77 protein-coding genes and 2 tRNA genes (1 of these 79 only partly in view) are annotated in these 91,859 nt (G+C 33.8%); 36 read left to right on the top strand and 43 right to left on the bottom strand.

The features are described 5' to 3' along the window. The 10 genes from ACWGOQ_RS19835 to ACWGOQ_RS19790 all read right to left on the bottom strand — a co-directional run. A partial coding sequence (locus ACWGOQ_RS19835; RefSeq protein ID WP_458202850.1) for a glycoside hydrolase family 64 protein occupies nucleotides 1-1,451 on the bottom strand: 1,451 nt, incomplete at its 3' end. A gap of 313 nt (nucleotides 1,452-1,764) precedes the next feature. Further along, nucleotides 1,765-2,523 (bottom strand): glycoside hydrolase family 16 protein, encoded by a 759-nt coding sequence (locus ACWGOQ_RS19830; RefSeq protein ID WP_452060273.1) that lies wholly within the window; start codon nucleotides 2,521-2,523, stop codon nucleotides 1,765-1,767. A gap of 1 nt (nucleotide 2,524) precedes the next feature. Beyond that, a complete protein-coding gene (bglX, locus tag ACWGOQ_RS19825) occupies nucleotides 2,525-4,849 on the bottom strand; it encodes a beta-glucosidase BglX (RefSeq protein WP_452060272.1) in 2,325 nt (774 codons plus the stop codon). Between the two features lie 105 nt (nucleotides 4,850-4,954). Next, nucleotides 4,955-6,586 (bottom strand): glycoside hydrolase family 16 protein, encoded by a 1,632-nt coding sequence (locus ACWGOQ_RS19820; RefSeq protein ID WP_452060271.1) that lies wholly within the window; start codon nucleotides 6,584-6,586, stop codon nucleotides 4,955-4,957. A 39-nt stretch (nucleotides 6,587-6,625) separates the two neighbouring features. Then, nucleotides 6,626-8,173 carry a carbohydrate binding domain-containing protein gene (locus ACWGOQ_RS19815; RefSeq protein ID WP_452060270.1) on the bottom strand — a complete coding sequence of 516 codons (1,548 nt, stop codon included), beginning with the start codon at nucleotides 8,171-8,173 and terminating at the stop codon, nucleotides 6,626-6,628. A gap of 24 nt (nucleotides 8,174-8,197) precedes the next feature. After that, entirely contained in the window at nucleotides 8,198-9,667 is a 1,470-nt protein-coding gene (locus ACWGOQ_RS19810) for a RagB/SusD family nutrient uptake outer membrane protein (protein ID WP_452060269.1), read from the bottom strand. 5 nt (nucleotides 9,668-9,672) lie between these two features. After that, entirely contained in the window at nucleotides 9,673-12,693 is a 3,021-nt protein-coding gene (locus ACWGOQ_RS19805; RefSeq protein ID WP_452060268.1) for a SusC/RagA family TonB-linked outer membrane protein, read from the bottom strand. A 254-nt stretch (nucleotides 12,694-12,947) separates the two neighbouring features. After that, entirely contained in the window at nucleotides 12,948-15,755 is a 2,808-nt protein-coding gene (locus ACWGOQ_RS19800) for a helix-turn-helix and ligand-binding sensor domain-containing protein (RefSeq protein WP_452060267.1), read from the bottom strand. Beyond that, the gene (locus ACWGOQ_RS19795; RefSeq protein WP_452060266.1) at nucleotides 15,756-17,402 is read right to left on the bottom strand and encodes a solute:sodium symporter family transporter; all 1,647 of its coding nucleotides are present in this window, start codon (nucleotides 17,400-17,402) and stop codon (nucleotides 15,756-15,758) included. Nucleotides 17,403-17,551: 149 nt separating this feature from the next. Beyond that, a complete protein-coding gene (locus ACWGOQ_RS19790) occupies nucleotides 17,552-20,710 on the bottom strand; it encodes a cytochrome c biogenesis protein (protein ID WP_452060265.1) in 3,159 nt (1,052 codons plus the stop codon). Nucleotides 20,711-20,842: 132 nt separating this feature from the next. Here ACWGOQ_RS19790 and ACWGOQ_RS19785 point away from each other — a divergent pair, with 132 nt between their 5' ends. From ACWGOQ_RS19785 to ACWGOQ_RS19775, 3 genes are read left to right on the top strand one after another with little or no spacing between them, the layout of a single operon-like run. Continuing rightward, a complete protein-coding gene (locus tag ACWGOQ_RS19785) occupies nucleotides 20,843-21,607 on the top strand; it encodes a Rossmann-like and DUF2520 domain-containing protein (RefSeq protein ID WP_452060264.1) in 765 nt (254 codons plus the stop codon). Continuing rightward, nucleotides 21,591-22,115: a KdsC family phosphatase gene (locus tag ACWGOQ_RS19780; RefSeq protein ID WP_452060263.1), complete on the top strand. Its 525-nt coding sequence runs from the start codon at nucleotides 21,591-21,593 to the stop codon at nucleotides 22,113-22,115. The genes ACWGOQ_RS19785 and ACWGOQ_RS19780 overlap by 17 nt, the downstream gene beginning before the upstream one ends. Before the next feature lie 34 nt (nucleotides 22,116-22,149). Further along, on the top strand, nucleotides 22,150-22,722 hold the full coding sequence (locus ACWGOQ_RS19775) for a non-canonical purine NTP diphosphatase (protein ID WP_452060262.1): 573 nt from the start codon (nucleotides 22,150-22,152) through the stop codon (nucleotides 22,720-22,722). On the opposite strand, the gene ACWGOQ_RS19770 is transcribed toward ACWGOQ_RS19775, so the two are convergent. Further along, nucleotides 22,719-23,378: a CPBP family glutamic-type intramembrane protease gene (locus ACWGOQ_RS19770; protein ID WP_452060261.1), complete on the bottom strand. Its 660-nt coding sequence runs from the start codon at nucleotides 23,376-23,378 to the stop codon at nucleotides 22,719-22,721. The two genes, ACWGOQ_RS19775 and ACWGOQ_RS19770, sit on opposite strands and share 4 nt — an antisense overlap. A gap of 708 nt (nucleotides 23,379-24,086) precedes the next feature. Here ACWGOQ_RS19770 and nhaC point away from each other — a divergent pair. After that, complete coding sequence (gene nhaC / locus ACWGOQ_RS19765) at nucleotides 24,087-25,577, top strand: Na+/H+ antiporter NhaC (RefSeq protein ID WP_452060260.1); 1,491 nt, start codon at nucleotides 24,087-24,089, stop codon at nucleotides 25,575-25,577. A gap of 59 nt (nucleotides 25,578-25,636) precedes the next feature. Here nhaC and ACWGOQ_RS19760 read toward each other — a convergent pair whose 3' ends face one another. Further along, nucleotides 25,637-26,032 (bottom strand): acyl-CoA thioesterase, encoded by a 396-nt coding sequence (locus ACWGOQ_RS19760; protein ID WP_452060259.1) that lies wholly within the window; start codon nucleotides 26,030-26,032, stop codon nucleotides 25,637-25,639. Nucleotides 26,033-26,119: 87 nt separating this feature from the next. Between ACWGOQ_RS19760 and ACWGOQ_RS19755 the strand changes: the two genes are divergently transcribed. From ACWGOQ_RS19755 to ACWGOQ_RS19745, 3 genes are all read left to right on the top strand, one after another. After that, nucleotides 26,120-26,749: an NAD(P)H-dependent oxidoreductase gene (locus ACWGOQ_RS19755; protein WP_452060258.1), complete on the top strand. Its 630-nt coding sequence runs from the start codon at nucleotides 26,120-26,122 to the stop codon at nucleotides 26,747-26,749. Between the two features lie 124 nt (nucleotides 26,750-26,873). Further along, complete coding sequence (locus ACWGOQ_RS19750) at nucleotides 26,874-27,050, top strand: hypothetical protein (protein WP_452060257.1); 177 nt, start codon at nucleotides 26,874-26,876, stop codon at nucleotides 27,048-27,050. A gap of 159 nt (nucleotides 27,051-27,209) precedes the next feature. Next, the gene (locus ACWGOQ_RS19745; RefSeq protein ID WP_452060256.1) at nucleotides 27,210-28,400 is read left to right on the top strand and encodes a DegT/DnrJ/EryC1/StrS family aminotransferase; all 1,191 of its coding nucleotides are present in this window, start codon (nucleotides 27,210-27,212) and stop codon (nucleotides 28,398-28,400) included. A gap of 12 nt (nucleotides 28,401-28,412) precedes the next feature. On the opposite strand, the gene ribB is transcribed toward ACWGOQ_RS19745, so the two are convergent. The 9 genes from ribB to ACWGOQ_RS19700 form a co-directional block, all read right to left on the bottom strand. Continuing rightward, nucleotides 28,413-29,564, bottom strand: coding sequence for a 3,4-dihydroxy-2-butanone-4-phosphate synthase (gene ribB / locus ACWGOQ_RS19740; RefSeq protein WP_452060255.1), 1,152 nt, complete (start codon nucleotides 29,562-29,564; stop codon nucleotides 28,413-28,415). Between the two features lie 68 nt (nucleotides 29,565-29,632). After that, nucleotides 29,633-31,660 (bottom strand): LptF/LptG family permease, encoded by a 2,028-nt coding sequence (locus ACWGOQ_RS19735; protein ID WP_452060254.1) that lies wholly within the window; start codon nucleotides 31,658-31,660, stop codon nucleotides 29,633-29,635. Nucleotides 31,661-31,709: 49 nt separating this feature from the next. Then, nucleotides 31,710-32,345: an outer membrane lipoprotein periplasmic chaperone LolA1 gene (gene lolA1, locus ACWGOQ_RS19730; protein ID WP_452060253.1), complete on the bottom strand. Its 636-nt coding sequence runs from the start codon at nucleotides 32,343-32,345 to the stop codon at nucleotides 31,710-31,712. Between the two features lie 42 nt (nucleotides 32,346-32,387). Beyond that, nucleotides 32,388-34,859, bottom strand: a complete 2,472-nt coding sequence (locus ACWGOQ_RS19725; protein WP_452060252.1) for an FtsK/SpoIIIE family DNA translocase — start codon at nucleotides 34,857-34,859, stop codon at nucleotides 32,388-32,390. Between the two features lie 67 nt (nucleotides 34,860-34,926). Continuing rightward, a complete protein-coding gene (locus ACWGOQ_RS19720) occupies nucleotides 34,927-35,295 on the bottom strand; it encodes a diacylglycerol kinase (RefSeq protein ID WP_452060251.1) in 369 nt (122 codons plus the stop codon). A gap of 4 nt (nucleotides 35,296-35,299) precedes the next feature. Then, entirely contained in the window at nucleotides 35,300-35,800 is a 501-nt protein-coding gene (gene tpx / locus ACWGOQ_RS19715; RefSeq protein ID WP_452060250.1) for a thiol peroxidase, read from the bottom strand. A 117-nt stretch (nucleotides 35,801-35,917) separates the two neighbouring features. Next, nucleotides 35,918-36,175, bottom strand: a complete 258-nt coding sequence (locus ACWGOQ_RS19710; protein WP_452060249.1) for a DUF6952 family protein — start codon at nucleotides 36,173-36,175, stop codon at nucleotides 35,918-35,920. Beyond that, a complete protein-coding gene (locus tag ACWGOQ_RS19705) occupies nucleotides 36,156-36,470 on the bottom strand; it encodes a thioredoxin family protein (RefSeq protein ID WP_452060248.1) in 315 nt (104 codons plus the stop codon). Before ACWGOQ_RS19705 ends, ACWGOQ_RS19710 begins: the two co-directional genes overlap by 20 nt. 81 nt (nucleotides 36,471-36,551) lie before the next feature. After that, nucleotides 36,552-37,190, bottom strand: a complete 639-nt coding sequence (locus ACWGOQ_RS19700; protein WP_452060247.1) for a peroxiredoxin — start codon at nucleotides 37,188-37,190, stop codon at nucleotides 36,552-36,554. Between the two features lie 273 nt (nucleotides 37,191-37,463). Here ACWGOQ_RS19700 and ACWGOQ_RS19695 point away from each other — a divergent pair, with 273 nt between their 5' ends. The 4 genes from ACWGOQ_RS19695 (at nucleotide 37,464) to ACWGOQ_RS19680 (ending at nucleotide 41,832) form a co-directional block, all read left to right on the top strand. Continuing rightward, the gene (locus ACWGOQ_RS19695; RefSeq protein WP_452060246.1) at nucleotides 37,464-39,707 is read left to right on the top strand and encodes a tetratricopeptide repeat-containing hybrid sensor histidine kinase/response regulator; all 2,244 of its coding nucleotides are present in this window, start codon (nucleotides 37,464-37,466) and stop codon (nucleotides 39,705-39,707) included. Between the two features lie 103 nt (nucleotides 39,708-39,810). Further along, entirely contained in the window at nucleotides 39,811-40,980 is a 1,170-nt protein-coding gene (locus tag ACWGOQ_RS19690) for a trans-sulfuration enzyme family protein (protein ID WP_452060245.1), read from the top strand. A 1-nt stretch (nucleotide 40,981) separates the two neighbouring features. Continuing rightward, a complete protein-coding gene (gene bshB1 / locus ACWGOQ_RS19685; protein WP_452060244.1) occupies nucleotides 40,982-41,698 on the top strand; it encodes a bacillithiol biosynthesis deacetylase BshB1 in 717 nt (238 codons plus the stop codon). A gap of 58 nt (nucleotides 41,699-41,756) precedes the next feature. Further along, nucleotides 41,757-41,832 (top strand) — tRNA-His (locus tag ACWGOQ_RS19680). A gap of 65 nt (nucleotides 41,833-41,897) precedes the next feature. Here the strand turns inward: ACWGOQ_RS19680 and ACWGOQ_RS19675 are convergent. Beyond that, nucleotides 41,898-42,950 carry a M28 family metallopeptidase gene (locus ACWGOQ_RS19675; RefSeq protein WP_452060243.1) on the bottom strand — a complete coding sequence of 351 codons (1,053 nt, stop codon included), beginning with the start codon at nucleotides 42,948-42,950 and terminating at the stop codon, nucleotides 41,898-41,900. 168 nt (nucleotides 42,951-43,118) lie between these two features. On the opposite strand from ACWGOQ_RS19675, the gene ACWGOQ_RS19670 reads away from it, so the two are divergent. Beyond that, nucleotides 43,119-43,203 (top strand) — tRNA-Ser (locus ACWGOQ_RS19670). A gap of 848 nt (nucleotides 43,204-44,051) precedes the next feature. Here the strand turns inward: ACWGOQ_RS19670 and ACWGOQ_RS19665 are convergent. The 16 genes from ACWGOQ_RS19665 to folE form a co-directional block, all read right to left on the bottom strand. Continuing rightward, the gene (locus ACWGOQ_RS19665) at nucleotides 44,052-44,255 is read right to left on the bottom strand and encodes a serine hydrolase (protein WP_452060242.1); all 204 of its coding nucleotides are present in this window, start codon (nucleotides 44,253-44,255) and stop codon (nucleotides 44,052-44,054) included. A 242-nt stretch (nucleotides 44,256-44,497) separates the two neighbouring features. Further along, nucleotides 44,498-45,337: an NAD(P)H-binding protein gene (locus tag ACWGOQ_RS19660; protein ID WP_452060241.1), complete on the bottom strand. Its 840-nt coding sequence runs from the start codon at nucleotides 45,335-45,337 to the stop codon at nucleotides 44,498-44,500. 66 nt (nucleotides 45,338-45,403) lie between these two features. Further along, nucleotides 45,404-45,808 carry a DUF5367 family protein gene (locus ACWGOQ_RS19655; protein WP_452060240.1) on the bottom strand — a complete coding sequence of 135 codons (405 nt, stop codon included), beginning with the start codon at nucleotides 45,806-45,808 and terminating at the stop codon, nucleotides 45,404-45,406. Nucleotides 45,809-45,920: 112 nt separating this feature from the next. After that, nucleotides 45,921-46,415 carry an anthrone oxygenase family protein gene (locus ACWGOQ_RS19650; protein ID WP_452060239.1) on the bottom strand — a complete coding sequence of 165 codons (495 nt, stop codon included), beginning with the start codon at nucleotides 46,413-46,415 and terminating at the stop codon, nucleotides 45,921-45,923. Between the two features lie 2 nt (nucleotides 46,416-46,417). Further along, nucleotides 46,418-46,780 carry a hypothetical protein gene (locus ACWGOQ_RS19645; RefSeq protein WP_452060238.1) on the bottom strand — a complete coding sequence of 121 codons (363 nt, stop codon included), beginning with the start codon at nucleotides 46,778-46,780 and terminating at the stop codon, nucleotides 46,418-46,420. A gap of 91 nt (nucleotides 46,781-46,871) precedes the next feature. Continuing rightward, the gene (locus tag ACWGOQ_RS19640) at nucleotides 46,872-47,726 is read right to left on the bottom strand and encodes a helix-turn-helix transcriptional regulator (RefSeq protein WP_452060237.1); all 855 of its coding nucleotides are present in this window, start codon (nucleotides 47,724-47,726) and stop codon (nucleotides 46,872-46,874) included. A gap of 783 nt (nucleotides 47,727-48,509) precedes the next feature. After that, on the bottom strand, nucleotides 48,510-49,187 hold the full coding sequence (locus ACWGOQ_RS19635) for a HupE/UreJ family protein (RefSeq protein ID WP_452060236.1): 678 nt from the start codon (nucleotides 49,185-49,187) through the stop codon (nucleotides 48,510-48,512). Next, nucleotides 49,184-50,311, bottom strand: coding sequence for a DUF4198 domain-containing protein (locus ACWGOQ_RS19630; RefSeq protein ID WP_452060235.1), 1,128 nt, complete (start codon nucleotides 50,309-50,311; stop codon nucleotides 49,184-49,186). The genes ACWGOQ_RS19635 and ACWGOQ_RS19630 overlap by 4 nt, the downstream gene beginning before the upstream one ends. 352 nt (nucleotides 50,312-50,663) lie before the next feature. Further along, the gene (locus ACWGOQ_RS19625; RefSeq protein WP_452060234.1) at nucleotides 50,664-51,068 is read right to left on the bottom strand and encodes a DUF2452 domain-containing protein; all 405 of its coding nucleotides are present in this window, start codon (nucleotides 51,066-51,068) and stop codon (nucleotides 50,664-50,666) included. A gap of 3 nt (nucleotides 51,069-51,071) precedes the next feature. Continuing rightward, complete coding sequence (locus ACWGOQ_RS19620) at nucleotides 51,072-51,350, bottom strand: TIGR03643 family protein (protein WP_452060233.1); 279 nt, start codon at nucleotides 51,348-51,350, stop codon at nucleotides 51,072-51,074. Nucleotides 51,351-51,355: 5 nt separating this feature from the next. After that, on the bottom strand, nucleotides 51,356-52,834 hold the full coding sequence (locus tag ACWGOQ_RS19615; RefSeq protein ID WP_452060232.1) for a cryptochrome/deoxyribodipyrimidine photo-lyase family protein: 1,479 nt from the start codon (nucleotides 52,832-52,834) through the stop codon (nucleotides 51,356-51,358). Then, nucleotides 52,824-54,356, bottom strand: coding sequence for a cryptochrome/photolyase family protein (locus tag ACWGOQ_RS19610; RefSeq protein WP_452060231.1), 1,533 nt, complete (start codon nucleotides 54,354-54,356; stop codon nucleotides 52,824-52,826). The genes ACWGOQ_RS19615 and ACWGOQ_RS19610 overlap by 11 nt, the downstream gene beginning before the upstream one ends. A gap of 3 nt (nucleotides 54,357-54,359) precedes the next feature. Continuing rightward, the gene (locus ACWGOQ_RS19605; RefSeq protein ID WP_452060230.1) at nucleotides 54,360-55,661 is read right to left on the bottom strand and encodes a DASH family cryptochrome; all 1,302 of its coding nucleotides are present in this window, start codon (nucleotides 55,659-55,661) and stop codon (nucleotides 54,360-54,362) included. Nucleotides 55,662-55,679: 18 nt separating this feature from the next. Next, a complete protein-coding gene (locus ACWGOQ_RS19600) occupies nucleotides 55,680-55,832 on the bottom strand; it encodes a DUF2256 domain-containing protein (protein ID WP_452060229.1) in 153 nt (50 codons plus the stop codon). A 516-nt stretch (nucleotides 55,833-56,348) separates the two neighbouring features. Next, nucleotides 56,349-56,978 carry a flavin reductase family protein gene (locus ACWGOQ_RS19595; RefSeq protein ID WP_452060228.1) on the bottom strand — a complete coding sequence of 210 codons (630 nt, stop codon included), beginning with the start codon at nucleotides 56,976-56,978 and terminating at the stop codon, nucleotides 56,349-56,351. 34 nt (nucleotides 56,979-57,012) lie between these two features. Further along, nucleotides 57,013-57,711: a GTP cyclohydrolase I FolE gene (gene folE / locus ACWGOQ_RS19590; RefSeq protein ID WP_452060227.1), complete on the bottom strand. Its 699-nt coding sequence runs from the start codon at nucleotides 57,709-57,711 to the stop codon at nucleotides 57,013-57,015. A 399-nt stretch (nucleotides 57,712-58,110) separates the two neighbouring features. Between folE and ACWGOQ_RS19585 the strand changes: the two genes are divergently transcribed. After that, a complete protein-coding gene (locus tag ACWGOQ_RS19585) occupies nucleotides 58,111-59,919 on the top strand; it encodes a M61 family metallopeptidase (protein ID WP_452060226.1) in 1,809 nt (602 codons plus the stop codon). Between the two features lie 98 nt (nucleotides 59,920-60,017). Here the strand turns inward: ACWGOQ_RS19585 and tssO are convergent, their stop codons facing one another. Genes tssO through ACWGOQ_RS19560 form a run of 5 tightly spaced genes read right to left on the bottom strand, consistent with a single transcriptional unit; the run spans nucleotide 60,018 to nucleotide 65,041 of the window. Continuing rightward, on the bottom strand, nucleotides 60,018-60,536 hold the full coding sequence (tssO, locus tag ACWGOQ_RS19580; RefSeq protein ID WP_452060225.1) for a type VI secretion system TssO: 519 nt from the start codon (nucleotides 60,534-60,536) through the stop codon (nucleotides 60,018-60,020). Between the two features lie 25 nt (nucleotides 60,537-60,561). After that, nucleotides 60,562-61,719 (bottom strand): hypothetical protein, encoded by a 1,158-nt coding sequence (locus ACWGOQ_RS19575; RefSeq protein ID WP_452060224.1) that lies wholly within the window; start codon nucleotides 61,717-61,719, stop codon nucleotides 60,562-60,564. Between the two features lie 33 nt (nucleotides 61,720-61,752). Next, nucleotides 61,753-62,742: a PKD domain-containing protein gene (locus tag ACWGOQ_RS19570; RefSeq protein WP_452060223.1), complete on the bottom strand. Its 990-nt coding sequence runs from the start codon at nucleotides 62,740-62,742 to the stop codon at nucleotides 61,753-61,755. Nucleotides 62,743-62,765: 23 nt separating this feature from the next. Next, on the bottom strand, nucleotides 62,766-64,601 hold the full coding sequence (locus tag ACWGOQ_RS19565; RefSeq protein ID WP_452060222.1) for a type VI secretion system baseplate subunit TssF: 1,836 nt from the start codon (nucleotides 64,599-64,601) through the stop codon (nucleotides 62,766-62,768). A gap of 8 nt (nucleotides 64,602-64,609) precedes the next feature. Continuing rightward, complete coding sequence (locus tag ACWGOQ_RS19560; protein WP_452060221.1) at nucleotides 64,610-65,041, bottom strand: GPW/gp25 family protein; 432 nt, start codon at nucleotides 65,039-65,041, stop codon at nucleotides 64,610-64,612. A 200-nt stretch (nucleotides 65,042-65,241) separates the two neighbouring features. Here ACWGOQ_RS19560 and ACWGOQ_RS19555 point away from each other — a divergent pair, with 200 nt between their 5' ends. The 23 genes from ACWGOQ_RS19555 to ACWGOQ_RS19445 all read left to right on the top strand — a co-directional run. Continuing rightward, nucleotides 65,242-65,865, top strand: coding sequence for a C40 family peptidase (locus ACWGOQ_RS19555; RefSeq protein WP_452060220.1), 624 nt, complete (start codon nucleotides 65,242-65,244; stop codon nucleotides 65,863-65,865). 32 nt (nucleotides 65,866-65,897) lie between these two features. Then, nucleotides 65,898-66,821, top strand: a complete 924-nt coding sequence (locus ACWGOQ_RS19550; RefSeq protein WP_452060219.1) for a hypothetical protein — start codon at nucleotides 65,898-65,900, stop codon at nucleotides 66,819-66,821. Continuing rightward, nucleotides 66,818-67,693: a TssN family type VI secretion system protein gene (locus ACWGOQ_RS19545; protein WP_452060218.1), complete on the top strand. Its 876-nt coding sequence runs from the start codon at nucleotides 66,818-66,820 to the stop codon at nucleotides 67,691-67,693. The genes ACWGOQ_RS19550 and ACWGOQ_RS19545 overlap by 4 nt, the downstream gene beginning before the upstream one ends. A gap of 256 nt (nucleotides 67,694-67,949) precedes the next feature. Beyond that, nucleotides 67,950-68,336: a type VI secretion system tube protein TssD gene (gene tssD, locus ACWGOQ_RS19540; RefSeq protein WP_452060217.1), complete on the top strand. Its 387-nt coding sequence runs from the start codon at nucleotides 67,950-67,952 to the stop codon at nucleotides 68,334-68,336. Between the two features lie 143 nt (nucleotides 68,337-68,479). Beyond that, the gene (tssD, locus tag ACWGOQ_RS19535; protein WP_452060216.1) at nucleotides 68,480-68,875 is read left to right on the top strand and encodes a type VI secretion system tube protein TssD; all 396 of its coding nucleotides are present in this window, start codon (nucleotides 68,480-68,482) and stop codon (nucleotides 68,873-68,875) included. A gap of 435 nt (nucleotides 68,876-69,310) precedes the next feature. Next, entirely contained in the window at nucleotides 69,311-71,095 is a 1,785-nt protein-coding gene (locus ACWGOQ_RS19530) for a type VI secretion system Vgr family protein (protein ID WP_458202847.1), read from the top strand. A gap of 27 nt (nucleotides 71,096-71,122) precedes the next feature. Further along, entirely contained in the window at nucleotides 71,123-72,091 is a 969-nt protein-coding gene (locus ACWGOQ_RS19525) for a hypothetical protein (protein WP_452060338.1), read from the top strand. A gap of 15 nt (nucleotides 72,092-72,106) precedes the next feature. Then, the gene (locus tag ACWGOQ_RS19520) at nucleotides 72,107-72,589 is read left to right on the top strand and encodes a DUF4280 domain-containing protein (protein ID WP_452060337.1); all 483 of its coding nucleotides are present in this window, start codon (nucleotides 72,107-72,109) and stop codon (nucleotides 72,587-72,589) included. A 9-nt stretch (nucleotides 72,590-72,598) separates the two neighbouring features. After that, complete coding sequence (locus ACWGOQ_RS19515; protein ID WP_452060336.1) at nucleotides 72,599-75,385, top strand: OmpA family protein; 2,787 nt, start codon at nucleotides 72,599-72,601, stop codon at nucleotides 75,383-75,385. 3 nt (nucleotides 75,386-75,388) lie between these two features. After that, nucleotides 75,389-76,081: a hypothetical protein gene (locus tag ACWGOQ_RS19510; RefSeq protein ID WP_452060335.1), complete on the top strand. Its 693-nt coding sequence runs from the start codon at nucleotides 75,389-75,391 to the stop codon at nucleotides 76,079-76,081. A gap of 46 nt (nucleotides 76,082-76,127) precedes the next feature. Continuing rightward, nucleotides 76,128-76,904, top strand: coding sequence for a hypothetical protein (locus ACWGOQ_RS19505; protein ID WP_452060334.1), 777 nt, complete (start codon nucleotides 76,128-76,130; stop codon nucleotides 76,902-76,904). Between the two features lie 198 nt (nucleotides 76,905-77,102). Beyond that, nucleotides 77,103-77,756, top strand: coding sequence for a hypothetical protein (locus ACWGOQ_RS19500; RefSeq protein WP_452060333.1), 654 nt, complete (start codon nucleotides 77,103-77,105; stop codon nucleotides 77,754-77,756). A 422-nt stretch (nucleotides 77,757-78,178) separates the two neighbouring features. Beyond that, nucleotides 78,179-79,963: a type VI secretion system Vgr family protein gene (locus ACWGOQ_RS19495; protein ID WP_458202846.1), complete on the top strand. Its 1,785-nt coding sequence runs from the start codon at nucleotides 78,179-78,181 to the stop codon at nucleotides 79,961-79,963. Beyond that, a complete protein-coding gene (locus tag ACWGOQ_RS19490) occupies nucleotides 79,953-81,035 on the top strand; it encodes a DUF2931 family protein (RefSeq protein WP_452060153.1) in 1,083 nt (360 codons plus the stop codon). The genes ACWGOQ_RS19495 and ACWGOQ_RS19490 overlap by 11 nt, the downstream gene beginning before the upstream one ends. Nucleotides 81,036-81,043: 8 nt before the next feature. Continuing rightward, nucleotides 81,044-82,483, top strand: a complete 1,440-nt coding sequence (locus ACWGOQ_RS19485; protein WP_452060154.1) for a T6SS phospholipase effector Tle1-like catalytic domain-containing protein — start codon at nucleotides 81,044-81,046, stop codon at nucleotides 82,481-82,483. 9 nt (nucleotides 82,484-82,492) lie between these two features. Further along, on the top strand, nucleotides 82,493-83,380 hold the full coding sequence (locus ACWGOQ_RS19480) for a hypothetical protein (RefSeq protein ID WP_452060155.1): 888 nt from the start codon (nucleotides 82,493-82,495) through the stop codon (nucleotides 83,378-83,380). Then, nucleotides 83,373-84,047, top strand: coding sequence for a PAAR-like protein (locus ACWGOQ_RS19475; RefSeq protein WP_452060156.1), 675 nt, complete (start codon nucleotides 83,373-83,375; stop codon nucleotides 84,045-84,047). Before ACWGOQ_RS19480 ends, ACWGOQ_RS19475 begins: the two co-directional genes overlap by 8 nt. Before the next feature lie 4 nt (nucleotides 84,048-84,051). Next, nucleotides 84,052-86,097, top strand: a complete 2,046-nt coding sequence (locus ACWGOQ_RS19470) for a M23 family metallopeptidase (RefSeq protein WP_452060157.1) — start codon at nucleotides 84,052-84,054, stop codon at nucleotides 86,095-86,097. Nucleotides 86,098-86,108: 11 nt separating this feature from the next. Beyond that, complete coding sequence (locus ACWGOQ_RS19465) at nucleotides 86,109-86,666, top strand: hypothetical protein (RefSeq protein ID WP_452060158.1); 558 nt, start codon at nucleotides 86,109-86,111, stop codon at nucleotides 86,664-86,666. A gap of 92 nt (nucleotides 86,667-86,758) precedes the next feature. Further along, nucleotides 86,759-87,010 (top strand): hypothetical protein, encoded by a 252-nt coding sequence (locus tag ACWGOQ_RS19460; RefSeq protein ID WP_452060159.1) that lies wholly within the window; start codon nucleotides 86,759-86,761, stop codon nucleotides 87,008-87,010. Between the two features lie 576 nt (nucleotides 87,011-87,586). Beyond that, a complete protein-coding gene (locus ACWGOQ_RS19455; RefSeq protein ID WP_452060160.1) occupies nucleotides 87,587-89,374 on the top strand; it encodes a type VI secretion system Vgr family protein in 1,788 nt (595 codons plus the stop codon). 6 nt (nucleotides 89,375-89,380) lie between these two features. Then, nucleotides 89,381-90,742: a hypothetical protein gene (locus tag ACWGOQ_RS19450; protein ID WP_452060161.1), complete on the top strand. Its 1,362-nt coding sequence runs from the start codon at nucleotides 89,381-89,383 to the stop codon at nucleotides 90,740-90,742. Between the two features lie 2 nt (nucleotides 90,743-90,744). Then, nucleotides 90,745-91,859, top strand: the beginning of a protein-coding gene (locus ACWGOQ_RS19445) for an RHS repeat-associated core domain-containing protein (protein ID WP_452060162.1). 3,052 nt of this gene lie beyond the right edge of the window; 1,115 of the gene's 4,167 nt are visible here — the first part of the coding sequence; the start codon lies at nucleotides 90,745-90,747; the stop codon falls past the right edge of the window.

The following is a 91,859-nucleotide window of genomic DNA, read 5'->3' as shown; positions in this document are numbered from 1 at the left end:
AAACAACTATCATCAGATGTTTTCACTAAGCTGGCTCCGCTAAAATTGTCATCCCAGTACAAGGTAGCTTTATATCCTGGTTGAACGCGTAAAGAAGAAACATTGTCATTAGGTATCCCAAGTGCCGCTAATTGTGTCATCGTATAACTACCTTCAGAAAGACCTACTGCAGTGCCAGAAAAAGGGCAATCAAGATATAATCTAACAGGCGGATTATCAGGCGTTGAGTTTCCGTCAATTTTCCCTAACGTAATTTTGATGTTTGTTGGATTTGGGGTATGAATTGTTGCAGATTGATCGTAGACATCATCATAGGCAAAAGTGTACGTTTGACTTTCGAAGCTAATATCGGTTCGATGGAAAAATTTAGAATACCAATTGTAAGGCCAGGTTTGGTAATATTTAGAACTGTCTCCAAAATTTTGCAAAGCACCTGAAGGCATATTTAAGTCCACAGCATGTCTTGTGATTGCTGCTACCATTTGAGATTGCACTACTAAATCCCATCGATCTCCTGAAGCCATAACACCACTACCTTCCATTGCTTCAATTGTAGTTGGCTTACCAAAAATAGTTCCTATTTGTCCATCACTATCTCTCCTGAAAACAAAATTATTTCCTTGTACACTACCTCTCCAGATACCCGCATCTGATGTAAAGGCTAATTCCTGACTTGAGTATTTAGACCAGATATCATTGATATATCCATCCATAAAATTATTTGGAAACGATGCTACTTTTGTTGGGAAATGAATTGAACCTTCTGACTCATTCAGTAAACTTTGAAACTCTCCAGGAGCTGTACGTCGCCATTCATCTAAAATTTCATTATGATTCTTTAATTCTCCTACTTTTTTATAAAAACCATCGCCCCAAACTTCTAATCCCATAGGGTATTGATAAGCATCTACTCTAGAGGTGTTGCACCATAAACCAATGTCGTTAAAAGTAAGTTCGATCAATTCAAATTTGATTCCTTGATTGGGGTCTGTAGGGTTTTCCAAATTAGGGGCTGCATACCCACTCGGTGCTCCGGAATGCCCAAAAAAGTATAAATACAACTGACTTTTAAATGAAATCATTATACGGCACCCAGCTATTTTAGGAATCTGAACCGTTTTGTTTGGAATATCACTTAGTCTACGAAAACAGTCTGCATATTTTCCGTCGAGTCCTGGGCCTTGATTACCACCAATAACGGGTCCTTGTACTGTATTGATCGAAGGATCCATATTGTTTACCTGTCCACTTATGGGGTCTACCCACACATGACCATCGGTAATGCCAACTATAGCTATAAAAACTTCATCATCAGGATAATCTGAAGTATTTGATATTTCATAAGGTAAGGTCTGTGCTTTTACTGTAACACTAAAAAATAAGAGTAAAACTAGTAGTTTGAGAAAACTAGTGGTCTTTGAGTTCGTTTTTAAGAATACGTTTGTTTTCATGATTTAGATAATTTGTGTAATTAAGTTAGTTCGAAAAATTTCATATAATCCTTGTCCATATGTGTTTTGGCACATACAGCATCAATGTCTTTCACATTCAAATCGTTTTATTGAAACCCGATCTGATCGCGATATATTTTTCCCAAGTAGTCCACATAAATAGAAATACATTTATGTACTTCTATTCATCTATTTCCGAATTTGATATTAAAAATATCAACATCTTAAATCTGATTTCAGTTGTATAATGAATATATACGATGCTGAAATCAAGGGTAGAGCTGAATTTACTATTCCTAGCTATGAATGGTATTTACTTCCAGATTTTGATATAATCAATCTCAAATTTCTTTGGAAAGATTGTATCATCCACTTCTGGACCCCCAAAATTACCACCAATGGCAAGGTTCATAATTATATAAAATGGCTTATTAAAAGGCCAGGTTTTGTCATTTTTTATTTCTGGAGAAAATGTATAAACCAGTTTGTTATCGATATAAAATTCTATTTCGTCTTTAGTCCATTTTGATTTGTATACATGAAAACCCTCTTCTATCGTGTCATCAATAGTTTTCTGAGAGTTAGCAGTATTTCCGAAACTTTGTCTCGTATGTAAGGATGTATAGACAGTATGAGGTTCCTTCCCAACATATTCCATAATGTCTATTTCTCCACAATCCGGCCAACCTATTTTCCCTATATCAGCTCCTAGCATCCAGATGGCTGGCCATAATCCGTGACCTGTTGGTAATTTGGCACGTACTTCTATGGTACCATATTGAAACTCTTTTTTATCTTTTGTAGTAATCCTACCGGATTTATATATATCTCCTTTTTTGGTTGCTGTAATTATTAAATTACCTTTCTCAAGTTTTACATTTTCCCTCGTATAGATTTGCCTTTCATTATTACCCCAACCACACACATCAGGACAACCATCTCCCAATTGATAGTTCCAATATGATTCGTTTAGCTGAGTTCCATTAAAATTCTCTTCCCAAATCATAGAATCCGAATTCCGGCATGAGATGATGGTTAAAGAAAGAATGATATAGCTTAAGAAATTTTTCAATCTAATTTAGTTCAAAAGTTGATTTTATAGTTTTATCCGAGCTACCGCCTACAAAAACTTCAAACGTTCCCGGTTCAACAATCCACTGATTGTTATTATCATAAAACCCTAAAGTTTCTGTGTCTAATTCAAATTTTACGGTTTTAGTTTCTCCTGGTTTTAATGAGATCATTTCAAAACCTTTTAACTCTTTCACTGGTCTTGTAATGCTAGCGAAAAGATCTCTTATATATAGCTGAGTTACCTCTTTACCTTCATATTCTCCAGAATTAGTAACATCTATGGAAACATTTATTTTTGCATTACTAGTCGTTTGATTTTCCATGGTAACATTTAAATTACCATATTCAAAACTAGTATAACTCAATCCGTGACCAAAGGCATACAATGGAGAATTTTTTTGGTCAGAATAATGTGACCAAAAAACAAGGTTTGGAGCGGGCTCGGATGGTCTACCCGTATTTTTATAGTTATAATAAATAGGTACTTGACCCACACTTCTTGGAAATGACATTGGCAATTTTCCACTTGGATTATAATCCCCGTATAAAACCTGTGCAATTGCATGACCGCTTTGAGATCCTAATTGCCAAGCTTCAACTATTGCCGGAATATGTTTATCTGCCCAAGGGATTGTTAATGGTCTACCATTATTTAAGACCAACACAACATTTTTATTTGCTTCATATACTGTTTCTAAAAGGTCTTGCTGTACACCTGGCAAGTCAAGATCTGTTCTGCTTCGCCCTTCACCGCTTTGAAAACCTACTTCTCCTAAAACAATTATAACCACATCTGCCGCTTTAGCTACTTTTACAGCTTCTGCAAACTCACTCCTATTTGTGGTGTTAATTTTTGTTTCGGTTACGAATGTGGTGTTTCCTAACGACACATCTGCACCTTTGGCATATACTAACGAATTGCCTTTATACTGCTGCATTCCTTCTAAAACTGAAACAGCTGTATTATCATCCGCAGCGATTCTCCAACTTCCCAAAGGACTATTCTTATCACTAGCCAATGCACCAATTAGGGCTATTTTTTTTCCTTCTTTTTTAAGAGGAAGCAATTTTTTATCATTCTTGAGCAATACAATTGACTTTTTGGCCACGTCTAATACTGCTTCTTGATTTTGTTTACTGCCAATCACTGTCTTTTCTCGGTTCTCATCACAATATTTATAAGGATCTTCAAATAACCCAAGTTCATATTTTACTCTGAGAATTCTTCTGGCCGAATCGTCAATAAAACGCTCTTTAACTTTACCTTCTTTTACCAGATTAGCAAGGTGTTCTACATAAAGATATGATTCCATATCCATATCAGATCCACCTATAGCAGCTAATTCTGCTGCACCTTTTCCATCTTTTGCATAGCCGTGCGCTATCATTTCGGTAATAGAGCCCCAATCAGAAACTATAAAACCCTGGAAGTTCCAATCTCCTTTTAAAATATCTCTTTGTAACATTTTGTTTCCTGTGGCAGGAACTCCGTTTAGCTCATTAAAAGAATTCATAAAAGTTTTCACATTTGCTTTTACCGCAGCTCTGAAAGGAGGAAACACAATATTATTTAAGGTAGAAGTACCGATATCCACAGTGTTATAATCTCTACCAGATTCTGAAAAACCATAACCTGCAAAGTGTTTTGCACAAGCTGCTATTGTATGATTAGCAGATAAATCATTTCCTTGAAAGCCTTCTATTCTTGCCATACCAATTTTTGCTCCCAAAAAAGGATCTTCTCCTCCACCTTCCATCACTCTTCCCCATCTGGCATCTCTAGATATATCAATCATTGGTGCAAATGTCCAGTTAATTCCTGCAGCAGAAGCTTCAAGAGCCGCTACCTCAGCAGACTTTCTGATTGCATCCATATCCCAACTTGCTGATTCTGCAAGTGGAATCGGACTCATTGTTTTATAACCATGTATTACGTCAAATCCTATGATTAAAGGAATGCCTAATCTTGATTCTTCTACAGCAATTTTTTGTACTTTTTTCACATCTTCAACACCTCTAACATTAAGCATAGATCCAACCCAACCCTTTCGTAGGTGTTCATATTTTTTTGCTGCTGCACCTTCTTTAGGCTGAGGACCCGTAAGGTCCCAGAAACCATTATATTGATTCATCTGACCAATTTTTTCCTCTAAAGTCATTATAGAAAGTAAAGAGTCTATCTTTGATTCTACTGTTTGATTCAAACCTTTAGAAGTTTCTGCAATATTAGAATCCAAATCATTCATTTTTTCTGACGACGAATTGCAGCTGTTTAGAAATAGCCCGCATAGGAGTCCAATGATTACTACATTACTTTTTTTCATTATAAATAGATCTAAATATATTATTTACTGCAAAATTAATGTTTTTAGGAAGGCTATGTGGTCAATAACCTTCCTTTAAAAAACAATTTAAAACTAAGTGTATATCTACTGATAAACTCTTACATAATCTATTTCCATAGTCGAGTCTGCGAATGAAGGATCTATGGCTCCTCCTAGGGTACCTCCCATAGCTACGTTAAGAATTAAAAAGAAATCATTTTCATAGAAGGGAACATCACTACCATAGGAGTATGTGAGATGTGGAGTGCCATCAACTGCTAAAACAAGTTGATCAGACGACCATTCCACACTATACACGTGAAAAGCAGTTGTAGCATCCGAAAGTGTTGTACGGCCAACGATAGCATTACCTGCTGAGTTTCCTGGAAGATGAAGCGCACTGGAAACATCATTTATATTATTTCCTACGTGCTCCATAATATCAATTTCTCCACAATTAGGCCAACCTACGGTTTCAAAATTAGCACCTAGCAACCAGAGTGCTGGCCATGTGCCACCTCCATCTGGCAATTTAGCGCTGATTTCAACCCTACCATATGTAAACTCAAATAAGTCCTGAGACTTAATTCTTGCTGAGGTGTATCCTCCGTTTTCTGCTCTAGCTGTGATTTTCAATAAGCCATTCTCAACAATAACATTACTAGGGTCGTCAGTGTATGATTGTGCCTCTCCATTACCCCATCCATTATCTCCTGTTCCTAAATCATAGGTCCAATTTGCACTATTTGGGGCGCCATCTGTATCAAATTCATCGGACCAAACCAATGTATTAAAGTCGTTATCATTTCCTGTATTCTCGTCTTGTGAAGTAATTAAGAACCACCAGTCAAATTCGTTATTGCCGTCTGTGGAGCGTAATGTAAGATCATTAGTAGCTTGCTGAGGGTTATAACCAACCAATTCATAAGAATGATCACCTCCAATATAATATCCTATGAAACCGATTCCACTTAGATTTAGAGTAACTACACCTCCTGGAGCGGTAATTGACCACGTACCAGTGTAATCATCATAAGGATAGTTTTCTATATCAGCTCCATTCGCAGTTCCACTGCCCGTTCCTCCTAATTCATCAATTAAATTTTCTCTACCAAATACTGTTCCTGAAGGGTCTACCGTAGGGTCATCATTAGTGCTATCCGTTATATGTCTAAATGTACCATCTCCGTTAAAGATATATCTATCGTCATACATACCAACACCTGCTTTATCGTTTGCTGGAGCGGAGAAAAACTCTGCAAAATCTGTACCTCCTACTGGTCCAAGTCCAAAATGTGTAGAACTTTCATTTTTAATTCTCCACGATCCTGTAGTTAGCATGGTTATTAATTCTACTGGTGGTTCATATAAAACCAATACATCTACTTCTATAGAAGTACTGGATGATATGCCTCCCGCTCCTACTGCAATAACAGTCACTGTGTACGTACTTAACCCCGTAACTGAAAAATTATATGCTTGGGTTCCTGATGGAGATGCTGTTGCAGTTCCATTAAAAATGTAGTTAAATGAAATAGCGTCATCTGCAGTTGCACTGAAATTTACTGTACCGCTTCCATCTCCATTTGGGTTATTGGCATCTGCACCAACAATATCAATAGCTACTTGAATATTAGAAGGTGCTTTAATTTCTCCTACAGAGAGGTCGTCCTCTTGACAGCTTGTAAAAAAAGCAAGCGTAAGGACAAAACTTATTATATAATTTATTTTCTTCATAATGATTATTTTAAAAATGAAAACGTTACCGTTTTATATCTAATTAATGGATAAGGAAACGTTATCTAAATTGACAAGACCGATATCCGCACCTAAATCAAAAATTACTCTTGCATCAGGAGCACCAAAATCGCTGGCAGATAAAGTAAGCGTATACGTTGTTCTTGTTGTAGTAATATCTACAGTTTCAGTGCTACTTGACCAAGGATCTGCACTGAGACCGATTCCAGCAAGTATAGATCTATTTGTATCCGACCACGCATCAAATGTTAATCTGTACGTGTTACCTTGGATAATTTCAATCTTTTGACTGACATTAACATCAAAAGGATTACCTGCTGCAGTTACGTTGACTGAGTAATATGTATTACCTCCATTAGTTATTACTGGCGCTGAAGTATTATCATCAACTCCTACGATCCAGGAGTCGCTACCATTTTCAAAATCACCATTAGTCAACAAACCATCATCAAATGTTATGTCTCCTTTATAAAAATAAATGTTATCTATAAATACTGTTCCTGTTGCCGAAGGATCTCCTACAAATTTTAATTGATGTATATCTCCAACAGTAAGCCCCTGATCCGTATATGCTGATATAGGTATATCAATACTTGTCCACTCTCCTTCAGATAGGTTACTTACGACAGGTTGTTCGCCATTTGAAACACTAATCAAAGAAGTTTCTATTGTCGATATTCCACCAGCTGTCCAGACATCTAAGTGTATAAATTCCATTTCAGTTACATCAACAGGAGCGCCAATCTGAATTCCCTGATAACTTAAATTAATGTACTGTAACATAGCATCACCATTAAGATCAAAAGAGCTCCAGCTACTGCCCTGGCTACCTTGACCCCAATCCGGAAAGTAATCAGTTCCTGCTTCATCTGTATACGCAGCACTGAAAATAGAAATCACATCTTCGTCTGCTCTAGACGGGGGACTAGGAGCTGATACTAAAGGCTGTAAAATTTCTGTTACTAAAAAATCTTCAGAATATTCTATCGTAGCGATGGCTCCACCTTTTGCAACTACCCTAATTGTATACATTCCTGCTTCCTGATATAGGTAAGAAACGGTTTCACCAATATTTGCAGATACTGGAGTGTCATTTCCTGTTTCTCCAAAGTATACATCAAAAGACATAGCATTATCTGCAGTAGCTCTCACATTTACTTGTTTTGATACAGCCGCGTCATTCTCTATGGTAACTACTAAATTTTCAGGAGGGTTGAATGAAACAACTACTTCTTGTATTACCTCAGTCTTCAACCCTGTAATTCCATTACCGACTATTCTTAAACTGTAACTTCCTTCACTATATACGTGTGTTATGCTTTCGCCTAGTTCCACATTGTCAGGCTCCGCAGTATCATCTCCATAATATAGATCAAAGGATACAACACCTTCTCCGCTAGGAGTTATGGTTACTGATCCTGTATTATCCTGTGTTATGTTTAAAAGAGCAGATATGTTTGATGGAGCAACAATAGTATTTAGATAGTCTAGACTATCATCTTCAGCACAGCTCGAAACGAACAGTATTGATAGACATAAGCTGAATATATATTTTAAAAATTTCATCTTCTTCTAGTTTTTAGTTTTTTTTTAATACCCTGGGTTCTGTTCCCATCTATTTCCTGCCAACTGAATCTCAATCAGAGGTATTGGAAATACTTCGTGTTTTCCTGTAACGAAACCATCTATTTCTGTAGCAGCTCGACCTGTTCGTACCAAATCAAAGAATCGATGCCCTTCGCCAACCAACTCTACTCTTCGCTCCTGATAAATAGCATCTGTTAAAGTAGATCCTGAAGCTGTTACGTCTGGCAACTGAGCTCTGTTTCTTACTCTATTAAGATAAATTAAGGCTTGTCCATCATTACTTGGGGATTTTCTGTTATGTGCTTCTGCAGCCATTAGTAAAACATCTGCAAACCGAATAGCTCTGTAGTTATTAGGATTGGTAAGGTTTGCATCTCCTGTATTTAAATCTCCCTGACGTGCAATATATTTTCTATTATAATATCCAGTATGCTCAAAACCAGTAGAAAAGGTAGCTCCTTCTGACGCTGCCCAAGCCTCTATATCTAAAATAGCTACATCAAGTCTACTATCTCCTGCTTCGAATGCGTCTACAACTTCTTGTGTAGGTACATTAAAACTAAAACCGGATTCAAATAGCGGTCCCGCATAATTTCTTATTCCATTAAAACCAACAGCTACATTACCCTCACTACATTGCAAGCATCCAAACCCTGCGCCTTCTTCATCTGTATATTGTACTTCAAAAACAGATTCGATGTTATTTTCACCTTCTTGTTCAAATATTGAGTTGTAGTCGGTAACTAAATCATATGGTCCAGCAACGACAAGGTCTAATACATCTGCCGCCTCTGTAAATTTATCTTGAAATAAAAATACTTTACCCAATAAAGCTCTTGCTGCTCCTTGTGTTATTCGCCCAGTCTCTGCTTGAGTTGACGGCAAGTTATCTGCTGCAAATTGTAAATCTTCTTCAATTAAAGCATATACTTCTTCTTTTGATGACCTGTCGATACCCGTTTCTTCTCCAAATAGAATTCTTCTATCTATTGCCAACGGTACATCTCCAAACCATTTTACTAATTCAAAATAGTAGTAAGCTCTTAAAAATCGTGTCTGAGCAATTACCTCTTCTTTACCAGCAAAATCAGTTTTATCTTGAAACTCCATGATATAATTTGCACGATTAACACCTGCGTACATCCAACTCCATATATCTCTAAGCTGGGCATTGACTGGTGTGTGCATCATATCATCTATTTCTTGTATTCCCGGAGTATCCGTTGCACTTTCTCCACCAGCTAATGTATTATCAGACGCAATCTCTCCTAACATTACATTTAAATACGTTGATTGCAATAGATCATAAGCTCCTATCAATGCGTTTTGATAATCTTCTTCGCTATTAAAAAAGTCTTCTGAATTTTCATCCTCTGAAGCTACATCTACAAAATCGTCACTACAAGCAACAATCACAGTCAATAGCACAAAAAAGATTACTGTTGTTTTTATATTATATTTCACCTTTTTCATCTTGATTAAAATTTAAGATTAACACCTAATAAATATGTTCGTGGTACCGGATAGAAACCTTGATCGATACCTCCACCAATAGGGTCTCCGGATGATGCTGAAGGATCATACCCTTGATATTCTGTAAATGTGTATAGATTATTTATGGAAGCATAGATTCTAAATTTATCTATACCGATAGGCTCCATGAATGTATTTGATAACGTATATCCAAGTTGTACATTTTGGATTCTTAGAAATGATCCATCTTCAACATAAAAACTAGAAAATAGACTATTAGAATTTGCTGCCGTTGTTACTCTGGGAAAAGAATCAGTAGAGCCTTCGCCAGTCCAACGCCCAAGAAATCCATTTCTTCTATTTACCAAAGGTTGGTTACGTTCATAATTTCTTACGATATCATTACCAACCGATGCAAAAGCATACGTAGTAAAATCGAAGTTTTTATACTCGAATCCAATATTTAAACCCATCGTAGCATCCGGAATTGGATTTCCGATATCTGTTCTATCATCAGAATCAATTTCTCCATCTCCATTTATATCGATATACCTAAGATCTCCTGGAGCTGCATTAGCTTGGGTTGCATGTGCATCAACTTCAGCCTGATTCTGAAAAATACCATCAGTTTGTAATCCATAGAAATATCCAATTGGTTTACCAGCTTCCATTCTTGATGGAGGATCCTGACCTACGCCAAATGAACCACCTGGAATAAAACTATTTTCACTGTTTACAGATATTACCTCGTTATCGAGAGTAGTAAGATTAAAACTTATGTTGAATTTAAAATTCTCAGAAAATCGATCGTTATAACTAATTAAAAATTCATACCCCTTATTTTCTACTATACCTGCATTAACAACTGGTGGGGCCGAAGCTGGAGCTCCTACTCCAAGAATACCGGAAACCGGTGCCACTACTAATAAATCTTCAGTTCTTTTTTTGAAGTAATCAAAAGTGATATCGATTTTATTATTTATTAATTTCGTATCAAAACCAACATCCAGTGTCTTTTGCTGCTCCCACTGAATTTCTGGGTTTGACAATCGTCCAATAGCCTCACCACCTAACAGCAATTCATCATTAATTACATAAGCTCCTTCTCCATTTAGTAAAGAAACAAAACCATAATCTGGGATTCTATCATTACCAATCACACCATAACTAGCTCTAATTTTCAGAAAGCTTAACCAACGGCTATTACTTAAAAAAGACTCATCAGACACCACCCAACCAATAGAAGCTGCTGGAAAATATCCAAACTTATTTTTAGGTCCAAATCTCGTTGATCCATCTCTTCTCAAAGTCGCAGATAACAAATATTTTCCTTTATATCCGTACTGTAATCTTGTAAAATAGGATAGCAACCTAGCATCAAATGTATTTCCGCCATTAATAAAATTATCGACTACGTCTGACGCCTGCGAAATATTAGCATTAGCATACGAGTTATCTATGATATCAAATCCTGTAAAACCTGTTAATGTTCCTGTTGATTGGAATACTGACATCCCTAAAAGCACTTTTAGATCGTGATCATCTGCAAATACTTTTTCATATTTCAAGAAATTATCCCAAGTATAATCTCTAAAGAAATTCTTGGACTCTGTAACACTACTTCGATCAACATTAAATACTTTTCCTGATCCATAAAACACTACTGGAGAAAAACTTTTTCCATCTACTTCAGAATAGTTAAATTGATATCTAGATTCTACCGTAAAATTGTTCAAAAAATTATACCGCAGACCAAATGTGGCTCCAATCTTATTCACCTGAGTATCATTAAAAGTGTTTTCTAGTTGTGCAATGGGGTTTATTACTTCATTACCTAACCCTTCTGCCAAGGTAAAATCACCATTTTCATCTCTTATTGAAAACGTAGGCGCCATATTTAAGGCATTGAATAGCACAGAACCTAAGGTGTTTTCCAACACTGTGTTTCTATTTGTTTGTGTAAAAATACCTGTGGTTGTGAATTTAAGGTTCTTAGCAAAATCTAAGCTATAGTTTAATCTTCCTGTAAAACGTTCAAAATTCGCATCAGATCCACCAACAATACCATCTTGAGTTAAATAAGAAGCGCCAGCTGAATAAGCCGAATTTTGTCCTCCTCCAGTAACATTGAGATTAATATTGGAGATCGGTGCAGTTTTAAAAATTTCATCCTGCCAATCTGTACCTTCTCCTAATTCGGATAAATTTGAAAATGGAGGTGTACTTCCTCCTGCTGCAAAAGATTCGTTAATGATAATACCGTATTCTGTGGCATTAAGTACGGGTAATTTTCTTGTAGTTTCCTGAAAACCTGTATAAGAATCAAATTCGAATTTTAGATCCATATTCCTATAACCTGTTTTTGTAGTAATAAGAATCACACCATTTGCTGCCCTCACTCCATAAATACCTGCAGTAGCATCTTTAAGCACGTTGATACTCTCTATATCATTAGGGTTAATTACACTCAGATCCTCTATTACATTACCATCAACAAGAATTAGAGGTTGAGCTTGACCATTCGTGGATATTCCTCGTATAGAGATAGTAGCGTTGCTACCCGGTGCTCCTGATTGGGATGTTATATTAACACCCGCAACTTGTCCTTGTAATGCTTGTTCTATTCGAACCGGATTTAATTCTTCAATAGTTCCAGATCCCACTACAGAAACTGCCCCTGTGACCTCCTTTTTTCTTTGTGTTCCATAACCGATCACAACGACCTGTTCTAAGGACTCACTGTCTTCCTGCAGTGTAACATTAATAACACGACTTTGCCCAACCTTGATTTCCTGCGTCATAAAACCTACGTAGGAAAACAATAGGACACTACCAACGGATACATTATTTAATGCATAGTTTCCATCAAAATCTGTTATTGCTCCATTGGCGGTGTTTTGTACGAGAACATTAACTCCTGGAAGTGGCAATCCGCTCGCATCATTTACAGTTCCCCCGATCTGAATTTCTTGAGCATGAATAATCGTGGTTAAAAAAACGATTATTAAGAAATTTACAATTTTCATAAATGTTTTTGTTTGATTTACTCAAATCTAGTTACGAATATTAAGAAATCGTTAATATTGAACCACAACAAAAAACATACAGGATAAAGTTATAATTAAAAATTTACTATTTTTTTTTGACAAAATTCCAGTGAAAGCACTGAATCATAAGGATTTCCTATGCATTAAAAAAAACCAAATAAAAAAGTGATGTAGCCTAACTATAACGTTAGAGTATAGGTAATGTTGTGGTGTTTTATAGGAATGTTGTAGTGTTAGATTTCAAGAATATAATTTACTAAACTATCAGAATGCTCCAGTTCTAACTTTTTTCTTAACCTATAACGCTTTATTTCTACACTTCTAACCGATATATTTAGTAGAGGAGCAATTTCTTTGGATGACAAATTAAGTCTTAAATAGGTACAAAAACGCAGGTCATGAGGAGTTAAATTATCGTGCTTCTCTTTTAGTTTTTTCAGGAAATCTTTATCTACACTATTAAAAGCTTCTTCAAAATGTTTCCAGTCATCTTTATTATTTAAGTTTCTATCAATAATCCGTTCTACATTCTTTACGCCATCTCTTTCAAATTCAGATTTTTGAAGTTCTTTCTTAATAGTATTTAGAATTTCGTTCTTCTTAATTATATTCATTGTCGAGGAAGCCAGTTCACGATTTTTACTTTCGATGTCTTGCGTTAACTTTTCATTATTCAGCTTCATGATTTCTCTCTCACTCTCTAGCTGTCTGAGCTCGAGCTGTTTTTTATTTTCTTCTACTAATTTTTCTCTTTGCCTAGTATAATAACGTTTATACGCTCTATGCATTATCAAAAGTAACATCAACAGTGTTACTGAATAAGTTACAATTGCAATTGTAGAAAAGTACCAAGGCCTATCAATTACAAATTTATAAGACACAATATTCGTACTTAGAACATTACCTGTTTTCGCCCTTACTTTAAAAACATATTCCCCAAATGGTAAGTTTTCAAATTCTATATTTGTTTTAGTGTTCCAACTACTCCAGTTATCATAAAAGCCCTCGAGTTTATACTGAAACCTAGAAATAAGGTATTTATCATATTCTGGAATTGTATAAACAAAAGAAATAGTGTTTAAATCAGAGCTGAAAACGGGAGGCGTATCAGTAAACTCTACCGCTTTAAATTCTGTGGATTTTTGCTTTGTTGAGACTTTTTCAAGAATAATATCATGTTCATCAGCCTGCACCATAGATAAATCTATGATCATATATCCATACGCAGTTCCTATTAAATACTTCTTTTCTTTTAAATGAAGTATATTTTCAAACCCAATCATTTCTTTTCTCAACAAATAAGGAATGGGAATTTTGGTTACATCTATATTATCTGAAAATTGACTCTGAGAAATATAATACAATTCATCTTCTGCAAAACTCCAAAGTCCATCTTTATTATCTTTTACAAGCTTCCCAACACTTTTTATTTTGGCTTTAAAAGTTTGACTTATTAAGTTATTTTCTTCAAATATATTTTTTTCCTTATTGTAAGAGAACACTCCTTGTTGGTGTGCATAAAAAATAGTATTCTTATATTTTACAATACTTGAATTTTTACCTTTGGGTGTTACTGTATCTTTTTCGACCTCTAATATCTTAGAAAAATTTTCATCCAGAGTAAGCTTGAAAACTCCTTTATATTCGTGATTGATCCATAATTTATTTCCATTTATTTCCAAGAACCTCACAGAATAATCAAATCCATCTATTTTTTGTTTTAATTGCCACTGCCCCTCTTTTTTTTCCAAGATGCTAATTCCGCTGTAATGCCCTTGCATCAGCCAATTAGGATGATCCTTAATCGTTCGAAAAATCCAAGTACCACCAATCCAACTTATTAGTTTGGACTTACTTTTTTCTATTAAAAAGGTTCCAGAGTTATGTCCACAAAACAATTTATTATCATAGCTAAAAAGATTCCAAACCTGTCCATTAGTTCCTTCTACAAACTTAAATTGATCGTCTATCCCTATTTTCTTATAAAACAACCCTTGATTAGTTCCAAGATATAAGAACCCATCAAAAACTATGGTCGTATACACTGTTCCGATCGTGCCTTTATCATCATTAAAACTTTGTATTGCTGATTTTATATTTATACAGTTAAGACCATTATCTAAGGCTAGCCAAATATTACCGTCTACATCTTCAAAAGAGGATAAAACAGTATTATTATTTAACCCTCTATTTTGATCAATTTGATATATAATTTCTCCTTTAGAAGAAAGATGGATAAACCCATTAGAGATAGTTCCCAAAACAAAACTACCGTCCTGTAGCACTGTACTATCATAAATTGTAATACTTTTTAAAATTCCATCTGAAGGTGTATTCCGTTTATTAACTTCTCCATCAGAAAGTTCAAAAAAACCTTTTGTACTTGTAAGTATCAACAACCCTCTTGAGGATTTTGTAATATTGACTACTTTTTCATGTACAACTTCTGATGTCTTTAACACTAAGGCAGGAGCTCCTTTTTCTATTTTATAGATTCCATTGTGTAAATCCTGATAATATATGATTCCATTAACATTAAAAATATTGGTAATGGTTAATTTGGATTCTATAATAGAAAAACTTTCATCGGTAACATTATAAAGGTAAATTCTGTTTAAAGACTGGAACAATACCCAATCATCTTGATTGAGGATATGCCAGAACTGCTCATCTTCTATAAGTCGCTCCCGTATAGAATCACTTAAAGAAGTATATTCAAGTTTTCCGAAGCTATTTTTTTTCCAATAACCAAAGTTCATATAGAACCCCGTATAAATACGTTCGCCAACAACCTTTACGGATCTTATAACGGTTTCATTTGGTGTTGGATACAGTTCCCAATTTGCCCCATTAAACTCTAACAATCCTTTATTATTTGCTACATAAATGTATTTATTATCAGCCTGTGAGACGGACCAGTTTTGAGTTTCTCCGCCATAAACATCAGGCAAATAGGTTTCTATCGGCGGTAACTCCTGAGCAGAAGTTATCGACGGGAAAAGGAGGTATAAAAATAAAAATGCCTTTTTAATATGGTCCAATTATTTAAAATAAATATAAGTAGAAATTACGATTAAGCATACTATTGCTCCGACAACCTTTGTGTATTTCCAAGGGGTAATATCAACTTCTTTTGTATAATGCTGCTGGTATGGCTCTTCTCTTGGATACAGTTTCCCTATAATTAACATAATAATAATATTAACCACAAAAAGAATTGCCATTACGTGTAAAAAGTGAGGATATGCGGAGGTCTCTATTCTTTCTAACTCCATAAGATTGGTAATACCGTTTGCTTTGGCTGTTTCAACTGCATTCCCCTGAAGAATAGGTTTTACAATAAATTGGCTTAAAATATATAAAACAGATCCAGATATGATTCCTATTTTACCAGCTATGGCCGGCACTCTTTTAGTCAGGTATCCGACTACAATTATTGTCAAAATAGGAATACTATATATTCCATTTACCTCCTGTAAGTAATCAAAAAGACTTCCTGCATTTGCGATAAACGGAGCTACAGCCATAGCTAATATGGCTAATAATACTCCAAAACTTTTTCCGGCTTTTACTACTTGTTTTTCGCTTGCTTCTTTATTTATATACTGTTTATAAATATCGAGACCAAATAAGGTTACAGAACTATTCAAAGCGCTATTAAACGAACTTAAAATTGCTCCGAACAATACTGCAGCAAAAAAACCAACCAAAGATACTGGTAAAACTCTACTAACCAAAGTTGGATATGCTTCATCCGCTACTTCCAATTCTCCATTAAACAGATGAAAAGCAATGATCCCTGGTAACACAACAATGATAGGTCCTAGTATCTTTAAAAAAGACCCTAGCAACAATCCTTTCTGACCTTCTTTGAGATTTTTAGCCCCCAAAGCTCTTTGGATAATCGCCTGATTAGTTCCCCAATAAAAAAGCTGTACCAGCATCATTCCTGTAAATATCGTTGCAAAAGGAATCGAAGAATTAGTATCTCCAACTACTTTGAATTTTTCTGGATTTGTGGTCATTAATGTGTTGATTCCTTCAGAAATGTTTCCATCTCCTATTTCCAATAGACCAAAAACCGGAATCATAATCCCTCCGATTAATAATCCAACAGCATTAATAGTATCTGATACGGCCACTGCTTTTAACCCTCCAAAGATTGCGTAAATAGATCCGATAACACCTATTCCTATAACACATATCCAAATAGAAGCGTCTTTGCTGACTCCCAACAACTCAGGAACATCAAACATAGTACTAATCGCTAAAGATCCGGAATACAAAACTATAGGTAAAAACACCACAACATAACCTGTCAAAAATAGACCAGATGTAATAGCTTTTGTTGTAGTATCATAACGTCTTTCTAAAAATTGAGGTACTGTAGTAATTCCTCCTTTGAGATATCTCGGCAACAAGAAAATCGCCGTAATCACCATTGCAATAGCGGCCAGGGTCTCCCAGGCCATTACCAATATCCCTTCGGAGTATGAAGAACCATTAAGTCCTACAATCTGTTCTGTTGATAAATTTGTAAGTAATAAAGAACCTGCAATTACTACAGCAGTCAGACTACGTCCGCCTAGAAAATAACCATCGGATGAAGTTTCATCTGTTTTTCTTGTGGCTATATATGATATGATTGCAACTAACAGCGTGAATCCTACAAAAGAAATAATACCCATATTTAAATTTTAATGATTTGTTAAAAGTCATAAAAATATCAGATATTATTCAATACTGTTAAGAATAATGCCAAAAAATTTAGGGCTGTATAGTTTTTGTATAGTTGTTTTTAAGAATAAAGCAATGACAAACAATTATTTATAAAATATCACTTCTTATAATGTACAGTATACCTCCAATAGGAAAAAGCACCTAAAACTGCCCAGATAAAGAAACTATAATATACAGCAGAAGGAGTCACTACCTGATCACCACTAGCATAAGAATGTAATCCTTTTAGATAAAAATTCACTCCAAAATATGTCATTAATATAGATCCAACAGCTAATACGGACATTAGATTAAAAAACCATCGTCCACGTAGACCAGGAACCAAACGCATATGTATTACAAAAGCATAAACCATTATACTAACCAATGCCCAGGTTTCTTTTGGATCCCATCCCCAATAACGACCCCAACTTTCATTGGCCCACATACCTCCCAAGAAGTTACCAATGGTGAGCATCACAAGACCGATTGTTAATGCCATTTCGTTAATAATGGTGATTTCTTTGATGTTAATATCCATTCGCTTTTTATTCGATTTTGTAGTTAATATCATTAACACTAATGAAAGAACTCCTAAGATTGCTCCTACGAAGAAAGGACCATAACTTGCTACAATAATAGAAACATGAATTAATACCCAATATGAATCCAATACAGGTTGTAGATTTGCTATGGCAGGATCTGTCCAATTTTCATGAGCAAAAAACAAAATAATAGCAGCTACAAAAGCTGTTGCTGCAACGGTAAGGTTACTCTTTTTACCAAAAGCTAACCCTAATGCTACAGTAGCCCAAGCAACATAAATCATAGATTCATACGCATCACTCCAAGGCGCATGTCCAGAAACATACCATCTAATAATCAATCCGGAAGTGTGTATCATAAAAATCAATACTGTCATCCCCATAAAGATTTGTATTAAAACCTTAACAAGCTTATTCTTATGATAAAATATTCCCAAAATGATAATCAAAATAAACAATACACTGGTAACACCATAATACCTGTAAAGCGTTCTAAATATATCATATTTATTTAGTGCTATTTCGGCTTTTATTTTATCGTCAGCTGGCATGACTTCACTTCCAAACTTTACCTGAAAAGATTTGATACTCTCTATATATTGATCAGGTTTACTATAATCGCCTGTTTTCCGAGCTTCTTGTAAAGACTGTATATAAATTGGAATGATTTGTCTGGTATAAACGGAATCCATTCCTGTAAACTTATGCTCATTGAGTTGTGGTGTAGAGACCCATTTATTACCTTCATCACCTGGGACCGGAAAAATTCTAAGGATTCCTCCACCTAAAGCCTGATTTAATAAATAAAACTTTTCGTGTGTTTTCAGAAAATCTTTCTCAAAACTACTGGGAGTATTTGTCTTACTCGCCTTTTCTAAATATGGATCCAGTTTATAAGAACCATCTTGCTCTACTAAATCTATTAGCGAAACTCTCCTTTCGGATTTTGAAACTCCTAATATCTTTCGGATACTATCATTTTCTCTTTGTATTTCTATAATAGGAACGCTATACCATATAAAAGGGTTTTCTACCATCGAAACAAATACCTGATCAGCAGTTAATCCTTCATAGGTATCTTTTTTGCTTAGTTTTCGAAGCAGTTCTGAAGAAAAGGTATTAACGGGTTTCATTCTTCCACGTTCATCCTGAATCACAATACTACCAAATTTTGCAGCGTGCTCTTTACTAACCGCATTGGCCATTATAATAGAATCCAGCTTTGCTTTGCTTGGCAAGGTTTGTAGATGATTTACGTGATTGGTTTGTTCTTGTGAATAAGAAAATGTAGAAACAAATAAAATTAACAATATAGTTAATGCCTTCTTCTTTTTCTTCACTTTATTTAGCATTTGTTCCAAATTCTTAAACCTAGATCCTCCTGTAAATAAAATCAACATTAATCCAAGATATAGCAACATATATCCCGAATAGGTAACTTTGGTACCCCAATAGTCATGATTAACTGACAGTATAGTGGTTTTTTCATCAGGTTCGAAGGATGCCTGAAAAAAACGATATCCTTTATGATCCAGTACATGGTTCATATAGATATCATATGGCTGGGGCGCAGAACCATCTTCAATGATTTCTACCTTACTCATAAAAGATTTATACACTTTTTCTGTTCCTGGTTGTTTTTCTGCAATAAAATCATTCAATTTTAGCTCAAAAGGAAGTTCTAATCGCTTTGATCCATAACTGAAGTACATATCCAGACCACCCAAAGAAACTTTTTGCATATCATTGGCATATCCTTTTCCTCCCAGTAGTTTTACTTCATTAGTTTCTCCGTTTGTAGTTACATCAACAATAAGTGCATCTTGCTGACCCTTATCTTTGATCTCAATAGGGATAACATCATACCTCCCGGTAATTATGGGTTCCGGAATTACAAATTGCATGCCAGCAGTTTGGTATAAGGATCGTAACATTAATGGCTGTACACTATCTTTAATTACTAAGCCTTGTTTTCGATCGGCCATTCGCATGTAAGAACCATCAAAAGGCGATTCTATGTAATACTCATCATTTTCATAAGTGATATTAATAGCCCCCTTTGTAGGCGTATTAAATGCGACCAAAATATTATGAATATTGGATATTTCTCCTTCTTTTAAATAATGATCGTGTCTATTTCCGTCTCCTGCTTCAACTATTTTTAGGTAATTCTCACCATTTTCGGATTCCACTAGTCCCATTTCTGCACCGGTGATATAATCCTTATATTGTATGGTAACTGGTTGTTTGTTATAATCCGTATTTATTGTGAAATTATTATTTGTCGCCTCTGTTAATTCTAATTCTTCAGAAATAATACGTCTACGGGGTTCACCGTCAATTTCACCATCAAGAAAAACGGTTAAATAGGTACGTTCTGATAAAAACTCAGCAGTAGTTTCTCCTTCTCTAATAGGCATCACTCCTTCGTAACTAATATATCGTGTAATAAAAGCCCCTAAAAGGATAAGAATAAAAGATAGGTGCATCAATAATGTTGCCCACTTTTCTTTTTTATACAATCTATATCGTACAATATTTCCGCAGAAATTGATAACAAAAAAAAACATAATAGCCTCGAACCACCAGGCATTGTATATCCAAATTCTAGCTGCAGTAGTTCCATAACCATCTTCTAAAAAAGTACCTACTGCCATTGAGACGGCAAAGATTATAAACAACATTGCCATTAATCTGGTAGAAAATAAAATACTCGCCAATTTCTTTTGCATTGTAATTTTTTTAGCTCGGCAAATTTAGTGTTTTTAAGAGGATAATTAGGTATTCTAAGAATCCTATTTATCGGTTTTAACAGAACTATAAAACTTGTCTAATTTTTAAAGTATCTTCCTTATTTTAGCCAAATGAATTCGATCGTTATTCTTGGTTCCGGAAATGTTGCTCATCATTTATATGCCGCTTTTTTAAACCATAAATCGGCAGAAGTAATTCAATGTTATAACCGAAAAGGTATCAAATTACATAAAGATCAGAAAGCTGAGGCTATCACCGCTAACTTAGACAAACTAAAAGCAGCAGATGTATACATCTTGGCAATCAGTGATGATGCTATAAATGAGGTTACCAATGTATTACCTTTTGAGAACAAATTAGTAGTACATACTTCAGGTAGTGTTCCTATGAAATCTATAAACCATCGTCATCACCGTGGGGTTTTCTATCCCTTGCAGACATTTAGTGCTGCCAAGAAAGTTGATTTTGGTAACATTCCTTTTTGTATAGAAGCAGAACGGGAGAAAGATGTGAATTTCCTGAAAAAACTGGCTTCTACACTCTCTCAAAAAGTGTACGAAGTTTCTTCAGACCAACGAAATGCATTACACGTAGCAGCCGTATTTGTAAACAATTTCACAAATCATATGTTTTCTGTTGGAAATGATATTTGTGCCGAAAACAATGTACCATTCCAAATTTTACACCCATTAATAGAAGAAACCGCGAAAAAAATTCAAGAAATAGCTCCGGATGAAGCCCAAACCGGACCTGCCATTCGTAATGACTTTAAAAGTATCGAAAGGCACTTGAAAATTTTAACCGACGATCGACAAAAACAACTATATCAATCACTTACTAAAGCAATACAATCTAAATATGGAAAAGAGTTATAAAGAATATTTACAACATATTACTACGTTAATATTTGATGTAGATGGTGTTCTTACTGACGGAACTGTAATCATTAATACGGATGGAGAGTTACTGAGAACTATGAATATAAAAGATGGATATGCCTTAAAAACTGCTGTACAGCAAGGATTTAATGTGTGTATTATATCTGGAGGAAAAAATGAAGGAGTTAGAAAACGATTAGAGGGGTTAGAAATTAAAGATGTGTATTTGGGCGCACACCATAAAGCAGATCGGTTGCATGAATATATGAATACTAATGGTATTAAAATTGAGAATGTCCTCTATATGGGAGATGATATCCCCGATTTACCAGTTATGAAAATGGTGGGATTGCCTACCTGCCCACAAGATGCCGTTGCAGAAGTAAAAGAAGTATCCAAATATGTTTCCTTTAAAAAAGGCGGCAAAGGATGTGTACGAGATGTGATAGAACAAGTGCTAAAAGTACAAGGAAAGTGGATCAAAAATTATGATGCTAAAGCTTAGTGTTCTATTTTAAAGTTTAAACATTAATTACAAAATGAAATTAGTATTTGCTACAAATAATCTCAATAAGTTAAAAGAAGTACAAGCATTAATCCCTACTTATATCAAACTATTGAGTTTATCCGAGATAGGTTGTATCGAAGATATTCCAGAAACCTCTTCTACTATAGAAGGAAATGCGATACAAAAAGCCGAATACATAAAAGCACATTATGGCTATGATTGTTTTGCCGATGATACCGGATTAGAAGTCGACGCCCTTAATGGAGAACCTGGTGTTTTTTCTGCTCGATATGCTGGAGAAACTAAAGATGCTGATGCTAATATGAATAAACTTTTAGATAATTTGAAAGACAAAAAAAATCGGAAAGCAAAATTCAAAACGGTCATTGCCCTTCTTATAAACGGCAACCTTGACACATTTACGGGTATTTGTAGTGGCAGTATCATTACAGAAAAAAAAGGAGATCAAGGTTTTGGGTACGACCCCATCTTTTTACCAAAAGGTTTTCAGGAAACTTTTGCAGAAATACCCTTAAAAGAAAAAAATAATATCAGTCACAGATCTAAAGCAGTAAAAAAACTGATAGAATTTCTACATAATTAATCTACTCCTGGGAAGGCTAGCATCTCTCCCATTCCTACTGTAAATAACCAATTACCATAAATTGCATGTTCTATAGACACTAAAGTGGTTGATTTTGTTTTTTGATACGTATATGCAAATAAGAGGCCTCCTAAAAATGTAAGTAATTGAACCAAAAAACTTCTTAAAAATAAATGAGCTAATGAAAAAAAAACAGCGTTTATAAAAACAAACAACCATTTATTGCTTATCAGACTTTCATACCTGTCATAAAAAAATGTCCTGTAGACAATTTCTTGAGGCCATACCGACAAAAAAGTATACACAAATAAAATAATGACCCACAAGATCGGTTTTTTGATCATTACTGAAAATAATGTATCTGGTGCTACCCAAAAAACATATAAACTTGTGACACAAATCACAATAGACAATTTTATAACAGTTTCCTTCCAAAATGCTTTCCAGTACGCTTTATCAGGAAACTTTATTTGTAATAACCCTGATCTCTTCAAGTGGATCAAGATGTAGACAAAACCAGCAATCGTTAATCCGGCTTTTATAAGTATTGGATACGTAAACAAAAAACTAACAGGAAGTAGTATAAATAGTAGTATTAACTCTAATCCGCGGGTAAAAGTAGGGTGCATCGTTTGGTTTTGCACTAATTTCAGCATAAAAAATGAAACAAATTATTTTTTAACAAATAAAAAAAGCCTCTGGGCAAGAGGCTTTTAATGCAAGAAACCAAATTTGGGGAATATTTGATTTACAATTTTGGGGCAATTGATATGGGTATTTTGGTATACAATAAAAACTAATTCAACTTATATCAATCCTCAACAACACTTTAAAAGTACATTGATTTGTACAAAAAGTATTAAAAACGTTCTGTCAAAAACTGCAAAATATCGATAAAAAACAATTTTAATCGATTAAACGCGTATTTACTGAATAAAACCTACAACATAACCTAAAAAAATAACATAGTTACTATATTTTAAATCCAGAAAATCTATTCCATAAAAAAAGCCTCTTGGGGTATGAGGCTTTGAAGTTTGTCAAATTTAACCTTGGGGGAAGTTAAATTTGTTGGGGTAAAAAACGTAAAAAATCAATTCCAATTTTTCTCTTTCACTATATATTCAATTTATTTCTATCTCTGTTTCAGTGACTCAAAGATATTTGAGTTATATGTTTTAATAAAAACCACATTGCAAATATATGGTAATTTATCGATAAAAAGCAAAAATTACCGATAAAATGTGTTTTATCTGCTAATCTAATAAAATCTATGGATCCTTTTTATAATTAAACGAAGACAATACGTTGCATAAATTTCATGAATATCGTAACATTACATTCTTAAATTTCTAATACACTATATGGAAAGCCAAAACATCAATACCACTGATCCCCAAACCGAAGAAATTATTGAAAACAGAGCGCTAAATATTTGGGAAGCATTAATCCCAATTATTGCATTAGTGGGCATGTTGTTTTATAATGTATATTATGCTTTTGGAGATGATGCCTTGAGCGGGAGTAATCAATTTATATTACTTCTTGGTGCCGCTGTGGCGGCGATCGTAGGATTCTTTAACAAAGTATCTTTTAAACAAATGATGGAAGAGGTTGCCCGAAATGTAAAATCGACTACGGGAGCATTACTCATATTATTGATGGTGGGTTCCTTAGCAGGAACGTGGCTTATTAGTGGTATCATCCCTACCATGATTTACTATGGATTACAGATTCTTAATCCTACCATCTTTTTGGCAGCCTGTGTTATTATATGTGCTATTATTTCTATAGCAACCGGTAGTTCCTGGACAACCTCTGCGACTGTTGGTATCGCATTAATTGGAATTGGAGATACCCTTGGCATTTCTCTTGGGATGACAGCTGGCGCTGTGATCTCTGGAGCTTATTTTGGGGACAAGATGTCTCCACTCTCAGATACCACAAACCTCGCTCCTGCTATGGCTGGAGGTGAACTCTTTTCGCATATTAAGTATATGACCTATACTACAGTACCAACTATAGTTCTCACCCTTATCATTTTTATAATTATGGGTTTTGTAATTGATACAAAGGGCACACCTGACATTAGTGGACAACTAGCAGCAATAAAAGGGGCTTTTACAATATCTCCTTGGTTATTTATCGTTCCTGTTATTGTTATTGGACTTATTATTAAAAAAACTCCACCATTAATCGCATTATTAGCTGGTACACTACTAGGTGCAATCGCTGCAATTATTGCGCAACCAGATATTGTGATGAACATCGCCGGTAGTGATACGCTAAATTTTAATTCTGCTTATAAAGGTATAATGAATGCAATAACAGTTGATACCGCTGTAGAAACTTCGAGTAAAGAACTCAATGAATTATTTACTTCTGGCGGAATGAAGGGAATGTTAGGGACTATATGGTTAATTATATGCGCAATGGTTTTTGGTGGTGTTATGGATGCCATTGGTGCTTTAGCTAGAATAAGCAAAACCTTATTAAGTTGGTTCGATTCTGTATTTGGATTATTTGCCAGTACGGTAGTTAGTTGTCTTGCGCTAAATGTTACCGCTTCTGATCAATATTTAGCCATTGTGGTTCCCGGTAGAATGTATGCAAAAGCGTTTAAAGATAAAGGTCTTGCGCCTGAAAACTTGAGTAGAACTCTGGAAGATTCTGGAACTGTAACTTCTGTATTGGTTCCTTGGAATACTTGTGGAGCCTACCAATCAAAAGTTCTTTTAGGGCAACCAGGAATGACCGAATATATCCCTTATGCATTTTTCAATATAATTAGTCCTTTTACCACACTACTGTTTGCTGCTTTCAGAATAAAGATAAAGCAATTAGGAGATAAATAAAATAATCAACAACAAAATATAAGCGCATCCACCTTTCTTGAATGCGTTTTTGTTATGTTCTAATTTTTATCTATAATCGGTATCGGTTTTTTATCGTTATCAATTGCCACAAACTTAAAAAATCCTGAAACTGCTATCTCACGATCATAACTATACATTTCCTCTTTATAAATATCTACTTTAACCACACAACTGGTGTTACCGACTTCGTGAACTTTGGCTACCAATTCTATAATAGTACCCTCGGGAATTGGTTTTTCGAAATCTATTTTACCTGTAGAAATCGTAACCACTTTCTTTCTGCTAAAACGAGTAGCGCATATAAAAGAAACTTCATCCATTAACTGCAAAGCAGTTCCACCAAATAAGGTCTCGTAATGATTGGTTGTATTAGGAAAAACAGCTTTAAAGATTCTGGTCTCAGATTTTTGGATCAATTGATCTATAGTATTCATAAATGTAATATAGTTTTTTCTTATTAGTTTAATTTTTAAAGGTAAATGTTATACCTGTATCTTTGTGTATATTTTTAAAAAACAAGGATGAAAATTATTGACAGCCTACAATGGCGATATGCCACAAAGAAATTTGATAATACTCGTACACTACCGCAAGAGAAAATAGACATACTTACCAAAGCTTTTAATCTTACAGCCACTTCATATGGATTACAGCCATTAAAATTGGTGGTTTTACATAATAAAGAAGTTCAAAAAGAACTTACAGAACATTCTTGGAACCAACAACAGGTAGCAGATGCATCACATGTGTTGGTTTTTTGTATTGAAAACAAGGTCAGTGAAGCATACATTACCAAATATTTTGATAATGTAAAGGCGATTAGGAATACTGATGAAGCAATATTAAAACCGTTTAGAGAACAATTGGTAGATTCTTTTAAAAATAAACCTGTAGAAGAAGTTTCTAATTGGGCTGCAAAACAAGCATATCTAGCAATGGGTAATTTATTAACAGTGTGTGCTATCGAACGAATAGATGCCTGCCCTATGGAGGGTTTTGTTCCCGAAAAATACGATGAAATTCTAGGTCTTAAAGATCTTGGACTTACCTCAGTACTAGTGTTACCGGTTGGGTATCGTGCACAAGATGATATGTTCGCTAGTTTCAAAAAGGTCCGACGTTCTATCGATGAAACGATAATCGTTTTGTAATCAGTAATTTGCAATTATCCTTGATGTTATGTAGATACTTTATTGTATCAAAAATATGTTTAAAGTTATCTACCGTTGTGCTTACCACTAATTACAAATGTATTTTAAAAAAAGGTGCATTCTAATGGCTACGATATTTCGAAAATGTGGTTTTATAAAAGTAGCCATTTCCAGATGTATACCTAGTATTTCTGAAAAACAACTAAAAGCTAATAAGAAATTATTAGCAACATGTAATGAACATGATCGTTCCTCCAACTTACTCCCAATGAATCAAGATAGTAAAGTACCTGACTCTTAAGGCTTTTATAAATAGTTATTATGAAATTTAGTCAGGTGATTCTGTTGATTACTATAATTAATAGAGTATTTCTAATTAAAAAGATAAGTTTCACATTATATATTCAAAACTCTTTTCGGTATTTTTGCCTGAAATATTTTTTAATTTAATATTCTACCTATGCCAGGATTCGAGCTATTTGGAGCTGAAGAAAAAAAAGAAGTTCAAGACGTACTAGATAATGGTGTTTTAATGCGCTATGGTTTTGATGGAAATCGAAATGGACATCACAAAGCTCTGGAATTGGAAAAGGACTTAGCTTCTAGAATGCAAACTGAATATGCACAAGTTGTATCTAGCGGCACGGCGGCTTTAACAGTAGCTTTAGCCTCTGCAGGTGTAGGGTCAGGAGACGAAGTAATCATGCCTACATTTACATTTGTAGCTAGTTTTGAAGCTATATTATCTGTTGGTGCTACTCCTATATTATGTGATATTGACGATACCTTAACGTTAAACCCAAAAGCAGTAAAAGAGGCAATAACAGAGCATACTAAGGTGATTATGCCAGTACACATGTGTGGTTCTATGGCAGATCTAAAAGCATTAAAAGCAATTTGCGAAGAACATAATTTGATCTTACTGGAAGACGCGTGCCAAGCGATAGGTGGAACGTATGAAGGAAAACCACTAGGGAGTTATGGCCACTTAGGGTGTTTTTCGTTTGATTATGTAAAAACAGTTACCTGTGGAGAAGGTGGTGGACTGATTACCAATACTAAAAAATATGCTGAGAACGCTCATAAATACCAAGATCACGGACATGATCATATTGGTAATGACCGTGGCGCAGAAACACATCCGTTTTTAGGATATAATTATCGGTTATCAGAATTAAATGCAGCTGTAGGTATCGCCCAACTAAGAAAGTTGGATCATACACTAGGCGTTCAGAAAAAAAACTATACTATCCTTCGTCATGCTTTAACCTCTATTCCCGAAGTTACCTTCAGAAGAGTTCCAGAAAATGGAGTGGAAAGTTATGCCTTTTTAAATATATTTCTTCCTACTGAGGATGTAGCCAGAAAAGGGCACAAAGCATTGGGCGCGTATGGAGTAGATGCTTGTTTTTATTGGTTTGATAATAATTGGCACTATTATAAAAAATGGGAACACCTATTAGAACCAAGATCGTTAAACAAACCCTCAGCAGAACAACAAAACGGACTGAAAAAAAACAATAGATCTTTTAACGCTAGTGATGCGTGGATGGGAAGAACAATCTCTTGTTTAATAAAAGTTGGTTGGTCTGAAACTGAAGTAAAAGAAAGAGCTTCAAAAATGGTGGAAGCTCTTCAAAGTATTCTTTAAATAAAGGTTTTTTTAATAATTTACGTATTCTACGATTTCTAATCCATAACCAATCATACCTACACGTTTTTTTTGTACCGTATTGGATACCAATCGTAGTTTATGAACATTCAGATCGTGCAATATCTGTGCACCAATTCCAAAATCTTTAGTATCCATAGCTATTTTTGGAGCTTTAACGATCTCTTCTCCATTTTGAGTATCGTTTAAGGCTTTTAATCGATTCAATAAATTGAAAGATTGGCTTTCCTGATTAATAAAAACAATAGCACCTTTACCCTCTTTATTAATACGGGTAAACATGGCATCTAATCGTTCATCTGCATTATTGGTTAATGTTCCTAATATGTCATTATTAAATAAAGTAGAATTAATGCGGGTTAGTACAGGTTCGTTGTCAGCCCAACTACCCTTGGTCAATGCAATATGAATCTGGTTATTGGTTGTTTGCTTATACGCTCTTAACCTATAGCTTCCGAAACGCGTTACGATATCAAAATCTTCTTTCTTTTCTATGAGAGAATCATGCTGCATTCGGTATGCTACTAAATCTTCAATAGAAACTAATTTTAGATCATACTTTTTAGCTACTTCTAGCAATTGAGGAAGACGTGCCATCGTTCCATCTGCATTCATAATTTCTACAATCACACCAGCAGGTTCTAATCCCGCCAATCTTGCAAAATCAATAGCCGCCTCTGTATGCCCTGTACGCCTTAGTACACCACCTTCTTTTGCTTTTAAAGGAAATATATGACCTGGTCTTGCTAATTCATGTGGTTTTGTATCAGGGTTGATTAAGGACAAAACTGTTTTAGCACGGTCACTTGCAGAAATACCGGTCGTAACGCCATTACCTTTTAAATCCACTGAAATCGTAAATGCCGTTTCCATGGGATCTGTATTATTATCGACCATCATATTCAGTTTTAGGTCTTCACAGCGTTGTTCTGTAATTGGAGTACAAATTAATCCGCGTCCGTGAGTTGCCATAAAATTGATCATCTCTGGCGTTACTTTTTCGGCAGCAGCCAGAAAATCCCCCTCATTCTCTCTATCCTCATCATCCACAACGATAATAACTTTTCCGTGGCGAATATCTTCAATGGCTTCTTGTATGGTATTTAATTTCAATTTGTTTTTAGTCTCCGTAACTTGTGACATAGTGGTCCTATTCTTATTTTGACAGCAAAGGTAATTTATATAATTCTTAAATGGAACTGTATCCCAAATTATCTGATTTTGCTCAAATCTTCTTTCATTTTTTTACGATAATAAAAGTAAATCACGATATAAACCGGGAATCCAAAAATGAAAATTACATCTTTTGGTTTCTCGATTTGATTCTTAAATAATTTATAAAATCTACTATAACTCATAAAAGACATTACAAAAAACATAATATAAGACAGACTACAGAGTACATTAAAAAATAATAACATTATCGATGTTTCTTCTGCCAATTCTTTAGAAATCACTTTAACTATTAAATTGATAAAGACCAATAGGAAGGATAAAGTAATTGTTATGATAGCGTATTCTTTGAAATCTTTAAAATACCTTTCGGCTTTATCAATATCCACATTATCCAGCTCTCCTTTTAGCCTTAAATCATTTATCGAAATTCCTCTATCATCAAGTATTTTCAATGATGCATTTCTGTAAGATTCATCATAATCATACTGTCTGTAGTTCTTTACAATATCTTTTAGCTTTTTCGTATCGTATCTTTCTAAAATGTCATATTTATTTTTATCTACTTGATTATCAAAATGCTCTTCTTCAATTAAATCAATAACCGTATCTACATCTCTTTTCTTTTTCTTCTTCTTTGACCTTCTATCAAAAAAATCTCGAATTGGTTGCGTGATGATATCGAAGCTCACAAAACCTCTATCTCTAGTGGCACGATATGTTAAAAAGATGCTTAAGGGAAATATTATCATCGTAGACAGCCAGGAACCGACAAATGCAGGAATCCCTCCTTCTTCAGCTCCGTTTTTAGCAAAAATCCCAATAAAGTGATAGGTAAGAAATAACACTACTCCAATAACGATAGGCAAGCCTAAGCCTCCCTTACGAATAATGGCACCTAATGGAGCTCCTACAAAAAACAATAAAACACAAGCGATACCCAATGCATATTTATCATGTAATGACATTTCGTACTTATTCAATGCTCTTTTTTTAACTTCTAGCGTTCTTTTAGTAGTTTGTATCCTTCTTATGACGCCATCTAGGTTAGAAAATGCCAAATTGTATATCTGAAACTTTTGCCTGGTATTAAATCGATCATTTATTAGATCCAATGTATCGCTTGTAGATTTTTTAAGGGTATCTATTTTTAAATTACGGTTTAAATCCTTGAATCCGTTTCTTCTGTTTACATCATCCTCGGCAGATTCAACCTCATTATTTACTTGTATTGATAAGGTATCTATTTCATTTCTAAGTCCATTTACATTTAACATATTAAACCCTTTACTATATTGCTGGGCATCCATATCCACATTATCCAAAGAGGATAAATCGATATTAAGAACATATTGCTTAAAATAGGTTTTGGCAAAAGGTAATTTTTTTCTTTGTTTAGGCGATTTTTGTTGAACTTCAGTATAATAGTTTCCATCATTAAGTACCAATGTAATAAGATCAGAATCTATACTACCTTTTAATTCTCCATCTGTTGCTTTTATCACAGTGAAATTACCCGCTCTGGCTTCCTTCTTATGAATAATAACATCCTTAATAAATTGATCATTTTCCCCATATTTTTCTGAGACCCGAATATTAATATCCCCCAGATCGTTAAATTGATTGGGGGTTATTACCATAGCCGGCTTGACCTTTACAATATTTTTTCTGAGGTTAACGAACTTACGTTCAGAATTAGGAATAACGGTATTAGAAAATAAAAATGCTCCTATCCCGACAAAAAAGATAAATATCGACAATGTTCTCATGGCTCGTTGTAGTGAAATTCCTGAAGATTTCATTGCAGCAAACTCATAATTTTCGGCAAAATTACCAAAAATCATAATGGAAGTAAGTAAAATAGTAAGCGGCAATACCATAGGGATTAACCTTGGTGTTGCATATGTCAAAAACTTCAAGATTACCGAAAAATCCAGATCTTTCCCTGCTAGCTCTGATATAAACAACCAGATGGTCTGCAACAAAAGAATAAACATTATGATAATAAAAAGTGGAAAAAACGTCTTTAAAAAGGTCGTTAGAATGTATCTGTCAAGTATTTTCACCTATTTGTTACTGAATCTATTGATTATAAAATAATGCTTAAATATATAACTAATCCAAACGATTGATATAATAATTACTGTACTTTGATTCGTCAAAAACAAATAACGTTTTAGAAAGCGGTTGGTTTGTTTTAAAACTATTGACCGTAATGGTAATATTAGTTCCATTATTCTGCATCAAAATTAGTTTATAAATGTGTTTTGTTTGCTTATCTATCCCCAATAAAATTTCTTTTAAATCGCTATCAGAATCTATAGGGATCAATTTCACAAATTGAATTTTTCTTCCTTGCACATCTTGTACAATATCTAATTTAGAGGTATATCCATCTTCATAAAAAGTAAGCATTTTAGAAGGTGTAACACTTGCCTCATCTTCTTCATTCTGGGTAGAAATATTAATCTCTTCATCTTCGGGAATGATTATGTGCAATTTTTTTCCATCATACATTTGTTCCGTGCCCATCAGGTTCAATAAATATTTCTCTCCCAACAGTGTTACATCTCCCCGGGTTTCCTGAGACACATTTTCTGCTGGGTTATTAAGGGCATATTTAAACCCAATTACAATATTATCATAACTTCTCACCTTTGCAGACACTTCGTCCAAAAGTTGTTTTGCATCCTGCGCTTGAGCAGTAGTAATGCATAGTGTAACTACTAAAAATAATATTCTCTTTATCATCTATGTGTTTCTAACTATTAAAATTATCTTTTTGTGCGTTGCTTATTCGGCATCTAATAATTGTTTTAAAGCTATTAAATCGGTTACTAAAACCTGTCTTGCTTTGCTTCCTTCAAAAGGACCTACAATACCAGCAGCTTCTAGTTGATCAATCAATCTTCCGGCTCTATTATAGCCTAATTTAAGCTTTCTTTGTAATAAAGACGCTGAACCCTGTTGTGCTGTGACAATAACTTCTGCGGCTTCATTAAAAAGTTTATCTCTATCCTTCACATCTATATCAAGACTTGTGCCACTTTCTTCTCCTGAATACTCTGGCAACATATGAGCATCCGGATACGCTTTTTGGCTTCCGATATAATCGGTAATTCTCTCTACTTCGGGTGTGTCAACAAAAGCACACTGAATTCTCACCAGATCATTACCTTGTGTATACAACATATCTCCTCTACCTATCAATTGATCGGCTCCGCCAGTATCCAAAATAGTACGTGAATCAATTTTGGAAGTTACCCTAAAGGCTATTCTAGCAGGGAAATTAGCTTTGATCATACCAGTTATCACGTTAACAGAAGGTCGTTGAGTGGCTATAATAAGATGAATCCCAATGGCTCGGGCTAACTGCGCTAATCTGGCTATAGGCGTCTCGACCTCTTTACCTGCTGTCATAATAAGATCTGCAAACTCATCTACTACCAGAACAATATACGGTAGAAACTTATGACCATTTTCTGGGTTGAGTTTACGTGCACGGAATTTTGTATTGTACTCCTTAATGTTACGAACCATGGCGTTTTTCAACAAATCGTATCGAGCATCCATCTCTATACATAGAGAGTTCAGCGTATTAATCACCTTATTGTTATCGGTAATTATCGCTTCATCCGTATCTGGCAATTTAGCCAGATAATGTCTTTCTATCTTGTTAAATAGTGTCAGCTCTACTTTCTTTGGATCCACCAATACGAACTTAACTTCTGCAGGATGTTTTTTATATAATAAAGAAGTTAATATTGCGTTTAATCCAACGGATTTACCTTGTCCGGTTGCTCCAGCCATCAGCAAGTGAGGCATCTTTGCCAAATCAACCACGAATGTTTCGTTAGAGATTGTTTTTCCCAGAGATAAAGGTAATTCCATTTCGGCACCCTGAAACTTGGATGAAGCAATGGCCGATCGCATGGAAACAATTGTTGATTTCTTATTAGGCACTTCAATACCGATTGTACCCTTGCCAGGAATAGGCGCGATAATCCTTATTCCTAATGCTGCTAGAGAAAGTGCTATATCGTCTTCTAGATTTTTAATTTTAGAAATACGAATTCCCGCTTCGGGGACGATTTCGTATAAAGTAACTGTAGGTCCGACCGTAGCTTTAATCTGAGCAATCTCTATCTTATAATTTTTAAGAGTTTCTACTATGCGGTTCTTATTCTCTTCTAATTCACCTTGATCAATGGTTATTCCTCCATTCTGAACTGAATAATCTTTTAACAAATCAATCGTTGGAAATTTATAATTACCTAATTCTAATTTTGGATCAAACTCTCCAAAATCTTTTACCAACTTGGCACTTAAGTTTTCCACTTCTTCTTCCTCAACAACAGTCTCTACTTCCATAGCGATATCACCTGGGTTATTTTCCGATTTGATAACTAGTTTTTCGGGGATATCCTTAGATTGATTTTCTGGATCCCCATAAAATTCATTCACTGTAGTCTTTGTTATTTTATTTGGTGTAGTATCAACAACTGGAGTCTTTTCTTTAATTTTTTCTTTATCAGTGTGTACCGAGGTGTTCTTAGTATTTGCAGATAAAACTTCTTTTTCTACTGTCTCCTCTTTCTGATCTTTTCCAATAGTATTTGTACCATTAATTTTTTCTGCCGATTGATAGTCTTTAGTAATTTCTATTTGTGTCTTTTTTAGCGAAGCGGAAATTTTTTCAGGAGTATATCGTAAACGAACAACAATGTATACAATGGCAAAAAACGCGAGTACCAAAACAGTTCCGATAAACCCAATATAATCCTGCATAAAATCATTAACCTCATATCCAATAACTCCTGCAAGTAATCCACTCTCTTTTTGAATAAATCCAAAAACTACAGAAATCCATAGCATCACCAAGGTTCCCCAAAACCAGAACCCAGCAAGTTTTTTTCTGTTCATGTCAAAGAACAAATAAACTCCTGTTAAAGAAATAAGAACCGGAAGAATTAAAGCTGATATACCAAAACCTTTAAAAATAAAAAAATCACTAACCTTTGCACCAGAAATGCTAAGCCAGTTCTTTGCAGCAGCCGTCCTGTTTGGAAACTCCGAAATTTCACTTTGATCTATTTTCCAATTAAAGAAAAAGGATACAAATGCAAAGAATAATGCAATCCCTAAAAAAAACAAAAAACTACCTAACACAACTTTTTGCTGTCTTGATAGAGTAAATCTTTCTTTTAAAGAAGTTTTTGTTTTTTTTGCAGTTTTCCTTTTTGTTGTTGCCTTTTTTTTTGCCATTTTTTGGATGTGTTATCGCAAAAATACGAATATCTATTATGGAACGCAGAAATGCCAAAAAAATTTTCTAGAATAAATAAGGCGCATAAATCGTATAACCTATAACAACTGCGGTTATTGCAGCGATAAATACTGCTCCCGCAGCAATATCTTTAATAAAACCGATTTTATCATGAAAATCAGGGTGAATGAAATCTGCAATTGCTTCTATCGTCGTGTTTAACCCTTCGATACTCATAACAAGACCAATAGCAAAAGTTTGTAAAACCCATTCTGTTTTAGTAATATCTATATAAAAACCCAAAGCTGTCATAAAGATTCCTATGACAGCCTGAACTTGTATACTTGGTTCTGTTTTTAATAATAATACTGCACCTTTAAAGGCGTATCCACAACCTCGTAATCTTCCAATAATAAAGTTTGAAATTTTGCTCATATAGTTACGCTAATGCTTCAATAGCATGCGTATAGTCAGGTTCCTGTGCAATTTCGGGCACTTGTTCTGTATGTACAATCGTGCCTTCTTCGTCTATAACGACGACTGCTCGGGAATGGAGCCCTTTCATAGGACCATCAATGATTTCTAAACCGTAATTCTTACCAAATTCCCCATCTCTAAAGTCTGATTGATTTACTACATTTTCCAATCCCTCTGCCCCACAAAACCTAGCTTGAGCAAAAGGTAAGTCCCTGGAGATGCAAAGTACTTTCGTATTAGACAAGTTACCAGCCTCTTTATTAAACTGTCTTACAGATGCCGCGCAAATCCCCGTATCTATTGAAGGGAAAATATTTAAAACAACTCTAGAACCCTTGTAGTCAGAAAGTTTTGACACTGATAAATCCGTATTTACCAGTTCGAAATCTGGTGCTTTCTCTCCTACTTTTGGTAATTCTCCGTTTGTATGTATAGCGTTTCCACTTAATGTTATTGTAGCCATAATAAAAATCTGTGTTTTTTTTGAACTTTAAAATTAGTAAGAATATTAAGATTATATGGTATTTTATAAAAAAAACCTTCTGTAACAGAAGGTTTTTTTTTGTATTTGTTATGTTTCTTATGAATCTATCGATCCCATTACCCTTTGCATAAAAGAATTAAGGGCTTCTTTTTTGGGAGCACCATCTTTAATCATCTTATGGACTTCTATAGCCCCATACATATTAGAGATTAACTCGCCTATTACATCCAGTTCTTCTTCTTTTAAAGAAGAAACTTCAGTTAATGTTTCTAAAGTCTCAATAGTTTCTACAAGAAAGTCTTCATCATTTTCTTCTATAAAAGATGTAAGGTGTTTAATTATTGGTAACTTCATTTACTAATTCTTTTAAAACATCAAATTTATTGGTCTGTACCTGATTTACAAAAGCTCCATTTTTAAAGGTTGCAAAGGTTGGAAGGTTATCCACCTTAGCCATTTTTCTTGACTCTGTATTTTTCTCAGCATCCACTACAATAAAAACAATATCGTCATTTTCTGATGCCAGTTTCTTGAATTTAGGTTTCATAATTCTACAATTACCGCACCAGGTAGCAGAATACTGAACTACAACTGTAGTATTATCATTTACAACTTCTGAAAGATTATCCTTATTTAACTCTTGAACCATTGCTTGAAGATTATTATTAAAAAAATAAACTTCTCTCAACAACGTTGTCTTGAGAAGTTTATGATAAAATTATTATATATCTTAGTGAGAGGCTAAGTAAGAAGCTACTCCATCTCTGTTAGCAGACATTGCATCTTTTCCTTCTTCCCAATTGGCAGGACATACCTCTCCATTTTTCTGAACATGTGCATAGGCATCAATTAATCTTAAAAACTCTGCCACGTTTCTTCCTACCGGCATATGATTAATACCTTCATGAAAAACAGTCCCCTCTTCGTCAATTAAATATGTCGCTCTATAGGTAACATTATCTCCATCTACTGTTACTACTCCGGTTTCCTCATTAAACGTTTCATTCGTAATATCCAAAATACCTAATGTATTAGAAAGATTACGATTTGAATCAGCCAAAATTGGATACGTAACTCCTTCTATACCACCATTATCTTTAGAAGTATTTAACCAAGCAAAGTGTACCTCTGGAGTATCACAAGAAGCACCTACTACGATGGTATTTCTTTTTTCGAACTCTGCCAAAGCTTCTTGGAATGCGTGTAATTCGGTTGGGCATACAAAGGTAAAGTCCTTTGGATACCAAAAAAGTAATACTTTTTTATTTTTATTTTTTGCTTCTTCCAAGATATTAAACTTAAAAGTATCCCCCATATCATTCATTGCATCAACGTCAAGATTTGGAAATTTTTTACCTACAATTGCCATTTTTTTATTTTTTATTGTGATTAATTTTTTTTTGAAGTGTCAAATATACGCCTCATAATCGAACCATGATACCTTGACAATTTTAATTTTCTATATCTTCATAGTTTTTCCTAATCGACCATAATTCCTTCATAGTTATTAAGAAAATCTTACAGAAAAAGAAAAAACCTTACATGAATTACGGATAAATTGTCCTTTTTACACGATGATTTACACATAGTATGTGGTATTTTTGTATTTTCGCCTGTAACCAATGACTAAAAATTAAATAAGTTGAGTAACTCTCTTAATCAAATAGTTATAGTATTCGTTGTATTTATTTCATTAAATACTTCGGCTCAAAATCGGTTGGATAAAAGTGAGATTCAATTGCATATAGAGCAAGCTGAAAAATTACTAGAAGAATATAAGTATGAAAAAGCTTTAGAAAAAGCTCAGATAGCTTATAAAACGGCAAAATATAACGATGATGAAAAAAACCTTGCAAAGATACACGACATCATTGCCAGAGTTTACGAATTAGATGAGCAAGAAAGTGAAGCTATTACCAATTATAGAACAGCACTTACGTACGCCTCAAGTTCTAAAACTACCTATCTAAAGGCAAAACTTTTTAATAATCTTGGAAATCTTTACATAAAAACAGATGCTACAAGATATAAAGGAATTGATCACTATAAGAAAGGGTACGAAATTGCCAAGGAAATAAAAGATACAGCAAAAATGGTCAAGCCGTTGCTAAATCTTGCAGAATATTATATCAATAATGATGATTATAAAACAAGTGATCAATACCTGACGAAAGTAAGAGCACTCATCGGTGCCAACATGAATATATCTAGTCCTTTAAAAACTAAATTAAGTAACCTGCTTGGTAAATACTTTTTACGAGTTAGAAGGTACGAAAGAGCAAATGAACATGTAGAAAATGCGACATCTTTTGCCCAAACTGAGATTGATAATCCAGAAAATAATAAAAGTTTAATTTCTATATACCATCAAGAATTAGCCACTTCATATATTACCAAATATAGAATTCTCAAAGCTCAAAAAGAGTTTGAATTAGCAATTCCATACCTAGAAAAACATTACGAAAGCCTTTCTAGATCAAAAGATCTAACAAAAGAAATTGAATTACAAAGAGCAACCATAGAATTTAAGGTAGATCAGATGAAAGATCAGGTCGAGCAAGCCAATAAGAAAGATGACGAAAACTACTCCAAAGAGATCAAATGGCAAATTAGCATCATTCTTGGAGTTGTTCTGATATTAATCTCTTTAGCATTTTTAATTAGTTCATACAAAAATAATCTACAAAAGAAAAAACTGAATAATGATCTTATTGAAAAGAATAAGGAATTGGTCAACGCAAAAGAAACTGCCGAGCAGGTTTCTACATTAAAATCACAATTTATATCTACTGTAAGTCATGAATTAAGAACGCCCTTGTATGGAGTGATCGGTCTCACGTCTCTTTTAATGGAAAACCCAGAAGTCAAAAAGAAAAATGAATATCTCGAATCGCTGAAGTTTTCTGGAGATTATTTACTCGCGCTAATTAACGACGTTCTTCAACTAAGTAAAATTGAAACGAATGAAGTCAAACTAGAGAAGGTTTCCTTTGATCTAAGATCGTTGATAGAAGGAATTGTAAATTCTCTCCACTCTAAACAAAAACATAACAATAATACGGTACACATTGATTTAGACCCAGATATAAAGACAACTTTACTAGGAGATTCGGTTCGCTTATCTCAAATACTGATTAACCTAATAGGTAACGCTTTAAAGTTTACAAACAATGGAAATATTTGGATAAAAGTTAAATGCGTGGATTATCAGAATGATAATTACAAACTTCAGTTTATAGTAAAAGATGATGGTATAGGAATTCCTAAAAGTAAACAGGAAACGATCTTTGATAATTTTGCTCAAGTAAAAAATCAAAATCAGGAATACGAAGGTACAGGACTTGGTTTAGCCATTGTGAAAAAATTAATTCATCTTCATAAAAGCGAAATTTTTATTAATAGTGAAGAAGGTGTTGGATCTGAATTTACATTTGAACTGAGCTATGAAAAAGCTATTAAAGAACAAGATATTACCTCTAAAACTGGAGAATCTATTAGTATTGGAACCTCTAATTTTAACATTCTTATTGTAGACGATAATAAAATTAATCAAATCGTAACCCAAAATATTCTAAAGAAAAAAGGATATACTTGTAATTTGGCAAGTAATGGCATGGATGCCATAGAAATGGTAAAAAATGAAGATTTTGATTTGATTTTAATGGATATCAACATGCCCGAAATGAATGGACTAGATGCTACAACAGTAATCAGGACCTTTAACATTCATATCCCAATTATAGCTCTTACTGCGGTGGAAGAAGGTGAAATAAGGGACCAGGCATTATCGGTAGGTATGAATGACGTAATCATTAAGCCCTATGATACACAGCAATTTTTCCAGACTATTATGAAAAATATTTCAAAGGTGAAATATATAAATTAATATATCCACTATGTTTAATCTTTCAATTTATTCTGTTAAAGCGTATCTCAATTATTCGTGAATATATTATTTTAGAGCACTAATTCTAGATTATTACACGAACATGAATTCAAAAAATACTGGTTTTAATACGATTTGTACTCATTTTGGCGAAATTGAGGACAAACAATTCAAGGGGGCAATATCACCCATATACTTATCCACTTCATATGCATTTGAAGATGTAGACATCAAACGATATCCTCGTTATTTTAATACCCCTAATCAGGAAGCGCTATGCAAAAAAATCGCGCGACTGGAAAACGGTGAAGCTTCCCTAATTTTTGGTAGTGGAATGGCAGCTATTAGTACTGCACTCTTAGCATTTTTAAGAAAAGGTGATCATATCGTTTTACAGAGAACACTCTATGGAGGCACTTCAAACTTAGTGAATGAAGAATTCAGTAAGTACGGTATCGAATACTCCTTTGTTGATAGCCAAAACACAAATGGTTTTAAAGAAAAAATTAAAGAAAACACGAAAGTTATTTATATCGAAACTCCCTCTAATCCTTTATTAACCATTACGGATATAAGAGCTATTTCTTCATTAGCAAAAGAAAAGGGAATTATCACGATGATTGATAACACCTTTGCATCACCAGTAAATCAAAATCCAATCGAGCTAGGAATTGATATTGTGATACATTCTGCTACCAAATATTTGGGAGGACATAGTGATATTCTCGCAGGAGCTGTAGTATCATCAGAATCGCATATGGAGCAAATATTTCACCTAGCTAAAAACTTGGGAGGCAGTTTAAGTGATTTTACGGTTTGGATGTTAGAACGAAGTATCAAAACATTGGGACTAAGAGTAAAACAGCAAAATAAAAACGCCAAGAAAATTTCTAAATGGCTAGAAAAACATACTGATATCAAAGCTGTTCATTATCCTGGACTAAAATCACATCCTGACTATGAAATAGCAAAAAAACAAATGAAAGGATTTGGTGGTATGTTGTCTTTTGAATTAAAAGAAGGCCTGAACGCCAGTAAGTTTCAAAAAGAACTTAAGTTAATAAAGAGCTCTATGAGTCTTGCAGGTGTGGAAAGCACCATTCTCTCCCCTACACTTACCTCTCACGCTTTACTTACAGAAGAAGAAAGAAAACAACAAGGTATTAGTAATGGTTTATTAAGATTTAGTGTAGGTATTGAAGAACACGAAGATTTAATGAGTGATATAGAACAAGCATTGCAAAAAATTAAGATATTAGAACTTGAACATTAGCATGAAATTAGACCTATTAGCCATTGGAGCACATCCTGATGATGTAGAACTAAGTTGCTCTGGCACTTTGGCAAAAGAAATAGATACTGGTAAAAAAGTAGGGATTCTTGATCTAACTCGTGGAGAATTGGGAACAAGAGGAACTCCTGAAACCAGAGATCAGGAAGCAAAGGATGCAGCCCGCATATTGGGTGTATCTGTAAGAGAAAATTTAGGCTTCAGAGATGGTTTTTTTACAAATAACGAAGCACATCAACTAGAAATCATTAAGATCATCCGAAAATATCAACCCGAAATCGTTTTATGTAATGCAGTAAAAGATCGCCATATTGATCATGGTAAAGGAAGTAAATTAACAAGTGATGCTTGCTTTTTATCCGGTCTTCAAAAAATTGAAACTTCTATCAATGGTAATTTGCAAGATGCCTGGCGACCAAAAAAGGTCTATCATTACATACAATGGGAAATTCTAAAACCTGATTTTGTAGTGGATATTAGCGGGTTTATGGACAAAAAAATGGAAAGCGTTATGGCATACAAGTCCCAATTTTATGATAGTAATAGTAAAGATCCGCAAACACCAATATCCAGTAAAAACTTCAAGGATAGCATTCGTTACCGAGCTGCAGATTTAGGAAGAATCATAGGTGTAGCTTATGCCGAAGGATATACCGCAGCACGTTATCCTGCTGTTAATTCTATTTTTGACTTAATTTAATTTCATTTTTTCTTTTGTAAAATAAAGAAATACCTTATTTTTGCAGCCGAAATTAAATGGTGGTTGTAGCTCAGTTGGTTAGAGCGCCTGATTGTGGTTCAGGAGGTCGTCGGTTCGAAACCGATCTTCCACCCTTTATAAAAAAAAGACTCTGTTAATTCAGAGTCTTTTTGTTTTTAACACATACCTTTTACTTATTCTATTCCTTTCTAATACCGTCCACAAGTAACCTTTTTTCTCGATTAGCTATTTCCCAAGCGGTATAGAAAACTAACTTAGCTCTTTTGGTCATAAGATCATACTCAATCTTATCCGGAGTATCTGTTGGCTGGTGATAATCCTCGTGAACTCCGTTAAAATAAAATATAATCGGAATACCATGTTTTGCAAAATTATAATGATCACTTCTGTAGTAAAATCTATTAGGATCATCCTTTGCATTATAGGTGTAATCTAAATTTAGTTGGATGTATTTTGTATTTACTTCTTCGCTTAGATTGTGCAGTTCGGTACTTAATCTATCGCTACCTATTAAATACACATACTCTTGCTTTTCATCAGTCTGATGATCGTTATCAATTCGACCAATCATATCAATATTTAAATTCGTAACCGTATTTTCTAAAGGAAAAACAGGATTCTCCGTGTAATACTTAGATCCGTATAGCCCTTTCTCTTCTCCTGTAACGTGTAGAAACAATATTGATCTTTTAGGCCCATTACCATCTTTGGATGCCAATGCAAAGGCCTCTGCTATTTCCAATAAACTAACAGTTCCCGATCCATCATCATCAGCACCATTATAGATATTGCCTTTGCTATCCACGCCTACATGATCATAATGTGCAGACAATACAATAATCTCATCTGGTTTTTCGCTACCTTTTATATATGCCAATACATTTTCTGAAGATTTAATACCTCCTCTAAAATAACTTTCGGGTATTTCCTGAAAATAATCACCTCCTTCCATTGGAGATGGAATATTCATTCTCTTGTATTGTTCTTTCAAAAACACCGCTGCTTTTTTCTGACCAGCTTCACCGGTGTCCCTGCCTTCAAAATCATCTGAAGCAAACGTAAATAAATACTTTTTAAGTTCTTTTGAAGTTATAGTTTCAGCATAAGAAACAACATTCAATTTACCTTCTTTTGCATTAGAAGTACCAGAACTACCCACATTTGATGAGTTTTGAGAACTACCACAAGAATATAGAATAGATAAACTAATTACAACTAAAATATTTTTCATTGAATTCTTTTTTATTACACTATGCAATATACAGATTTAGAGGGAGATCATTTTACCAAGATTTTCTTAAAAAATACATGAAATTAATTACAGAAAATTTTCTTATAATTAAAAAAGGTTATTATATTTGCACCCGCATTCAGGAAATACCTGATGAGACTAAACACTGGAGAAATGGCAGAGTGGTCGAATGCGGCAGTCTTGAAAACTGTTGAGGGTCACACCTCCGGGGGTTCGAATCCCTCTTTCTCCGCTAAAAGCCTTGTAATCATTTTGATTTACAAGGCTTTTCTTTTTTAGCTGACAACATCGATGACAGAAACAATGCATTTATAAGAATTTAAGACCTTTTCAATGAGAACTTTTCAATCTCATTATCTTATTCGAATAAAAGGGTGTTTTTAGTGCTTCACTGTTAATAATTGATCGATATTTCCCCTATTTTTATTTTATTACTACAGCAAAAGTGTTTTTTATAAGACAGTTATAATAGAATAAGCACGCCAAAAACGCAAACAGTTGCGACCTGTGATTGAGAGAAAAAAACTCTTTAGTAATACCTACCTAAAATAAATGATCATTGCCATCAAACTCTACGAATTTGGCATCTGGAATACGTTCAGCCATAGAATTCTACATTGCTAAATGGTGTTTGAGTATGCATTTTTTTGAAAATATTGTCATCACCAATACGTTTTGTGTCAAAGTTGGTTGCCCATTTAACTAAATCTTCAATGGTGGTTGATACGTTGGTAGCACCAATATTACTATTATTAAAGCCATCTTCAACATAGGTTGAGTCTATTTTGTAATGTGATGTACTGCTGTTTTTTTACAATCTGTCCTTTCTTGACTTAAAAAAAAAAAATTCTTCATACCTAGTGACTCAAATATGAATTACTTGATAAATGCTTGAAAAGACATATGTGAAACTCTAGCTACAACTTCAGCTAGAAGTGTATAGCCAGAATAATTGTACATATATTCTTCATTTCTGAAAGTTTAAGGTGTTTTGATTATTTAAAACACGTAAAACTTACTCATTTCTAATCAAATCACTTAAGGTCCATCCTGATAGCCGGAGTAAAGTATACTGGTCTATTAAACCGCTGGTGTGATTGAGTAAATGATGTATGTAATAGTGTTTTTAAAATCGTGCATCTCAATAATATAGGTTCTTATATCATCCTCTAAAAAAGTTTCCCCTTGGTTCTCTAGTAATAGAATGGCAAAGGAGGCAAATTGTTTAGAGACGGAAGCTACGTGAAATGAAGTTTCTCTTGTTATCGGAATTTGATATTCCAAATTGCTAACCCAAATTGTTTTTCATAAACTAATATTTATTGTTATTCACTAGTCCAATTGAAATGCCCGGTGCTTTCTCATCATAGCCTATCAATAAGCTTTCAAAACCTTTTTCTATTTGGTTGAGATTTAAAGAGACGTTTGCATCATTTTAAGCTTCTGATTTGATTATAAAGAGTACCTTTTTTAATGGCTGTGTTTAACTTATGAGTCCAACACAGCCTTGTTTTAATTTATATTTTTTATGCTAAACTCTTATGATTCCAGACACCAGTTTTCGCAACTTTGGTAGCATATTCACTAAAATCAATAGGTTTTCTTTCTAGTACTTTTTCAATATCACTGGATATTTCCGCTAGTTCGGGATTTCCAAGAACCTCAGTAAATAAATATTCAATAAGCCAAACGAAATCTTCTGATAGGTTTGCCTTTCGCATACCTTCTCCATATTCCTGTACTGTGATAGGTACAAAAGTGATGTGACGATTACTTGCTTTTGCTATTTCAGCAACGGCTTCTTTAAATGTTAGTGTTCTTGGGCCAGTTAGCTCATATATCTGTCCATTGTGCTTATCTTCTGTAAGGGCTTTGACCGCAACCTCGGCAATATCATCAACATCTACCCAAGGTATATTTGCTTCTGCCTGCGGCAAGGCAACAAAGCCATCTAAAATAGGTTCTAATAAAAAGTTTTCGCTAAAATTTTGATTGAACCAGCTCGCTCTTACAATAGTGAAGTTTAGTCCTGAGTGAATAATTACTTGCTCACATAATTGTGCTTCACGTTCACCTTTACCAGAAAGCAATACTAACTTTTTAACGTTTGCTCTCTTAGAAACTTTAACCAATTGCTCTATCGCATCTAACGCTCCAGGAACTGCCAAGTCTGGTTGATAGGTAATGTATATTTTGTCCATTCCTTCCACAGCGGTTTCCCAATTTTCAGGTTGATACCAGTCAAATGATGGGCTATTAGACCTTGAGCCTATTCTCACATGGTGTCCTAATGCTCCAAGCTGTGTAACAATTCTTCTTCCCGTTTTTCCGGTTCCTCCGAGTACTAAGATATTTTCTGTTTTCATTTTTTATTTACTTTTAAATTGAAATTAATTTCCCCCAAATTGTATGAGGGCATTTGCTATTACTTTTTATACTAAATGAGTTGAATTCTCTTTTTTGAATACTTTGATATACCAATACAAGGTTGTTGTTGCAATGAACTCAAATCCAATAAACCAAAAACCGAAATCGATAAAGAAATCAGAATATGTGCTTCCATAAGGCAGTACTGTAAATGGTACGGTTATGAGTGCATCTAAAATTCCAGATATAATAAAAAAGACTAAACCCACACAAATTCCGTGGGGATTCATGCCTTTCTTGTAATACAACTTTGCTCCAAACCAAACCACAGGTATGATGACTATTGATAGCCATAGATTAGCTTGTTGTTCTGCATTTTCAATAATTTGCACATAAAAGGATAGTGCATATAACATCACTCCGATTATCCAAATAAACAGGCCGAAGCCAATGGTTCTTGTTAATTTCATAATTGTTCGTTTTTCTGATTATTAGTTTTATGATTCCGCTTTGCTGCTCCGCTCGTCCTGAGATCGTGAATCTCGCAGGCTCGATTTCTCAAAAACGTATAAATGATTCTTACTATTTATCGTAAACCAATCCCATTAACAATAAGGCAAATGATGTAAAAGAACATACCGTACGTACCATATGCCAACGATTCCAAGGTTGTTCAAATGTCTTTCTTAAATCCGCTAGCTCAACTTTAGTAGCTGTTTCGAGTATTATAGTATCCAATAGTTCATTAAGTGGAATATTCCTAAAAATCGTTACCCAGCCCACACCTACCAAGAATAAAATAGCCGCTATTAGAAAGGATACGAATGCACCTTGACTTGCATTCTTAAACAGAAATACATTGACAAGTAGAAGAATCGAGGGACTGAAAAAGATTATTAAAAAGCCTCGATTTATAATGGCTCTGTTCATTGATTGGAAGGATTGTAAAAAGTTGAAGTCGTCTAATCTTCCAATACCTGAAGTTACTGCATTAGACCAAGTAAAACATAAACCTGCAGTCAATCCCGTGAATAAAATGCTAAATAATAGAATGTACGTTTTGATAGACAGTTCCATAATTATTTGTTTTGTGTGGCTGAAACCCACGTTAGTAAATCTTGATATTCTTGTGAAGTAAGTTTGATTTTTTTTCCTTTTGGCATTCTTTTTTTAATGAATACTTGTTTATAGACATCATCTGCCCAAGGGTTCATATTGTCTTCGGTGAAGACACGTTGTCTGTTACGTTTGCTATGACACACATTGCATTTATTCTCTAGAATTTGAAAAGCTTTCTCTTTGGGAGTATCCGAGATTGCTCTTATCGACACATACAATTGAGGTTGTAAGGTCACTGTCTCAGTGAATTCATAAATAGATTTAGAATCATTGAAGAGTGATACGGAAAATGCGATTATAAGTTGCACAAGTATTGTCATCATCAAATAGTTTTATTGTTTGATGATACAAAGGTGTGACTATGTGGCTTGATTCATTTATTCGAAAAGAAGTATGATTTGTCTGAAAAGTGCATTATTTGATTTGACTAGGGCGGTAGCCAAATTTTTTAGCAAAAGCATTTGAGAAAGAACTCAAACTATCATAACCCACTTGCCAAGCGGCTTCTTGGACTGTGGTTTGCTCTTCGCTTATAAGCTTATGAGCCGTAGAAAGGCGTTCATTTTGAAGATATTTGAAAACAGGAACTCCAAAAACCGCTTTGAATTCTTTTTTAAGCTTGGTTGCATTCAATCCTATTTGTTTTGAAATTTCGGTGAGAGACGGAGGGTTTTCGAGATTAGAAATTAAAATATCCCTTACCTCATTCAACTTATCTCGATATTCGGTTTTTGAATCTTCGTTGTGTAGTAGCGCTAGCTGACCAAAGAAATGAGAAAGCAAGGCTGTAATCTGACTTCTAAAGAACATCATTTTGGTTTTTCCAGAATACTGGTTCGCAAAAATAGCAGCTACAATACGCTCCATTTCTGGTGTCATAAAAAAACTCGGTCCTTCTACATAATTGTCTTTAGGGTTCACCAACTCTTGAAGTAAATCTTTAAACAGTTCGCCTTCTTGATTTGGTAGTTGGTCTATATTCTTTATGGCTGTTGCAATAATAATACACTCAAGGTCTTTATTTGGTGAAATGGTATGCTCAAATTCTACCTTATCATCTGCATAAAACGACAATGCTAAACCCTTTGTGTGATGGAATGTTTTGCTCGTTTCGTTATAGTTAACCGCCAAATGTACATTCCCCGAACCATAAAATGCTACGGCAATAAGTGGTTCTTCAAAGTGACAAGCATCTACTTCAATGGAAGTAGCTTTAGCTTCTTCCACCAGAATTATAAAATCGTTAATATGGATAAAATCTCTAGTCATAAATCTTGTATAAATTTAAGAAAAATAAATGACCACTAAATTTCATAGGTGAGATTAAAATCTAACTTTTGGACTACTCTCAAACCCTAAAAAAAACATTCGAACCCTCGGTGGAAATAATTTTTAAAATGTTAAAGTTTAAGAAAATGCAAAAATAATTTTGAGCCCAATTTGTTTCAAAATAATTTATTCAGATTTTGAAATTAAACCCGGATTGTGCATTGGAACTTCGTAATGAAGTTTTGAGACCCAATAAATAATGGCTTTTTTATGATTTTAGCGTAGCACGGCTACGGTGAAATTACAAAAAGAATTGAAACATCAGTATTTGAAGTGGCTCACCAATGTAATAGATTTTCTAATGCATATCCGGGTTAAAATAATATTACGTTAAAATCACACTGTAAATTACTGTATTTCAATCGATTGAAAAATAGGTGTGTAATTAGGTACGTAATTATAATATTTATAAAGTTGTCTATATGATTATCAGTATATTTAAACATAATGGATAGTTCCACTTTCTCCGCGGATAATAAAGCTCGATTTCTAAATAGAAGTTGAGTTTTTTCTTATGTATGCTCATATAATAGATTTTACGTATTTATATAGAATGTCGATAGGATGCTATATTGCTTAAAAAAAGTCTACTTTATTTGAGAATATGTAAAATTATTTACTAATATAATCACAGAAGCTCACTCTAAATGAGAATAATTTCTTTTCATTTTTCCTCTACAATTCTGTTTAACAAACTAGCAGGCTAACAAACATTAAGTGTAATTAAGAAGCAGTATAATAACCATAGATTTGATATATAAAAAGACCAATACCTGCAATCACCAAATAAACATTAGCCGCTTTGTAAAAGGCATCATAACTATTGTGTTTTTTCCATAGTGTAATTAATAAGACAATAGGGATTAAGGCCAGGATCTGCCCAAACTCAACACCGAGATTAAAACTAATAATTTTAGTTAAGAATTGTTCTGTACCTACATCAAAAGACTGGAGTCGCGTGGAAAGACCTAGTCCGTGAATTAGGCCAAAAACAAGTACCATAATTAACAAATTAGGCGAATTTATTTTAAGCTTTTCAAAACCACCTAAATTTTCAAACCCCTTATAGAGAACACTTATAGCGATTAATGCATCAATAAGATGCTCATCTGCTTTGACACCTAGATATGTAGCACCTATTAAAGTAATGCTGTGTCCTATGGTGAATAGTGTTACAAACTTAACAATGTCTTTAAAACCAGAAAGATAAAACACGACACCAGTAAGAAATAAAAGATGATCATATCCAGTGACCATATGTTTACCACCTACGTAAATATAAGAAAGCAGTCCACCATTATCTAGAATGGCTTGATCTGACGGACTTACACCGTGTGCAAAGGATATGAGAGGAAACAGAAGTAGAGCCGCTAAAAGCAAGTCGCTAATTTTTAACTTCATAAACTACTTTTCTTACGCTTGTTATACCAGAAAAAAAGTCCACCAAGAATTACTATACTTAGTAACCAGAATATATACGTTGGAAAGCCTTCTTTGTGTTTGTGATCAGTGTCTGCATGGTCGTGGGCGTGTGAAACTTCAAAGGTTAGAGTCGCCCAATTGCTTTCGTGAGTTAGTCCCTCTTCTTCAGTAGTTACTAAATGAATAGTTCTCATATACCAGATACCATCGTTGCTTAAGTTTACTGAGATTATTCCTTCATCATTGGTCCTTAGCTCTTGTCCAGTTGTATGGGTATGGGAGACGTTTTTCTCCTCATCACTGTGAACATGAGAATCAGTTTCTAGAGAGTGTTCGTGAGTATGTCCTTCTCTCCCCTGTTCATCAGAATGCGAATGGTTTTCTTCCTCGTGAGTATGATTGTTGTCATAATTTTTATGAGTGTGGTTTTGTTCAGTATGGTTGTGTGAATGATCTTCAACTCCGTGAGAATGTCCTTGCTTTGACGGTTTGTAATCGGCATATACCAATTGGTTGGAAAGTGGTTGACCATCTCGTAATAATTTCACCCGAAGCGTATCTCCAGTATGAGCATTATATGGATTACTAAGCGGTATAAACTCTATAGGATAACCCAGATCCGTCTGCCAGTCTGCTGTTCGTTTATCACCTACTTGAAAAATCGCTTTTACGTGCTTCGAATATTTTTCGATAGCATTTGTATTTAATGTACTGTCTTCAGTCCGTTGCTGAAGCATATCTTTTACACCGTCGTGTTCTAGATAGCTATTAAAGTCATTAGCATCCATCTCAATATTTCTGGATTTCGTAGAGATTCCTGCAATCCACGTTCCTTCGTTACCAGATTTGAAATAGAGCTTTGTAATACTATCCTTTTCAATCCATTGTTTTTCATCAACCTTAATACGCTCACCATTACCTACTAGACTGGCATCCAACATTCGGTTACGATCTATGATATTTTCACTTTTGTCAAATGTGCCATTATAAAGATTTATAACAGCATCCTGATTAGGGGTTATAAAATAACTGTCCATTTTAAGGTACATATCGTGGCTACATAGGAGCAGGATACAGAGAATTCCAAATACATGTTTTTTCATAAAAATCGATTGTCTAATGATATAAAATACATTCAAAAATAAATATTATTGTTGAGATAAATTGTAATTATTGAGAAGATACGACAGTCATGAAAACTTAATTTTATGCAGTATACGACATATCTATAGAAATCAAAACAGCTTTCATTTAAGATTTTGTATGATTAGGATCTAATGTACGACTATGATTACAGCTCAAAGATCATAATTTTTTGGTCAAAAAAGGAATTGATACGGTGTCAGCAATAAAATATAGCTTTCGCTAAAATCTTAAAAGCAAGGGGAAATGTTGATAGCCTCTATTTCTCAAAAAAAAACTTAGCTTCACTTAAAAGATAATTGAAACTTCTGTCTAGGATGACAACCGTACCCACATTTTTTCTGCATTTAACCGAAACGTTCCTACATGATCAAAACTACACTCAGATGGAGCGATGATCGACAAAAATGGTTCTTCTTTTCTATTTCTATAGAGATGATAAATTTCTCCTACAATAGGCTCAAAAGTAAATTTGGCATTATACACTAGATTATTGTATTCAAACTGCTCCATCAAAATATCAAACTGATCCTTCAGTTCATCATACTTAGCTTTTACTTGTTTATTTACTTTATGAACGTTAGTATTTTTCCAGGCTACAGTATCAGGAATGGTAATCGAAGGTGCGCCCACATCTGTGGCATATGGTTTTAATGCTGCATCATACCGCTTGTCTTCTTCATTATACACTACCTGATCTGGCTTTTTATCACTCATCATTTATCTTTTTGAAATTTTATTATGCGTAATCTGTTTTTGCCGGGAACATTTAAATCTTCCCTCTTCAAAAATACGCTTTTTAAGGTGTTTTGTTTTTCGACCCTGAACTCTTTTACGCCACATCCTGAAACTTGATGACTTCATTTCTCTTCGCATAAGATTGATCACCTCTTGCTCTTTTAAACCAAATTGCATCAAAATAGCATCAAATGGTGTTCGATCTTCCCAGGCCATTTCTATTACTCTATCTATATCTCTCATTGTCAATTCTTTTCCCATTTTATTTATGATTTTCTATCTGGTAATGTATGTTTTTTTAAAATTCGATATCCTTCCTTTTTTACTAATGCATCATCTTTCATTTGCCATAAAGTATCACTTGCTTTTTTTCGGGTTGTATTTATATCAACAACTGGAAATGGATAATCCCTACCTAATTCGAAGCTATTGAATTGTTGTTCTAATGGAGGCATTTTATATGGTTCATGAATATAAGCAATAGGAATGTCTTTCAACTCGGGAACCCACTTTTTTATAAAAACTCCATCCGGATCGTGCTCTATACTATTTTTAACGGGGTTATAAATTCTTAATGTGTTAATTCCAGTTTCTCCTGCCTGCATCTGTAATTGCGGAAAATGAATTCCAGGTTCAAAATCTAAAAACATACTGGATAAGTGTGCACTGGCGTCCTGCCAAGGTTGCCATAGATTGTGCGTAAAAAACGAGACAACTAATGCTCTCATCCTGAAATTTATATATCCTGTTTCTTTTAAACATCGCATACATGCATCCACTAAGGGATATCCTGTTTTGCCTTCTTTCCAAGCTATCTGATATGCTTCAGAAATTTGTTTCTTCAATTTTCGGTATCCTTTATTAATACTTTCAAACTCCATAATGTCTTCCATCTCAAACTTCTGTACAAAATGAACTTGCCATTGCAATCGCGATGTAAAAGCATCAATTTGTTTTTTATTTTTGGCAGATTTACGCTGTTTGATAGCATATTGCCAGACTTGTCGAATAGAAAGGTTTCCCCAGGCTATATACGGAGAAAGCCGACTGCACCCTTTACGGGAAAGTGCTGGTTTGGATATATGAAAACTATAATTTTTATAACGTCCGTTAAAGAAAGAGGATAAGTACTCATATCCTTTTGTGGTTCCTCCGTACTGAAAATTTAAATTGGACCTTGTATCTAAAGTGACAATACTAAAAACCTTCTCGAGTTCTTCTATTTTTTCAATTGGAATAAAACTACCTGGTTTTGGGCTATATTGAAATTGGGGTTGATTCATATAATGTTCACAATCCTCTCGCCAGTGCTCTCTATTTTGTAGTCCTCGATGGATCCCATTATTAGGGTTTTCAACCCATTGGATAAGATTATTTTTGCAAAAACGTGAAAATGTTTTATCTCTTTCATAGGTAAGCCTAATACCCGTTTCTTGATGAGAAAACACTTGATCTATTTTCCAGAATTGTTGTAAAATCCCTATTGCATGAATTACTTCTGAAGACACACATAAAACTTTTGTTCTGTATGGTACCAATTGAGAATTAATGTCTCTTAAGGATTGTTTTATAAAATTCCAATGACGTTCACTATAGTGTTTATCTTCTTTCAGTGAATTTTCGAAAACATACAGTAGTAACGTTGGTGTATCAGTTGCTATTGCATTATAGATAGCTTCATTATCATGTAACCGCAAATCGCGTTTAAACCAGACAATATTGATATGTTCCTTCTTAATACTCATTAGGGTGGTCTATAATATGATTCGCTCTTACTTTTAGTTTATGCAATTTTTCTTTATCCATTTTGTGCAACATATTAAGCATCATGGACATTCGTCGATTATCTTTAAAGTATTCTTGTTTTTCGTCTAGAAAATTCCAGTAAAGGGAATTAAAAGGACAAGCATCTTCTTCGTGTCTTTTGCTTACTTTATAATGACAACCCTTACAGTAAGTACTCATTTTATTAATGTAACTACCACTAGAAACATATGGTTTTGTAGCAACCAAGCCCCCATCTGCAAATTGACTCATACCACGGGTATTTGTTATTTCGACCCATTCTATCGCATCGATATAAATCCCTAAATACCATTGATCGACTTCATCCGGATGGGTCATTGTTAATAACGCATAATTACCTGTAATCATTAAACGCTGAATGTGATGGGCATAAGCCTCGTCTAAACTTTGCCTGATTGAAGACTTCATACAATTCATTTTGGTATCTGCGGTCCAGTAAAAACCAGGTAAAGTATTGTTATTGTTTAACTCATTTCTCTGTTGATATCTTGGCATTTTTGCCCAATACATTCCGCGCATATATTCTCTCCATCCTAAAATCTGCCGTACAAACCCTTCTACCTGAGAAATATCAATATCCTCTTTATTTGTTCTCCAATAAGTTATCACCTCATTGATCACCTCTGTTGGGTGAAGCATTTTGGTATTCATAGCAAATGATAATCTGCTATGAAATAAATATTTCTCATCAGGATGCATTGCATCCTGATAATCTCCAAAATGTACGAGTAGGTTTTCACAAAAATATTTTAACACAGATAAACACTCTTCTCTGGATGTTGGCCAATTAAATTCTTTCTCTTTTATATTGCCTATCGTTTTGATTCCTTCTTTATCAATAAGTGCTACCAATGCTGTAACATCTTTACGAAAATCCTTCTTTCCCGGTATAACAGGGCTTCCATTCCATTTCTTTCTATTACTCTGATCAAAATTCCATTTCCCACCTTCCGGGTCTTTTTTGGTGAGCATCATAATATCATATTTCTTCCGCATATCACGATAAAAATACTCCATTGTATATTGTTTTTTACCCTTAAAAAAGTCAGAAAGGTCAGTTCTTGAAGTTAGGAAATGCTCCGTGTCAAATACCTGAGTATCTATAGGTAACTGATTACAAAAATCTTTCAATTGCGTATCGAGTCTGTATTCATCTGGAAGCTGGTACTCAAACTTTGTAATCTTTTTTTTATTAATAATTTCTTTTAGGTTGACCACCAAATCTTGCTGATTGTCTTTATTATCTATCGTGAAATAAGTCACATCATGACCTGTTTCTTCTAACCAATAAGCAAAGTTGCGCATACTCTGAAAAAAACCTACTACCTTCTGTATATGATGCGTTGTATAATCTGTTTCCTGACGCATTTCTGCCATAAAATAACAAACGTCCTCCTGATTATTGGTAAACCAGGAATGCTTACTATTTAATTGATCGCCAAGTAGTAACCGTAGTGTCATATTTTAAAATAATTTTGGTTGAAGCCAAAGATTTTGAAACCTTTGTTTAGGATCATAACGTTCTGACTGGAGTTTTATATTAAACTTTCTATCTCTTGGATCATTACCCACCCCAGCAATATACTGCCAGTTTCCATAATTACTATGGACATCATAATCAATTAGTAGTGATTCAAAATATGCTGCTCCTATCCTCCAATCCAGTTTCAGTTCCTTTGCAAAATAAGATGCAACATTTTGTCTCCCTCGATTACTCATCCATCCGGTATTGCGCAACTCTATCATATTAGCATTTACAAAAGGTTCGTTAGTTTCTCCTGCAATCCATTTATTAATTTCGTGTTCATCATTTAACCAAGAATATTCCTTGTTTAGAATTCCATTTAATTTAAAGAGATCTCTGCCATGTTTTAGGGATACATATTTGAAAAAATCCCTCCAAATCAATTCAAAAACTAACCAATACGTACTTTGATTTTTTTCAACCTCTTTTTCGTATAAGCATAACTTGTGATAGATCGTTCTGGGAGAAATACACCCATTAGCTAACCAGGCAGAAAACTTAGAACTGTAACCAGTTCCTATCAAGCCATTTCTAGTCTTTTTATAATATAAGAGCTTATTGGTCTTCCAAAAATAATCCTCCATCCGTTTTAAAGCACAACTCTCCCCTCCTTTGAATGGGAATGCCGTCCTGGAATCTGTTTCGAAAGCATCAAAACCAAGAGTTGATAAGGTAGGTATTTTGGTAGTTATGTTAGTGAGGTTCTCAGGAGATCTGGCATAAATTTGAACTTCTGGTCGTACTCTTACCTGCTTCTCGCATTGCTTTCTAAACTTTGTAAAAACTTGTGGTATTCGTTCAAAATTAAAGGGAATATCATCAGGATGAAATAGAAATTGATCATATGACTGTATCCATTTAATATTTGGATTCTTTATTTTTTTTTTGATTTTTTCTAATATTTCTTTTTCTTCTGAGGTCCACTCTTTTTGTAGATATATATTGTCTACATTGTAATCATTAACAAGCTGCGGTAACACTTTTTCGGGTTTTTTAAAATAAGTGCACAATGTTATATTCAGATTGCCCAGGTTTTTTTTTAATTCAGTAACGCTTTCGATAAGAAATTTAGCTCTAAACTTCTCTGTCTTTTTGAATCCGAACGAATCTTTTTCAAATAGTCTAGGGTCAAAAAAGAATACAGCAAGTATGTCATCATGTTCGCTCGAAGCCTTGTATAGAGAGTTATTATCGTTAATTCTTAAATCATTCCTAAACCAAATAAGTGCTGTCTTTTTCATAGTCTCAATCAGATAATATTACCCATATGTTACATCGATTTTGTTTCGATTATTTCTGCATCTATTACTACAATATTTTACATCGTCCCATACCTTTTCCCATTTTTTTCTCCATGTAAATGGTCTTTCACACACTACACAAGTTTTTACAGGAAGATTAGATTTTTTCATATTCAAATATTGTTTAAACAATTTACAAAAAACTTAAACAAAAACAGGGTGGTAAATTAATTTTAACACGAATTAAATGCTCAGGAAAAGATTAATACAATTTGAAGTTTATAAATAAATTCCACAAAAACACCAAAGTCCATAAAAACGTTCGTAACCAATTAAGGGAAGTTAATTTGTTCATTAGTTTCCTGTCGATCCTTCCATTAGAGATACGATGGTGCATTGGTACAAATTGTAAAAAAGTAGAAAGCCAGACTGCACTAATTAGAATTAAATCCACTGTATGATAAAAATCCAAAGTCTTATACAATCTGATAATGCTCAATGCAAGCTGCCCGATCATTAATGGCATTACGATAATTCCTATGCGAAATGTATATGTTTGATGCCAATTAATTAAATTCTGTTTTTGATAATAACTAAAACCGGGATAAATAATTAGTTGTACTAACCATATCAACACTATCAATCCAAAATCAACTAATAATCTCGTTAAGATGAACACCATAAAAACTAAAAATCAGGTATTTCCTGAACTCTTGCATATGGATATTCTGCTATTTTTTCTAGAGCATAATAGGTATTTAAGCCAGAAATACCAACAGTATCCATAAGACTTAAATCCAAATCCAAATGTTCTCCAGTTATTCTTTCTGGTACTATTAAATGTTTTATTTCGCCAATCACTAACATAGTTCCATTATGTATAATATTCATTGCTTCTACAAACTCTAAACCTATTTTAAGCTCGCTTTCTTTTACAAAAGGAGCCCTGAACTGAGAAATGTATTCTTCTGTTAAGCCGCACCGCGTGAATTCTGAAATATTTCTATCCACTTTAGCAGAAGTATAATGTGCATTTTTTGCGAATGATCTGTGTATGTGATTGATCGTGTATTGACCATTTTGTTTTATATTTTCGTAGGTATGCCTAGGAACTTCGCCAACTGGTCTCATAATAAACCCCATAAGAGCGGGATCACTTCCTAAATGAACTACTGAACTAAATATAGCAACATTGGTTTTCTCATTATCAGAGATAGTACCGATCAAATTTGCCGGTTTGATACCCGATACAGCATTTATAATTTTTAAGCGCTGTACGCGATCCATTTTCTCGATCTGTTGTTGTGTAAAATGCATAGTGTATATAAATAACTTTTTATAATTAAATAAATCAATCGTTAATATAGTTCTGTAACTCTGCAATTTTATCAGGCATATTAAAAGCACCTCCATAATAAGAAGTAACCGTAGCAGAAGTATTATCTTTAATTCCCCTGGAGGATACACACAGATGCTTTGCATCAATAATTACTGCAATATCTTCTGTTTTCAAAATATGTTTAAGTTCTGCGGCAACTTGATTTGTTAATCTTTCTTGTACCTGAGGGCGTTTTGCATAATATTGCACAATCCTATTAAGTTTTGACAGACCAATAACCTTACCTGAAGAAATATATGCAACGTGTGCTTTACCAATTATTGGAACAAAGTGGTGCTCGCAGTTAGAATAAAAAGTGATGTTTTTTTCCACAAGCATCTGATTGTACTGATACTTATTATCAAACAATGCTACTTTGGGTTTGTTTTTTGGATCTAATCCTGAAAAGATCTCATCAATGTACATTTTTGCAACGCGCTTTGGAGTCCCTTTTAGCGAATCATCGGTTAAGTCTAGTCCCATAACATCCATAATCTCAGCAAACAATTTAGCGATACGCTCTTTTTTTTCGGTATCCGATATATCAAATGCATTATTTTTTAATGGCGTCTCCATTCCTGTACTAATATGATCATCCCCTATTTCTTCAAAAGAAAAATCATTAAAATGATACCCACTATGCTCTAACAATGTTTCTGTTTCTATTTTCATTCAATTCTTTATTGTATACTGATAATGTAACTATAACAAGACTCTATGAGATTAATAGCACGTTATTAATACGGTTCATAAATGTTTATGATCAAAGCTACATAATTGTTTAACTATTTACATCATTCATTAAACAAAAATTAACACTTGACTAACTTTTCAAGTATTATTTCCTGAATTCATCGGGTCTTTTAGAGTAATGATCGATTTCCATTATGATTATTTGTGCAATAAAGACTTTGTTGTATTTTTGACTTCTGTTATGATATAAAGTTTTATTTTACGTCATTTCTGGGCCCCACAAATTGATCGAACTTTCCTAATTGCTTTTTGGTGACGAATTATGTTTATTTTTGTCAACTATAGAAGCACGAATCTTTTAACCAAAAAACTGTTTTGATGAAATCCTTTCGATTTTTTATTTTATTTTTCTCTATATTTATTGTAACATCTGGATATGCTCAGGTGAGGAATGAATACCAAATTTCATTTGAAAACGCTGTACATCACGAAGCAAAAATTACAGCAGTATTTTCTAATTTACAAAGTGGTACTATTTCTCTTAGAATGAGTAGAACGTCTCCTGGTAGATATGCACTCCACGAATTTGCAAAAAACGTTTATGATGTTAAAATTACTGACAGCAAAGGAAAAGATGTTACGGTAACAAGGCCTAACCCTCATCAGTGGGATGTTTCTGGTCATGACGGCACACTTCAGGTTAGTTACACTTTGTTTGCAGACCAAGGAGATGGGACGTATTCACAAATTGATGAAACACATGCTCATCTTAATATGCCTGCAACGTTTATGTATATACCTACGTTAAAAGACCGTCCAGTGCAAGTAACTTATTTAGTCCGTGAAGATCGTAAATGGGATGTGGCTACTCAGCTAATCCCCTTGGGCGGCAACAAATTTTTAGCCCCTAATCTGCAGTATTTCATGGATAGTCCTGCGGAAATTAGTAACCATATATTAAAAGAATTTACTGTAGAATCTGGTGGCACGGAATATATTATTAAATTGGCACTACATCACGAGGGAACCGAAGAAGAAGCAGATCAATATTTTGAACAAATAAAAGAAATCGTAGCACAGGAAAAAGCAGTTTTCGGAGATTATCCTAACTTTGATTATGGAGAATACACTTTCCTTGCTTGTTATATGCCAAATGTTTCTGGTGATGGTATGGAACACCGCAATTCAACCGTTTTAACAAGCACAAGAAGCTTGGCAGACGGTGGAATGGAAAAAAACATAGGTACTGTATCGCATGAGTTTTTTCATGCTTGGAATGTAGAACGTATTCGACCAATCTCGTTAGAGCCATTTGATTTTGAAGAAGCAAATATGTCTGGCGAGTTATGGTTTGCCGAAGGATTTACCAGTTACTATACCAATCTTATTCTTTGCAGAGCTGGTATCATTACACCAGATGAATATATCGCTGGACTTAGTACTACTTATAACTACGTATGGAATTCTCCAGCTCTACAGTATTTTAACCCGATAGAAATGAGTTATCAAGCCCCGTTTGTGGATGCGGCTACATCTGTAGACCCTACTAACAAGGGTAACACCTTTATATCTTATTACTCCTACGGAAGTATGTTAGCACTTGCTCTGGATCTTTCGTTAAGAGATGAGGATGATTTAAATTTAGATGATTATCTAAAGCTAGTATGGACTAAATATGGTAAAACTGAAATCCCATATACTATAGAGAATTTGTTTTTTACACTTAGAGAATATGCTGGAGAATCATTTGCGGATGATTTCTTTGAAAATTATATTTTTGATAGTCAAATTCCTGACTTTAAAAAACTCTTAGGATCTGTAGCTATCTATCCCAAAACAGACAGCAAGAAAGCCTATCTAGGCGTAGATATTGCGTTTAATGATGATGATAATGCAATCATTTCACAATATGTGAAGAAAGACACACCTGCCTATACCGCAGGTTTAGAAAAAGGAGATATAATCATCGCTATTGATAATCAATCTTTTTCTGATATTGATCAATTTAATGAAGTTTTAAGTAAATATAAACCGAACAAAAAAGCCACAGTGGTGTATAGAAGGTTAGGCGAAGAGAAAAAAGTGTTAATCAGGTTTGATGTTAGTCCTGAAGTAGAAATTACTCAATTTTCTAAACCTAGTAAGAAAGCACTATTGAAAAGAGAAAATTGGCTGAAAGCTAAATAAAAGCGTAAAAATATTTTATAACAAAAAAGTCTATGAATATTCATAGACTTTTTTGTTGTAAAATATTAATAAAATTTAATTTAATCAACGCTCCTACACTACCTGCATCTAGCTCTCATTAAGTCCAGATCACTTTGAACTCTTTCTAATCGTTCTCTGGTTTCCCGCAGCGCATTTTTATACTCTTCCAGTTTTTTAAACTCTTCCTCTTGTTTAGAAAGCAACGCCTTCATTTCTTTAATTTGCCTGTAAGAACTAACGATATTCACATACATCTTATATCGATACGTAGTATCTTTAGGATCAATCGTTTCACTTAGATCGCCTATTTCCGACTCCAAAGATCTGTTAATATAATATAGATCTTCTTTTTTGCCAGGTCTGTTAAGAGAATCAATCAACTTTTCTATTTTAAACATACTTTTAGAAAAATCTTTTTGAAATCTAACGTCCCCCTCAACAGACGACAAGCTTTCTCTAAGCACTTTATTATCCCATAACGGAACTCGGTCAAAATCGAAAAAGAATGCCGTAACAATTAATGCGACTGTAAATAAAAACAATAAGGCAAATTTTAAAATACTATTTCTTCTTTCTTTACTATTTTTTGGTTTCATTTTGTAAATTATAATTTAACATACATTAATCTAGTAGGAAACTGCGTCTGTTTTTAACGTCTGGTTTCGCAATAACTTCTTCTTTAACAAAGATATTAGAATCGGATTTTTTCCCAATGTAATCAAGCTCATTTAATTTTTTGAATAATGAAAGCATCAATTTAGTAAAGCTAGACACATTGTGCAAGGCTTTATTAATATCTGTATGCTGATACTCTAAATCCATCATTTCTACCAAAACATTCTCAAAAGCACCTTGATTGAGATCACACCAATCCGAAAGATAATTTAACAGCTCTTCTTTTCCTGTACCTACATAAACATCCATATTGTTTTTTATGACTCTGGCTAATGCCATAAGTTTTGTGATCATAGTAACCGGAGGAAGATGTCTATCGTACAATCTAAACTCTGGTAGCATTCCACCTAAATACTGCAACGTATTCTTAGTTAAGGTCATCACCATTGTCGCTAGCTCATTTGACTGCTTTTTTTGATATATCTTCTGAATAATATTCATAGAATATTTTTCTATCGCATTAAAAAATGTATGGATTTCTGTATAAATATATCGAAGATCCTGATGGCTCTGAATAGAAACACACGGAGGTATAAAATCTTCTGCCAAAGAAGCTATACCATCTGTAAACTCAATTTTACCTATCGTAATATGATGTTTTCCAAATTCTTCTTCATTAGCTTCAGCCAAGTTGACCACATGCAACCTATAATCTGGTAATACAAACGGGTGTCTTGGAGGCTCTTCTTCGGGATCTGCATCACCTACAGGAATTCTCCCATAAGGATCCACACTAAGCACAATATAACACTCTTCTTCGGTACGATTGATATTATATTCTGTATTAATAATGCTTCCTTTTTGTTCTAAGGAAGAAGATATTTCTGGTGTGATGTTGATTATATACCCTCCCTTAGTAACCGCTCGACATCTATTAAGCTGAACCTTTATGGTGTCTTGTCCATCCATAGAAAACACCATATCCACTGCATCATCACCCGCTAAATCAGGCAACAACCCATAATTAATCCCATTGATATCTTTAGAACCTATAAGTTGCGAAAAATTAGTAAATGCGTTATCAGCTTCAATAAAGTGATTTTTATTTATCTTCATACCGTCAATCCAGTTGACACGATGATGACTCTTATTTATTAATTCCATATTGTTAAAATATACTTGTTGTAGAACATTCAATTAAAATAAACTTGTTTTCCTATAATCAACCACGATGTTCTTTATACAATTGTTTTCTTCACGAGTTAACTCTAATTCTTTTATTTTAATGCCCTTTCCTTTTATTTTTTCGCAAAACTCAATAAAAGTAGTTCTCTTTCGGTTCACTATGATTGGTAAATCAAGATTTTTACATAAATAATCATTAAAATCTTTTGCACTTGCTTTTTTAGCTGACACAAGGATTAATTTGGCTTTAAAGGACTTTTCGGTAATAAAAGGTGCTTTAAATTTATCTTTTGGATCATCGGCAATTGGATCCGCCCCAATCGGATCAATCGGTATGCTAGAGACATCTCTAACCACTGTCTCATCTCGTATAATCTTTTCTTCTTTTTTAGGTAAGACCTCTATGGTTTGTGTAGTGGCATACTTAAGCTCTCCATTAACAATTAAAGTAATTGTTTTCCTTCCTGATGTACTATAAATGTATTCTGGATCTTTTTCTTTTGAAGTAGCTCCTAGAGCATCCTCAAAATTCCATTCCCATGTTTTTGCGTTTAAGGTATTATCTTCTACTTTTAGTTTTTCTCCCACTCTGATTTTTGGTGTAAGGATTTTAAACTTAGCCTTTTTCAACGGGTCTAATACTTCTTTTTTCTCTAAGACAGTTATTTTCTTAATTTTAGGACATTTACCATTAACGATTAAAGACACATTATACGCTCCTGGTTGTTTGTATGTGTGATATGGGTTTCTTCTGGTATCTATAGCTGTGCTATCACCAAAATCCCATTTCCACTCCAACGCTCCAACTGTATTATCTTCGAATTCAATAGATTCATCTACTCTAAATTCAGTATCCTTGAACGAAAAATCAACAATCATACAAGGAGTATAATTAACATACTTAAAAGCAAAAACAGTTGCTGTTACTAATATTGTTATTATAAAAAACAATATGACACTTTTATCTAAATGATAATTTGTTTTGTTATTTGATGTTTTCATAATGACTTGTTTTCAAAATATAATTATTCAATTACGATAATCTTGTATGGAAAAATGTTCAAAGATTGTTGTTCCAAAACAGACATAATGTTACTTTTTAACGAATTCCATTCAGCAGAAGGAGTTGTTTCTTTCTCATTGGCAAAAAGCATTACTTCAATACAAGGTATAAGTCCTTTTGCGATATGAATATCTGTCTTAAACCCTTTAGAGACTTTTACCTCTTTTACCTTATTACTACACAATTCATAGCAAAGGGCTTTCACATCTTCTCTGGTTACTATTCGGTTTCTGGATAACAACGCTCTGCGATATGCATTCAGCCTTTCTTCCATTCCCAGGTTGTTTTTTCCTTGAAATGTAGAGGTCAAAAACTGGCTTCCTTTTTGCTTCAAATCACTTCCCTGATAAATGTTAAGCGTATTACCAGATTTAATTTGATTTGCATCTTCACCATTTGTAACCCAATATTCTACTAATAATGTATCCTTCTTTTTGTAAGGTTTTACCGAAATATAATTGGTCTCTTCTGAAGACTTTTTCATATCAGAAACCTTTTTCTCTAAAAGAGATATATTCTGATTGAGTTCATTTATGTTAGACTGCAAAAAGTCATTTCCAAAAAAAGAAAACGACGCGCTTTCATCTTTTAATAATTCTATTAAATGTAATAAATATTCTCTAGCCTTTCTATAATCCAATTTACTAACATTATCTCTTCGAACTACATAAGTACCTTTATCATCCGTGGATGAGTCATTTTCTCGTAACCGATACTCTTTTCCAGAAGTATTAGAAATCGATTTTATATCAAGAAAAAGCTCTTGGGTACTTATCGGCACGATATCAATATAATCTTTCAACTGATACGATATACTTTCCCATTTTCTATTTAACGCAGGGAACGCATTGCATGTGCAGTAAACACTATCCAGAATGATATCGTCTATTATCCTAGGAAACTCAATCTTTACCCAATTCAAATCGGATAATTCCTCAAGATCCTTTTCATTCATAAAGTTAGAAAATTCTTCTGGTATTTTAGCATTAGACCGTAACGAAATATTTGACTTTATAGAAACAAAGTGCTTTTTATAAAGCTTCTTAACCTGTTCTTCAATATTTCTAGTCTTATTGGGTTTTTGATTAAATATAGACTCTAGATTTATACGTCCGGAAATATCGCTATTAAAATAACCTGGAGTAACCTCAAAACGCTTCTCTTCATAATAAAATTCAGCGTTTTTAAGATGGTGGTAAAAAAGCTCGTTTTCCTGAACGTCCAACAACTCAAAATAAAACGATACATCTTTCAAAGGAATTTTATCCTGATTAGATTTGATTCCGAGATATAATGTAGATGGAGCCAATACATTGCCTTTTTTCATTGCTAATGAACTCATCATTTTTCTCTTTCCTTCTACATCATAAATCTTGTTACCACATATCATTTTACTGATAGAAGCATCTATAAGTTGACTCTTTTGAATTGGAGAAAAATATATATTTTTTAATTCATTACTTGCATTTTTTGCCTTTATTCGCTTTTTATAGTACAATAAATGCTCTGGAGTAATCACGGTCTTTTTTTCAATTGGTTCTGTATAAACAATGCCATGAGCCGGACGCGAGCCATACAAAGTTTCTGGTGTCATTAACTGAATTAAACGCTCCGTTATTCTTGTTTGAGAATTATCAATTTCACTCGAAATTTTTTCTATTTCAGACGCACAGGCTGCAATGAGTAAAGATACTACCGGATCAAAAGAGCTTTCTATTTCATTAGGAGAAACTCCCCAAAGAGAAGCCGCCTTTTTAATCATTCTGTTCTTAATCTGAACCTTGTTTTCTGCACTCATAAACCCTATTAAAATGAAAGTGGAGCGATATAAAACCTTTCTAGGCAAGAGAATGATTCATTAGTCCTACTAACCACACCATTTACTTTTATATCAACACGTTTCTTAATTCTATTTAAACTTCCTCTGTTTTTAAACTCTTCTTGCTGTATAACAACCTCTACAGCGACTTTTTTTAGTCTTTTTTCCTGAGAAACAATACTTTCTACCAAAGATTCAGAAATTGTATTCCTTAGCTTATTGGTACTTGTCAGGTTGTCAAAATCTACATTCCAAATAGAGCACCCAAAAGATTGGTCAAAAGTACACTCCCCAAAATATGAAGTGGTAATCAAATGAATATAACCTACTATGGATTGTTTAAGGTCATAGTTTTCGACTTCCTTATTTTTAACAATCCCAAAAGTATCTAACGGCAATTTATAATAAGAAGTAACCATAATGATAATTTGTGCGCGTACATAACCCTTTTAGTAAACGCAATTTAATAAAGATTTTATTTATCCACGTCTCATAACACAAGAAAGTAAGCAAAAAAATGCTAATCTCTTATTTTCTCATTTTATTTTAGTGTTATCAGCACCTGTAGCGTAGAAAATAACCATAAGTTTTTTATATTTGTCTAAATTTTATTTTACACATGAATACATTTTATAAAGCAATAATTTTATTTGTTATTATTGTTGGGGCAATGAGTTGCGGGGGCGCAAAGAAAGCAGAACAAGAGGCATTAGCACAAGCAAGAAGAGATTCAATCGCGTTAGCTAAACAGAATGCGATATTACCAATTCAGAAAAAATATGGAGCTATTCTTGGAGTTTCTCCAAAAGAAATTGATAATGTTCCCTTATTTGAATTTATAGATGATTGGATGAATACACCCTATAAACTTGGGGGTAATACTAGAGATGGTATTGATTGTTCTTATTTTACACAGTATATTTTTCACGATGTTTATGGTAATTTAATTGAACGTACTGCTCAAAAACAATTTGATGCACCGGACACAAATAAATTTAAAGGACTACACAACTTAAAGCAAGGAGATCTTATCTTTTTTAATAATAAGGGATCAGAGTTTCGTGATATAACGCATGTAGGGTTTTATCTTGGTAACGATAGATTTGTTCACTCCACCTCTAGAAAAGGAAATATGGGAGGAAATGGAGTACAAATTAGTAATTTGAAAAAACACCCTTGGAGAAAAATGTTTGTAGCTGGAGGAAAAAAGCCTAAGTTTACAAACAATACCACTCAAAACTAAACCAATTAACATTCTTTATACCAACTAAACGAATGAGCAACGACCAAGTACAAGAAGTTTACCAAGAACTAATCAGTACTTATCAAAGTCTAAAAGCTGAAATTTTTGTTACAGAGATTTTAGAAAATTCTGACTTAGACATAACTGATATAGATATCTTTAATCAAAGTACTTTTTCTCGATCGTACAGGAGAGATGTAATAAATTTCAAGGTCGATTCTTATTCCAGTAATACAGATAAACTACAGTTCAATTTAGCCAGAAACGGTTTATACGACACTTTACCCGAAGGCCTTTTTCACGAACCTGTAAAATCCAAAAGTAATTTATCGTACACTGAATTACATCAAAAACAAAAAAAACAGGAAAAAGATGCACGTTCTTTCTTTGCTCCTCTGGAAAACGAGTTTTTTACCCAAAAAGTAACCATAGAGCAAAACGAAAGAAAATTAATTAATGAATTCACTAATTTAAAGACCGATTTTCTTTTAAATTTCTGGAATTTAGATCCTGAAATCCCTAGAGATTATAGCATCAAACTTTTACAATTATTACCGTATGTTCACAAAATATCCGGGGAGATCGAGCTTACCGCGTTAAGTCTGGAAAAAATTATAAATGAGAAAGTTATAATTAAGAAAAAATACCAAACTGTAAATAAAAACACTAATACTATAGCTACCGATCAACAATTAGGAGTAGATCTCGTCTTAGAACTAAAAGAGACCATTATCTCCTACCCTTGTTGGGAAATCACTGTAGGTCCAGTAGACGAAAAAAATATTGATAAGTATGTAGCAAGTGGTGTTACTAAAAAATTTATTGCTATCTTTTGCGACTATTTTATCCCTATGGAAATAGATACTAAAATTAATATAACATACGCAAGTAACCAAGAAACATTTGTATTAAAAGAGACTAACAGTCCCAGAATGGGTCTAACAACTATGATATGAATTTGATATTACAATCTGCAGCAATACATGCTGATTTTTTTAAAGTGGGAATAATATTATTAGCCGTTAGTGTTATACTGATGGGAGTTGTTGCCGGATTAAAGAAACTTTTTGTCAAAAATAAAAAGAAATTCCTGCTATATATGCTGGTAGTTCTTTTATTATTTGCTGCGACAGCATTGCTTAGTAATGAAAAAGTTCTGAATGATATTCCTCTAAACAACTTCATAGGGTTTCAAGTTATCTTTTTATGCTTAGGATCGTTACACGTTTTTGCTATGCGTAAATTTTTTCCCAATTTATTAGATGATAATCCTACTCGTTTCTGGCCAGAATTCTTGTACACTATCGTTACCATTTTTATTGGCCTTATTACCTTTCTGTTGGTTGTTGGTATTTATAAACCAGAATACAAATATATTTTCACGGCATCAGCCATTTGTTTTTTGATTCCGATTATGGTGGTCAAGTTATATGAATTTGCAGTATCTATTCCTGTACCTATATATAAGAAGTGGTTCTACCCTATTGACAAGAAGATGAAAGATCCTAAAGAAGAGGAATTGGCAAACCCTTTGGTCATTTCCTTTGAATTTAATAAAGGAGAAAATATCCAGGAGATAAGCAACTTTAGACTAAAGGCACCAGAAAAAATGGAGTTTGGCAAGCTTTTCTACTTTTTCATCAATGACTATAATGATAGACATCCTGAAGGAGAAATTGAATTTCTTGATGATAAAAATAACCCTTATGGATGGATTTTCTATACCAAACCGAACTGGATAGGAATACAAAGCCATATCGACTTCACTAGAACTATAGAAGGAAACAGCATCAAAGAAAATGACGTCATCATCTGCAAGAGAGCATAGTAAAATTTAGTTAAAATTTTGTTAAAATTATTTCAAAAAATGCTCGTTAAGATCTTTTCTTTATTAGATCAACTTCACGACAAAGTGCAATTTCCCTGAAAACAGTGTAGTCTTTTTCTTTCCTAATTTACTGATTTCACAGCGTTTAAAGATATGCTATTTTATACATCTACGTATATTTTGCTATCTTTACATTGTACAAGTTACATTTATAATTATACATTATTATTATTATTAATCTAAAAAATTATTTATTATGTCTTTTAAAGCAAAATTAAAAGTAGGTGGAAAAGAGTACAACGTATTAAGTTGTAACTATGGTTTATCTCAAGAAACTGATGCTACAGGTCGTCCATCCTCTGTTACTAGAGGTGGTATGATTTCGATTGAAGTAGAATCTACATCTGACACTAGCTTATCTGATTGGATGTTCAATAACTTTGAAATGAGAAGCGGATCAATTGTATTCTTGAAGAGAGATACCGAAGCTACTTCCAAGGAATTAAAATTCACAGATGCTTACGCAGTAAAATTTAATGAAAGCTTTGACGCTACTGGAAAAAATCCAATGGTTGAAAGAATACAACTTTCTGCGAGAGAAATTTCTGTAGGAAATGGAGAACATGTAAACGAATGGGTATAATTCATTTCGTTTTATATAAGATTTAAATTAAGGGAGTGGTTTTTTCACTCCCTTTCTTATCTTACATCATCATTTCCTCTTTTACATTCACGTAAACAATAATGGAATTGATAAAGTAGTTATTCACTTTAAAATTATTACTTATGTCATTTTTAGCAAAATTAGATCTTGATGGGGAAGAAATTAACGTATTAGATTGCTCTTTTACCTTCAGACAAGATACCGATTATACCGGCAGACCCTGTGCAAAACCACAAGGAGGACAAGTTAGTTTATTAATAGAATCCACATCAAAAACAGATTTTTTGGATTGGACAATTTCTCCGACAATTACCAAAAGTTGTAAAATCACTTTTTTTAGAAGAGACAATATGTCAAGCCTTAAAAATGTAGAAATTAAAGATGCGTATTGTATCGAATATACGGAGCATTTTAATGCAGAAAGCACAAAACCTTTACAGATACATTTAGTTTTATCTGCAAAAGAAATTTCAATAAAAGGAACTACTTTTATCAATAATTGGCCATCCAAGACGTAAAAAATCTTGTGTAATATTGATATAATTTAGGAATATGTAACTATTAAAAAGATAGTGCAGATATTAATTCATAGTTATATCACACAGAGCTTTTGATTGAAATGTAGTTTTTTACATAATGATGCGTAGGCTTCTTCAATTTTTGAGAACAGTGTAAACCTTGGAGTTTATTGCACTTTATTATGGTATTTACAAAAGGATTGGGGGATCATTAGAAAGTAAACAAAATGGAATTAATTATTCTTAGTACTAGAACGCCTCCCCCTTTTAAACTACATTCTTCATTCTTACGTTATCTATTTAGAAATAAGAAGGCAAACTGTTGCTAGCTTAAAACAATGGATTATTCGTCACCATTACAAAATGGCAATTTTAAAATACCAAGTAAGAACATTTGGGTAACTTACAGGTTGAAATCACTAAACAATAAAAAGTATGGCATTACAATCTAAAACAGAAATATTTATAGGAGGAACTCTAATAAATGCTTATAAACGATTAATGCTACATCAAGAAATTGATGCGCACCATATATTAGAGTTAGTTTGCAGAATGGATGTTCTTGAAAATATTACAGGCGACATTGCATCACAGACTAAAAATTATCTTGGGCAAATTATCACCGTTCAAATATCATCATTGGGGGCTTTCTCTGGCTATAAAGAATTTGAATTTAAAGGAGTGGTTACTTCAGTTAATAGTACTATGGGATTTCATCAACAAAATGGTGATCTGGTCACGATAAAAGCTCATAGTTGTAGCATCATTGCTGATGATGGACCTCACTATAATTCTTTCAATGATGCAGATTTGGCGACCGTACTTGACGAGACCTTCAAAAGGTATGACCAATCCAAATTAGAAACTATATTTAATCCAGTCGGATCAGAGAATATTCATTATAGCGTACAACACAAAGAAAGTGCATTTCAGTATGCTAGTAGATTAGCAGCACAATACAGTGAATGGTTTTACTACAATGGTAGTGCTTTGGTATTCGGAAAACCGAAAAATGAAGATGAAGTTACACTCATTTATGGTCAGGATTTACAGGAGTTTTCTCTGGATCTTACTCCAAGTTCTAATAGCTACAAATACTTCACCAATGATTATCTGACTGATGGACAACATGAAATGGCAACCAATCAGGTAAGCTCTGGCGTCAATGGTTATAATGGTTTTACCAGTAATAAAAGTGATGAGCTTTTTCCTAACGAAACGAACATCTATTTAAATTCGTATACCGATCCTTCTCTTAAACAGCGGTTAGATACCCATGTGGAACAACAGAAAAAAGCTGAAGAAATAAAGCAAGTAGTGTTTAAAGGGGTCAGTGATAATCCTGGTGTCAAAATTGGTCAGGTTATTACAATTAAAGGAGACAACACTGGTTATGGAAACTTTAGAGTTACCAGCATTATTCATACCAATACAGAGAACGGAAGGTATCAAAATCGATTCGAAGCTGTAACAGCAGATTTAGATGTATATCCTAATACGGATTTGATGGCATTTCCTAAAAGTGAAAGTCAAGTTGCCGTAGTTAAAGAAAATAGTGATCCCGATGGAATTGGAAGAATCCGCGTACAATTTCCGTGGCAAAAAGATGTAGGAGAATTAACTCCTTGGTTACGAATTGTAACACCACATGCTGGTGGAGATAAAGGGTTTCACTTTATTCCGGAGATTGATGAAGAAGTACTAATTGGTTTTGAAGGAGGTAATGCAGAAAGACCCTATGTTTTAGGTACACTGTATACAGGAGGAGCCAACCCTGCAGGATGGAATACCCAAAGTAATGATGTTAAAGCTTTACGAACAAGAAGTGGTCACACAGTAGAATTAAATGATGCAAATGGAGCAGAATTCATAACGATCACAGACAAAAATAGTAACATAATAAATATTGACACAGCAAATAATAATATCACTATTTCAGCAGGAGAAACGATGACCTTCACTGCTAAAAACATAAAGATTAAAGCTGACGAAAACATAGATATGGTTGCTGGTAAAGATTTTACAAAGAGTATTTCTGAAAATTACAATGTAATGACTAAAAACAATACATTAATTGTTGAAGAAAATCTTTCTACCGATTCTAAAAAACAACAAAATGTTTCTGATGAAATAACTATAAGCAGTAATAAACAAAATCTTACGCTATCATCAGGAAAAACAGTTGATGTGCAGAGTGAAGAGAAAGTTAAGCTGTTTTAATAATATAATTTTCAAGATTGAAAAGTGATGCCCAATCCTCAAAATCAAGCGACATTAGAACTTGAAAAAAGTTCATTTAGGTTGTCAAAACTTAATTTTGAACCTGAATCATTTTCTGCACAATATGGTTGTATGATCATATTTGAAGAGGATGACGTTATAAATGAGCTACGTTACAAACTGAATGTTACATTTCTAGAACAACAGGAATTTACCTCTACTCTACTAGTTGATCGTGAGCCGGATTATTTTATTAATGACAAAATTCCTAATAATTTAAATGAGATTATTCCCTTTGAAGTAAGTAGTTTTATATATCCATTAGTGATTGAGACCAATTACCAAGGAAATATTTCTGGAATTAATAATTTTAATGAAATAAAAATTCGATGGAAAAAATTAAAAAATACTCTAAATCATAAATACGATACTAATATTCTAGCGAAACATATAAAACAAACGGAAAACTATCTGCAATCTATCCAAAGTTTTGAAAAAAAGATGTTTCAAGATTGGTTTCTCAATTTGTATTTTGCTCCGATATACGTATCGTACTCGGATGATTTATATACTATTAAACAATTAGAATACCCACTTGTAAAAGACATTTCAGCAATAAATTATCAGGTAAAACAGAAGATAATAGAATCATCTAAAGACATTAGAATAACACTTAATGGTGAAATTGATGATCCTAGATGTGCGTTGGATATTGAACAAGGTTCAAACACTCCATATTTCAACATTATAGACCCTAAAGAAAAAAAACTGAAAGGAACGAACGAAATTTTGTACTTTGTCAATAAAAAATCTGGAGTAGTAGAAGGATATAATGCTGTTTTTGAGACTTCCTTTTCTATGCCTAAAAAAGTGACAGTTAAGATGTTTTTATTAGAACATCTTTCGACAAAAACATCTGTAATTATTGAGGATGAAGATGGCACAACTGAGAGCAAACCTAAAAAGAATTTCTTTAGTAAATTGTTTAAGGGATAACAAAACACATAGGATATGAGTAAACAATACGTTTTAGTGCAAGGGGCACAGTGTAAATGTCAATTCGGTGATGGTCCTGATAAATTAAAAGTTTTATCTCATAGTAAATTTTATGCTAGTGATCAAAACGCAGCCGATAAATTAATAGCTACCTCAATGGAACTTGGTGGTGCAACATTCGAGGCGAATACCTTTGGTCAATGCAAATTGCAACCCACAGGAAGTAGTTTTAAACCTTGTCAGATCGTTGTTACCCAATGGGATGGTTTTTACAAAGATGTAGAACTTGGAAATGGGAGCAAGATCCTAACCGATAAAAGCAAAGCCATTTGTCCAATTGCAGGCAGTCCCTGCATAAGCGTTATACAACATGGACAAAGCACCGAAGGTAACGTTTCTGGAAATAATGATAATAAAGAAGTGGAGAATCAACTAAATCCATTATCCGAAACTGAGGAACAATATTCCTCTGAAATTAAACAAGTGAAATTCACCTAATAATAGTATATGCCTCAAGGAGTTGAAAAAATAGTATTTGCAAATCCAAGCGACATTAATTGGGATAATTTTTTGTCTTTTGGTAATTCAAATCCAAACACTAACTGGGTAATAAGAGCCAATAAAAGTGTGGAGTTTAGAGCAGAGTATTATCCCGACACTCCAGTGTCGGTAAGAAACTCGGCAAAGTGGATTATTGGTCCAAAAAAAGCAACAGGATATACTTCTGATGATCGTATTGATAAAATTGGAGATGTAGGTCATCTATCAATTGAGCCCAAGTATTGTGGGCCTCAAGAATTTACCATAGAAGCTTTTTTAGAAAATCCTACAAATCAATACCCGAAACAACTCACATTTCGAGGATATGCTCCGGAAAAAATTATCAGTACTGTTTGGAGTAATTCTAAAGGAGGCGAAGATATACGTAACTCGCCAATTAAATATGGAGATGATGTTTGGCTGAATATTCAAACAGAAGGACTAAATGGTACAAATCTTACCATCGAAGTTTACGATAAAAATACTGCTTGGAGTGATAGTAAAGTAGCTACCGAAACAACGAGATGTATCGATGGTGAGGTGAATATCAAGTTCGGTAATACTTTTACTTGGAAAAGTCGTTTTCAGGTTGGGCAGGATGAATTTTACATACAAATAAAAAAGAGAGGTAGCTCGGGTTTTCTTAAGGACAGTAATGATGATCAAGAACATGCTAGATATTTAAGAATTAATAACGAAGTAAGCAGTAGAGATGTTACATCCTCTACAACCGACAGACCAGCAACTATAGAACAAAATCAAGTTAATTTTGAGAGGTACGAGTTATGTAGGTTCGAAAAAATATCGATCAATGATGGTAAAGAAGATATCGTATTATTTGACCAAGGAACCTTACAAATTGATGAAAACGATACTAAACGTGAGTTTGCAGTTTCGGAATCTATTCACTTTGATCTTGATAAAGATACAATTAGAGCTGATGCCAAACCCATACTTAATGGAATATCTAGACTGTTATTAGATAATCCCAGAATACCTGTAGAATTGGGTGCTCATTGTGACAATAGAGGTTCGGACGAATATAATGATGGATTATCCTGGAGAAGAGCAGACTCATCTGTATCATATTTAGTACAACAAGGTGTTGATGAAGATCGGATAAGTTTTAGAGGTTATGGAGAAAGACGTCCTTTAATCCAAAAAAACGGAAGAGAATTAACAGAAGATGAGCATCAATTAAATAGACGTGTTACCATTGAATTTTTAATTTTTGGAGCGGATGCACAAAGTATTATTTTCGAAACTATTTCTGGTGATAAAGATTTCCCAATTGATCTTAATGTAACAATTGATGATTTTAATACAGACCAATGCATTAGGAGAGGTATTGAAACTGCGGATCATAGTACAATGGTGGACATTAAATTATTGACCATTGATGGAGACGTCTCTAATAGCGATAGTAAAGATGGAAAAGCACCTTTTGCCACAAAAGTGTTTTCTGATATGTCCAGACTTGGATTAACTCCGATACGATATATTTGGCCAATAAGCGCTAGCATAAATCAATTTTTATTCCATATACATAGCTGTAGATATTATGCTTTTCCAGATATCCCAACCGTAGTAGCAAAGATATATCCGGATATTAAATGGAAACTAGAATTCTTTTTAAACCTTACCAATGAACTGAGTGTAAGGTGGCAAAATCAAAACCCGGTACAACATAGAGAATTACAACAAAAAGCAGGAAAAATAGGTGCTGAAAGAAGATGGCAACAAAAAGACGCGTCCTTTGGTTTTGAAATTGAAGCTAAATGGAATAAAAGCGGAGAAGATAGTTATCAAAGGGATCAGTCACTAAAATTAGAGTTTGAAACAAAAATTAAGAAACTCTATGATATGTTTGCCTCTATAGGAAATGTTGCAAATGGTATTACAAACAAAACAAAAGGTACAGTAAGAAATGTAGGTTTAGGTGGCATCCCTGCTGTATTTGCTATACTTCCTCCTAACGTAAGCTTAAAAGGAGAATGGTTCCTAAAACGGGCACAAAAAGATAATGAAGCGATCAAAGAAATAGGGACACAGATTGAAATTGCTTTTAGTGCGAGCCCACTTATTGGCTTAGAGATAACGATAGACCTTATAGGTGCGGCAATCGGATTAGGAGTTGGGGCAATTAGTGGTGGAACTGCGGCTCCGAAAGCTGTAGAATTATGGCAAAAAATTGATGGTGCGCTTAATGAAGGAATAGGAGTAGGAAATGATAATGCTGGTGCTGATGTTGAAGCAGATGTATATATAGATTTAGTACTCTCAGGTGAGATTTCCTCAGAAATTGGTTTCTCATTTAACACTGTTGGAGACCCTAACCCTGGTGTTAAGTTAGAATTAGCAAGTAAAATAGGAATTGAATTAAAAGCAGGAGTTCTTATAGAGGGAGAAATAAGAGCTTGGGTAGTAAAAGCGAATGCGTACTTTAAAGCACACGCCAGCGGGAAAGCATCCGTAACTTTTGGGCACGGTGTAGAATATGATAATAATGGATTATTTTATGTTCCACAATTAGGATTTGATGGATTAGATGTGGAATATGAAGTTTCTGCTGCCGCTGGTCTTTCAATAGAGAAGGATATCGTGGATAATAGTCCAGAAATTGATTGGGATAATAGTTGGGAAATATCCAGAGGAGAATATAAAGGATTAGTTCCTAAATTTGACGTTATTAAAAGCCTTGCGGATCTTACCGGTTTTGAACCAAAAGTTCCATTAATGAGAAACGATTCTTAAAACATGAAAAAACATTTTTTTTACATATCACTTTTTGTAAGCCTACTTGTTAGTTGTCAAACACAAAAAAAAGAAGAACATATTGCCAAAAATGAAGAAAATAACAAAGATTTGATAATCAAAGATTTACTTATAACTACGTTATCTACTCTTAGTCCAGATCAGTTCAATCTAGAAAATGGATTTAACAAATCCTCAAGTGAATTTTCAGAATATCTTACATCCTTTAAAACGGAAAAAGAAGTTCCCTTTACGCTAGGAGCTATTCCTATTGATACTACATATTCTTACAAAGGAAAGAAGTTACCAAATGGAAATTATGTTTCTTTTGTTAAAAGCAATAATACGGATGAAATTATATCAATCCACCTAAAAGTAAATTATTTAGGAAATAAAGATGCAATTCTAAACGAACTAAACAAAAAGCTTGGTCAGAATAACAAGCTTAATGACGCAAAATCTATAAATACTATGAAACGTAGAGAGAATTTTTATTGGAAAAATTATATAGAAGGGCAATCTATTATTACTTCTCAATACTCAGAATCTACAATAGGTGGATTAACGAAAGAAGAAGGTTCGCAAAAAATACACACCTTGTTAGTCTACATTTATAAAAATGATGCTAAAATTGAATATCCAAACGGCCAGGTTGAAACGATCGAAAAAAGATTGATAAAACGTTTTTCTAGATAAATAAAGCTATTATTAGACATTTATAAATTAATTAAAATATATCAAAATGCTTCAACCATATTATATGATAGAATTTACCGCAGTATCCTGTTTATTCGAGATACGTGTAAACGATATTCCTGTGATTTGTATGAACATGACGAATCAAATATCCACAAGAATTCCTGTAAATTATGCAATCACTGAATCTGGGAAGCAACACATTTCTATTAAGATGTTACCCGTGTTGGGAAATACTAATTTACTCGAAGGTTCTGAATTGAAATATAAATTGGAACTTTTTGATACAGCTAATGGTTTTAAATACCAAGACGAAATAACATCCTACCAATCGCAAGAAATTAAAAAAGATGAGGTGAAACCTATCATAATTAATGAGAATATTTTTGCAGCAACTATTCCTTATAAAGTTAAAGATTTTTGGAAAGAAGGACAAGACTTAAAAGACGTGGATAATCTTAGAGTGAAATTGGAAAAAGCATATGGTAGACTTTCTAATGATATATCTGCGGGTAAGTTTGATCTTTTTCAAAAAAAGCTTCAAAATAGAGAAGATAATATGATAACATCGATGTACATAAAACCAAATAGAGCAGCTTCTAGAATAAACAATCTAATTGATAAATTTTCTAACGGGTATAGTGCATTACCTCTGCTTAAAGACTCGGTAATAGTTTATTCCGCATATGGTAAAAAAGTAAGTCTTAAAAAATTAAATGGCGATCCTACATTAACTTTTGTAAATAAAGAAAAAGGAAAGCAACTTCTTTTAGATGTAGAGTTTTATTTACCACAAAACTCGGATATATTCGAAATAATTTAGCTTTAATTATTTTTTCATTATTGATTTAATTAAGACTCTCTTGAATAAAGAAAAATAACTATAAATTTTGAAATTAACTTAATTTATAGTTAACCATTTCTATATAGACAAATTAAATTAAGGATGACAAATACCTTATTAAACATTTTTGCGTTGAAATTTTTAAATCTATCGTCACTTTTACTCGTATTTTTTATAATGTCATGTACTTCGCAATCAAGATTAGATTTATCAGAAATAAGAATGCCATATGATGCTTCAAACCTGATAAATGGAAAGTATAATATTAAAGAAGAAACATCGACATTAGAGCATTTTCAAAAATACAAATCAGAAGATGAAAAGCTTTTTAAGTTTAACACTCTAAATTTTCAAAAACAACAATCAGAAAAATATTTTTCTTCGACCATTTTGCATTTATTAGTGGATAATAAGTCCAATAAAGTTAAGTGTATTTATTTAGACACATCTATAGACGCAGATAGTAAAGAACTGTACAGACTGTTTTTAGAAAAATTTGGCACACCAAATTATTACAATAAAGACGAAAATTTCTTTAATGGGATATGGGAATTAGAAAATACTTTTTTCATATTAAAACAAAATTTCACATCCCAATCAGAAGGTTCCAAAACAACTAAAAGTAGATTGATTATATTACAAAATGATGCCCCAAAACTAATTGAATATTATCTTTATGAAGGATTAGCTAACTATCTTGAATTTCTAAAATCGAAAGCTGAAAAACAAGACTCAAATTATTCATATAGTCAATTCGCAGAGGATACGAAAAATGATTCTTTTGGAGAAGAGAAGTATTCTAACGAATTAGCAAATAATCTACCACTTTAATTAAAATCTAAATACACACAGAACATTAAAAAAAACATATTATATCATAAAGTTTAGCGCAGTTGAATGCTGGTTCGAAATAAGAGTAAATGACCATCCTGTACTTACAATGAATGTTGAAAATTGTCAGATTTCATCACAAGCACCAATAAATCATGCTGTAAACTTATAATTAAAGGAGGAAAACACGTATTACGTGTACTAAGATATAAAAATTACTTAGTTAACTATAACGCTTTTAAAAAATTAAGTATTTTTATATAGATATTAACTCGGTACCATTCTTGATAAATAATTCGTTCATCTAAATTTACCCCCTAAATCGTTCGAATTGTTCTAGAAACTTAACTATGTTTAGTCATAAACTAAATCATAGAATTTCATTACTAAATTACTCTATATAACTGAAAACAATAAAAAGTATGGCATTACAATCTAAAACAGAAATATTTATAGGAGGAACTCTAATAAATGCTTATAAACGATTAATGCTACATCAAGAAATTGATGCGCACCATATATTAGAGTTAGTTTGCAGAATGGATGTTCTTGAAAATATTACAGGCGACATTGCATCACAGACTAAAAATTATCTTGGGCAAATTATCACCGTTCAAATATCATCATTGGGGGCTTTCTCTGGCTATAAAGAATTTGAATTTAAAGGAGTGGTTACTTCAGTTAATAGTACTATGGGATTTCATCAACAAAATGGTGATCTGGTCACGATAAAAGCTCATAGTTGTAGCATCATTGCTGATGATGGACCTCACTATAATTCTTTCAATGATGCAGATTTGGCGACCGTACTTGACGAGACCTTCAAAAGGTATGACCAATCCAAATTAGAAACTATATTTAATCCAGTCGGATCAGAGAATATTCATTATAGCGTACAACACAAAGAAAGTGCATTTCAGTATGCTAGTAGATTAGCAGCACAATACAGTGAATGGTTTTACTACAATGGTAGTGCTTTGGTATTCGGAAAACCGAAAAATGAAGATGAAGTTACACTCATTTATGGTCAGGATTTACAGGAGTTTTCTCTGGATCTTACTCCAAGTTCTAATAGCTACAAATACTTCACCAATGATTATCTGACTGATGGACAACATGAAATGGCAACCAATCAGGTAAGCTCTGGCGTCAATGGTTATAATGGTTTTACCAGTAATAAAAGTGATGAGCTTTTTCCTAACGAAACGAACATCTATTTAAATTCGTATACCGATCCTTCTCTTAAACAGCGGTTAGATACCCATGTGGAACAACAGAAAAAAGCTGAAGAAATAAAGCAAGTAGTGTTTAAAGGGGTCAGTGATAATCCTGGTGTCAAAATTGGTCAGGTTATTACAATTAAAGGAGACAACACTGGTTATGGAAACTTTAGAGTTACCAGCATTATTCATACCAATACAGAGAACGGAAGGTATCAAAATCGATTCGAAGCTGTAACAGCAGATTTAGATGTATATCCTAATACGGATTTGATGGCATTTCCTAAAAGTGAAAGTCAAGTTGCCGTAGTTAAAGAAAATAGTGATCCCGATGGAATTGGAAGAATCCGCGTACAATTTCCGTGGCAAAAAGATGTAGGAGAATTAACTCCTTGGTTACGAATTGTAACACCACATGCTGGTGGAGATAAAGGGTTTCACTTTATTCCGGAGATTGATGAAGAAGTACTAATTGGTTTTGAAGGAGGTAATGCAGAAAGACCCTATGTTTTAGGTACACTGTATACAGGAGGAGCCAACCCTGCAGGATGGAATACCCAAAGTAATGATGTTAAAGCTTTACGAACAAGAAGTGGTCACACAGTAGAATTAAATGATGCAAATGGAGCAGAATTTATTATGATTACTGATAAGAATAAAAATGTTATTCATATTGATACAGCTAATAATGATATTACCATCTCCGCAGGAGAAAACATGACCTTGAATGCAAAAAACATGCAGATAAATGTGGATGAAAATTTAGATATATCAGTAGGTAAAAATAAAAACGAAACAATTTCCGAAGATTATTTTATGAGTGCTACTAATGAAGATCGCCAAATTGGTGAAACTATTAAAGTCATTAGTAGTGAGTATAAACAAGAAGCTCAGGAAATAACAACCGATGCCAGTGGCGAAATTAAAACCAATGCAGGCGGTAAAATTACAATTGCAAGTGCAGAAACTGTTGAATATGGTGAATAAAAGCAGTATCATAAATACTGCATTCCTGATAATATTGTTTACAATAACGAGTATCGGAATGGTCTCATGTCAGAATAGTAATTCTGAAAAGACTAAAATTATCAATACGAAAGAAATGAAAAAATACGAATGGAGACCTACTGCATGTGCACCCAAATATAATCCGATGCAGATTCATAAAGGGCGCCTGATATATGAAAACGGAGAAAGTATTTATATACCAAGTGGACATACCTTACATCAGGGATGGGGAAAAATTGGACCAACGCACGTCGTTGGAGAGGATCTTAAACCTATACCTGTTACATTAGAAATAACGTGGGTTTCTTATCTAGAAAAGAAATTTTATAATGGAAGATTCGACCTTCCTTCCGAAAAAATACAAAATCTTTTTGAAGAAGGTTATATCAATCGCTTAAATAAAAAAGATACGTACGGAGACATTAATATTGGGTTAGCTCCTGGAGGCATTGTTGTTGTATGGCTTCTTGGAGGAGGTCGAACAACAGAGATAGCTAAATTTCAGGCATCCGAAACCGAGGTTACCATCAAAGAATTTGCGCCTGGAGCTATTATAAGTATGGAGGAGTTTATGAATTCTGTTCTGGAAGAAGATTTTAATGAAGAAACAAAGGCTAAAATGAATCCGAATAGCATTCCTTTTGGAAAATGGGATATGTATAGAGAAAAGTTTACCTGGAAACCGTCAGTACAGTTCTTAAAACAAGGGAAATTAAAAGAAATACGGATAACTTTTTACAACGGAGAAAGTTTATATACTATAGGATCGAATAAAATAATAGACCAATTCCAAAAATACGCGGTTCCAGATCATATAAGAATGGAATGGGTAGATCAAAACAACAATGAATTTGGTTCCAAGATTTATTTTGATGAAAATGAAATGTATACAGTATATCAAAAGCTGTTTGAAAAACAAAAAGAAAAACCAGCAGAATTGACTTTAGAGATTGACAAATACAATAGTAATATAACCATTGCTTTACAAAATGAATTAGAAAAAATTGAAATAAAAAAAGCAAGGATAAAAGTATATGAAACTTCTAATTAAGAACTAATATGGGAAGTATAGGATTAACGGCAACCTCATCTGGAGCACAAGAGACTACAAGAAACGTACTGAGCGGAGTAAATGTACAAACAGCACCAGTACATGTAGGAAATGCAGAATATGAAGAATTAACTCCAGAAGAAAGCGTTAATGTCACTGCTGCTATATTTTTTGATGGTACCGCTAATAATAGGGAAAACACAAATATACGTTTGGAATATGAAAAAATGAAACGTGGAGAACCTCATAATGCAGAATTGGTAAGAAAATATCGTGATATCTGGTGGGGAACACCCTGGAGTCCCAACAAAACTGGTAGTTATGATAATGATCACTCTAATATTTCACGAATAGAACCTGCCTATGAGGCTGTTGACGAAGAAAAAGTCAAGAAGTTCTCTATATATATAGAAGGTATAGGAACCGAAAATGAAGGTTCAGATTCTAAAACTGGAATGGGATTAGGTACGGGATCCACTGGTGTTCGAGCTAAAGTAAAAAAAGGGTGTGAGCAAGTAGCTATTAAAATCGAAAGAACAGGAGAAAAGGATATTAATGTATTGACCATAGAAACCTATGGCTTTAGCCGTGGTGCTGCTGCTGCAAGAAATTTTATCCATGAAATAACCCAACGAAAAGGGCAGTTTAAAAAACGTGTAGGGCGGGGAGGAAAAGTGTATTGGAAAGTTGATCACGGAGCCTTAGGTGAATTTTTAGAAGAAAAAGGAATCAACGTAAAAATGGTCGTAATACATTTTACGGGATTGTTTGATACGGTGGCTTCTTTAGGATTATCTCATGGTAATAATACAACTCAGCTTAAGCTAAATGCCGTTAAAAAATCTCAAAACACCTTACAGCTTGCAGCTGCCGATGAACATAGAAGTAACTTTAGACTTACCGATATCAGAAGTACAGGCAATAGAGGTATCGAGAAATTCTTGCCTGGAGTACATTCAGATATTGGCGGTGGTTATGTTGATAACTCGGATGAAGAAGTTCGCCTGGATTATACAGTTACAAATCTCAATGATTTGGAAAGAGAAAGACAATTACTCATTGATCAAGGGTGGTTTCAACCAAATGAAATCACAATAAGTGATTTTTGGGGAACTCTCACAGGAGACAGGAAAGGTCTAAGCAATAAATATAGTTATATTCCATTGCAAATTATGGCAAAATTTTCTAAAGATAAAGGAGTGAATTTCGTAATGAGTAAAATTACAAGATCATATGCTATAACATCAGAGTTAAGTTCAGCAAAAACTATTCTGGATGAATATGTATTTAACGACGGTGTTGAAATGTCATACGATAATCCGGAACATAGAATTTTATTAGGAACACTTAGAAATCGTTACTTCCATTTTTCTGCTCACTACAACAGTATAGGAATGGGGCCAAATAGAGTTCATGGTAATCGAGAACGTGTAACCCAAGCTGGATAATTTAAGTTAATGGAGCGTGCCCTACCCCATATCAATCAGATCATAAAACTCAATGGAGAGCGAACCACACGTACATACACCGCAGAAGTAGCAAATCTTATTGAAAAAGGTAAAAACAAATCGTATTCTGCTGTTGGGATAGAATTTGATCTAACCTTTTATGGTATGGATCAAGATGGATTACTTGATTATAGAATAGAAGTCCAAAAACGATTCCTTCTAAATGAAAAATTCAGTGTAATTCGAAAAGTAGATAAAGCACAAAAAATTGCTTTAAAAGTAGCTGGTGTTAATGACACATTAGAATTTAAACTGGACAAAAATTTTAGATTTAACAAGGTCGTGAATACTAAAGAAATAAGGCGAAAATGGAAAGAAGTAAAAATGGATTTGTTAGAAGAGTATCCAGATTTATTAAAGATGGCAAGTGATTTTGACTGGCAATTACAAGAAGATAATATTCAGCAGGTTTTTCTGAATGATAATTTTTATCAGTTTTTCTTTTCCAATGTTTTTTACAGAGAATTCGAAAGTAAAAGAGCTATCGAACAGCCAAAAATGATCGCCAATGCTGTGGGGAGTATTAACATTCCGATAATAGAACAAAAGAAAATAACCAAACAAGATATTGGTTTTACTAAAGTCCTGATTAGTGCAGATGCCGAAATGGATATCGACCACGATAAATTTCCATTGGCAAAGCTAAACGGTTTTTTAGGAAAACTTCCGACAAATCCCGGTGATAAACATACCTTGGATTTTGACTATAAAGGTAAATATACCATCAAACCAGCATACGGATTGGTTACAACAGGAATGTTGGAATATATCTTTGAGGTTAAAGATTTATATAAAAAAACAACTACCATAACCTTTAATTTAGAAAAAGATGAGTAGTAAAATATACGTATTAGACGGTGCATTATTAGAATGCAATCAAGGTTTTGTACCAGCAAAACTATTAGTTACACAAAATCAAAAAGTGAAAATACAAGGCAAATTTAAGGCTACTGATATGGATAATCAGGTCCCTGCCACTTTTGGACAGTGTAAATTAAAACCCACTAGTGGAGGATATTTACCATGTATTCCTGCTTTGCAAAAATGGACAAAAACGACCAAAACCTCAACACTTGGCGGAAGCAAGAAATTTTTGTACGAAGATTCTGAGTGTATGTGTGCTACCGGAGGTAAAGTTTCCATTTTGCAACCCATGCAAATTAATACCGCAGGCAGTGCCAGTACAAAGTTTAAAGAAATTGCAATGACCATTCCCGGTGCTATGATGGGCAATGACAAAGCTCCTAAAGTAGTGGAAAGTTACTGGATGGATGAAGAAGGGAAAGAAAAGATTGATGAAATCAAATACGGAGAAAAAGCAACTATGTTTGTTAGAACAGAAAATGTAGATCCTGGTGAGTCCATGACCATAAAAGTAAATGACACTAAAGGAAGTAAGATCGATGGTAAAAAAGAACAGCTAACCTATACAGGAACTGTACAAGCTGATGGTACTGCGGAATTAAGCCCTGTAGAAACGGATAAAGATTGGAATAAATCATAAAGGTATGACAAGAACTAGAGAATTATATATGGATATCGAGGTAATGGATAGAACTTTTTGCTTTGATGATCAAGTACTAAATCTGGTTAGTGAAGAAGAACCTGAAGTTACTAGTGCTTATTTTGCAGAGAAAACAGTAAAAGAAGAATCTTTAAAAGATGGTACATATCAATATACGTTTGAAAAAGTAACGAGCACTGATAGCAAAACAAAACGATCTAATGTCGCCAAAGCTATCCATAAAAGTATAAATGACGAACTATCATCACAAAATAAGGAAGTAAAGCTCGTAGATATTACAAAAATTATTAATGAAAAGGAAACAGGTAAAAAATGGCCTTTACAAAGTCATGCAAAAGATAGTACCCTAACCTTCGATCAGTATAAAAAAGAAACCAAGATATACTACAAAAAGATTACTTCTGCACCAATGGGATATCAAGTATACCTCATTACAGAGACCAGAAATCTTAAAGACAAAACAGTAAAACTTAAGATTTACGAAAAAGAGAGTGATCTTAAATTACTAAAAACCAAAGACGATATACTACCTGTTTTAGTATTTGCAAAAAAAGAAGATACTACCACAGATACAGAAGCTAGTGATTGGATAGCGATTGATGTAAAAGAGGAAAATGGTACTAAAGAAAATGGTAATTTATTTTTGTATAAAGAAGAAAACGAAAATAAAATAGAAGTAGGTATCAAAAAAATACAGTTACGTCCTAAAGAAGACAAGATCAAAACTGATGGCGAAGATGCTTTTAAAAGTTTTGAGGGTTGGCAGGAAGCTTTATACATCCGGGAAGATGAAACCGAAGAAGGAAAAAAAGCGATTGAAGATGCAAAAGTGTTAGCTGAAACCAGAAAAAACGAAACTTTTATTACGCTTACCCGTGATGCCGATGCAGATAAGAAAGAGAACAAAAAGAGTTTTCCTAAAGAGATAAGTGGGCCAAAGACCATTAGCATTGATAAAGATGCTGTATATACTTTAGATACATACGGAACATCTGCGACGGAAGATGATAAAAAAAATATCCGCTGGTCTTTCTATGTACAAGGCGATCCTAAAACTACGACAGCAGATAAAGAAAAAACATATATCGATGCTAAAAGTAAAACAGGATGGTATACATATGCTAAGTCAGAAATCATCGATAGTAAAAATCAATTGACACTTGTTTTTGATAAGGCGTTGGTAGGAAAAAAAATACAAATTGAAGCGTTTAGAGGATCACCAGATCTTAGTAACAAAAAGGATTATGTAAAGACTACAACAGTACAAGAAACCCCTGAACCAAAAATTTCAAAGCGAGAAATAACTTCACTTTGGCTCACCACACAATGCGAAAGTGTTGAAAACACCGGAGAAATGATTGGTAAGGATTTTAAAAGTTATTTTAAACTCAAAACTCCCGGTTTACTGTTTCCTTTTAGAACTATCCCTTTAAATCATCCTGATGGTTTTAAAAACAATTTTTACACACCTTTTAATTACACTCTACGTGAATATAAAGCTCCAACTTTTGGCGTTTTAAGATCCTCCACGAGAATACATGCAGCACGCGATTTGTATTATGAATTGAATGAGCCAATTTATTCAATTGCTGATGGTGTTGTAAAAAGAGTAGCTTCGTTTTATTGGGATACTTGGGTTATCGAAATTGAACACGAATATCAGAAAAAATCTGGTTTTAACATTATGGTACGGTATGGAGAGGTTAATAAAAATAACATCTTAGTTAAGACAGGAGATAAGGTTGTAAGAGGTCAAAAAATTGCCGAAATAGGGCTTTTAACAAAAAATGGGCGATTTATAAAACAACCCTCAGGAGAAAAAAGAGGAATGCTCCATTTAGAAATATATACTGGAGAAGAAAGTGGAGCTTTGTCGAATACAAGTGTTAAATATAACGAAATGTTGTATGCTAAATCGGGCAAACATATAAGTGGCTCTTCTTTTCAACGAAGGAAAGATTTAATAGATCCCTTATCACTTTTAAATATAATGTATAAGAATTCTAAAAAAGAAGGATTAATGAAATAGTAAGCAAACTCATGAAAAATATTTTAATAATACTAGTTGCCTTACTTCTTTCCTGTAACAATCATAAAGAATTAGGGAAGAAAAATAAGTCTATTGAAAAGAAAGAAGCTAACGCTGAAATAGATACTTTAAAAAGTATCCAAAAAGATTTTGAAATTGATGAGCTAATCGGATTTAGATTGATCGGAATGGAGAAGATTGAGAGCAATAGGGAAACAGATCCTTATAAAAAGTATGTGATTGATTTTACTGCTGCTTGTTATTCTAATGAATTGTGTGTATTTGAATTAAATAAAGAATTCTTACAAATTAAAAATTACTATGATAAAAAAATCTTCCAAAAAGTTAAGATTGAAGATTATAATATCAAAGGAAAAATTTTGATTTTAAATTTTAAGGATGATTATATAAAAAGTATAAAAATTGTAAAACCTTTAAATGATATACCTATATATGAAATAGAAATAGAAGGAACTATAATTGACGGTATAAGTATTAGCAAATACCTTGCTAAAGAAAAAGATATTTCAAAATTCGGAGGAATCGATTGCGGTGATTTCGATGGTTAATAAATCCAAATTTCAAACATTGAATTTCAAAATACAAAACTAATTCCCTTTGGTTAACATCTCAATGCGAAAGCGTAAAAAATCCTGGAACAGTGATTGGTAAGGATTTTGAAAATTATTTTAACCTAGAAACTCCGGGATTGTTATTTCCTTTTAGAACGATGCCATTAAATCATACGGATGGATTTAAAAATAAAGATTATAAAGATTGGAAATATCGCCTACACGAAACAAATGCTCCAACATTTGGATACAGAAGAAATCCAGGAATTAGAATTCGCGCGGCAAGAGATCTTTATTATGAATTAAACGAACCTATTTATGCAATATTTGATGGGCAGTAAAAATAGCCAAGTATTGGTAGTATGAGTGTAGGATGGCGAAAGTTTAAAATAATTTAGTAGTTGATTTAGTTTGATTCAGGAAAGATAGTGAATTGAACATTTAGACAATTTTTAACGTATCCTAATCTTACTGAATAAAAACATTAATTCTTGCTTAATACTTAAAAAACTCGGTCAAATATAGAGAAAATTTAATGACCATTCCTACACAAATCCAGTAGCCCAGTACTTAAAGTTCAATACTTGCTTGCAAATTATTTTTCAAATATAGGGTAACAATTATACGATAGGTTCTATATACTAATGAACGAAATAAAGGGGGAAAACACCCATTTTTATGTAAGAAAACGCAAAAATAACATGGTTAACTAGAAGACTTTTAAAAAATTAAGTATTTTTATTTAAGAATAAAAGATGTTTAATTTGATAGCTGTTAAATAATTCGAAAAGTTACAATTCTTCCCCAAATCGTTCGAATAATTGAGAAAGTTAACTATGCTTTCTAATAGTACACTAAAATATAATGACAGATAGAATTTCATTATTACGCTATACAACTGAAAACAAAAAGAAATTATGGCTCTGCAATCAAACACACAAATTTTCATAGGAGGATCTCCCATCAAAGCTTATAAGAAATTAATGCTTCATCAGGAAATTGATACACATCATGCACTGGAACTTCTATGTCGTATGGATGTATTAGAAAATATAGCGGGAGAAATTGCTTCAGAAAGCAAAAATTATCTGGGTGAGATTCTAACTGTTAAAGTTTCTTCTCTTGATACTGTCAATGGATATAAGGAATTAGAATTTAAAGGCATTGTCACTTCAGTGAGCAATACCAAAGGGTTCCATCAGCAAAGTGGTGATATGATCTCTATCAAAGCACAGAGTTGTAGTATTATAACAGATGATGGACCCCATTACGATTCTCATAGTGACGTAGGACTTATAGAGATACTAGATAAAACATTTCAGGGATACGATAAATCCAAATTAGAAACGAGTTTTAATCCTCAAAATCCTGAAAGCCTTCATTACAGTGTACAACATAATGAGAGTTCTTTTAAGTATGCGAGTAGATTGGCAGCGCAATATAGCGAATGGTTTTACTACGATGGAAGCAGGCTGGTATTTGGAAAGCCTGAAGATGATGAACCCACAGAACTCAGGTATGGCCATGACTTACAAGAGTTTTCTCTAAACCTCAACCCTACTCCAAATAATTTTAAATACTTCACCAATGATTATCTTACCGATGAGCAACACGAAATGGCTAGTGCTCAGGTGAGCTCCGGTGTTAATGGATTTAATGGATTTACCAGTGAGAAAAGTGAAGCTATTTTTGCAAAAGAAACGAGTGTTTATGTAAATGCTTACTATGACCCTCAATTAAAAAAACGCCTAGATAAACACGTTGAGCAGCAAAAAAAAGCCACAGAAATAAGACAGGTTCAGATTCAGGGAGTAAGTGATAATCCCGGAGTGAATCTTGGACAAGCAATAAAAATTAAAGGGGAAAAATCTCATTATGGAAGCTTCAGGGTTATTAGTGTATCACATTCATCCACCGAGAATGGAAAGTATCAAAATCGATTCGTAGCTGTTACAGCAGATCTGGATGTGTATCCTAATACGAATATGATGGCATTTCCGAAAAGCGAATCACAAGTAGCAACTGTAACCGATAATGCCGACCCAGATGGAATGAGTAGAATCAAAGTGCAGTTCCCGTGGCAAAAAGCCAGCGGAGAAATGACTCCTTGGCTGCGGGTTATGACTCCACACGCAGGAGGAGGTAAAGGGTTTCAGTTTACTCCAGAAAAAGGAGAAGAAGTCATCGTAGGTTTTGAAGGAGGCAATGCAGAAAGACCTTATGTGATGGGAGCTCTCTTTACTGGAGGAAGTAATGCAGGCGATTGGAAAACAGAAAAAAATGACATCAAAGCCATTAAAACTCGTGGAGGTCACACCCTATCATTTTCTGATGAAGATGGAAAAGAAACAATTACTATTACGGACAAAAATGGGAACTCCATTATCTTAGATACTTCTAAAAAGGAAATAAACATTACCGCGCCTGAAAAAATTAATTTTTCATCCAAAGAAATTAACATCAACGCCTCAGAAACTGTTAATATAGATGGTATAAATAATGTAAATCTAACTTCTAAAGAAATCCTTACTGATGGAAGTGCAAAGGTGACTGTTAATAGCAAAGCAAAAGTAGAAATCGGAGCACCGAGTACCTTGGTGGAAGGAAAAGCAGAATTAAAACTTACCAGTAAAGGAATGACTGACATCGATGGTACTGCAATGACCAACGTAAAAGGCGGTCTCTTAAATCTTAACTGTGGTTAAAACGCGATGAACAACGAGCATAATCCCATAGCACAATTAGTTACAACAATTCAGCAAAAATGGATTGATGGAGTAAGTCCATATACTCATGTTAAATTAGTGAGATGGTTGATAAAACCTGATCAAGCCAGATTGTATGAAGGATTTTTGCGTCTAGAATCTACACCAAACGGCGGTTTACCAGATGTTCCTATTGTACTACTTACTGCTTTTGAAAAAAAAGAAACTCATAGCAGGAAATTAATTCAAGACTGGATAGAAACTTTCAAAAAAGATCAAACATTGCAACAAGATTTAGATACAAGAAATCTAAAATTTGATTGGAATGTTACCACGTATGAGTCCAAACTAGCAAATGAAAACACCGATTGTGATCTATTACTATTAGAAATGTTGAGCACATTTCAAAAAGCGATGCCTAATCCACAACTGTCATTGGTTTTATCATTGTACCCGTATTCTGTAGAAGAAACTAAAGAATATGGTAAATGGATCGACACTCTGGCACAATTAGGACTACCTGATAAGGTAAGATTAATGTTCTTTGATTATATAGAAGAACGGTATTTTGACCAAGTAACTAAAACCCATAGTGACATTTCTAAATCTTTATCGGTACCATTAGATTTACAAGGAGCAATCAATAAAATAGCATCGGCAGGTGATCCAAATGATCCAGAGGTACAGTTTAGGCAATGCCTAATCGAAATGTCCAAAAGCGTAACCAAGAAAAACCTTCCAAGACTACATAACTGGGGAGAAAAAGGATTAATGATTACTCAGAAATCAGGTAGCAAATCAGCTTTTGCAACTGCACATGTGATTTACGCAGGCATGCTTTTTAGCTTTAGAGAATATCAAACTATAGAAGAACTACTTCAAAAAGGACTTGCAATTGCCAAGCAGGGATTATTAGGAGGAGAGGATACCTGCAAACCAGTGATCATACAAAACTATGGATACCTAGCTAGTTGCAAGCAACTACAAAAAGAAAAAGATCTTGCAGCAGACTTTTTCTGCAAACAGGCTGATATCTCAATTGAATATGGTTTTGGACCACAAGCCCTGACAGCTTGGTGGTTGGGATATAATGTTATTAAGAAAAGAGATAAAAAGCGATATACTACCATTGTTTCTAAAGCATATAGCTATGGTATTTCACTACCCACAGAAATGATAAAGTCAACTTGTATGGCCTATATCGCCGCGGATTTTTATAACATTTCTGAGAAAAACCGAAATACAGAAGAATGCGAATCTGTAAACCGCTTTATGACAGAAACTGAAGGTGAAGGCTGGAGAGAAAAAGTAGAAGAGCACCGCAAAGAAATGGAAAAAAAGAGTCTTTCAATATTAAACTGGTTCTAGATATGTTATTAGCAAGTAAACATTTTACCCCGGTTGTTGGAATTGATATACACATTGTGATCATTCCGCCCGGAGTTCCGGTACCGATGCCACATCCATATATTGGCATGGTGGTGGATCCCATGGATTATATTCCAATAATAGGTTCTACTGTAAATGTTAATTGTGTTCCCAAAGGAAATAGTGGTACGGCAGGTATGATCGGTACTATGATTCATATTCCTATGGGTGGTCCTTTTGCGATGGCTCCCATGATTGGACACGACTCTATGAACTTTTTTGGTAGCACCAAAGTAAGCGCAGAAGATGCATATTTTACACCAGCTGGCTATATGACCATGACTTGTAATGACATAGGAATTCCATTATCATTAACTCCTGGTAAAAAAATGAAGCCAATACCTAGTTTGTATTTACCTTCTTCTATGAGTATTCCTATTCCTATGGGAAAACCAGTAAATGTAGGAGGCCCTTATGCTCCAGATTTATTAGGAATGTTGATGGCCTTAGTGATGTCTTATGGATTTGGGGCATTAATGAAAGGAGCCGGAAAAGGACTTAAAAAACTAAATAACAAAGTATTAAAGAAATTCCCTGCCACACAAGGTCTTAGCAAAAAAATGTGTAAAATGGGATTCGAGCCGGTAGATTTGGTCACTGGCCGAATGGTGTATGATGGAGAAGATTTTAGTATTGCCGGACAAATACCAATTCGTTGGGAGCGTAATTGGTATTCTGATTCTGGGTATGAAGGTATGATAGGACACGGAATGCATTGTAATTATGACTTGGCATTACACATAGAATATGATGAAGACGCTATTGTAATGCGTCTTCCTGATGGCAGGATTACTTCTTTTCCGATGTTACTTACAGAAAATGAGTCTTCTTTTAATAGAACAGAAAAGCTGACGCTAAAATTTATAGATAGCACTACATATGAAGTTATAGATCATCAATCGCAACAAACCTATAGCTTTACGAAATATTCGGATACATTATACAAACCGACAAGTTTAAGAAACCCAGAAGGCTTCAGAATTCAATTTATTTACAATGCTGTTTATCAACTAGAGCGAATTATAGATACCGCTGGTAGAAAAATTGATTTGGATTT

The sequence above is a fragment of the Aquimarina ulvae genome, from assembly GCF_053613295.3.
This window is presented reverse-complemented; position numbering and strand designations above follow the sequence as displayed.

What these genes read in the sequence shown, in the direction of transcription:
- bglX (WP_452060272.1), bottom strand. Translation starts at nt 4,849, where the DNA reads ATGAAAAAAAGTAATGTAGTAATCATTGGACTCCTATGCGGGCTATTT.
- ACWGOQ_RS19820 (WP_452060271.1), bottom strand. Translation starts at nt 6,586, where the DNA reads ATGAAGAAAATAAATTATATAATAAGTTTTGTCCTTACGCTTGCTTTT.
- ACWGOQ_RS19815 (WP_452060270.1), bottom strand. Translation starts at nt 8,173, where the DNA reads ATGAAATTTTTAAAATATATATTCAGCTTATGTCTATCAATACTGTTC.
- ACWGOQ_RS19810 (WP_452060269.1), bottom strand. Translation starts at nt 9,667, where the DNA reads ATGAAAAAGGTGAAATATAATATAAAAACAACAGTAATCTTTTTTGTG.
- ACWGOQ_RS19805 (WP_452060268.1), bottom strand. Translation starts at nt 12,693, where the DNA reads ATGAAAATTGTAAATTTCTTAATAATCGTTTTTTTAACCACGATTATT.
- ACWGOQ_RS19795 (WP_452060266.1), bottom strand. Translation starts at nt 17,402, where the DNA reads ATGGGTATTATTTCTTTTGTAGGATTCACGCTGTTAGTTGCAATCATA.
- ACWGOQ_RS19790 (WP_452060265.1), bottom strand. Translation starts at nt 20,710, where the DNA reads ATGCAAAAGAAATTGGCGAGTATTTTATTTTCTACCAGATTAATGGCA.
- ACWGOQ_RS19785 (WP_452060264.1), top strand. Translation starts at nt 20,843, where the DNA reads ATGAATTCGATCGTTATTCTTGGTTCCGGAAATGTTGCTCATCATTTA.
- ACWGOQ_RS19780 (WP_452060263.1), top strand. Translation starts at nt 21,591, where the DNA reads ATGGAAAAGAGTTATAAAGAATATTTACAACATATTACTACGTTAATA.
- ACWGOQ_RS19775 (WP_452060262.1), top strand. Translation starts at nt 22,150, where the DNA reads ATGAAATTAGTATTTGCTACAAATAATCTCAATAAGTTAAAAGAAGTA.
- ACWGOQ_RS19770 (WP_452060261.1), bottom strand. Translation starts at nt 23,378, where the DNA reads ATGCTGAAATTAGTGCAAAACCAAACGATGCACCCTACTTTTACCCGC.
- nhaC (WP_452060260.1), top strand. Translation starts at nt 24,087, where the DNA reads ATGGAAAGCCAAAACATCAATACCACTGATCCCCAAACCGAAGAAATT.
- ACWGOQ_RS19760 (WP_452060259.1), bottom strand. Translation starts at nt 26,032, where the DNA reads ATGAATACTATAGATCAATTGATCCAAAAATCTGAGACCAGAATCTTT.
- ACWGOQ_RS19755 (WP_452060258.1), top strand. Translation starts at nt 26,120, where the DNA reads ATGAAAATTATTGACAGCCTACAATGGCGATATGCCACAAAGAAATTT.
- ACWGOQ_RS19750 (WP_452060257.1), top strand. Translation starts at nt 26,874, where the DNA reads ATGGCTACGATATTTCGAAAATGTGGTTTTATAAAAGTAGCCATTTCC.
- ACWGOQ_RS19745 (WP_452060256.1), top strand. Translation starts at nt 27,210, where the DNA reads ATGCCAGGATTCGAGCTATTTGGAGCTGAAGAAAAAAAAGAAGTTCAA.
- ribB (WP_452060255.1), bottom strand. Translation starts at nt 29,564, where the DNA reads ATGTCACAAGTTACGGAGACTAAAAACAAATTGAAATTAAATACCATA.
- lolA1 (WP_452060253.1), bottom strand. Translation starts at nt 32,345, where the DNA reads ATGATAAAGAGAATATTATTTTTAGTAGTTACACTATGCATTACTACT.
- ACWGOQ_RS19725 (WP_452060252.1), bottom strand. Translation starts at nt 34,859, where the DNA reads ATGGCAAAAAAAAAGGCAACAACAAAAAGGAAAACTGCAAAAAAAACA.
- ACWGOQ_RS19720 (WP_452060251.1), bottom strand. Translation starts at nt 35,295, where the DNA reads ATGAGCAAAATTTCAAACTTTATTATTGGAAGATTACGAGGTTGTGGA.
- tpx (WP_452060250.1), bottom strand. Translation starts at nt 35,800, where the DNA reads ATGGCTACAATAACATTAAGTGGAAACGCTATACATACAAACGGAGAA.
- ACWGOQ_RS19710 (WP_452060249.1), bottom strand. Translation starts at nt 36,175, where the DNA reads ATGAAGTTACCAATAATTAAACACCTTACATCTTTTATAGAAGAAAAT.
- ACWGOQ_RS19705 (WP_452060248.1), bottom strand. Translation starts at nt 36,470, where the DNA reads ATGGTTCAAGAGTTAAATAAGGATAATCTTTCAGAAGTTGTAAATGAT.
- ACWGOQ_RS19700 (WP_452060247.1), bottom strand. Translation starts at nt 37,190, where the DNA reads ATGGCAATTGTAGGTAAAAAATTTCCAAATCTTGACGTTGATGCAATG.
- ACWGOQ_RS19690 (WP_452060245.1), top strand. Translation starts at nt 39,811, where the DNA reads ATGAATTCAAAAAATACTGGTTTTAATACGATTTGTACTCATTTTGGC.
- bshB1 (WP_452060244.1), top strand. Translation starts at nt 40,982, where the DNA reads ATGAAATTAGACCTATTAGCCATTGGAGCACATCCTGATGATGTAGAA.
- ACWGOQ_RS19675 (WP_452060243.1), bottom strand. Translation starts at nt 42,950, where the DNA reads ATGAAAAATATTTTAGTTGTAATTAGTTTATCTATTCTATATTCTTGT.
- ACWGOQ_RS19660 (WP_452060241.1), bottom strand. Translation starts at nt 45,337, where the DNA reads ATGAAAACAGAAAATATCTTAGTACTCGGAGGAACCGGAAAAACGGGA.
- ACWGOQ_RS19655 (WP_452060240.1), bottom strand. Translation starts at nt 45,808, where the DNA reads ATGAAATTAACAAGAACCATTGGCTTCGGCCTGTTTATTTGGATAATC.
- ACWGOQ_RS19650 (WP_452060239.1), bottom strand. Translation starts at nt 46,415, where the DNA reads ATGGAACTGTCTATCAAAACGTACATTCTATTATTTAGCATTTTATTC.
- ACWGOQ_RS19645 (WP_452060238.1), bottom strand. Translation starts at nt 46,780, where the DNA reads ATGATGACAATACTTGTGCAACTTATAATCGCATTTTCCGTATCACTC.
- ACWGOQ_RS19640 (WP_452060237.1), bottom strand. Translation starts at nt 47,726, where the DNA reads ATGACTAGAGATTTTATCCATATTAACGATTTTATAATTCTGGTGGAA.
- ACWGOQ_RS19635 (WP_452060236.1), bottom strand. Translation starts at nt 49,187, where the DNA reads ATGAAGTTAAAAATTAGCGACTTGCTTTTAGCGGCTCTACTTCTGTTT.
- ACWGOQ_RS19630 (WP_452060235.1), bottom strand. Translation starts at nt 50,311, where the DNA reads ATGAAAAAACATGTATTTGGAATTCTCTGTATCCTGCTCCTATGTAGC.
- ACWGOQ_RS19625 (WP_452060234.1), bottom strand. Translation starts at nt 51,068, where the DNA reads ATGAGTGATAAAAAGCCAGATCAGGTAGTGTATAATGAAGAAGACAAG.
- ACWGOQ_RS19620 (WP_452060233.1), bottom strand. Translation starts at nt 51,350, where the DNA reads ATGGGAAAAGAATTGACAATGAGAGATATAGATAGAGTAATAGAAATG.
- ACWGOQ_RS19615 (WP_452060232.1), bottom strand. Translation starts at nt 52,834, where the DNA reads ATGAGTATTAAGAAGGAACATATCAATATTGTCTGGTTTAAACGCGAT.
- ACWGOQ_RS19610 (WP_452060231.1), bottom strand. Translation starts at nt 54,356, where the DNA reads ATGACACTACGGTTACTACTTGGCGATCAATTAAATAGTAAGCATTCC.
- ACWGOQ_RS19605 (WP_452060230.1), bottom strand. Translation starts at nt 55,661, where the DNA reads ATGAAAAAGACAGCACTTATTTGGTTTAGGAATGATTTAAGAATTAAC.
- ACWGOQ_RS19600 (WP_452060229.1), bottom strand. Translation starts at nt 55,832, where the DNA reads ATGAAAAAATCTAATCTTCCTGTAAAAACTTGTGTAGTGTGTGAAAGA.
- ACWGOQ_RS19595 (WP_452060228.1), bottom strand. Translation starts at nt 56,978, where the DNA reads ATGCATTTTACACAACAACAGATCGAGAAAATGGATCGCGTACAGCGC.
- folE (WP_452060227.1), bottom strand. Translation starts at nt 57,711, where the DNA reads ATGAAAATAGAAACAGAAACATTGTTAGAGCATAGTGGGTATCATTTT.
- ACWGOQ_RS19585 (WP_452060226.1), top strand. Translation starts at nt 58,111, where the DNA reads ATGAAATCCTTTCGATTTTTTATTTTATTTTTCTCTATATTTATTGTA.
- tssO (WP_452060225.1), bottom strand. Translation starts at nt 60,536, where the DNA reads ATGAAACCAAAAAATAGTAAAGAAAGAAGAAATAGTATTTTAAAATTT.
- ACWGOQ_RS19575 (WP_452060224.1), bottom strand. Translation starts at nt 61,719, where the DNA reads ATGGAATTAATAAATAAGAGTCATCATCGTGTCAACTGGATTGACGGT.
- ACWGOQ_RS19570 (WP_452060223.1), bottom strand. Translation starts at nt 62,742, where the DNA reads ATGAAAACATCAAATAACAAAACAAATTATCATTTAGATAAAAGTGTC.
- ACWGOQ_RS19565 (WP_452060222.1), bottom strand. Translation starts at nt 64,601, where the DNA reads ATGAGTGCAGAAAACAAGGTTCAGATTAAGAACAGAATGATTAAAAAG.
- ACWGOQ_RS19560 (WP_452060221.1), bottom strand. Translation starts at nt 65,041, where the DNA reads ATGGTTACTTCTTATTATAAATTGCCGTTAGATACTTTTGGGATTGTT.
- ACWGOQ_RS19555 (WP_452060220.1), top strand. Translation starts at nt 65,242, where the DNA reads ATGAATACATTTTATAAAGCAATAATTTTATTTGTTATTATTGTTGGG.
- ACWGOQ_RS19550 (WP_452060219.1), top strand. Translation starts at nt 65,898, where the DNA reads ATGAGCAACGACCAAGTACAAGAAGTTTACCAAGAACTAATCAGTACT.
- ACWGOQ_RS19545 (WP_452060218.1), top strand. Translation starts at nt 66,818, where the DNA reads ATGAATTTGATATTACAATCTGCAGCAATACATGCTGATTTTTTTAAA.
- tssD (WP_452060217.1), top strand. Translation starts at nt 67,950, where the DNA reads ATGTCTTTTAAAGCAAAATTAAAAGTAGGTGGAAAAGAGTACAACGTA.
- tssD (WP_452060216.1), top strand. Translation starts at nt 68,480, where the DNA reads ATGTCATTTTTAGCAAAATTAGATCTTGATGGGGAAGAAATTAACGTA.
- ACWGOQ_RS19530 (WP_458202847.1), top strand. Translation starts at nt 69,311, where the DNA reads ATGGCATTACAATCTAAAACAGAAATATTTATAGGAGGAACTCTAATA.
- ACWGOQ_RS19525 (WP_452060338.1), top strand. Translation starts at nt 71,123, where the DNA reads ATGCCCAATCCTCAAAATCAAGCGACATTAGAACTTGAAAAAAGTTCA.
- ACWGOQ_RS19520 (WP_452060337.1), top strand. Translation starts at nt 72,107, where the DNA reads ATGAGTAAACAATACGTTTTAGTGCAAGGGGCACAGTGTAAATGTCAA.
- ACWGOQ_RS19515 (WP_452060336.1), top strand. Translation starts at nt 72,599, where the DNA reads ATGCCTCAAGGAGTTGAAAAAATAGTATTTGCAAATCCAAGCGACATT.
- ACWGOQ_RS19510 (WP_452060335.1), top strand. Translation starts at nt 75,389, where the DNA reads ATGAAAAAACATTTTTTTTACATATCACTTTTTGTAAGCCTACTTGTT.
- ACWGOQ_RS19505 (WP_452060334.1), top strand. Translation starts at nt 76,128, where the DNA reads ATGCTTCAACCATATTATATGATAGAATTTACCGCAGTATCCTGTTTA.
- ACWGOQ_RS19500 (WP_452060333.1), top strand. Translation starts at nt 77,103, where the DNA reads ATGTCATGTACTTCGCAATCAAGATTAGATTTATCAGAAATAAGAATG.
- ACWGOQ_RS19495 (WP_458202846.1), top strand. Translation starts at nt 78,179, where the DNA reads ATGGCATTACAATCTAAAACAGAAATATTTATAGGAGGAACTCTAATA.
- ACWGOQ_RS19490 (WP_452060153.1), top strand. Translation starts at nt 79,953, where the DNA reads ATGGTGAATAAAAGCAGTATCATAAATACTGCATTCCTGATAATATTG.
- ACWGOQ_RS19485 (WP_452060154.1), top strand. Translation starts at nt 81,044, where the DNA reads ATGGGAAGTATAGGATTAACGGCAACCTCATCTGGAGCACAAGAGACT.
- ACWGOQ_RS19480 (WP_452060155.1), top strand. Translation starts at nt 82,493, where the DNA reads ATGGAGCGTGCCCTACCCCATATCAATCAGATCATAAAACTCAATGGA.
- ACWGOQ_RS19475 (WP_452060156.1), top strand. Translation starts at nt 83,373, where the DNA reads ATGAGTAGTAAAATATACGTATTAGACGGTGCATTATTAGAATGCAAT.
- ACWGOQ_RS19470 (WP_452060157.1), top strand. Translation starts at nt 84,052, where the DNA reads ATGACAAGAACTAGAGAATTATATATGGATATCGAGGTAATGGATAGA.
- ACWGOQ_RS19465 (WP_452060158.1), top strand. Translation starts at nt 86,109, where the DNA reads ATGAAAAATATTTTAATAATACTAGTTGCCTTACTTCTTTCCTGTAAC.
- ACWGOQ_RS19455 (WP_452060160.1), top strand. Translation starts at nt 87,587, where the DNA reads ATGGCTCTGCAATCAAACACACAAATTTTCATAGGAGGATCTCCCATC.
- ACWGOQ_RS19450 (WP_452060161.1), top strand. Translation starts at nt 89,381, where the DNA reads ATGAACAACGAGCATAATCCCATAGCACAATTAGTTACAACAATTCAG.